At 72.1% G+C, this 85,203-nt stretch carries 76 protein-coding genes; 40 read left to right on the top strand and 36 right to left on the bottom strand.

All coding sequences use genetic code 11. From position 1 onward, the window contains the following. Positions 1-90 precede the first annotated feature (90 nt). Both ABT084_RS22480 and sigK read right to left on the bottom strand, forming a co-directional pair. The gene (locus tag ABT084_RS22480) at positions 91-858 is read right to left on the bottom strand and encodes an anti-sigma factor (protein ID WP_351046683.1); all 768 of its coding nucleotides are present in this window, start codon (positions 856-858) and stop codon (positions 91-93) included. Further along, entirely contained in the window at positions 855-1,457 is a 603-nt protein-coding gene (gene sigK / locus ABT084_RS22475; protein WP_351046681.1) for an ECF RNA polymerase sigma factor SigK, read from the bottom strand. The genes ABT084_RS22480 and sigK overlap by 4 nt, the downstream gene beginning before the upstream one ends. A 297-nt stretch (positions 1,458-1,754) precedes the next feature. On the opposite strand from sigK, the gene ABT084_RS22470 reads away from it, so the two are divergent. From ABT084_RS22470 to ABT084_RS22455, 4 genes are all read left to right on the top strand, one after another. Beyond that, positions 1,755-3,338, top strand: a complete 1,584-nt coding sequence (locus ABT084_RS22470) for a molybdopterin-dependent oxidoreductase (RefSeq protein ID WP_351046679.1) — start codon at positions 1,755-1,757, stop codon at positions 3,336-3,338. 73 nt (positions 3,339-3,411) lie between these two features. Further along, a complete protein-coding gene (locus ABT084_RS22465; RefSeq protein ID WP_351046676.1) occupies positions 3,412-4,059 on the top strand; it encodes a fasciclin domain-containing protein in 648 nt (215 codons plus the stop codon). Between the two features lie 138 nt (positions 4,060-4,197). Next, the gene (locus ABT084_RS22460) at positions 4,198-6,315 is read left to right on the top strand and encodes a restriction endonuclease (RefSeq protein WP_351046674.1); all 2,118 of its coding nucleotides are present in this window, start codon (positions 4,198-4,200) and stop codon (positions 6,313-6,315) included. Positions 6,316-6,408: 93 nt separating this feature from the next. After that, on the top strand, positions 6,409-6,996 hold the full coding sequence (locus ABT084_RS22455) for an NADPH-dependent FMN reductase (RefSeq protein WP_351046672.1): 588 nt from the start codon (positions 6,409-6,411) through the stop codon (positions 6,994-6,996). Positions 6,997-7,075: 79 nt separating this feature from the next. Here the strand turns inward: ABT084_RS22455 and kdpC are convergent, their stop codons facing one another. From kdpC to ABT084_RS22425, 6 genes are all read right to left on the bottom strand, one after another. Next, entirely contained in the window at positions 7,076-7,708 is a 633-nt protein-coding gene (gene kdpC / locus ABT084_RS22450) for a potassium-transporting ATPase subunit KdpC (RefSeq protein WP_351046669.1), read from the bottom strand. 21 nt (positions 7,709-7,729) lie between these two features. Then, positions 7,730-9,850 carry a potassium-transporting ATPase subunit KdpB gene (kdpB, locus tag ABT084_RS22445; protein ID WP_351046666.1) on the bottom strand — a complete coding sequence of 707 codons (2,121 nt, stop codon included), beginning with the start codon at positions 9,848-9,850 and terminating at the stop codon, positions 7,730-7,732. Further along, entirely contained in the window at positions 9,847-11,511 is a 1,665-nt protein-coding gene (gene kdpA, locus ABT084_RS22440; protein WP_351046663.1) for a potassium-transporting ATPase subunit KdpA, read from the bottom strand. Before kdpA ends, kdpB begins: the two co-directional genes overlap by 4 nt. Positions 11,512-11,516: 5 nt before the next feature. Further along, entirely contained in the window at positions 11,517-11,606 is a 90-nt protein-coding gene (gene kdpF, locus ABT084_RS22435; protein WP_330331368.1) for a K(+)-transporting ATPase subunit F, read from the bottom strand. Further along, on the bottom strand, positions 11,603-11,725 hold the full coding sequence (locus ABT084_RS22430) for a hypothetical protein (RefSeq protein WP_351046660.1): 123 nt from the start codon (positions 11,723-11,725) through the stop codon (positions 11,603-11,605). Before ABT084_RS22430 ends, kdpF begins: the two co-directional genes overlap by 4 nt. Before the next feature lie 72 nt (positions 11,726-11,797). Continuing rightward, positions 11,798-14,029 carry a SpoIIE family protein phosphatase gene (locus ABT084_RS22425; RefSeq protein WP_351046657.1) on the bottom strand — a complete coding sequence of 744 codons (2,232 nt, stop codon included), beginning with the start codon at positions 14,027-14,029 and terminating at the stop codon, positions 11,798-11,800. 174 nt (positions 14,030-14,203) lie between these two features. Here ABT084_RS22425 and ABT084_RS22420 point away from each other — a divergent pair, with 174 nt between their 5' ends. Continuing rightward, positions 14,204-15,049, top strand: coding sequence for a SigB/SigF/SigG family RNA polymerase sigma factor (locus ABT084_RS22420; RefSeq protein WP_351046654.1), 846 nt, complete (start codon positions 14,204-14,206; stop codon positions 15,047-15,049). Between the two features lie 30 nt (positions 15,050-15,079). Here ABT084_RS22420 and ABT084_RS22415 read toward each other — a convergent pair whose 3' ends face one another. Further along, entirely contained in the window at positions 15,080-15,601 is a 522-nt protein-coding gene (locus ABT084_RS22415) for an ATP-binding protein (protein ID WP_351046652.1), read from the bottom strand. Next, positions 15,594-15,962 carry an STAS domain-containing protein gene (locus ABT084_RS22410; RefSeq protein ID WP_351046649.1) on the bottom strand — a complete coding sequence of 123 codons (369 nt, stop codon included), beginning with the start codon at positions 15,960-15,962 and terminating at the stop codon, positions 15,594-15,596. Before ABT084_RS22410 ends, ABT084_RS22415 begins: the two co-directional genes overlap by 8 nt. A gap of 316 nt (positions 15,963-16,278) precedes the next feature. Between ABT084_RS22410 and ABT084_RS22405 the strand changes: the two genes are divergently transcribed. From ABT084_RS22405 to pucL, 3 genes are all read left to right on the top strand, one after another. Next, positions 16,279-17,019: an SDR family NAD(P)-dependent oxidoreductase gene (locus ABT084_RS22405; protein WP_351046646.1), complete on the top strand. Its 741-nt coding sequence runs from the start codon at positions 16,279-16,281 to the stop codon at positions 17,017-17,019. 62 nt (positions 17,020-17,081) lie between these two features. Beyond that, positions 17,082-18,434 carry an aspartate aminotransferase family protein gene (locus ABT084_RS22400; protein ID WP_351046644.1) on the top strand — a complete coding sequence of 451 codons (1,353 nt, stop codon included), beginning with the start codon at positions 17,082-17,084 and terminating at the stop codon, positions 18,432-18,434. Positions 18,435-18,710: 276 nt separating this feature from the next. Beyond that, positions 18,711-19,628, top strand: coding sequence for a factor-independent urate hydroxylase (gene pucL, locus ABT084_RS22395; RefSeq protein ID WP_351046642.1), 918 nt, complete (start codon positions 18,711-18,713; stop codon positions 19,626-19,628). A gap of 27 nt (positions 19,629-19,655) precedes the next feature. Here the strand turns inward: pucL and ABT084_RS22390 are convergent, their stop codons facing one another. Further along, entirely contained in the window at positions 19,656-20,105 is a 450-nt protein-coding gene (locus ABT084_RS22390; protein WP_351046639.1) for a histidine phosphatase family protein, read from the bottom strand. A 235-nt stretch (positions 20,106-20,340) separates the two neighbouring features. On the opposite strand from ABT084_RS22390, the gene ABT084_RS22385 reads away from it, so the two are divergent. The 6 genes from ABT084_RS22385 to ABT084_RS22360 all read left to right on the top strand — a co-directional run bounded on the left by ABT084_RS22385 (position 20,341) and on the right by ABT084_RS22360 (position 23,287). Then, entirely contained in the window at positions 20,341-20,556 is a 216-nt protein-coding gene (locus ABT084_RS22385; RefSeq protein WP_283450817.1) for a CbtB domain-containing protein, read from the top strand. Between the two features lie 29 nt (positions 20,557-20,585). After that, entirely contained in the window at positions 20,586-21,338 is a 753-nt protein-coding gene (locus tag ABT084_RS22380; protein WP_351046635.1) for a CbtA family protein, read from the top strand. A gap of 40 nt (positions 21,339-21,378) precedes the next feature. Next, a complete protein-coding gene (locus ABT084_RS22375; protein ID WP_351046632.1) occupies positions 21,379-21,669 on the top strand; it encodes a hypothetical protein in 291 nt (96 codons plus the stop codon). A gap of 286 nt (positions 21,670-21,955) precedes the next feature. Further along, on the top strand, positions 21,956-22,585 hold the full coding sequence (locus ABT084_RS22370; RefSeq protein ID WP_351046630.1) for a class F sortase: 630 nt from the start codon (positions 21,956-21,958) through the stop codon (positions 22,583-22,585). Positions 22,586-22,713: 128 nt separating this feature from the next. Beyond that, positions 22,714-23,067 carry a hypothetical protein gene (locus ABT084_RS22365; protein ID WP_351046628.1) on the top strand — a complete coding sequence of 118 codons (354 nt, stop codon included), beginning with the start codon at positions 22,714-22,716 and terminating at the stop codon, positions 23,065-23,067. 55 nt (positions 23,068-23,122) lie between these two features. Continuing rightward, entirely contained in the window at positions 23,123-23,287 is a 165-nt protein-coding gene (locus ABT084_RS22360) for a hypothetical protein (protein WP_351046626.1), read from the top strand. Between the two features lie 271 nt (positions 23,288-23,558). On the opposite strand, the gene ABT084_RS22355 is transcribed toward ABT084_RS22360, so the two are convergent. Next, the gene (locus ABT084_RS22355; RefSeq protein WP_351046623.1) at positions 23,559-23,957 is read right to left on the bottom strand and encodes a hypothetical protein; all 399 of its coding nucleotides are present in this window, start codon (positions 23,955-23,957) and stop codon (positions 23,559-23,561) included. A 205-nt stretch (positions 23,958-24,162) separates the two neighbouring features. Between ABT084_RS22355 and ABT084_RS22350 the strand changes: the two genes are divergently transcribed. The 5 genes from ABT084_RS22350 (at position 24,163) to ABT084_RS22330 (ending at position 31,212) form a co-directional block, all read left to right on the top strand. Then, on the top strand, positions 24,163-24,990 hold the full coding sequence (locus tag ABT084_RS22350; RefSeq protein ID WP_351046621.1) for a hypothetical protein: 828 nt from the start codon (positions 24,163-24,165) through the stop codon (positions 24,988-24,990). A gap of 72 nt (positions 24,991-25,062) precedes the next feature. Next, entirely contained in the window at positions 25,063-27,051 is a 1,989-nt protein-coding gene (locus ABT084_RS22345) for an FUSC family protein (protein WP_351046618.1), read from the top strand. A gap of 54 nt (positions 27,052-27,105) precedes the next feature. After that, positions 27,106-27,816, top strand: coding sequence for a hypothetical protein (locus tag ABT084_RS22340; protein WP_351046616.1), 711 nt, complete (start codon positions 27,106-27,108; stop codon positions 27,814-27,816). Continuing rightward, positions 27,813-29,135 (top strand): sensor histidine kinase, encoded by a 1,323-nt coding sequence (locus ABT084_RS22335; RefSeq protein WP_351046613.1) that lies wholly within the window; start codon positions 27,813-27,815, stop codon positions 29,133-29,135. The genes ABT084_RS22340 and ABT084_RS22335 overlap by 4 nt, the downstream gene beginning before the upstream one ends. Positions 29,136-29,376: 241 nt before the next feature. Next, a complete protein-coding gene (locus tag ABT084_RS22330) occupies positions 29,377-31,212 on the top strand; it encodes a VWA domain-containing protein (RefSeq protein ID WP_351046610.1) in 1,836 nt (611 codons plus the stop codon). A 99-nt stretch (positions 31,213-31,311) separates the two neighbouring features. On the opposite strand, the gene aspS is transcribed toward ABT084_RS22330, so the two are convergent. Beyond that, positions 31,312-33,123, bottom strand: coding sequence for an aspartate--tRNA ligase (aspS, locus tag ABT084_RS22325; RefSeq protein WP_351046608.1), 1,812 nt, complete (start codon positions 33,121-33,123; stop codon positions 31,312-31,314). A gap of 138 nt (positions 33,124-33,261) precedes the next feature. Here aspS and ABT084_RS22320 point away from each other — a divergent pair, with 138 nt between their 5' ends. After that, on the top strand, positions 33,262-35,421 hold the full coding sequence (locus tag ABT084_RS22320; RefSeq protein ID WP_351046605.1) for a SpoIIE family protein phosphatase: 2,160 nt from the start codon (positions 33,262-33,264) through the stop codon (positions 35,419-35,421). A 40-nt stretch (positions 35,422-35,461) separates the two neighbouring features. Continuing rightward, complete coding sequence (locus tag ABT084_RS22315) at positions 35,462-36,550, top strand: AI-2E family transporter (protein WP_351046684.1); 1,089 nt, start codon at positions 35,462-35,464, stop codon at positions 36,548-36,550. Between the two features lie 81 nt (positions 36,551-36,631). On the opposite strand, the gene ABT084_RS22310 is transcribed toward ABT084_RS22315, so the two are convergent. Together ABT084_RS22310 and ABT084_RS22305 are read right to left on the bottom strand one after the other, a co-directional pair. Then, positions 36,632-37,627 (bottom strand): pirin family protein, encoded by a 996-nt coding sequence (locus ABT084_RS22310; RefSeq protein ID WP_351046602.1) that lies wholly within the window; start codon positions 37,625-37,627, stop codon positions 36,632-36,634. Between the two features lie 158 nt (positions 37,628-37,785). After that, positions 37,786-39,246: an MFS transporter gene (locus ABT084_RS22305; RefSeq protein ID WP_351046599.1), complete on the bottom strand. Its 1,461-nt coding sequence runs from the start codon at positions 39,244-39,246 to the stop codon at positions 37,786-37,788. A gap of 118 nt (positions 39,247-39,364) precedes the next feature. Here ABT084_RS22305 and ABT084_RS22300 point away from each other — a divergent pair, with 118 nt between their 5' ends. Further along, the gene (locus ABT084_RS22300) at positions 39,365-39,562 is read left to right on the top strand and encodes a hypothetical protein (protein ID WP_351046596.1); all 198 of its coding nucleotides are present in this window, start codon (positions 39,365-39,367) and stop codon (positions 39,560-39,562) included. Positions 39,563-39,856: 294 nt separating this feature from the next. Here ABT084_RS22300 and ABT084_RS22295 read toward each other — a convergent pair whose 3' ends face one another. Genes ABT084_RS22295 through ABT084_RS22285 form a run of 3 tightly spaced genes read right to left on the bottom strand, consistent with a single transcriptional unit; the run spans position 39,857 to position 41,393 of the window. Next, positions 39,857-40,321, bottom strand: a complete 465-nt coding sequence (locus ABT084_RS22295; RefSeq protein WP_351046593.1) for an SseB family protein — start codon at positions 40,319-40,321, stop codon at positions 39,857-39,859. A 48-nt stretch (positions 40,322-40,369) separates the two neighbouring features. After that, entirely contained in the window at positions 40,370-40,561 is a 192-nt protein-coding gene (locus ABT084_RS22290) for a DUF397 domain-containing protein (RefSeq protein ID WP_351046590.1), read from the bottom strand. After that, complete coding sequence (locus ABT084_RS22285) at positions 40,542-41,393, bottom strand: DUF5753 domain-containing protein (protein ID WP_351046587.1); 852 nt, start codon at positions 41,391-41,393, stop codon at positions 40,542-40,544. The genes ABT084_RS22290 and ABT084_RS22285 overlap by 20 nt, the downstream gene beginning before the upstream one ends. A gap of 116 nt (positions 41,394-41,509) precedes the next feature. Here ABT084_RS22285 and ABT084_RS22280 point away from each other — a divergent pair, with 116 nt between their 5' ends. The 7 genes from ABT084_RS22280 (at position 41,510) to ABT084_RS22250 (ending at position 49,082) form a co-directional block, all read left to right on the top strand. Continuing rightward, positions 41,510-41,728, top strand: coding sequence for a hypothetical protein (locus tag ABT084_RS22280; RefSeq protein WP_351046584.1), 219 nt, complete (start codon positions 41,510-41,512; stop codon positions 41,726-41,728). Positions 41,729-41,822: 94 nt separating this feature from the next. Further along, on the top strand, positions 41,823-42,266 hold the full coding sequence (locus ABT084_RS22275; protein WP_351046582.1) for a hypothetical protein: 444 nt from the start codon (positions 41,823-41,825) through the stop codon (positions 42,264-42,266). Next, positions 42,266-44,329 carry a hypothetical protein gene (locus ABT084_RS22270; RefSeq protein ID WP_351046579.1) on the top strand — a complete coding sequence of 688 codons (2,064 nt, stop codon included), beginning with the start codon at positions 42,266-42,268 and terminating at the stop codon, positions 44,327-44,329. Before ABT084_RS22275 ends, ABT084_RS22270 begins: the two co-directional genes overlap by 1 nt. After that, positions 44,326-44,856, top strand: coding sequence for a hypothetical protein (locus ABT084_RS22265; protein WP_351046576.1), 531 nt, complete (start codon positions 44,326-44,328; stop codon positions 44,854-44,856). The genes ABT084_RS22270 and ABT084_RS22265 overlap by 4 nt, the downstream gene beginning before the upstream one ends. Before the next feature lie 146 nt (positions 44,857-45,002). Further along, positions 45,003-46,829 carry an acyl-CoA dehydrogenase gene (locus ABT084_RS22260; protein WP_351046573.1) on the top strand — a complete coding sequence of 609 codons (1,827 nt, stop codon included), beginning with the start codon at positions 45,003-45,005 and terminating at the stop codon, positions 46,827-46,829. A gap of 122 nt (positions 46,830-46,951) precedes the next feature. Further along, entirely contained in the window at positions 46,952-47,680 is a 729-nt protein-coding gene (locus ABT084_RS22255) for a hypothetical protein (RefSeq protein WP_351046570.1), read from the top strand. Positions 47,681-47,789: 109 nt separating this feature from the next. Then, entirely contained in the window at positions 47,790-49,082 is a 1,293-nt protein-coding gene (locus ABT084_RS22250) for a M18 family aminopeptidase (RefSeq protein WP_351046567.1), read from the top strand. 288 nt (positions 49,083-49,370) lie between these two features. On the opposite strand, the gene ABT084_RS22245 is transcribed toward ABT084_RS22250, so the two are convergent. The 3 genes from ABT084_RS22245 to ABT084_RS22235 all read right to left on the bottom strand — a co-directional run bounded on the left by ABT084_RS22245 (position 49,371) and on the right by ABT084_RS22235 (position 53,992). Continuing rightward, a complete protein-coding gene (locus tag ABT084_RS22245) occupies positions 49,371-51,212 on the bottom strand; it encodes an NHL domain-containing thioredoxin family protein (RefSeq protein ID WP_351046564.1) in 1,842 nt (613 codons plus the stop codon). A gap of 307 nt (positions 51,213-51,519) precedes the next feature. After that, complete coding sequence (locus ABT084_RS22240; protein WP_351046561.1) at positions 51,520-53,094, bottom strand: recombinase family protein; 1,575 nt, start codon at positions 53,092-53,094, stop codon at positions 51,520-51,522. A 76-nt stretch (positions 53,095-53,170) separates the two neighbouring features. After that, positions 53,171-53,992 carry an ATP-grasp domain-containing protein gene (locus tag ABT084_RS22235; protein WP_351046558.1) on the bottom strand — a complete coding sequence of 274 codons (822 nt, stop codon included), beginning with the start codon at positions 53,990-53,992 and terminating at the stop codon, positions 53,171-53,173. Positions 53,993-54,024: 32 nt separating this feature from the next. Here ABT084_RS22235 and ABT084_RS22230 point away from each other — a divergent pair, with 32 nt between their 5' ends. Then, entirely contained in the window at positions 54,025-54,561 is a 537-nt protein-coding gene (locus ABT084_RS22230; RefSeq protein WP_351046556.1) for an LURP-one-related/scramblase family protein, read from the top strand. Positions 54,562-54,661: 100 nt separating this feature from the next. Here ABT084_RS22230 and ABT084_RS22225 read toward each other — a convergent pair whose 3' ends face one another. Next, the gene (locus tag ABT084_RS22225; RefSeq protein ID WP_351046554.1) at positions 54,662-55,474 is read right to left on the bottom strand and encodes a carbon-nitrogen family hydrolase; all 813 of its coding nucleotides are present in this window, start codon (positions 55,472-55,474) and stop codon (positions 54,662-54,664) included. 151 nt (positions 55,475-55,625) lie between these two features. Between ABT084_RS22225 and ABT084_RS22220 the strand changes: the two genes are divergently transcribed. Next, positions 55,626-56,453, top strand: a complete 828-nt coding sequence (locus ABT084_RS22220) for a maleylpyruvate isomerase family mycothiol-dependent enzyme (protein ID WP_351046551.1) — start codon at positions 55,626-55,628, stop codon at positions 56,451-56,453. Positions 56,454-56,505: 52 nt separating this feature from the next. Here ABT084_RS22220 and ABT084_RS22215 read toward each other — a convergent pair whose 3' ends face one another. From ABT084_RS22215 to pdhA, 13 genes are all read right to left on the bottom strand, one after another. Further along, positions 56,506-57,906, bottom strand: a complete 1,401-nt coding sequence (locus tag ABT084_RS22215) for an MFS transporter (RefSeq protein ID WP_351046548.1) — start codon at positions 57,904-57,906, stop codon at positions 56,506-56,508. Beyond that, entirely contained in the window at positions 57,903-58,553 is a 651-nt protein-coding gene (locus ABT084_RS22210; protein WP_351046545.1) for a GntR family transcriptional regulator, read from the bottom strand. Before ABT084_RS22210 ends, ABT084_RS22215 begins: the two co-directional genes overlap by 4 nt. Before the next feature lie 173 nt (positions 58,554-58,726). Beyond that, on the bottom strand, positions 58,727-59,044 hold the full coding sequence (locus ABT084_RS22205; RefSeq protein WP_351046542.1) for a protease inhibitor I42 family protein: 318 nt from the start codon (positions 59,042-59,044) through the stop codon (positions 58,727-58,729). 29 nt (positions 59,045-59,073) lie between these two features. Then, entirely contained in the window at positions 59,074-61,017 is a 1,944-nt protein-coding gene (locus ABT084_RS22200; RefSeq protein WP_351046539.1) for a C1 family peptidase, read from the bottom strand. A gap of 209 nt (positions 61,018-61,226) precedes the next feature. Next, complete coding sequence (locus ABT084_RS22195) at positions 61,227-62,093, bottom strand: hypothetical protein (protein WP_351046537.1); 867 nt, start codon at positions 62,091-62,093, stop codon at positions 61,227-61,229. 209 nt (positions 62,094-62,302) lie between these two features. Next, entirely contained in the window at positions 62,303-63,067 is a 765-nt protein-coding gene (locus ABT084_RS22190; protein WP_351046534.1) for a hypothetical protein, read from the bottom strand. Between the two features lie 231 nt (positions 63,068-63,298). Then, a complete protein-coding gene (locus ABT084_RS22185) occupies positions 63,299-63,706 on the bottom strand; it encodes a hypothetical protein (RefSeq protein ID WP_351046532.1) in 408 nt (135 codons plus the stop codon). Continuing rightward, entirely contained in the window at positions 63,706-68,532 is a 4,827-nt protein-coding gene (locus ABT084_RS22180) for a putative T7SS-secreted protein (protein ID WP_351046529.1), read from the bottom strand. Before ABT084_RS22180 ends, ABT084_RS22185 begins: the two co-directional genes overlap by 1 nt. Further along, entirely contained in the window at positions 68,532-69,098 is a 567-nt protein-coding gene (locus tag ABT084_RS22175) for a hypothetical protein (protein WP_351046526.1), read from the bottom strand. The genes ABT084_RS22180 and ABT084_RS22175 overlap by 1 nt, the downstream gene beginning before the upstream one ends. Continuing rightward, positions 69,095-69,388 (bottom strand): SseB family protein, encoded by a 294-nt coding sequence (locus ABT084_RS22170; RefSeq protein ID WP_351046524.1) that lies wholly within the window; start codon positions 69,386-69,388, stop codon positions 69,095-69,097. Before ABT084_RS22170 ends, ABT084_RS22175 begins: the two co-directional genes overlap by 4 nt. A gap of 196 nt (positions 69,389-69,584) precedes the next feature. Continuing rightward, the gene (locus tag ABT084_RS22165; protein ID WP_351046522.1) at positions 69,585-71,036 is read right to left on the bottom strand and encodes a dihydrolipoamide acetyltransferase family protein; all 1,452 of its coding nucleotides are present in this window, start codon (positions 71,034-71,036) and stop codon (positions 69,585-69,587) included. A gap of 4 nt (positions 71,037-71,040) precedes the next feature. Next, positions 71,041-72,021 (bottom strand): alpha-ketoacid dehydrogenase subunit beta, encoded by a 981-nt coding sequence (locus ABT084_RS22160; protein WP_351046519.1) that lies wholly within the window; start codon positions 72,019-72,021, stop codon positions 71,041-71,043. A 2-nt stretch (positions 72,022-72,023) separates the two neighbouring features. Further along, positions 72,024-73,235: a pyruvate dehydrogenase (acetyl-transferring) E1 component subunit alpha gene (gene pdhA, locus ABT084_RS22155; RefSeq protein WP_351046517.1), complete on the bottom strand. Its 1,212-nt coding sequence runs from the start codon at positions 73,233-73,235 to the stop codon at positions 72,024-72,026. 322 nt (positions 73,236-73,557) lie between these two features. Between pdhA and ABT084_RS22150 the strand changes: the two genes are divergently transcribed. Next, positions 73,558-74,217, top strand: coding sequence for a response regulator (locus tag ABT084_RS22150; RefSeq protein ID WP_351046514.1), 660 nt, complete (start codon positions 73,558-73,560; stop codon positions 74,215-74,217). A gap of 148 nt (positions 74,218-74,365) precedes the next feature. Then, entirely contained in the window at positions 74,366-74,782 is a 417-nt protein-coding gene (locus ABT084_RS22145) for a pyridoxamine 5'-phosphate oxidase family protein (RefSeq protein WP_351046511.1), read from the top strand. Positions 74,783-74,865: 83 nt separating this feature from the next. Here the strand turns inward: ABT084_RS22145 and ABT084_RS22140 are convergent, their stop codons facing one another. Then, a complete protein-coding gene (locus ABT084_RS22140; protein ID WP_351046509.1) occupies positions 74,866-76,440 on the bottom strand; it encodes a protein kinase domain-containing protein in 1,575 nt (524 codons plus the stop codon). A 226-nt stretch (positions 76,441-76,666) separates the two neighbouring features. On the opposite strand from ABT084_RS22140, the gene ABT084_RS22135 reads away from it, so the two are divergent. The 7 genes from ABT084_RS22135 to ABT084_RS22105 all read left to right on the top strand — a co-directional run bounded on the left by ABT084_RS22135 (position 76,667) and on the right by ABT084_RS22105 (position 85,040). Further along, positions 76,667-78,343, top strand: coding sequence for a protein kinase domain-containing protein (locus ABT084_RS22135; RefSeq protein ID WP_351046506.1), 1,677 nt, complete (start codon positions 76,667-76,669; stop codon positions 78,341-78,343). A 120-nt stretch (positions 78,344-78,463) separates the two neighbouring features. After that, positions 78,464-78,997, top strand: a complete 534-nt coding sequence (locus ABT084_RS22130) for a hypothetical protein (RefSeq protein ID WP_351046503.1) — start codon at positions 78,464-78,466, stop codon at positions 78,995-78,997. A 76-nt stretch (positions 78,998-79,073) separates the two neighbouring features. Further along, complete coding sequence (locus tag ABT084_RS22125; protein ID WP_351046501.1) at positions 79,074-79,742, top strand: PadR family transcriptional regulator; 669 nt, start codon at positions 79,074-79,076, stop codon at positions 79,740-79,742. After that, a complete protein-coding gene (locus ABT084_RS22120; protein ID WP_351046498.1) occupies positions 79,735-80,511 on the top strand; it encodes an ABC transporter ATP-binding protein in 777 nt (258 codons plus the stop codon). Before ABT084_RS22125 ends, ABT084_RS22120 begins: the two co-directional genes overlap by 8 nt. After that, positions 80,508-83,357 carry an ABC transporter permease gene (locus ABT084_RS22115; RefSeq protein ID WP_351046495.1) on the top strand — a complete coding sequence of 950 codons (2,850 nt, stop codon included), beginning with the start codon at positions 80,508-80,510 and terminating at the stop codon, positions 83,355-83,357. The genes ABT084_RS22120 and ABT084_RS22115 overlap by 4 nt, the downstream gene beginning before the upstream one ends. Before the next feature lie 82 nt (positions 83,358-83,439). Beyond that, positions 83,440-83,979, top strand: coding sequence for a bacterial proteasome activator family protein (locus tag ABT084_RS22110; RefSeq protein WP_351046494.1), 540 nt, complete (start codon positions 83,440-83,442; stop codon positions 83,977-83,979). Positions 83,980-84,155: 176 nt separating this feature from the next. Next, the gene (locus ABT084_RS22105; protein ID WP_351046492.1) at positions 84,156-85,040 is read left to right on the top strand and encodes an NTP transferase domain-containing protein; all 885 of its coding nucleotides are present in this window, start codon (positions 84,156-84,158) and stop codon (positions 85,038-85,040) included. Positions 85,041-85,203: the final 163 nt, after the last annotated feature.

The following is an 85,203-nucleotide window of genomic DNA, read 5'->3' as shown; positions in this document are numbered from 1 at the left end:
CCCGTGTACTGGACGTACTCGGGTTTTCGGTCGGTGCGGCGAGAGCGCGTGCCGGGCGCCGCGACGCCGCGGACATCCGTCAGACACCCCCTAGGCGGGCAGCGCCATGACGAGGAGCGGAGCGCTGGTGGGCCGCGCCGAGCCGCCCGCCGGTTCGACGGTGAGCCCGATCGCCGTCGCGTCCCGGACCGCCCCGTCCAGCAGCAGCGCGTGCCCGCCGCCCAGCAGCCCGGCCGGGCGCATCGAGCCGTGCTCCGAGAACCACAGCTGGTACGTCGTCCCGGCGGGCGTCGGCGGCAACTGCCCGGCCAGCACGACCGCCTGGTCGCGGGCGGCCGAGGTCACGACGGTGACCCTGGCCCCGGCCGCGGTCCGGCCGCTGGCGGTACGGGCGTCCGGGGCGGCCAGCACCGCGGCCAGCGCCTCGCTGCGCTCCCCGGCCCGGTCGGCCTCCCGCTGCGCGGACTGCCGCACCCGCTCCGCCAGCTGTGCCCGCTCGTGCTGCCCCAGGGCGATCGCCCCGAAGGAAGCGGCCGCGGCGAGGCTGGCGGCGATCACGAAGACCCCGCCGCGCCGCCGGACCAGGGCGGTGAGCACGGCGTACCGCCCCGGAGCCGGTACCCGCGGCGGCAGTTGGCGCACGGTGTCGATGCGCTCCAGCACCAGTGCCTTGAGGTCCGGCGGCGGGACCACGGCGGCCGCCGACGCCAGCCGGGCCGCGGTCGCGGCGAACTCCCGCACCTCCTGGGCGCAGGACGCGCAGTGGTCCAGGTGCCGCGTGAAGGCGTGGTGTTCGTCGGGGCCCAGGGCGTCCAGCGCGTACGCACCGGTGAGGGCGTGCGGGTCTTCGGTCTTCACGTGGTCACCCCCATGCAGTCGCGCAGCCGGATCAGTCCGTCGCGCATTCGGGTCTTGATGGTCGGGAGCGGGGTGTCCAGGGTCTGCGCCACCTCGCGGTAGGTCAGGCCCTGGTAGTAGGCCAGGGTGACGGTCTCCCGCTGGAGTTCGGTCAGCCGGCGCAGGCAGCGGCGCACCTGCTCGCTCTCCAGCCGGGTCTCCACCTGCTCGCTGACCTCGTCGTAGGGCCGGGTCAGCGCGCCCAGCGCGTCCTTGTGGTCGCGGTTGGCGGCCGCCTGCGCGGAGCGCACCCGGTCCACGGCGCGGCGGTGCGCGAGGGTGGCCGTCCAGGTCGCGACGGAACCCTGCGCGGGCTGGTAGCGGGCGGCGCCCCGCCAGACCTCGATCATCACTTCCTGGGTCACCTCCTCGGACTGCGCACGGTCCCGCAGGACCTTGAGGACGATGCCGAACACGGGTCCGGCGATCACGTCGTACAGCGCGGCGAAGGCCTCCTGGTCGCCGAGCGCGACCCGGGCCATCAGCTCGGCCGGATCGGGCCGGGCGCTCTGCTCGTGGCGGTCTCCCTCGCCCCCGCCGAGGCGGGCGGCCTGCCTCACCGGGCGGCCCTCCGCCGGCACCGCTCGCACGGTGGGCGCCCCACGGGCCCCGGGGGCGTGGGGAACCTTCGCTGGATCGCTTGCATGGGCAGCCCTTCGCGGCGCGCGGCATGGGGACGAGCCCCGGGTCATGGGTGCTTCGGTGCCGACGCCCTTCCGGATTGGTCCGTGGGCCGGTGAAACCGGTGGAGCGGCGCAGGTCGGCGCCCCGGAGCGGTCCCGTCAACGGCCGGTCCGCCGCTCGCTCCGGCGGGTGAACCCGCCGACCGCACCCATCCGGTGGCCCCGGGGCGCCGAATGGCAGATGTGACCATCAACCGATCGACCCTGAAGCGCGGCGCACTCGCCGCGTCGAGCGGCCTGCTCTCCGGGTACACGGCGCTGGCGGTCGCGGAGCTGATCGCCTCCTTCGTGCGGCCCCAGGCGGGCCCCGTCACCGCTGTCGGCGGCGCGGCCATCGACCGCACTCCGGCGCCGGTCAAGGACTTCGCCATCCGGCACTTCGGCACGAACGACAAGCTCGTCCTCCAGCTCGGCATCCTCACGGCCCTCGGCTTCCTGGCCCTGCTGCTCGGGCTGTTCGCCCTGCGCCACCGCCGGGCCGGAGCCGCGGGCGTCCTGGCCTTCGGCCTGCTCGGCGCGGCGGCCGCGCTCGGCCGACCCGACGCGTCGGGCGCCGCCGACGCGCTGCCCTCCCTCATCGGAGCGGCCGCGGGTTCCGTGGTCCTGTACGGGCTCGTCGGACGGCTCCGGGAATCCCCGGCCGGGCCGCGCGGGGCCGTGGGCCGCCTCGACCGGCGCGGGTTCCTGGTCGCCGCCGGGGCGACGGTCCTGGCCGCCACCGGCGCGGGCGCCCTGGGGCGGACCCTGTCCGGGCGCCGCGGCCAGGGCGCGGTGGCCTCGCGGGCCGCGGTGCGCCTGCCCGCGCCCGCCTCCCCGGCCGCGCCGGTGCCGGCCCGGGCGGCCCTGCGGATCCCCGGGATCAGCGCCTTCACCACCCCCAACGCCGACTTCTACCGGGTCGACACCGCGCTGGTGGTGCCGAAGGTCGACGCCGACGGCTGGCGGCTGCGGCTGCACGGCAAGGGCGTGGGCCGCCCGCGCACGTACTCCTACCAGGAGCTGCTCGGCCGGGACCTGATCGAGCGCGACGTCACCCTCACCTGCGTGTCCAACGAGGTGGGCGGGCCGTACGTCGGCAACGCCCGCTGGCTGGGCGTCCCGCTGGCCGACCTGCTCCGCGAGGCCGGTGTACGACCGCCCTCGCGCGGCGGTCCGGCCGACCAGCTGGTGGCCCGCTCCGTCGACGGGATGACCCTCGGGAGCCCGGTCGAGGACGTCATGGACGGCCGCGACGCGATGCTCGCGGTCGGCATGAACGGGGAGCCGCTCCCCTTCGAGCACGGCTTCCCCGTCCGCATGGTCGTCCCCGGCCTGTACGGGTACGTGTCCGCCTGCAAGTGGATCCAGGACATCGAGCTGACCACCTTCGACGCCTACGACCCGTACTGGGTCAAGCGGAAGTGGGCCCGGCGCGCGCCCATCAAGACGCAGGCCCGGATCGACACCCCCAAGCCGTTCGCCCGGCCCCCGGCCGACACCACGGTGATGGTCGGCGGGGTCGCCTGGGCCCAGCACCGGGGCATCCAGGCCGTCGAGGTACGCATCGACGACGGCCCGTGGCAGCGGGCCGACCTCGCGGACCAGGACACCGTCGACACCTGGCGGCAGTGGTCCCTCCCCTGGAAGACCACCCCGGGCGGCCACACCCTCACCGTCCGCGCCACCGACGGCGCCGGCCTGCTCCAGACCGACCGGCGCACCCAGACCATCCCCGACGGAGCCAGCGGCTGGCACAGCGTCTTCGTCACCCCCGGCTGACCGCCGGGCCCACGTCCCCCCCACGCACCTCCACCCACCCCCGAAGAACGACATCCCACTCATGGAGAACGCAATGAGCACCCTTCGTTTCCGCCGTACCGCCCTCGCCGTGGCCACCGCGGCCGTGCTGCCCTTCGCCCTGGCCGCCTGTTCCGACGCGGGCAAGAACAGCGCCGCGGCACCGGCCGCCGGAGACTCCGCGGCCGCGGCCGCCAGTTCGCCCGCCATGGACCAGTCGATGACCATGGACAAGCCGTTCGGCCCGGCCTGCGCGGGCGTCCCCGCCACCGGCGCGGGCAGCTTCGACGGCATGGCCAAGGACCCGGTCGCCACGGCCGCCTCCCACAACCCGGCCCTGTCCACCCTGGTCGCCGCGGTGAAGCAGGCCGGTCTGGTCGACACCCTCAACAACGCGAAGGACCTCACCGTCTTCGCCCCGACCAACGAGGCGTTCGCCAAGATCCCGAAGGCCGACCTGGACAAGGTCCTCGCGGACAAGGCCCAGCTGACGAAGATCCTCACCTACCACGTGGTGGGCCAGAAGCTCACCCCGAAGCAGTTGGAGAACGGCTCCTTCGACACCCTGGAGAAGGGCAAGATCACCACCACCGGGTCCGGCACCTCCTACCAGGTCAACGACACCTCCCAGGTGGTCTGCGGCAACGTCCCGACCGCCAACGCCACGGTCTACATCGTCGACACCGTCCTGATGCCCAAGTAGCGGCCGGGGGACGGACCCCGAGGGAATCCGAGCGCGGCACAGGGCCGGTCACCATCCGTGGCGACCGGCCCTGAGCCGTGCCCTCCAACCGCTAGGGTTTGCGGGGGTATCGCACGGGGTCGGGGAGGGCCGGGGCGGATGAGTCGTCGTTCCAGTGGACTGGTCGGGATCTGGGCCGAGGCCCAGCGCCAGCAGCAACGCTCGCAGGTCCTGCAGCAGCGGGAACGCGAACGGGCCCAGCGCGCCCACGAACGGGAGACGGCCCGGGGCCTGCGCGAACAGAAGGCGGCCTACCGCCAGTACCGGGACGCCGAGGCGCGGCGGCTCACCGAACAGCTCGAACAGCAGGTCGCCGCCCTCCAGGGGCTGCTCGGCCAGGGCTGCGCCGCCCCCGCCTTCCGGATCGCCACGCTGCGCCGGCCCGAGCAGGTCGAGGGCTTCGACCCGGGGCAGCTGGCCCACCCCGTGCCGATGCCGGAGCCGCACCAGTTCCCCGCGCAGAACGGCTGGGGCATCGGGGCGGGCCGCCGGGCGCAGGCCGAGGCCGAGGCCCACGCCCGGTACACGCAGGCCTGGCACGCGGCCCAGGCCGCCGAGACGCAGCGCCGCCAACAGCTCGACGCGTACCGCGCCCAGTACGACCGGTGGGCGGGTGGGCAGCTCGGGGAGATCCGCGCGCACAACGCGGGGATAGCGGAGCTGGCCGCCTCGCTGCGGGCCGGGGACCCCGACTCCGCCGTCGAGTACTTCTCGGCCGCGCTGTACGCGTCCTCGGCCTGGCCCGGGGAGCTGCCGCGCGCGCTGACCGCGGCCTACGACCCGGGGGCCCGCCAGCTGGTCCTGAACTGGGAGCTGCCGGGCTTCGACGTGGTGCCGACCGCGAAGTCGGTGCGGTACATGCCGAGCACGGACCAGGACAAGGAGTCCCCGCTGCCCGCGGGCCAGCGCCGGGCCGTCTACCGCGATCTGCTGGCGCAGTGCGCCCTGCTGGTGCTGCGCGACCTGTTCGAGGCGGACGAGTTCGGCGCCCTGGAGTCGGTGGCCCTCAACGGGTACGTCGACGACCACGACCCGGCGACCGGCCGCCCCGCGCAGATCTTCCTGACCACGGTGATGGCGACCCGAGCGTCCTTCGCCGCTCTCCACCTGGCCCAGGTCAACCCGGTGGACTGTCTGACCGGCGCTCTGCGGGGTCAGTTGTCGGCCCGCCCGGACCTGCTGACGGCCGTACGTCCGGCCCGGACGCCGCAGGACGTCGGCTCGGGCATGGTCACGCACGGGAGCCACACCGGCGACGGGAGCGGCGGCGGCGCGGGGGCCGAGGAGCCCGATCTGTTCTCGATGGACCCCATCGAATTCGAGGGTCTGGTCGCCGAGTTGTTCCGGGCGATGGGGATGCAGGCCGTGATGACCCAGCGGTCGAACGACGGCGGTGTGGACGTGGACGCCACCGACCCCACCCCGATCCGCGGCGGCACGATCGTGGTGCAGGTCAAGCGCTACCGCAACACCGTCCCGCCGACCGCCGTGCGGGACCTGTACGGCACGGTCCAGGGAGCCGGGGCCAACAAGGGCGTGCTGGTGACCACTTCGGGCTTCGGTCCGGGGTCGCACACCTTCGCCCAGGGCAAACCGCTGGAGCTGATCTCCGGACCGGAGCTGGTGGACCTGCTGCACCGCCACGGGCTGCGCGGCCGGCTCGGTGACGGCGGCCGCCCGGTCGCGGCCGTCCCCGCCCAGCGCGCCGCCGACCGGGGCCCGGCGCCCGCCCCCGAGTACAACGTGCTCGGCATGTGCTGGTCCGGCACGGTCCCGCTCGATGTGTGCGCCCTCGTGTGCGAGGGGACGCGCGCGCTGAGCGACGAGCACTTCGTCTTCTACAACAACGACCGCACTCCCGACGGTTCGGTGCGCAGCCGTCCGCACACCCCGCCGGACCGGGCCGCGATCGAGGTGGCCTTCGACGCGCTGCCCGACCGCGCCGACCGGCTGGTGCTGGTCGCGGCGGTGGATCCGGAGACCCATCCGAACGCCGACCTGTCCGGCTTCACCGCCGCCCGGATCCGGCTACTGGACGCCGAGGGCAAGGAGTTGGATCAGCTGGAGGTGAACGAAGGCCGGCCCGGGGAGACCGCCCTGGTCCTGGGATCGTTCCGGCGCAGGGCGGGCGGCGACTGGTCCTTCGTGGCGGGCGGCAAGGGGTATCCGGGTGGACTGGCGTCCCTGGTACACGACTTCGGGATCGCGACCGAGTGAGGCAAACGACGTGTTTCACGTGAAACACTCATTTGTTTCACGTGAAACACCCGCCTGGTTGACCAAGATCAGCCCGGACGTACCCTCCCTGGCATGGACAACAACACGCCTCTGAACAAGCTGGCCATCATCGTCGGCTCCACCCGCGAAGGCCGCTTCGGCCCGACCGTCGCCGACTGGTTCACCTCGCTCGCCACCGAGCACGCCGGTTTCGAGATCGACGTCATCGATGTCGCCACGCTGGAACTGCCCGCCGCGCACCCGAACTGGGGCACCCCGAGAACCCCCGCGCTGGAGGTGCTCTCCGAGCGCGTCGCCGCGGCGGACGCGTTCGTCGTCATCACCCCCGAGTACAACCACAGTTACCCGGCCCAGCTGAAGCACTTCCTCGACCTGCACACGACCCAGTGGCACGCCAAGCCGGTCGCCTTCGTGTCGTACGGCGGCGTCTCCGGCGGTCTGCGCGCCGTCGAGCACCTGCGCCAGGTCTTCGCCGAGCTGCACTGCGTCACGATCCGCGACTCGGTGAGCTTCCACGGTGCGTGGGACCACTTCGCCGAGGGCGGCCAGGCCCACGACCCGAAGGGTGCGGCCGGCGCCGCCAAGCACCTCCTCGACCGGCTGACCTGGTGGACCACCACCCTGCGCGAGGGCCGCACCGCCCGCCCGTACAGCTCCTGACCGCTTCCCCCGCACGCCGAAGGGGTCCGGCCGCCTGGCGGCCGGACCCCTTCGGGTCGCCGGGATGCCGTCCGCGGGCTCAGCCCGTCAGGGACTTCAGCGCCACGTTCAACTCCAGGACGTTGACCCGCGGTTCGCCCATGAAGCCCAGGGTCCGTCCCTCGGTGTGGGCGGCGACGAGCTTCTCGACCCGGGTGACCGGGAGGTGGTTGCGCTCCGCGATCCGGGGGACCTGGAGCGCGGCGTAGGCCGGGGAGATGTGCGGGTCCAGGCCGGAGCCCGAGGAGGTCACGGCGTCGGCGGGGATCCGCGCGATCTCCGGGGTGAAGCCGGGGACGGTGTTGTCCGCGACGATCTTCCGCTGGGCCTCGCGGACCGCCTTCACCAGGTCGGGGTTGTCGGCGGCCTTGTTGGAGGCGCCGGAGATCAGCAGCGCGTACTGGGCGTTGATGGTGTTCTGGCCCAGCCCGGCCGCGGGCCGGGGCTGGAACCAGCGCGGGTCGTCGCCGTAGCCCTGCCCGATGAGGGAGGAGCCCACGACGGTGCCGGTCCCGTCCGCGACCTCGGAGCCGTTGGCCTTGTCGCTGAAAGCGACCTGGGCGACGCCGGTCACGGCGAGCGGGTAGAGGACGCCGCAGACAAGGGTCAGCACCAGGAGCGCGCGCAGACCTGCCCAGAGCAGGCGGGCGGTGTTTCCTACGGAGTTGTTCATGGCGATCAGCACGTTCCTAATTCAGCGCAGCCCGGGGATGAGGGAGATGAGCATGTCGATGAGCTTGATCCCGATGAACGGGGCGATCAGGCCGCCCAGTCCGTAGATGCCGAGGTTGCGGCGGAGCATCTTGTCGGCGCTGGTCGGCCGGTAGCGGACGCCCTTGAGGGCGAGCGGGACCAGGGCGATGATGATCAGCGCGTTGAAGACGACGGCCGACAGGATCGCCGATTCCGGCGAGTGCAGGCCCATGACGTTGAGCTTGTCCAGGCCCGGGTAGACCACCGCGAACATGGCCGGGATGATCGCGAAGTACTTCGCGACGTCGTTGGCGATGGAGAAGGTCGTCAGCGCCCCGCGGGTGATCAGGAGCTGCTTGCCGATCTCCACGATCTCGATGAGCTTGGTGGGGTCGGAGTCCAGGTCCACCATGTTCCCGGCCTCCTTGGCGGCCGAGGTACCGGTGTTCATGGCCACGCCCACGTCCGCCTGGGCCAGGGCCGGGGCGTCGTTGGTGCCGTCACCCGTCATCGCGACGAGCTTGCCGCCCGCCTGCTCCCGCTTGATGAGGGCCATCTTGTCCTCGGGAGTGGCCTCGGCGAGGAAGTCGTCGACACCCGCCTCTTCGGCGATGGCCTGGGCGGTCAGCGGGTTGTCACCCGTGATCATGACCGTCTTGATGCCCATCCGGCGCAGCTCGTCGAACCGCTCCCGCATGCCCTCCTTGACCACGTCCTTGAGGTGAACGACGCCGAGGACCCGCGCGCCCTTGGCGTCCCGGAGCGCGACGAGCAGCGGAGTGCCACCGGCCGCGGAGATCGCGTCCACCTTCGCGCGGGCGTCGGGGGCGACCGTACCGCCCTGTTCGTCCACCCACGCCAGGATCGACTGGGCGGCGCCCTTGCGGACCTCGCGCCGCGCGCCGTCCTCGTCGAGGTCGACGCCGGACATCCGGGTCTGGGCGGTGAAGGGGATCCATTCGGCGTGGGCGAGCTCGCCCTGGTGGCGCTCGCGCAGCCCGTACTCCTCCTTCGCCAGCACCACGATCGAGCGGCCCTCGGGGGTCTCGTCGGCCAGCGAGGACAGCTGGGCCGCGTCGGCCAGCTCGGCGGCTCCGGCACCCTCGACGGGCACGAACTCGCAGGCCTGGCGGTTGCCGAGGGTGATGGTGCCGGTCTTGTCGAGCAGCAGGGTCGAGACGTCTCCGGCGGCCTCGACCGCGCGCCCCGACATGGCGAGGACGTTGCGCTGGACGAGCCGGTCCATGCCCGCGATGCCGATCGCGGAGAGCAGGGCCCCGATGGTGGTCGGGATCAGGCAGACCAGCAGCGCGGTCAGCACGATCATCGACTGCTTGGCGCCCGCGTAGATCGCGAACGGCTGGAGGGTGACCACCGCCAGCAGGAAGACGATGGTGAGGGACGCCAGCAGGATGTTGAGGGCGATCTCGTTCGGGGTCTTCTGCCGGGAGGCGCCCTCGACCAGATTGATCATCCGGTCGATGAAGGTCTCACCGGGCTTGGTCGTGATCTTGATGACCACGCGGTCCGAGAGCACCTTGGTGCCGCCGGTGACGGCCGAGCGGTCGCCGCCCGACTCCCGGATGACCGGAGCCGATTCGCCGGTGATCGCCGACTCGTCGACGGAGGCGACGCCCTCGACGACGTCACCGTCGCCCGGTATGACGTCCCCTGCCTCGCAGACGACCAGGTCGCCGATCCTCAGCTCGGTGCCGGGAACGGCCTCCTCCGCGCCGCCGGTCAGGCGCCGGGCCACCGTGTCGGTCTTGGCCTTGCGCAGCGTCTCGGCCTGGGCCTTGCCCCGGCCCTCGGCGACCGCCTCGGCGAGGTTCGCGAAGACCGTGGTCAGCCAGAGCCAGGCCGTGATGGCCCAGCCGAACCCGTCACCGGGGTTCATGGCCGCCAGCACGGTGGTGACCACCGAGCCGATCAGCACCACGAACATGACGGGCGACCTGACCATCACCCGCGGGTCGAGCTTGCGGACCGCGTCGGGGAAGGACTTCAGCAGCTGCTTGGGGTCGAAGAGCCCGCCGCCGACCCGCCCTGCGTCCGGCGCGGGGCCGGTCGGGGCGTCCTGGTGCGGTGCGGGGCGAGTGGGGGTGGGGGTGGCCGTGCTCATGAGGCGAGCCCTTCCGCGAGCGGGCCCAGCGCCAGGGCCGGGAAGTACGTCAGTCCGGTGATGATGATGATCGTGCCGACGAGAAGGCCCGTGAACAGCGGCTTCTCGGTGCGCAGGGTGCCCACGGTGGCCGGTACGGGCCGCTGTTCCGCGAGCGAGCCGGCCAGCGCGAGGACGAAGACCATGGGCAGGAACCGGCCCAGCAGCATGGCGAGGCCGATGGTGGTGTTGAACCACGGGGTGTCGGCGCTCAGGCCTGCGAAGGCGGAGCCGTTGTTGTTCGCGCCCGAGGTGTAGGCGTAGAGGATCTCCGAGAAGCCGTGCGCACCGGAGTTGGCCATCGACGCGCGCGGCCCACTCAGCGCCATCGCCACGGCGGTGAAGCCCAGGACCAGCGCCGGGGTGATCAGGATGTAGCAGGCCGCGAGCTTGATCTCGCGGGTGCCGATCTTCTTGCCCAGGTATTCGGGGGTCCGGCCGACCATCAGGCCCGCGATGAACACCGCGATGATCGCCATGATCAGCATGCCGTAGAGGCCGGAGCCGACGCCGCCCGGGGCGATCTCGCCGAGCTGCATGCCCAGCATCTGGATGCCGCCGCCAAGGCCGGTGTAGGAGGAGTGGAAGGAGTTGACCGCACCGGTCGAGGTGAGCGTCGTGGCGACCGAGAAGATCGCCGAGGCGCCCACGCCGAAGCGGGTCTCCTTGCCCTCCATCGCCCCGCCCGCGAGCTGCAACGCCGGCCCGTGGTGGGCGAATTCGGTCCACATCATCAGCGCGGTGAAACCGAGCCAGATCGTGGCCATCGTCGCCAGGATCGCGTAGCCCTGCCGGACGGAACCGGCCATGCGGCCGAAGGTGCGGGTCATCGAGAACGGGATCAGCAGGATCAGGAAGATCTCGAAGAGGTTGGAGAAGGGCGTCGGATTCTCGAAGGGGTGGGCGGAGTTGGCGTTGAAGTAGCCGCCGCCGTTGGTGCCCAGCTCCTTGATGACCTCCTGCGAGGCCACCGCCCCGCCGTTCCACTGCTGCGTCCCGCCCAGGAACTGCCCGACCTCGTGGATCCCCGAGAAGTTCTGGATGACCCCGCACGCGACGAGGACCAGCGCGCCCACGACCGACAGCGGCAGCAGGATCCGTACGGTCCCGCGCACCAGGTCGGCCCAGAAATTGCCCAGCTCACCGGTGCGGGAGCGGGCGAGGCCCCGGACCAGGGCCACGGCGACGGCCATGCCGACCGCGGCCGAGACGAAGTTCTGCACCGCCAGGCCGCCGGTCTGCACGACGTGGCCCATGGCCTGCTCGCCGGAGTACGACTGCCAGTTGGTGTTCGCCACGAAGGAGACGGCGGTGTTGAAGGCCTGGTCCGGCTTGACCGAGGAGAAGCCGAGCGAGCCGGGCAGCACGCCCTGGAGGCGCTGCAGACCGTAGAGGAACAGGACGCTCACGGCGGAGAAGGAGAGCACGGCGCGCAGGTAGGCGGGCCAGCGCATCTGTGCCGCCGGGTTCGCGCCGATGGCCTTGTACATCCACTTCTCGGGGGCGTAGTGCCGCTCCGAGGAGTAGACGCGGGCCATGTACTCACCCAGCGGGCGGTACGCGAGGGCCAGCGCCGCGACGAGCGCGAGCAGCTGGAGCACCCCGGCAAGAACGGGACTCATCGGGGCTAGAACCTCTCCGGGAACACGAGGGCGACGATCAGGTAGCCCAGCAGTGCGACGGCGACCAGCAGGCCCACCACGTTTTCGGCGGTCACAGCTTGGTCACCCCCTTGGCGACGAAGGCCACCAGCGCGAAGACCGCGATCGTGGTGACGACGAAGGCCAGATCGGCCATCGTGAGCTCCTGAGGATTCCGGGGACGACTTTCGGACACCTCCGAGTGGAACCCCTGATCGGGCCGCCGCAGCCTTCCTTGACGGGGCCCATACGCCCCCGAAGGCGGCTTTTACGGCTCCCTAACGCCCCGGTCCGGCCTCATGCCCCGGTCCGGCCCGGCGGCCGCGCCGGGCCCCGCGCCCCGGCGCGGCACCCGCACCACCACCAGGCTCGTGTCGTCGTCCGTGTCCCCGGTGACCGCCGCCAGCAGCTCGTCGGCCATCGTCTCCACAGGGCCGGCCCCCACCCGCTCGGCCGCCCGCCGCAGCGCGCCCAGGCTCCGGTCCATGCTCACGTGCCGCCGCTCCACGAACCCGTCCGTGTACAGCAGCAGGGTGTCCCCCGGGTACAGGGGCAGGCACGCCTCCTCGTAGCCGATCCCCGCGGCCGCCCCGAGCAGGACGTTGTGCGGCGCCTCCAGCATTCGCGCCCGGCCCTCGCGCAGCAGCAGCGCGGGCGGATGGCCCGCCCCGGCCCAGCGCAGCGAGCCGGCCGCCGGGTCGTACACCGCGCACACCGCCGTCGCCGTGGGCGCGCCCCGGGCCCCCAGGGTGACCTCGTTGAGCCAGGCCATCAGGGCGCCGGGGTCCGCGCCGGTCACCGCGAGCCCGCGCAGGGCGTTGCGGAGCACGACCATGCTGGTCGCCGCGTCGATACCGTGCCCCGCGACGTCCCCGACCGCGAGCAGCACCCGGCCGTCCGGCAGGACCAGTACGTCGTACCAGTCGCCGCCGACCAGATAGTCCTGGGAGGCGGGCCGGTAGCGGGCCGCGATGTCCAGGCCGCCCGCGGGCTGCGCCGAGGAGGGCGCCTCCGGCACGATCGCCCGCTGGAGCTGGAGCACGAAACGGGCCCGCGCCGTCGCGTCCTCCTGGGCCGCCGACAGTGCGACCTCGCTGTGGTGCTGCGCGGAAACGTCCTGGTAGACGCCGGTGAGCCCGGTCAGCGCGGCCCCCGACAGCAGCGGCTCGGCCGCGATCCGCACGTGCCGGACCCCGCCGTCGGCCCGGATCGCCCGGACCAGCGCCCGGCTGCCGTGCCCGTCCTCCGTCAGGGTGGCGAGCAGCTCCTCCAGCAGCGGAACGTCCTCGGGGTGCAGCCGGGGACCGAGCCGGGCCAGCGGCACCGGCGGCGCGTCCCGGTCCATCCCGAAGAGGGTGTAGGTCTCCCGGCTCCAGTGCACGGCGCCGGTCAGCAGGTCCTCCTCGAAGTACCCGACCCGCTCCAGCCGCCCCAGCGCCCGGGCCAGCGCCTCACCGCGCAGGGCCGCCGCTTCCCACAGCACGGCGGTCCGGCCCTGGCCCAGCGGCAGCACGCGTACGTCGTCCAGGGCGCCCACGCGCCCGAGCCGCTGCGGCCCCGCCCGCCCGGCGGCGGCCCCGAGCGCGCTCCAGGCGTACGGGAACACCGCGGCCCCGCTCCGGCCCACCGGGTTGCGCACCGCGCCCAGAGCCGTGCGCGCGGCCGGGTTCACGTACTCCAGCGTGCCGTCCGCCGCCAGCAGCGCCGCCGGGCCGGATGCCAGCTCCAGCAGCGAGGCCTCCGCGGCGGGGGTTCCGGGCGGCCCGGGGTCGCCCAGCAGCGCCCCGCAGGGCTCGCACAGCAACTCGGCGGTGCGCCGGATCCGCTCGTCGAGCTCCCGGGCGGTGTCCCACACGCACAGCGCCACCCCGACGATGTGCCCGTGGCGGCGCAGCGGCAGGACCGCCCGCGTCCCGGTCCCGCCCGGCAGCCAGTCGTCCACGCCCCACCAGGCGGAGCCCTCCCACAGCACCCGGTGCAGCGGGGTGTCCGGCGGCACCCACTGCCAGTGCCGGGCCTCCTGCGGGCCCGCTCCGGCCTGCCCCGCCAGCGCCAGGCAGTCGGTCGCGGTCCGGCGCCAGAGGTAGAGCGTGCGCACCCCGATCCGGCGCAGCCCCTCGTCCAGCAGGGTGACGGCGGCCTCCCCCGCGGTATCGGTCGCGAGGACGGCGGAGGTGGCCCGGCGGATCCGCCGGGCCTCGGCCGGGACCTCGCCGACCATGGACTTCGCGGCGGCGTTGAGGATGTCGGCGGCCAGGTCACCGGCGCTGAGCCCGGTGCTGACGGCCAGCTCCAGCAGGTGGTCGGCCGCCTCGGCCGGGGTCACCCGGAGCTGGTCGACGAGCACCCCGGTGGCCAGGTCGAGCAGCCTCCGGCGGGCCCGGTCGTCGTGCAGCTCGGCGACCTCGGCGGTCAGCGCCGAGACGGCCGCGGCCAGGGCCTCGTCGGCGGCGCTACGGATGCCGCGGATCGGCTCCCGGCTGCTGGTGTCCCCGCTCATGTCCCGGCTCCCGGTCCTCAAGGGCCTCCAGTGTGCTCCCTCGGGGACCCCGCGGTGTGCCCCAGGTCACTCGTACGGGTAAGCCCAGCGGTCAGCGGGTATATCGAACACGTCAGCTCGCACGACGGCCGTGCCGCGAACAGGCAGTGCGACCACCCGTCGGAGGAGCACCACATGCTTCGAACAGATGACCGTCGCCAGCTCATGGAGGGCATACCGGAGGAACCGCTCAAGGTGAGCACCACCGAGGCCCGGACCCTGTCGACGACCTTGTTCGCGCGTCTGCGGGCCCTCGAAGAGGGCACCGTCGAGTATTCGTACGTCCGCAACACGCTCGTCGAACTGAACCTCAGCCTGGTCAAGTACGCCGCCCGCCGGTTCCGCGGGCGCAGCGAACCGGTCGAGGACATCATCCAGGTCGGCACCGTCGGCCTGATCAAGGCCATCAACCGCTACGACCCCGGGCGCGGCGCGGAATTCACCACCTTCGCGATGCCCACGATCACGGGTGAGATCAAGCGGTTCTTCCGCGACACCAGCTGGGCCGTGAAGGTCCCGCGCCGCCTCCAGGAGCTGCGCCTGGACACGGCCAAGGCGCAGGACTCCATGGAACAGGACCTCGGTCGCATCCCGACCGAGGAGGAGCTGGCCGAGCGGCTGGACGTCTCGGCGGCGGAGCTGGCGGAGGGCCGCAAGGCCGCCATCGCCTATTCGGCGCGCTCGCTGGACGCCCCGGTGCAGGGCGACAACGAGGGCGAGTCCTTCGACAGCCAGCCGGTCCTGGGCGAGGACGAGGACGCGTACGACCGCATCGAGTGCCTGGAGTCCCTCAAGCCGCTGCTGTCGGTGCTGCCGGAGCGGGAGCGCGCCCTGCTCGCGCTGCGCTTCGGCGAGGAGCTGACCCAGTCCGAGATCGGCGACCGGCTGGGCCTGTCCCAGATGCACGTGTCCCGGCTGCTCACGCGGACCCTGGCCCGGCTCCGCACGGGCCTGCTGGAGGACCCGGACGACCCGGCCTGAGCCGGCCCGCCCCGCCCCGAGTCGCACGGCCTAGGAAGAAGCGGCTCCCTCGGTGGGCGGCTTGGTGGGGGGTGCGAGCGGTGAGGCCACTTCGGCCCACACGGTCTTGCCGCCCACCACCTCGTTCCGCTCCCAGCCCCACTCGCGGGAGAGGCGTTCGAGGACCACCAGTCCGTGGCCGCCGGGCACGGACGGATTCCCCGGGGACCGGTGACGGGGGTGCTCGGGGCTCCCGTCGCTGACCTCCATGCGCAGCCCGCCGACGCTGTACCGCAGGACGAGCGCGCCGGGGCCGCCCGCGTGCATGCAGGCATTGGTCACCAGCTCGGAGACCATCAGCAGGACGTCCTCGGCGGCCTCTTCGACCTCCGACGCGTCCTCCCGGTACTCCTGCGGCCGGCTGCCCGGTGCTCCGCCGCCGGGGAGCCAGTGCCAGTCGGTCAGGGCGCGCCGGGTGAAGTCGCGGCAGCGGGTGACCACTCCGGACACCGGCCCGCCGAGCACCAGCCGCCGGACCTGCTCGGTTTCCGTCACCTGTTCGGGTTCACTCACCGGGCCCGCCGCCTCCGTCGTGCGCGAGGGCCGCGGCGAGATCATCGTGGACGAGGAAGACCCCGTCGGCCCCCGTCGTTCGGAACATCCTGGCCACGGGCTGTCGCAGCCCGGCCAGCTCCAGTCGCCGCCCCGTCTCACCCGCCGTCAGCCGGGCCCGCAGCAGGGCGTTGAGCCCCGTCGAGTCGCAGAAGAGCAGCTGGGCGCAGTCCACGAGCAGGCGGCCGCCGTCGTCGCGGGACAGCGCCGCCTCCAGGGCCGCCCGCAGGGGGTCCGCCGTGTCGTGGTCGAGCTCGCCGGCCAGCGCGAGGACGGTCGCGCCCTCCACATGGGTCGCCTCGACCGAGAACCGCTCCGCCATCACCCGGCCCACCTCCGCTCGCCCACCGCCTACCCCGCCCTCCCGTAATCAATCATGGGATCGGCCCGGCGGGACCGGCCGGGGCGCGGGGGGCCGGACGGCCGTCCCACCCTACGTCCGCGCGGCCCGCTGCCGGGGGTGGTGACACGGCCCCGGTGACGTCCCGCTCCCCTCGCTCCTTCTCCTGGGACATCCCCTGAGACATCCCTGAGGCTTCCCCACGATTTCCACATCTCGGAAAAGAAATTCCGAGATGCGATAAGTTAAGATCCACTCGCTTACCCCGGCCCTTGCCCCGTTCCGAGCAGGAGGACACATGACCGAGAGCCGCGTAGCCCTGATCACCGGATCCTCGTCGGGGATCGGCGCCGCGATCGCCCGCCGCCTCGCCTCCGAGGGCATCCGGGTCGTGGTCAACTCCGCCCGCAGCGAGGCGGCCGGCAAGGAGCTCGCCGCCGAGCTGCCGGACGCGACGTACGTGCGGGGGGACGTGTCCGACCTCGCCGACGCCCGCCGCATCGTGCGGACCGCGGTCGACACCTACGGGCGCCTCGACATCCTGGTCAACAACGCCGGCCGGACCCGCTTCATCCCCCTGGACGACCTCGAGGCCGCGGACGCCGACGCCTGGCGCGACATCTTCGAGGTGAACGTGCTGGGCACCTGGCAGATGATCACCGCCGCCACGCCCCACCTGCGGGAATCCGGGGCGGCCTCGGTCGTGAACATCTCCTCGGTCTCCGCGACCCGGGCCCTGGGCAGCTCCGTCCCGTACGCCGTCAGCAAGGCCGCGGTCAACCACATGACCCGGCTGCTCGCCTCCCAGCTGGGACCCGCCATCCGGGTGAACGCGGTGGCGCCCGGGCTGATCGAGACCCCCTGGTACGACGGGGCGGAGGAGGTCTGGGAGAGCTCGCGCGACTGGATCACGGCCAACACCCCGCTGCGCCGCGTGGGCACGCCCGAGGACGTGGCCGAGGCCACGCTCTACCTGGTGAACGCCGCGTACACCACCGGCGACGTCCTGACCGTCGACGGCGGCCGCCACGTCGTCTGACCCCGGCCCGGCCGGCGCCCATGCGCCTGCCCATCCACATCGTGGACAACTACGCTCGACTCATGAACGCATCAGCCGCCCGCACCCGTGACGCAGTGAAGGAAGCCGACCGCAAGCACGTCTTCCACTCGTGGTCGGCCCAGGAGCTGATCGACCCGCTCGCCGTGGCCGGGGCGGAAGGTTCGTACTTCTGGGACTACGAGGGGAACCGCTTCCTCGACTTCTCCAGCTCCCTCGTCTACACCAACATCGGCTACCAGCACCCCAAGGTGGTCGCCGCGATCCAGGAGCAGGCCGCCCGGCTCTGCACCCTGGCCCCGGGCTTCGCCGTGGACGCCCGCTCCGAGGCGGCCCGCCTGATCGCCGAGCGCACCCCCGGGGACCTCGACAAGATCTTCTTCACCAACGGCGGCGCCGAAGCCGTGGAGAACGCCGTCCGGATGGCCCGCGTGCACACCGGACGCGCCAAGGTGCTGAGCACCTACCGCTCGTACCACGGCGCCACTTCGGCCGCGATCAACCTGACCGGTGACGCCCGGCGCTTCGGCAACGACACGGCGACCGCCGGGGTGGTGCACTTCTGGGGCCCCTACCTCTACCGCTCGCCGTTCCACGCCGAGACCGAGGAGCAGGAGTGCGCGCGGGCGCTGCGCCACCTGGAGGACACGATCGTCTTCGAGGGCCCGCAGTCCATCGCCGCGGTCATCCTGGAGAGCGTCGGCGGCGCCCCGGGCGTGCTCGTGCCGCCGGCCGGCTACCTCGCCGGGGTGCGCGAGCTCTGCGACCGCTTCGGCATCGTCTTCATCCTGGACGAGGTCATGGTCGGCTTCGGGCGCACCGGCACGTGGTTCGCCGCCGACCACTGGGACGTCACCCCCGACCTGCTCTGCTTCGCCAAGGGCGTCAACAGCGGCTACGTACCGCTCGGCGGCGTCGCCATCTCCGGCGCCATCGCCGAGACCTTCGCACGCCGCCCCTACCCGGGCGGACTGACCTACTCCGGTCACGTCCTGGCCTGCGCCGCGGCCGTCGCGACGATCACCACCATGGCCGAGGAGGGCATCGTCGAGCAGTCCGCCCGTACCGGCGCGGAGCTGCTGGGTCCGGGCCTGCGGGAGCTGGCCGAGCGCCACCCCTCGGTCGGTGAGGTCCGGGGTCTGGGCACTTTCTGGGCGCTCGAGCTCGTACGGGACCGGGAGACGCGCGAGCCGCTGGTTCCGTACGCCGCCTCGGGCGCGGCCAACGCCCCCATGGGCGCCTTCGCCGAGGCGTGCAAGAAGGGCGGCCTGTGGCCGCTGGTCGCCGGCAACCGTCTGCACGTCGCCCCGCCCTGCAACATCGGCGCGGCGGACGTGGCCAAGGGCCTGGCCGTCCTCGACGAGGCCCTCGCGGTGGCGGACGCGCACGGGGCGTGAGGCGCGTGCGGGGCCTTGCGCGGCGGCCGTTCTGTGCGGTCGCCCAAGGCGGGGGTGCCGGTTCTCGGATGATCCGTACGGGGGAGAACCGGACCGCCGCGTGCTGCAATCCCCCTCAGCACCTACGGACCGGGATGCACGTCAGTCCCGGGGCGGCCGTCACGGCCGAACGGCGGGGAGCGGCGCGTCCAGGACATCCGGACGGGCGCTGGACGCCGGGCGTACGGGATCCAGAACACCGGACTCCGTGTTCCCGAGTACCCGAAGGAAGACAGCATGAGCAAGCACGTCCTGGGCCACAACCAGTACGGCAAGGCCGAGAACCGCATCGTCAAGGTCACCCGCAAGGGCAGCGACGGTTCGTGGCACGAGATCCGCGACCTCAACGTCTCGGTCGCGCTCCGCGGTGACTTCCGCGACGTCCACCTGACCGGCGACAACGCCCACTGCCTGCCGACCGACACCACCAAGAACACCGTGTACGCCTTCGGCAAGGAGCACGGCATCGACTCCCCGGAGGCCTTCGGCATCCGGCTCGCCAAGCACTTCGTCTCCTCGCAGGCCCCGATCCGCGAGGCGCAGATCCGCATCGAGGAGTACGCCTGGGAGCGGATCCCGGTGCCGACCCGCAAGGAGCAGCACTCCTTCGTCCTCAAGGGCCAGGAAGTGCGCACCGCGCAGGTCACCTACAGCGAGACGACCGGTCTCCAGGTCATCTCGGGGCTGAAGGACCTGACCGTGATGAACTCGACCAACTCCGAGTTCCACGGCTACATCAAGGACAAGTACACGACCCTGCAGGAGGCGTACGACCGCATCCTGGCCACCAAGGTCACCTCGCGCTGGGCGCATTCGGCGCTGGCCGCCGACGACCCGGAGTACGACTGGGACCGGTCGTACAAGAAGGTCCGCAAGCACATGCTGGACGCCTTCGCGGAGACGTACTCGTACTCGCTCCAGCAGACCCTGAACCAGATGGCCGAGCGCGTGCTCGACCACTGCCCGCGGGTCAACGAGGTCCGGCTGAACCTCCCCAACAAGCACCACTTCCTCGTCGACCTGGAGCCGTTCGGCCTCAAGAACGACAACGAGGTCTACTTCGCCGCGGACCGGCCCTACGGTCTCATCGAGGGCACCATCCACCGCGAGGGCGTGCAGCCCGTGATCGCCACGAGCGACTGGATCGTCGCCTAGGCACGCCTGGGCCCTGTCGTCGGGGGCTCACTCCGGCCGGCCCAGCCGCAGGTTCCAGCGGCCGGACCGGCCGGTGAGCTCGGTGACGGTCTCCGGCCGTACGTCGAGGCGCCAGAAGGCGGCGTGCGGCAGCTCCAGCGCGTGCACGACCGCCGCGCGTACGACGGCCTGCTCGACCGGCAGCCGGTGGCGGCCCTCACCGAGCCCGGCCAGGGCCGCCCCCACCCGGTCCGTCAGCGCGGCCACCGACTCGCCGCCCGGGGGCGCGTAGGCCGGGTCGGTGAGCCAGCGCCGCACGGCGGCCGGGTCCTCGGCGGCCACCTCCGCCAGGGTCCGACCGGCCCAGGCGCCGGTGTCCAGGCCGCTCAGGCCCGGGTGTCCGGGGCAGTGCGGCGCGGATCCGAACCGCCCTTCGCGGGCGGCGGAGTCGAGCGCGGGGGTGACGAGGAGCAGGCGCACGGAGGCGGCAGAGGGCATGGGCCGAGGGTAGAGCGCACGCCCGGGGCGTGAGACGGCGGACACACGCCGTGGTGTTCACGCCACTTGCGCGGTACGGTCTCGGACGACATGACGACGGTATGACGGAAGTACCGGTGAGAATCCGGCACGGTCGCGCCACTGTGAATCCTCCCGCGAGGGAGGGAAGTCAGACCCGCCACCTTCGTCAAGAGCACCACTGACCGGGACGCGTGTTCCCCCTGGAGGTTCTGCCATGGCTCACTCCGCCGTGCCCACGACGGCTCCCGCCGCCGTTTCGCCCATCTCGCTCAAGGAACTGGCCCCTTGGGCCCTGTTCGTCGGCATCCTGATGCTGGTCCTGCTCTACTTCGTCGGCGCCGAGCAGGGCGCCACCGCGGTCTTCCAGGGCGACACCATCCACGAGTGGATGCACGACGGCCGCCACCTGCTCGGCTTCCCCTGCCACTGATCTCCCGAGCGGCAAGAGGGAACGAACCGATGAACTCCATTTCCGTCCGTGCCCTGTTGGTCCGGGGCATGCTCGCCGGGCTCGTGGCCGGTGTGGCGGCCTTCCTCGTCGCGTACCTCCTCGGTGAATCCACGGTGGACGCGGCGATCTCGCTCGAAGAGGCCGCCAACGCCGGTCACGACCACGCCGAGATGGCGCCGGTCAGCCGGGCCCTGCAGTCCACCGCGGGGCTCGGTACCGGTGTCCTGCTCTACTCGGTCGCGCTCGGCGGCATCGCCGCGCTCGTCTTCTGCTTCGCGCTCGGACGCATCGGCCGCTTCACGCCGCGGGCCACCGCGGCGCTGGTCGCGGGTGGCCTGTTCCTCACGGTCACGCTGGTGCCGTTCCTGAAGTACCCCGCCAATCCGCCCGCGGTCGGTGATCCCGACACCGTCGTGAAGCGGACCACCCTCTACGTACTGATGATCGCGCTCAGCGTGCTCCTCGCCGCGGCGGCCACGATCCTGGGCCGGCGTCTGGCGCCTTCCCGGGGGAACTGGAACGCGAGCATCATCGCCCTGGCCTCGTTCGTCGTGGCGATCGGTGTCGCGTACGCGTTCCTGCCCGCGGTCAACGAGGTCCCGGCCGATTTCCCGGCCGGGCTCATCTGGCAGTTCCGGCTGGCCTCGCTCGCCATCCAGGCGACGCTGTGGGCGGTTTTCGGCCTCGGCTTCGGCGTTCTTGCCGAACGCCTGCTTGTTCCTTCCTCCGTACAGAAGGAAGCTGTTCAGCCTACGAGCTGATCGGCTGATCGCCTCGGTCGTCACGACGGAGGGTCCCGGCATGCAAACGGCTACGCGGCCTCGGCAGAGCCGGTACCCGCGGGGCTGGCACCCGCAGAGCTGGCGTTGGCAGGGCTGGACGGGCGCCGCGCCCTTCTGGGTCAACGTCGCGCTGCTGGGTGTCGCCCAGTTCTCCACCGTGATGCTGCTGGCCCAGATCGGCATCATCACGGCCCTGGCCGCGATCGGCGGTCTGGTCCGGCACCTCGTGTACCGCGACTACGGCCACCCGGCCATCCACCTGGCCGCCGCGCTCCTGGGCGCGGCGGTCGTGGCGTCGGTCCTCACCTGAGCCCTCACCCGAGCCCTCGCGGGAGCCCCGCGGGCCTCCGCGGGTGACCACGGGCGTCGCTGCGGGGCCTCCCCGCCCCTCACCCGTTCGGGGGCCTCCCCGACGTCGGATCGAACCCGCCCCGCACCGGCCGCGAGCTGCGAAGACGCGCTCCGGGCGGTCCGACACGCCCTTGACACCTCCTCAAGGTCCACTCGTTCACACGGTAGTGACAGGCGGACGGGGGTCCACTGCCCCCGGGACATCCCGGCCTCCCCCGCACCCGGCCGGACTCAGGAGGACTGCCATGCACCGCCCGAAGTGGATCGTTGGCGGAGTGACGGTGGCTCTGCTGTGCACCGGACTCGTGCTGTTGCGCAGCACCGACGGCGCGGACGGCGATCCCGGCGCCGCCGGAGCCGCCGGCACCTCCTCCAAAGCTCCGGCGGAGGGCTTCCCCTCGCGGGCCCTCGGGCTCTCCGGCCACCGGCGGCTCGTCGAGCAGCTGGAGGACGGGCGGGAGGAGCACGCCGGGCACGGCCCGGGCCACGGCCCCCGCAGGGGTGCGGGCCGCGCCGGGGTCGCCCCGCTGGCGGCGGCCCGCCCGCTGCGGCTGCGCATCCCCGACCTCGCGGTCGACATCCCGCTGACCGCGGGTTCGGCGGGCAGCGCGGTCGGCTGGGACGTCGACAGCCCCACCCCCGGATCGGCCGGGACGGCCATGGTGTCCGGGGAGAGCGCCACCCTGCACCTGGCCACGCTGCGCAAGGGCCGCACGATCGAGATCCCGCGCGCGGACGGACGTACGGCCGTCTTCACGATCGACCACGTCGGCACGCTCCGGGCGCCCGGAGCGGGCAAGCGCGCCGAACTGCGCGTCGTCACCGGCGAGACCGCGGTCCACGCCCACCTGACGGGGACCCGGCGGACGCGTTAGCACCCGGTCCCGCCCCCGCCCCCGCCTTCCGATGGTCCGTAGCCCGGGGGAGGTGTGTCCGTCCCCCGATCGGGGGCTTCTGGGGTGCTGTGGGGGCAGGGCCGGGCGTGTCGGGGCACATCCCGGGAATGAGCGGGACGCGGTACGCGCGGACGGTGCGGACGGCACTGGCGAGGGCCCTGACGGTGGCCTGCGTCGTGCTGCTCTGCGCGTTCGGCGCGGGCGCCGTGGCCGCCGCGGCGGGTCCCGCCCCCGCGCCCCGGTCCGCGTCCGCGGCCGAGCCCGCGGAATCCGACCCCGGCGCCGCGGATCCCGAGGTCCGGGCCGCCCCGCGGTGCTGCGCCCGTGGGATCGCCCCGCGCCGTGCGCCCTCGCCGGGGACCCCGGTGGCCGCGGCGGCGACGGCGCGCGCGTTCCCGTACGGGAGCGGGGAGACGGAGTGCGGGCCCCGCACGGTGCGGAGTGTGGTCCTGCGCTGCTGAGCGGGCCGAGCAGCAGCGCACCCCCACACCCCTGTCACCCCTGTGAGGTTCCGCCATGCCCATCGACCCCTACGCGGCCCTGAACGCCATGCTGCGCGCGGAAGCGGCCCGTTTCACGGTGCCACCGCCGTCCCCGAGGCCCGCCCAGAGCGCCGCGGACACCGCGGCGGACGCCAGGACCGGCGCCGAAGCCCCGGCGGAGGCACCGCCGGGCGAGTGAACCGCCGATGTTTCACGTGAAACACGGCGCGCCCGGTGCACGGCGGGCGTGCTGAGCGCCGTCACCAGGCACGCGAAAACGCCGGTTCCCGGGCCCTCGGCAACGGAGAGTGGACGGTGAGGTTCGACCACCGGGCCCGGGAACCGGCGCCTCTGTCAGTCTGCGACAGGGGCGCCGGGCTCCGCCTCGGGCGAAAGACCACGATCCGCTCGGCCGTAAGGCCCCTGCGGGAGGGGCCGACGACCGGGCGCCAGGGCCTTGGGGGCCGGTTTCAGGCCTCGCGCGCGTGGTAGCGGTAGAACGCGCCCACCGCGACGCCCGCGGCCGCTGCCAGGGCGATGCCGCTCGACATCAGCACGCTCTGGCCGCTGAGGCTGTACAGGTAGCCGAGGGCGATCCCCGTGAAGATGCCGTACGCCGCCGCGCGGACCTCCTGGGGGAGCCTCGGGCCGACCCGGGCGAGCGCGAACAGACAGGCCGCGAAGAGCACGCCGCACAGGATCCCGTAGAAGACGTTGCCCGCGTCGACCGGTCCCATCTGCCGTTTCATGAACGCCGCGTAGACCCCGTAGACGAGGCCGAGGATCAATGGGCCGGCCAGGGCGAGCCTGCCGGAGTGCTTGAGGTCCGCCGCGTACCGCGCGCGGGCGGTGGGTGCCGCATGTGCCATGACCGGGCTCCCTCTCTGGGGTCGGAGAGCGTGATGTCCCGCTTCCTCACCCTCCAGGTCACACCCGCCGCCCGCACCGGGCAAGTTGATCAAGCACGGGCGCCCGGACGCGCCGCCACCGCACGGGTGACGTCGGCCCGGCCGGGCCACCCGTGCGCAGCAATCCGGCTCGCGCCCGCGCCCGCGCCTGGCATTCCCTGGTGACGTGCGCACCTTCCTCTCGGCCGTGCTCGTCGTGCTCGTGGCCCTCCTCGTGCCGCTGAGCGTCGTCGCGTACTGGGCCGACCGCGAGCTGGGCGACGCCGACCGCTACACCGCGGCCATGTCCCCGCTCGCCGAGAACCCCGCCGTCCGGCAGGTCGTCGTCACCCAGGCCGGCCGCGCGCTCGCCGGACAGATCGACGCGGGCCCCTTCCAGGGCGGCATCGAGAGCCTCCTCGGCGAGGCCCTGCACTCCTTCACCGGCACCCCCGCCTACCGGACCGCGTGGGACGCGGCCAACCGCGCCGCGCACGCCGCGTTCCTCAAGGCCCTCACCACCGGTGAGGGAGACGCCCTGACCATCGACCTCGCGCCCATCGTCGAACAGGTGAAGGGGGAACTCGTCGGCGACGGCGTGCCCCTCGCCGACCGGATCCCGGTCTCCCACATCACGGTCAAGGTGATGGAGTACGACAACCTCGGCGCCCTCCGGAGAGGTTTTCGCATGCTCCAGATCGCGGGCATCTGGCTCCCGGTCCTCACCCTGGTCCTGGCCGCCGCCGCGGTCGCCGTCGCCGCCCGCCGCCGCCGCGCCCTGATCTCCGTCGGCGCGGGCCTCGCGGTCGGCGCCGGGCTGCTCTGGCTCGCGGTGCGGATCTGCCGCGGACTGACCCTGGACGACCTGCCGCCCGACGTCGACCGGCCCGCCGCCGCCGCGGTCTACGACGCCCTCACCGCCTTCCTGCGCACGACCACCTGGGCCGTGCTCGGGCTCGGACTCGCGGTCGTCCTGGCGGCCTGGCTGACCGGGCGACTGCGCCGGACCCCATAAGCTCGGACTCGTACACAACCTCCCCAGAAGGCCCCAGAAGAACCGATTCGCGAGGGGCGGTACGGAAGCGGCATGAGCAGCGAACAGATACCGTCCGGGCGGGTCCGGCCCCATCCGCTCGCGCCGCCCGCCTGGCTGCTCAAGGGGCTGCGGCCGAGCAGCGCACCGGTCCCCTGGGCCGCCGCGGCGCGCGCCGGTGTCGCGATGGCCACGCCGCTCGCGGTCGGATTCGCCCTGGGCGAGCCGGAGTACGGCGCCCTCGCCTCGATGGGCGCCCTGTCCGGGGTGATCGGCGACACCGCCGACGCCTACCGGATGCGGATCCTCAACATCGCCGTCCCGCAGCTGTTCGGCGCGGTCGGGGTGGCCCTCGGCACCCTGGTCTTCGGCCACGGCTGGCTGGCCGTCGGAGCGCTCACCCTGGTCGCGCTGGTCTCCGGGATGATCTCCTCGATCGGGACGGTCGCCTCCGTCTCCGGTCTGCTGCTCCTGCTCAACGCCGTGGTCGGGGCCGGGCTGCCGATGCCCGAACCCTGGTGGACCGCGCCGCTGCTGCTCAGCGCGGGCGGGCTGTTCGTGCTCGCGCTGACCCTGCTCGGCTGGCCGCTGCGCGGGCGGCGCCCGGAGCGGGCCGCCGTCGGCGCCACCTACCGTTCGCTCGCCGAGCTGCTGGAGAGCGCGGGCGGACCGGCGTACGAGGAACGCCGCCAAGGGGTCACCCAGGCGCTGAACCAGGCCTACGACCTGGTGCTCGGGCGGCGGGCCCGGGTGCACGGGCGCAGCCCCTCGCTGGTGCGGATGCTGGCCCAGCTCAATGTGGTGATCCCGCTGGTCGAGGCCGCGCCCGCGGCCCACCTGCGCGGGCGGCCGCTGCCCCCGGAGATCCCCGCGGCGGTGCGGGCGCTCGCGGTCGCCGTCGAGGAGGGCCGCACGCGGGCCCTCGTACTGGAACTGCCCGAGCCGCACGGCGAGTCCGAGCGGGCCATCGACGCCGCGCTGCGGCACGCGGCCACCATCGTGGACCTGGCCGAGCCGGAGCTGCACAACATCGACGACCGGCTCGGGCGGCCCGCCGCGCTGGGGGTGCGGGCCCGGCGCGCGGTGCGCGACATGGTGTGGTCCGGGGCCTCCTGGCGGTACGGGCTGCGGCTCGCGCTGTGCATCGGGCTGGCCCAGGCGCTGGTGTCGGTGGTGCAGATCGAGCGCTCGTACTGGGTGGCCCTGACCGTCACCTTCGTCCTCAAGCCCGACTTCGGCTCGGTCTTCTCCCGCGCCGTGCTGCGCGCGCTGGGCACCGCGGGCGGGCTGGTCGTGGCCGCCGCCGTGCTCGCCGAGGTGCCGCGCGGCTGGTGGGACGTCCCGGTGATGGTGGTGCTCGCCGCGCTGATCCCGGCCTTCTCCGCCAAGGGGTACGCCTTCCAGACCGCCGCGATCACCCCGGTGATCCTGCTGCTGTCGGACCTGCTCAACCACCAGGGCTTCGACCTGATCCGGCCCCGCCTGCTGGACAGCCTGATCGGCTGCGCCATCACCCTGGTCGCGGGCTACCTGCTGTGGCCGGAGAGCTGGCACACCCGGATCGGCGACCGGCTCGCCGACACCGTGGACGACGCCGCGCGCTACGTCGAGCGGGCCTTCGGGCCGTACGAGGACACCGAGGCCGGGCTGCGGGCGGCGCGCACGGCACGGCTCCAGGCCCGCCGCCGGATCTACCGCGACCTGTCGGGGGTGCGCAGCGAATTCCAGCGGGCGCTGACCGAGCCGCCGCCCGTCGGGGCCCGGGCCGCCGCCTGGTGGCCGCTGGTCGTCGCCGTGGAGCGGATCGTGGACGCCACCACCGCGGCCCGGGTCCGGGTCAACCACGGGGCCGAGCACCCGGGCCCCGAGGAGGTCGCCGCGATCACCGCGGGCCTGCGCGCCCTGGCCGGGACCGTCCGCGCCTCCCGCACCCCGCCCCGGGTGCGCGCCCCGCAGACCGGGGCCCCGCCGGAGAGTTCCGTCCTCTCCCCGGTCCACCAGGAGCTGGCGGCGGCCCGCGCCATCGCGTCCCCCGCCCCGTAACCCGGATGGGTCCGCGCCCGGGCCCCGCAGGACGGGGCGGGGGAGCATCGGAGCATGCGGAGCCCGCGCGCGAGCGCACTGCCGGTCCTCGCCGCCCTGCTGGCGGCCACGGCGGGCTGCGCCGACACCGAGGGGCTGCGCAGCCAGGGCGACCTGGGCGTCGTCCACGCGCCGCAGACCCTGTGGAAGGACATCCACCCCGAGCCGCCCGGCCCCGGGCAGGCCCCCGGGCGGGCCGCGGTCGTGCCCGGGCTCGACGTGGTCCCGGGCGGCGACATGCGGGGCGTGGACGCGCTGGCCGTCGTACGGGCCGACCTCACCTCCGCCACCCGGCAGGACGGCGGCACCGGGCGCCTCGTCGACCCGCGGGCCGTGCAGCGGCTCGCGCTGTGCACCGAGGAGGCGGGCGGCGGTCCCGACTGCCCGGTGCGGCCGGGCGTCCTGCACGACCTCACCGGCAACGGCAAGGACGAGCTGATCACCGCCCTGGACCTCGACGGCCGGGTCAGCGAACTGCGCGTCTACACCGTCCAGGACGACGGCCGGATCGCCCGCATCCTGGCCCGCCGCGGTGTCCTGGAGGGCGTGGAGGTCGCCGCCGAGCACCTGGCGGTGCGCGAGCCGACCTCCAACCCGAAGTACATCTCCGTCTCCGACTACGTGTGGGATCCCGGAGCGGGTCTGATGAACCTGTCGGACCTGACCCTCGACGACTGCCCCTCCTCCACGGCCCCCGCCGCCCGCTGCCAGGCGAGCGGTCCGTGAGGGGCGGCCCCCGGGCGCTGCGGCGGGTGACGGGCAGCCTGCGCTGGAAGATCGCCCTGACCACCACCGCCGTGTGCTGCGCGGTGGCGGCCGTCCTCGGGGTCCTGGTGCACAACGTCGTGGCCCGGCAGATCTCCGGCGAGGTCCGCAAGGACCTGGACCGGGACCTGCAATCCGCCCTCGCCCAGTACCAGTACGGCACCACGAACGGCGACGTGAACTCCGCCCTGGACCCGCCCGGGCTCCCCCGGCCGCTGCGCGAGCTCGTCGCGCGCGGCGAGACCGGCAGCATGGTCGGCACCCACGACGGCAAACCCGTCATGTGGGCCGCCGGGCCCGCCGACCGCAGCGCGCTCGCGGTCTGGCAGCCGTACGAGGGCACCCGCTCCCGGCTGCGCGACATCGACACCGCGATCCTCGCCTCCAGCGCGCTGGCCGCCGGGCTCGTGGCGCTGGCCGGACTCTTCCTCGCCAACCGGATCAGCAAGCGGCTGGCGACCACGGCCGCCGTCGCCCGCAGGATCAGCGCCGGGGACCTGGACGCCCGGGTCGGGCTCGCGCGGGGACGCGGGCGCGACCGGGGCGGGGACGAGGGAGAAGGAGAGGCGCGGGACGAGGTCCGGGACGAGGTCCGGGACGAGGTCCGGGACGTGGCCGCCGCGCTGGACTCGATGGCCGCCTCGCTGCAGGGGCGCCTGGAGGCGGAGAAGCGGTTCACGGCGGACGTCGCGCACGAGCTGCGCACACCGCTGACCGGCTCGCTCGCGGCGGCCGCGCTGCTGCCGGAGGGCCGGCCCAAGGAGATGATCAACGACCGGCTGAAGGCGCTGCACCTGCTCACCGAGGACCTGCTGGAGATCTCCCGGCTGGACTCCGGGGTCGAGCGGGCCGACCTCGCCCGGGTCGAGCTGGGCCGGGCGGTCGAGCGGATCGTCAGCGGCACCCGGTCGACGGCCACGGTCCGGGTGGTGCGCGAGGCGGTCGTCCTGACCGACCGGCGGCGGCTCGACCGGATCATGGCCAACCTGCTGGTCAACGCCGAGAAGCACGGGCGGCCGCCGGTGGAGATCACCGTGGAGGGACCGGTGGTGGTCGTCCGCGACCACGGGCCGGGCTATCCGGCCGACCTGATCGAGCGGGGGCCGCAGCGGTTCCGCACCGGCGATCCGGGGCGGGGGCGGGGGCACGGGCTGGGTCTGACCATCGTGCTGGGCCAGGCCGCCGTGCTGGAGATCGGGCTGGACTTCGCCAACGCGGCGGACGGGGGCGCGGTGACGACGCTGCGGCTGCCCATCGGGAAGCTGGTGCCGGGGAGTTGACCCGGAGTGGATCTTGGAGCCGGTCGACCGGTCCGGTGCGTGGATGAACAGCGGGTGAACGGGGGCCGCGGGAAGGGGAGTTCACCCTGGTGGGCGGCGTGCGGGGGCGGCGGGCGACGCGAAGGGTGCCCCTGCCGATGTTCCAGCCAAGGGGCCGATAACCTTACGTGTCCACTCTGGGCAGGGATCTTCCCCACAGCACGGACAAATGACGCACGCACTCATGTGAAAGGCCTCGCCCATGGGTATTCGGAGCTTGTTCCGCAAGGTGTTCGGCCGTTCCCCGGAGCCGGTCCAGGAGGCCTCGGCGGACACCACCGCCGGCGCCCCGCAGGCCGCCGTCCCCTCCCAGGGGGCCGAACGGACCCCCCTGGACGCGGCGGCGGAACTGGTGGCGGCGTCCTTCGACAGCCCTACGGTCCCCCCGCAGTCCACCCCGCGCGACGGCGGTGCCGGCGCGGTGATGACCGCCCCGACCCCGCCCGCGGCGCCCACCCAGGACCCCACGGTCCCGGAAGCCCGCCGCCATGGCGCCGGCGCCGGCCCCACCGTGTCCGACCCCGGGCCGGAGGCGCAGCCCCCGGCTGCCGCCGAGCCCGAGCCCGTGGCTGCCCCTGAGCAGCCCGTCGCCGCGGAAGCGGAGGCCGAGCCCGAGCCCGAGCCCGCAGCGGCGGAGCCCGTGACCGCGGTCGCGGCCCCCGAGGCCGAAGCGGAACCGCAGCCCGAGGCCGTCGCGGCAGCCGAGCCGCAGGCCGAGGCCGTCGCGCCGGAGGCGGAGTCCGCAACGGAGCCGGAACTCCCGGCCGCCGAGGCGGAAGCAGCGGAGCCGCAGGCTCAGCCGGCCGTCGCGGCCGAGCCCATCGCGGCAACCGCGCCCGAGACCGAGCCCGCGCCCGAGGCGCAGCCCGAGCCCGTCGCGGCGGCGACCGAGACCGCCCCGACGGCCGAAGCGGAACCGCAGCCCGCCGAGGCGGCAGCCGAGCCGCAGGCCCAGCCAGCCGTCGTGGCCGAGCCCCTCGCGGCAGCCGTGACCGAAGCCGAGCCCGCGCCCGAGGCGCAGCCCGAGCCCGTCGCGGCAGCGACCGAGACCGCCCCGGCGGCCGAAGCGGAACCGCAGCCCATCGCCACGGCGGCAGCCGAGCCGCAGGCTCAGCCGGTCGTCGTGGCCGAGCCCATCGCGGCAACCGCGCCCGAGACCGAGCCCGCGCCCGAGGCGCAGCCCGAGCCCGTCGCGGCAGCGACCGAAACCGCACCGAAGCCCAAGCGCGCACCCCGTGCCCGCCCCGTCGCCGCAGCCGCAGCCGCAGCCGCGGAACCCGAGCCCGCCCCCACGCCGGAGGCGGACCCCGCAGCCGAGCCCGCGCTCGAAACCGCCGCCACGCCCGAAGCGGAGCCCGCGCCCGAGGCGGACCCCGCCGAGTCGGCCGCCGCCGGCGTCGCGGTGGCCGAGGTGCGCCGCCGGGCCCCCGGGCTCGGGGGCGCGTACAAGGCCGCCGCCCAGGTGCTCCGCACCAAGGGGCAGACGGACGCCCGCGCCCGTGTCTACCTGGTCCTCGACCGGTCCGGTTCGATGCGCCCGTTCTACAAGGACGGCAGCGCCCAGTACCTGGCCGACCACGTCCTGGCCCTGGCCGCGCACCTCGACGCCGACGCCACCGTGCACACCGTCTTCTTCTCCACCGACATCGACGGCACGGCGGACCTCACCCTCGACGAGCACACCGGCTGGGTCGACGCGCAGCACACCGCGCTCGGGCGCATGGGGCGGACGAGCTACCACCGGGCCGTCGAGCAGGTCGTCGAGCACTACCAGAAGAACGGCGGCGAGGGCCGGGCCCTGGTCGTCTTCCAGACGGACGGCGCCCCCGACAACCGCGTCCCCGCCCGCCAGGCGCTCGCCGAGGCCGCCGCCCACGACATCCACTGGCAGTTCGTGGCCTTCGGTGACCACGACGCCAAGGCCTTCGACTTCCTGCGCAAGCTGGACGCCGACAACGCCGGGTTCTTCCACGCGGGGCCCGCCCCGCAGGAGCTGACCTCGGCCGCCCTCCTCAAGGGCATCCTGAACCACCTGTAAGTCCGGGAAGCCCGGCAAGCCCGGGCAACCCCAGGGAACACGAGGACGCCCCCGCCGGATCCGGCGGGGGCGTCCTCGTACACCAGGCGCAGGCGGCTGCTACTCGGCCGCGGAAGGCGCCACCAGCGTCTCGGCCGACGGCGCGGCCTTCGTCTCCACCGGCTTGCGCAGCGCGATGTTCAGCTCGCGCAGGCGGCTCTCCTCCAGCACCGTGGGCGCGCCCATCATCAGGTCCTGGGCGTTGCCGTTGAGCGGGAAGGCGATCGTCTCGCGGATGTTCGGCTCGTCGGCCAGCAGCATCACCATGCGGTCGACGCCCGGGGCGATGCCACCGTGCGGCGGGGCGCCCAGGCGGAACGCCCGCAGCATGCCCGCGAACTCGCGCTCGACGGTCTCGGCCTCGTAACCCGCGATCGCGAACGCCTTCAGCATCAGCTCGGGCTCGTGGTTGCGGATGGCGCCGGAGGACAGCTCGATGCCGTTGCAGACGATGTCGTACTGCCAGGCGAGGATGTCGAGCGGGTCCTTCTCCTCCAGGTCCTTCATGCCGCCCTGCGGCATGGAGAACGGGTTGTGGGAGAAGTCGATCTTCCCGGTGTCCGGGTCCTTCTCGTACATCGGGAAGTCGACGATCCAGCAGAAGCGGAAGACGTCCTCTTCGAACTGGCCCGCGCGCTTGGCGGCCTCGACGCGGACGCCCGACATGATCTTGGAGACCTCGTCGAACTCACCGGCACCGAAGAACACCGCGTGGCCGGCCGCGAGGCCCAGCCGCTCGGTGAGGACCTTGACGTTCTCCTCGGTGAGGAACTTGGCGATCGGGCCGGTCAGCGCGCCGTCCTCGCCGACGCGGACCCAGGCCAGGCCCTTGGCGCCGAGCGAGATCGCGTACTCGCCCAGGCCGTCGAAGAACTTGCGCGACTGCGCGGCGGTGTCCGGGACGGCCAGCGCGCGCACGTGCTTGCCCGCGAACGCCTTGAACTCCGAGGCCTCGAAGACATCGGTGATGTCGACCAGTTCGAGCGTCGTGCGCAGGTCGGGCTTGTCGTTGCCGTACTTGACCATCGACTCGCGGAACGGGATCCGCGGGAACGGCGAGGTGACCGGGCGGCCCTTGCCGAACTCGGTGAAGATCTCCGTCATCAGCTTCTCGATCGGCTGGAAGACGTCTTCCTGCTCCACGAACGACATCTCGACGTCGAGCTGGTAGAACTCGCCCGGCGAACGGTCGGCGCGGGCGTCCTCGTCGCGGAAGCACGGCGCGATCTGGAAGTAGCGGTCGAAGCCGGAGATCATCAGCAGCTGCTTGAACTGCTGCGGCGCCTGCGGCAGGGCGTAGAACTTGCCCGGGTTCAGGCGCGACGGCACCACGAAGTCACGGGCGCCCTCGGGGGAGGTCGCGGTGAGGATCGGGGTCGCCATCTCGTTGAAGCCGAGGTTCACCATCTTGGAGCGGATGGAGGCGATGACGGCGGAGCGCAGCATGATGTTGCGGTGCATGCGCTCGCGGCGCAGGTCGAGGAAGCGGTATTCCAGGCGCCGCTCCTCGTTCACACCGTCGTCGGTGTTGATCGTGAAGGGCAGCGGGCCCGCGGCGCCGAGCAGCTCGACGTCGGTGACCTCGATCTCGATGTCACCGGTGCCCAGCTCGGGGTTGCGGTTGTCCTCGCCGCGGGAGACGACCTTGCCGTCGATGCGGACGACCGACTCCTTGGAGATGCTGGAGAGCACCTCGTTGGCGGCGGTGCCGGGGCGCACGACGAGCTGGACCAGACCGTAGTGGTCGCGCAGGTCGATGAAGAGGATGCCGCCCAGGTCACGACGATTGTGCACCCAGCCGCTCAGCCGGACGTCGGCGCCGACGTCAGAAATGCGCAGCTCGCCGCAGCTGTGGGACCTGTACCGATGCATCGTTCATCCAGTTCTTCGCGATGGCAGGGTGGTAATCAACCCTGCCAAGGTTACCGTCAGGCCGGGCACGCCCGTGGGCCCGCGTCGGCGGGCCCCTTGAACGGGCACCTCCGGGGCATGACCTGTAAAGATGACTAAATGCGCACCGAGGACGTCCTGGCGGCGATCGCCACCGGTCTGTGGCGCTGGGACAACGCCTCCGGAACGGTCACCCTGGACGGTGAGGCCGCCCGGCTCCTCGGGCTGCCCGCGGAGCCCGTCACCCTGCCCGAGGTGGCCGTGCGGTCCCGCTTCCACCCGGTCGACTGGAACGAGATCAACGGCATCGTGAACCTCGCCGTCGCCGAGGGGACGCTCGCCGAGGCCCGGCTCCGGATCATGGATGTGGACGGGCGCGTCATGCGGACCGTACGCAGCCGCTCCAAACCGGTGGAGAACGTCGGAGCGGACGGCCGGATCGACTACGAGCTGATCGGCACGATCCAGGAGATCGCCGAGCCCCAGCCGGGCACCACGGCCGTCCACACCGCCATCACCGGCGACTGGCGGCGCTCCCGCGAGGCGTTCCTGCTGGACGCGGGCCGCGCGCTGGCCGAGGCCCGCTCCACGACCGAGGTGCTGCGGGTGGCGGCCTCGCTGTCGATGCCCGGTTTCAGCCCGGACGGGCTGGCCGTCTTCGGGATGGCCGGGGAGCGGCTGTCGATCATCGGGCACCACGGGCACGACGTGGGGGACGAGAGTCCCTTCGCGGACATGCGCATGGACACGGACTATCCGGCCGCGGAGGTCGTCCGTACCGGCCGGGCGATCTACCTCCCCACCCCGGAGGACTACAAACGGCGCTTCCCGGCCACCTGGCCGCTCGCACAGCGCTTCGGCCGGACCTCCTGGGCCTTCCTCCCGCTGATCGTCGCGGGGCGCACCATGGGCGCCTGGATGGCCGCCTTCAAGCACCCCGTGTCGTTCTCCCCCGACGAGCGCTCGGTGCTCACCACGGTGGCGCGGATGCTCGCGCAGGCGCTCCAGCGCGCCGGGGTGGCCGATTCCGAGCGGGAACTCACGGCGGGTCTCCAGCGGTCGATGATGCCGCAGCTGGGCCCCGAGATCCCGGGCATGACCATCGCCGCCCGCTACGTCCCGACCGGCGGCGGCCTCCAGGTCGGCGGCGACTGGTACGACATGATCCCGCTGCCGTCGGGCCGGTTCGCCCTGGTCATCGGGGACGTACAGGGCCACGACGTGCGCGCGGCGGGCCTGATGGGCCAGCTGCGGATCGCGGTACGGGCCTACGCCTCCGAGGGCCACCGCCCGGACGCCGTGCTCTCCCGGGCCTCCCGCTTCCTCGCCGGGCTGTGCTCGTCCGAGGAGCGGGCCGATTCCTACGAGGACGAGGACCACCTCAGTCCGCGCTTCGCGACCTGCCTGTACGTCGAGTGCGACCCGGAGACGGGCCTGCTGGAGGTGGCCCGGGCGGGCCACCCGGACCCGGCCGTGCGGATGACGGACGGCACGGTGCTGATGCGCCCGACCGCGGGCGGACTGCCGCTCGGCATCGTCGCCGACACCGGCTATCCGACGACCCGGTTCACCCTGGAACCCGGCGAGACGATGATGCTGTGCACGGACGGTCTGATCGAGACCGGCGGCCACGACCTGGACACCGGCTGGGCCCGGCTGCGCGCCATCCTGGAATCCGGGACGCACTCCGCGGCGCACGAGGGCGAGAGCCTGGAGAAGCTTGCCGACCTGCTGGTCTCCGCCGTCCACGGCCCCTCCTCGCACCACACCACCGGCCCGCTCGCCGACCGGCGCGAGGACGACATAGCGGTGGTCCTGCTCTGCCGCGAGGGGCCCGGCTGCGGCTGCGGCGCCCCGAGCACGCACGCCGCCCGGCCCGCCCGCCGCACGATGCTGACCGTCGCGCAGGCCGAGCCGGAGCGCATCGCGGGCGCCCGGCAGCAGATCCGCGAGCTGCTGCACGACTGGGCTGACGAGGACCAGCTGGACTCGGCGGTCCTGATGGTCTCCGAGATGGTCACCAACGTCCTGATGCACACCGACGGCGACGCCGTGCTCGTCGCCGAGGCCGTCGGCGAGCTGGGCGAACGCCGGCTGCGGGTGGAGGTGTCCGACTCCAGCGACGAACTGCCGCACAAGCGCCACCCGGGCGAGATGGCCTCCAGCGGGCGCGGCGTGCTCCTGATGGAGATGCTGGCGGACAACTGGGGCGTGGACCCGCGGGGCGACGGCAAATCGATCTGGTTCGAACTGAACGAGCAGTCCAAGCCGTTGGAGTGACCGCGACCCGGCCCGAGATCCCTGAGATCCTGGACCGGTGATCAGTTCACTGCTCCCCGAGCCCGTCCGGCGGCTGGCCGCCTGGTGCGCGGTCGTCCTCCTCGTGTCCGGTGTGGTCGCCGTCTTCCTCTGGCTGTGCCAGATCTTCCAGACCGCGGTGACGCCCGTCATGCTCGCCCTGCTCGGAACGGCGCTGCTGCGGCCGATACACCACCGCCTGGTCCGGATGAAGGTGAACCGGTCGCTGGCCGCGGCCCTGACCTGCCTGGCGATCGTGGCGGTGGTCGGCGGCGCCTCGTACGTCGTCGTCGCCGCGCTCATCGACACCGGCGATCAGATCGTGTCGGCCCTGCGCCGCGCGGGCGAGGCCCTGGCCCGGCACTTCGAGGCCGCCGGGACCTCGCTGACGGACCTGGCGAAGAACGCGAAGGAGCTGCTGGCCAAGTTCGGCAGTACGGCCGCCTCCGGCTTCATCGACGGCATCAGCGTCGTCGGGGAGACCTTCGCGACCGCGGTGCTCGCGCTGTTCCTGGTCTTCTTCTTCCTGCGCGACTCGCACCGCGCCGCCGACGGCCTGCGCTCGCTGGTGCCGCGCGACGCCGGGGACATGGTCGAGGCGATGGCCCGCCGCGCCTTCGAGGCGGTCGAGGGGTTCATGCGCGGCACCACCGTCATCGCCCTGATCGACGCCGCGTGCATCACCATCGGCCTGCTGGTGCTGGGCGTGCCGGGCGCGGTGGGGCTGGGCGCGCTGGTGTTCGTCGGCGCGTACGTCCCGTACCTCGGCGCGTTCTTCTCCGGCGCGGTGGCGGTCCTGGTCGCGTTCGCGGACCGGGGCTGGGTGATCGGGCTCTGGACGCTGGGCGTGGTGCTCGCCGTACAGGTGCTGGAGGGCAATGTCCTCCAGCCGATGATCCAGAGCCGTACGGTCCAGATGCATCCGGCGGTGGTGCTGCTGGCGATCACGGCGGGCGCCGGGGTGGCCGGGGTGCTGGGCATGCTGCTGGCCGTACCTCTGGCCGCGGCGGCCTTCGGGGTGCTGTCGGAGCTGCGGGCCCGGTACACGGACGGGCCGGAGGCCACCGGGGCCACCGGGGCCACGGAGTCCACCGGCCCCGCACAGCACTGACGGGCTCCCGGCCGGGAGCCCGTCAGGATCGGACAGGGTGATCAGGACCGGTCGGCGGCCTGCCCGCCCGGTCCCGCCCCGTCAGTCGTTCGCCTCGCCGGCGCCGCGGTGGCCCAGACCCGTCCGCGCGGTGGTGGGGATGCGCCCCAGCCGCCCCGCCTGGAAGTCGTCGAAGGCCTGCTGCAGCTCGTGCTTGCTGTTCATCACGAACGGCCCGTAGTGCGCCATCGGCTCCCGGATCGGCAGCCCGCCGAGGAGTACGACCTCCAGGTCGGGGGCGTGGGAGTCCTGGGCCTCGTCCGCCCGGACCGTCAGCGAGCCGCCGTCGCCGAAGACGACGGTCTGCCCGGTGTGCACCGGCCGCCGGTCGGTGCCGACGCTGCCGCGCCCGGCCATGACGTACGCGAGGGCGTTGAAGTCCGCCCGCCACGGGAGGGTGATCTGCGCGCCCGGGGTGATGGTCGCGTGGATCATCGTGATGGGGGTGTGGGTGATGCCCGGGCCCTGGTGGCCGTCCAGCTCACCGGCGATGACGCGCAGCAGCGCGCCGCCGTCGGGGGTGGAGAGCAGCTGGACCTGGCCGCCGCCGATGTCCTGGTAGCGCGGGGGCATCATCTTGTCGGAGGCCGGGAGGTTGACCCACAGCTGGAGGCCGTGGAACAGCCCGCCGGACACGACGAGGGACTCCGGCGGGGCCTCGATGTGCAGGAGGCCCGAACCGGCGGTCATCCACTGGGTGTCGCCACCGTTGATGACTCCGCCGCCGCCGTTGCTGTCCTGGTGGACGAAGGTTCCGTCGATCAGGTAGGTGACGGTCTCGAAGCCGCGGTGGGGGTGCCACGGGGTGCCCTTGGGCTCGCCCGGGGCGTACTCCACCTCGCCCATCTGGTCCATCATGATGAACGGGTCGAGGTACTGGTAGTTGATCCCGGCGAACGCGCGGCGCACCGGGAATCCCTCGCCCTCGAAACCACCGGGAGCGGTCGTGACGGCCAGCACCTTGCGGGCGGTCGTCTCCTGGTCGGGCTCGGCGACGCGGGGGAGCGTCAACGGGTTCTCCACAGTCACTGCAGGCATGGTCGGGACCTCCTTCTGGCGTCGAGTTTAGTTGAAACTCGAACTTTCCGCCATGCCTGACAGAACAGCAGGGGCCCCGGGTCCATTCCCCCGAGGCCGGCGGCCCTCCGGCCGGGCCGCGCCGGGCCGACCGCGCCGGGCCGACCGCGCACCCCACGTCACGGGGTCGACCGGCCCAGGGTCTGGCCCGAGGTCTGGCTCGGGGTCTGGCCCGGGGTCTGCTCCGAGGTCGAGCCGCCCTTCACCGAGCGGGCCTTCTCCAGGAGGCCCTTGAAGGGGGTCCAGTCCGTGGAACCACGCACCTCCGAGAAGCCGTACCGGTCAAGAATCCGCTTACTGAAATCAAGGCGCTGCGGATCGAAGACGATCGTGTCACCCGGCGGCGTTATGGCCACATCCACGCGCGCCAAATTGCCTGGTATCCGCCACGACGTTATACGCTGACGACCTCGGGTTATATTGAGGATCTCACTGCTGTTCGAGATGCGGGAGTCATTTACATATTCCGCATCATCCGGCACTGCGGCAGCCCGCTTGCCCTCCTTCTTGAACTCCTTGACCTCCACACGGTGCTTCCCGTACTCAGGAGGCAGTGTCATCCTGTCCCTCCTGATCACATACACCTCGGTCTGAGCCCCGATCACCTCATAATTCGCCTTTTCGGGATGCTTGATCTCAACGACCACGTCCTGCGAGATCTCTTCCCCCGGGTTCAGCTCGCGGCCCGCCGGGATGACGAACTCGCCATCATAAACCGACTTGTAGGAAAATACACTCTTGGAAAGGTTGTTCGCGGGCCCGCCTCGGATCCAGTAGATACTACCGAGCACATATACTGGAATTTTTCCGTCATTCTTCACGTACACATGGAGTGTCACCTCCATCGCCGCCCGCGCGCTGTCCATGCTCGCCTCTTTGAACTCGGCCCCACTCACGATCAGCGGGGTCGTCACATAGGGAACATAGACCTGCGCATACGCCAGATTGATGCCGGCGAGAAGGGTGGGAATGATCGCCCCGATCGCGACACTCCGGGGATTGGGGAAGCCCTTCCACACCCGCGACCTGATGAGTTCGATCCCGGCCACCACGGACCCGGCGAGGAAGCAGATCCCGATCGTGGACCAGCCGCTGAAACCCTCGCCGATCTGCAGGAGAAGGAGTGAGGAACTGGCGATGAAGACGATCGCGACTCCGGCCAGAACGACCACTCCCGAATAGTGTCTTCTGCGCTTGTGCCAATAATCGATAGTGGCCGCTGCGGCAATCAATTCCACCAGGCCCGCGGTCAGCACGGTATATCCCGCGAGTCGCTCACCGAAGGTCAGGGCGTTACCGCCGTCCGTCCAGCCGACCCTGATGAGCAGACATGCGGTCAAGAGGAAGCCGATGAACATGAGGCTGCCGACCGTTCGCCGCTGCACTGCCCGATCCGGCCAGACCGTGCTGTCTCCGCCGAGCCAATGGACGGGCTGCCCGAATTCCAGCCCGGCATGTCGCAGGAATCTCTGGAGCTCTCCGGGGGACCGCACCTTGCCGGCGGACTTGTGACCGATCGTGACTTTCCGCCAGCCAAGGTCATCAGGCGGCCCTACGGTTACCTCGGGCGTGTTCGCCATACCACCAGCCTGCCCCTTGCCCGCGGGAGGCGCCCCTGGAACGGCGTGCGCTCGACGCGGCGCGGGGCGAAGCTGGTGTCATGACGAGTTGGTGTCGCTGACACTCACAGGAGTTCCCATGCGTACACGACTTCTCGGCTTCGTCGCCTCCGTGGTCCTCGCTGTTCTCGGCACCACGGGACCCCCCGCACAGGCTGCCGCACCCGCCGTCACCGGGCCGCAATGCGTGACCGGCGGAGGCACCCTGCAGTACGACTCCGTCGCCGCCGGCTGGGTCTGCGTGGGCGGCAGCCAGGACACCAAACCCATTACCTGAGAACGGCGTGGGGACTGGCCGATCGCCGCCCGGTGCGGGGCGATCACGGTGCGGTGGGCGGCGCGCAGGGCGCCCTCCAGCAGCACCCAGGACTCCCGGTCCCGGTCCCGCAGGGCAGCTCCCATCCGAGCTGGTGGCGCCAGCGCCCGAAGACGTCCGGGGCGTAGGTGCGCTGCGCGGCCACCGGGGCCAGGGCCGGCTCGAAGAGCGGCAGCGGCTCGGCGGCGAAGCGGACGCCCAGCAGATCCCGGCGGTGACGTGGACCCTGAGTACGCGCCCCCCTGAGCGTTCGCCCTATCCGTACATGCGGCGCATGGCGAAGTCGACCATCTGCTCCACGGCCTTCGCGTCGAAGACCATCCGGTGGTCGCCCTCCATGTCGAGGACGAAGCCGTAACCGGTGGGCAGCAGGTCGATCACCTCGGCGCCGGTGATGATGAAGTACTTGGACTCCTTGCCGGCGTAGCGGCGCAGCTCCTTGAGCGTGGTGAACATCGGGATGACGGGCTGCTGCGTGTTGTGCAGGGCCAGGAACCCCGGGGTGTCCCCGCGCGGGCAGTAGACCTTCGAGGTCGCGAAGATCTGCTGGAAGTCCTCGGCGGCGAGCTGACCGGTCGTGAAGGCCCGCACCGCGTCCGCGAGCGTGGGCGGCGAGGGCTCGGGGTACAGCGGCGGCTGCCCGTAGCCCTGCTGGGGCGGGGGCTGCTGCGGCGCGTACTGCTGCTGCCCCGCGCTCACGTTCTGGTCGTAGCCGTACATGGGCCGAAGCCTACCGAGGCGGCGGCCCGCCTTGACGTCGAGTTCCGGTCAGTGGCCCTTGAGCCCGCGCACAAAGGGTGCCCACGCGGCGGCCGAGACCACCAGGACGGGGCCGCCCTCGACCTTGGAATCCCGGACGGGGACGATCCCGGCGAGGCCGTCGGCGACCTCGACGCAGTTGCCGCCGTCGCCGCTGCTGTAGCTGCTCTTGCGCCACAACTCAGTCCCGTTGCTTGCCATTCCTGTACTCCTCAGCAGCTCGCTCGATCATGGCGAGGGACGCTTCCGGCGGCAGTGCAGCGGCCCTGAGCCGATCGTATGACGAGCGGTACCGCTTCACGAGGGCCGGATCGTCGACGACCTGCCCGTGGTACGCACCCTCCGTGTACGCGAGCGGCGGCTCGTCCTCGAACTCCATGAGCATGAGCGGCAGCCCCAAGAACGGCTGGATGGCCGCACTCCACAGCAGGACCTGTGGAACGATCCGGCGTCGACGCGCCAGGGCGGCGATGTGGTCGAGTTGATCGGCCATCTCGCTCGGCGGCAGCAGCGGGTCGCGCACCAGGCACTCGTGCAGGATCGTCCAGTACTCCGGCCGCTTCGGGTCGTCGAACAGGACGGCCCGCTGCATCCGGGCGCGGACCTTCGCGTCGACCTCTTCCACCAGGTCCAGCGGGTGCGTGGAGTGGATGACGGCCCGGGCGTACGCCTCCGTCTGGAGCAGGCCGGGGATCAGCGCGTTGCTCCACTCCTCGATCACCCTGGCCCGGACCTCCGCCTCCACTACGGGGGCGAAGTAGTGCGCGTGCGCTCCTCTCTTCGCCCGCCGCACGTCCTCGCAGCGACGCGAGAAGAACCCATCGGTCTTGAGCACCCGGTCAACGTGACCCGCCAGATCCTCCGGCATGCGCCGCTGGGCACGCTCGATCTCGCTCAGGTAGGTGGCCCCGTAAAAGCTTCCCTCCACGGTCTGTTGGAGCGTGAGCCCGGCCGCCTCCCGCCGCCAGCGCAGCTCCTTGCCGTAGAACGCGGGCACGCTCGCCGAGCCGTCGAGGTCCTTGCGTGCGGCCATGAACGCCCGCCCTTTCCACACTTCGCGCCGTGGAGCCCAAACGCTTCACACGCTACGCCGACCCGCTCCACCCTGTAGGGGATTCGTCACACTCCGCACCCACCCCAGGAGCACCCATGAGCGACCACGACAGCGACGACACCGCCCGCGCCAGCATGATCCGGCTGCGCGAGGCCCTCACCGCGCACGGGATCACGCTGCCCTCCCTCGGGCTCGACCTGCCGACCTTCGCCAGCGTCTACCTGACCCCGCCCCTGATCAGCCTCGGCAACTGCAACGTCACCACCGCGGACCGGCTGGCCGACGTACTGCGCACGGCGTCGATGAGGCGGTAGCAGTACTGGAACGAAAGCCCCTGGGACCCCACAGCGGCGCGTACTAGCCTGGCCGGGATCGATCCGATGACGTCACCTTCTACGGGGGAATCCGATGTCGTTCGACCAGGAATGGGCGCAAGTGCGCGCCTCGGCAGCCGACAAGCAGGCGTCGATGCGGCTCAACCACGTCCCCGACGACGGCGGTGGCGGGCCCGCGCCCCAGGGGGATCTCGTCGTCACGCAGCAGGATCTGGCGGCCGTCGGCGACGCGGCGTTCAAGCTGCACCAGCGGCTCGACACCGACGGGGACCACGCGAAGGCCAGTACGTACGAGGCGGCCGGGTCCCTCACGAAGGACTTCGCCCTCCACGGCGCGCTCTCGACCGTCGCCGACGCGTGGAACGCGCAGGTCAACACCCTGCTGGAGGCGTGCGCGCACATCTCCAACCACCTCGACTACACGCAGAAGGCGCACGCCGACGGCGAGTACTGGATCGCGACGCAGCTCAAGTACGAACAGCTCGACAAGGGCTTCGAGGAAAGGGCGAAGCACTGATGGACCTCGACGCACTGCGGTTCGCGGACTTCTCCAAACTCGCCACGGCCGTCTCCGACTGGTCCGCGATGGTCACCAAGCTGCGGACGCTGGCCGAGGACGCCCACGGCGACCTGGGCGGGAAGGCCGCCAAGGCGAACTGGGCGGGGGTCAACGCCACCGTCACCCGGGAGTTCATCGGCAAGACCGCCAAGGAGTTCGGGGACGCCGCGACCGAAGCGGACAGCATCCGCAACATCCTGAGCGACACCCACGGCGAGCTCGTCGGCTACAAGGCCGAGCTGAACACCGCCATCGAGCAGGCCCTGGCCCGCAACCTCACCGTCGTGAGCACCGGAAACGGCGGCTTCACGGTCACCATGAACATCCACCCCGACCGCGCGGCCAAGGGCCACCCCGTGCCCGAGCACACCGAGGCCGACGCCATCTCGCTGCGCGACCAGGTCCAGGGGATCCTGCAGCGCGCCACCGAGAGCGACACCACGGCGGCCCAGGCGCTGACGATGCTGGTCCGCCAGAACCCGTACGGCTTCTCCGACGCCAGCTACTACAACCGCGACGTGGCCGCGGCGGCCATCAAGGACGCGGAGCGGATCGCGAACCTCCTCAAGACGAAGGGCGACGACCTGACGCCCGAGGAGTTCGACCAGCTGAACAAGGACCTGGCCGCGCACAAGGACGACCGGCTGTTCCAGGAGGAGTTCGCGACCACGCTCGGCCCGCGCGGCCTGCTGGACTTCTGGGCGGACCTCTCGGACCCGTCCGACGGCGGCACCCTCCAGCGCGCCCGCCTCGACCAGCTCGGCGACTTCCAGAAGAACCTCAGCTTCACGCTGGCCGGGGCCACGCAGTCCGACAGCCCGGCCATGCGCAGCTGGGAGGACGAGATGGTCAGGCTGGGCGACCAGACCGTCCAGACGCGCGGCACGCGGGTCTACGGCTTCCAGCTGATGAGCAACCTGATGCGCAACGGCGACTGGGACAACCGCTTCCTGAACGACTACGGGAACGCGCTGGTGGCCACCGAGAAGAAGATGAAGATGCCGGACCACTACTGGAACGGCGGCGTCCCGCCGATGCCGAAGATGAACTTCACCGGCGAGGACTTCGGCCGTGACCCCATGACCGGCTTCATGACGGGCCTCGCCAACAGCCCGGACGCGGCGACCGAGTTCTTCAACACCACGCAGCCCACGGACAACGCGCAGTACGTGCTCAAGGACCGGCCCGTCTTCGACGACACCCCGCTGAACAGCCACGACGGCAACTCCTCCCGCGAGGCGACCGGCAACGCCCTGGTCGCGGCCGCGACGGGCCAGAACCCGCTCGACCCCAATGCCCCCCAGGTCGACCTCTCCCCCGACCACCGCAAGGTGCTGGACCGCTCGCTGAACTACCTCTCGCAGGCGGGGAACGACTTCCCGCCCGAGATGCGCGACGACATGGCGAAGGTCCTGTCCCGGCACAGCGACGTGGTCCACCACTCGGCGAGCGCCATGTCCGACGACCCCAACGACCCCCGCCTCGTCAACCGGAAGGACCTGCTGGAGGTCAGCAAGCAGATCTCCCGCGACCAGACCTCCTACGGCATGCTCAACGAGGCCATGAACACCGAGATCATCAAGGACATCTACGCGGACCACCCCAAGGACCCCAACGAGACCCTGCAGGATGGGGGCCGGACGATCGGCTTTCTGGAGGAAGCCCGCTACCAGGCGCTCAAGACGGACAAGGAAGACCCCTCCTGGAACGCGAAGTGGCTGTACCACGGCTTCGGCGCAGCGGCGAACTTCATTCCCGTCGTGGGAGACGTCGCGCAGCGCGGTGTCGACGCGCTGGCCTACCAATGGCAGCTGGACGAGCAGGCCCGCATCGACGCGGGGATCCAGGACCAGAACCGCGAGACGTTCCTGCACCGCGAGAACCAGCTGAAGTCGCTCTCCGAGGAATGGGCCAAGGCCAACCCCGGAAACACGTACACGCCGCGCACCCTGGAGCAGGAGATCAACTCCGCCGCACTCACCGGGAACGACCGCGCCAAGGGCCTGGCAGGTGCCAAGTGAGGCGCCGGTCCGGCGCCGTGGTCGCCGCCGCACTGCTCATCGGCGCGGCCGGGTGTGCCCAGGGCCGGGACTACGCCGTGCCGGGCGACGTCTGCGGCGTACCGGTCAAGCCCGCCCTGCTCGAACCGCTGCTGCCGCCCGGCAAGAAGCTGGAGCAGACGCCGTACGCGTCCCGGCCCGCCGCCCCGCGCTGCGAGGTCACCGTGGACAAGCAGGGCGGCCTGACCATCAGGGGCGATGTGACCGAGCCGGGTCTGGACCTGATGAAGGAGCAAGGCGATCAGCTGCACCGCGCGGGCAATCCGCAGAAGATCGACGCAGGCGATCAGGGGTGGGTGTCGGACGCGATGGTCATCGCCGCCGCCCGGTGCACCTACCAGGGCAAGCCGAGCACCTTCGTCGTCGAGGCCTTCCCGCCGATCAAGACCTCCGACGTCGCCAAGCGCCGCGAGGCCCTGGCCGCCTTCATCAAGGCGTACCTCCCCGCCGCGCAGAAGGCGGTGAGCTGCACGCCCGGCCCCTCTTGAGCGGCTCTCCAGCGTTTCTGGCTTGATGCTGGTCACAGTCGTCGAGCAAGGGTTGATTCTTATTACCCGCGGGTAGCATCATGACATTACCGATTGGTAAGTACGAGGAACCTTCTCTCCCCGATCCTTAAGACGGAGCCGTAGCCATGGGGCACTACAAGTCGAATCTGCGCGACATCGAGTTCAACCTGTTCGAGGTGCTCGGCCGCGACAAGCTGTACGGCACCGGCCCGTTCGGGGAGATGGACACCGAGACCGCGAAGAGCGTCCTGTCCGAGCTGACCCGCCTCGCCGAGAACGAGCTGGCGGAGTCCTTCACCGACGCCGACCGCAACCCGCCGGTCTTCGACCCGGCGACCAACACCGCGCCCGTCCCGGCGTCCTTCAAGAAGAGCTACGACGCCTTCATGGACTCCGAGTACTGGCGTCTGGGCCTGCCCGAGGAGATCGGCGGCACCACCTCCCCGCGCTCGCTCATCTGGGGTTACGCGGAGCTGCTGCTCGGCTCGAACCCGGCCGTCTGGATGTACTCCTCCGGCCCGGCGTTCGCCGGCATCCTCCACGAGGAGGGCAACGAGGCGCAGAAGAAGGTCGCCCAGATCGCGGTCGAGAAGCGCTGGGGCTCCACCATGGTCCTCACCGAGCCCGACGCGGGTTCGGACGTCGGCGCCGGCCGCACCAAGGCGATCGAGCAGGCGGACGGCTCCTGGCACATCGAGGGCGTCAAGCGCTTCATCACCTCGGGCGAGCACGACATGGAGGAGAACATCCTCCACTACGTCCTCGCGCGCCCCGAGGGCCACGGCCCGGGCACCAAGGGCCTGTCGCTCTTCCTGGTCCCGAAGTTCCACTTCGACTGGGAGACCGGCGAGCTGGGCGAGCGCAACGGCGTCTACGCGACGAACGTCGAGCACAAGATGGGCCTCAAGGCCTCCAACACGTGCGAGATGACCTTCGGCGACCAGCACCCCGCCAAGGGCTGGCTGATCGGTGACAAGCACGACGGCATCCGCCAGATGTTCATGATCATCGAGTTCGCCCGGATGATGGTCGGCACGAAGGCCATCGCCACGCTCTCCACCGGCTACCTGAACGCCCTGGAGTACGCCAAGGAGCGCGTGCAGGGTCCGGACCTGGCCAACTTCATGGACAAGACCGCGCCCAAGGTCACCATCACGCACCACCCCGACGTCCGCCGCTCGCTCATGACGCAGAAGGCGTACGCCGAGGGCATGCGCGCCCTGGTCCTGTACACCGCCTCCGTCCAGGACGAGATCCAGGTCAAGCAGGCCGCGGGCGAGGACGCCTCCTCCCTCATCGGCCTGAACGACCTGCTCCTGCCGGTCGTGAAGGGCTACGGCTCGGAGAAGTCCTACGAGCAGCTCGCCCAGTCCCTGCAGACCTTCGGTGGCTCCGGCTACCTGCAGGAGTACCCGATCGAGCAGTACATCCGCGACGCCAAGATCGACACCCTCTACGAGGGCACCACGGCGATCCAGGGCCAGGACTTCTTCTTCCGCAAGATCGTCCGCGACCAGGGCGCCTCGCTGAACGTCCTGACCGAGACGATCAAGAAGTTCCTCGCCGAGGCCGTCGGCGGCGAAGAGCTGGCGGGCGCCCGCGACGCGCTGGCCAAGGCCGCCGTGGACCTCGAAGCGATCGTCGGCCAGATGGTCACGGACCTCACCGCCACCGGCGAGGACGTCCGCAACATCTACAAGGTGGGCCAGAACACCACCCGCCTGCTGATGGCCTCCGGCGACGTGATCGTCGGATACCTGCTGCTCAAGGGCGCGGCCGTGGCCGCCGAGAAGCTCCCGACCGCCTCCGCCAAGGACGTCGCCTTCTACCAGGGCAAGATCGCCGCGGCGAAGTTCTTCGCCGGTCAGGTCCTGCCGGGCGTCGCGGTCCAGCGCCAGCTCGCCGAGGCCGTCGACAACAGCCTGATGGACCTCGACGAGGCCGCCTTCTAGGACACCGCCCCCAGGGCACCACAGACGTACGCGGTGTACGCGCGCCGGCCGGACTCCTGCTCAGCGGGGGTCCGGCCGACCGCGTGCACCGGTTGTCGGCGGTTCGTGGGACGCTCGTAGGCATGAGCGCACAGGAGCAGCACAGCAGGGGGTACTCCGTCCCGACCGGGCGGCCGTACGCCCTCAAGGAGCTGCAGGCGAAGCTGGGCACCGTCGGAGACCGCGTCCAGGACCTCTACGAGGGCGCGCACCCCGCCGAGTACGACGGCATCGCCGACGCCCTCTACACCGCCTTCCAGACCGCCTCGGCGCTGGCTCCCTCCAAGAGCTACACCGGCTGCCCCGAACACCCCAACGGCGCGCTGGACCCGGAGGCCCCCGAAGGCTGGGGCCGCTGCCTGCTCTGCAACGACCGGCGCCGGATGGGCCTGCGCGGCCGGGGCGGGGCGCCCGCGCCGGCTCCCGCGGGCGAGCAGCGCCGGCTCGGCTACCCCGTGCCGGAGCCGCCGTACACGCTGGACAGGCTCCGCCGGTACCTCCGTACGCTCGACGAATCGCGCTTCCACTTGACGATCGGATCCCCGGCCGAGGAATTCGTCCGGATCGCCGACGACCTGCACCGGGCCTTCATCGTGGCCCGCGAACTCTCCCGCCCGCGCAACGCCTCGGGATGCTCCGAACATCCCGGCGCGCCGATGGATCCCGACGCTCCGCCCGGCGAGGCCTGTATCTTCTGCGCCGGACGCAAGAGGCGCGCGCAGCGCTCCGCGCAGACCCCGGAGATGCTCCCGCGCATCCGCCGGGGCGAGCGCAGGCAGCTGCAGCGCCGCTTCGAGCGTCCGCCGGGCTGAGCCGACCGGGATCGCAGTTCACAGCACCGCGCCCTCGTTCTCCGGCTGTCCGTCGGCTATCCGCCACAGCCCGGCCATGACGAACACGACCGTCGTTAAGGTGAACCACATGAGCTCTCCCGCCCGCTTCGACCGCGGCCACACCGACGATCTGATGACCTACCTGGCGGCGAGCCCCTCGCCGTACCACGCCGTCGCCAACGCGGGCGAGCGGCTGGAAAAGGCCGGCTTCAGGCAGCTGTCGGAAACGGACGCCTGGGACTCGAGCGCGGGGGGCAAGTTCGTACTCCGCGGCGGCGCGCTCATCGCCTGGTACGTCCCCGAGGGCGCGGCCGCGCACACGCCGTACCGGATCGTCGGCGCGCACACCGACTCCCCCAACCTCCGCGTCAAGCCGCTGCCTGACACCGGCTCACAGGGCTGGCGGCAGATCGCCGTCGAGGTCTACGGCGGCACCCTGCTCAACACCTGGCTCGACCGTGACCTGGGCCTGGCCGGACGGCTCACCCTGCGCGACGGCACCGAGCGGCTGGTCAACATCGACCGGGCGCTGCTGCGGGTGCCCCAACTCGCCGTCCACCTGGACCGGTCGGTCAACAGCGACGGCCTCAAGCTGGACAAGCAGCGGCACATGCAGCCGATCTGGGGCCTGGGCGAGGCGCACGAGGGCGATCTGATCGCGTTCCTCGAGGAGGAAGAGGGCCTGCCGCAGGGCTCGGTGGCCGGCTGGGACCTGATGGTCCACTCGATCGAGCCGCCGGCCTACCTGGGCCGCGACCGCGAGCTGCTGGCCGGTCCGCGCATGGACAACCTGCTGTCGGTGCACGCGGGCATCGCCGCCCTGGCCGCCGTATCCGCCTCCGGGCAGCTGGACCACATCCCGGTGCTGGCCGCCTTCGACCACGAGGAGAACGGCTCGCAGTCGGACACGGGCGCGGACGGGCCGCTGCTGGGCAACGTGCTGGAACGTTCAGTCTTCTCCCGCGGCGGCAGCTACGAGGACCGCGCCCGTGCCTTCGCGGGCACCATCTGCCTGTCCTCGGACACGGGGCACGCGGTGCACCCCAACTACGGCGAGCGGCACGACCCGACGCACCACCCGCGCGCCAACGGCGGCCCGATCCTCAAGGTCAACGTCAACCAGCGGTACGCGACGGACGGCAGCGGGCGGGCGGTGTTCGCGGCGGCGTGTGAGCGGGCGGGCGTGCCGTGGCAGAGCTTCGTGTCGAACAACTCGATGCCGTGCGGGACGACGATCGGGCCGATCACGGCCGCGCGGCACGGCATCCAGACCGTCGACATCGGTGTCGCGATCCTCTCGATGCACAGCGCGCGCGAACTGTGCGGCGCCGACGACCCCTACCTCCTGGCCAACGCCCTGGTCTCCTTCCTGGAGGGCTAGCCAATCCGGCCTGGCCGGGGGCGCGAGGCCGATTCAGCCTCGCCGGGGGCGCGATTCAGCCTCGCCGGCGTTTGAGGCGCCCCCGGAGGGCAGAGCCAGCCGCAGGCGCCTACCGGTCCGGACCCACATCCGTCCCCTCCGGGGGCGCCTCAAACGCCGGCGAGGCTGAGAATGGCCCGCCCGGAGCGCGACCGCCGGCGAGGCTGGATGTGGCCCGCCCGGAGGACGCCCCCCGGCGAGGCTGGATGTGGCCCGCCTGGAGGACGCCCCCCGGCGAGGCGCAGCGGGTCAGGCGTCCAGGCCCGCCAGGACCAGGGGGAGGCGGGTGGCGCCGCCCGGGGTGACCCGGACCGGCACGCCCCAGTCCTGCTGGTGCATGTGGCAGGCGGGGTACTCGTTCGCCGGATCGTCGTCACAGGACGCCGCCATCGCAGACACGTGCAGCACGCCCTCGGCGACCCCGTCGGCCAGGACCAGCTCCCGGAACAGGTCCGTACCCTGCCCCGCCCCCTCCGCCAGCAGCTCCGGCGGGGTGGAGGAGACCTGGAGCCGGGTGGAGGGCCCGTAGCGGTCGTCCAGCTTCTGCCCGGCCGGGGCCTGGAAGACCACGTCCAGCCGGAGCGTGCCCGGCGCGACCTCGGTGGCCGCCCGCCGCGTCCGGTGCGCGACCGACTCGACGCGGACGGCCTCCTCCGGCAGCCGCAGCCGGGTCAGCCGGTGCCGCGCGGACTCCACGACCAGGATGTCCTCCCCGACCAGCACGGCGTCGCTGGGCTCCCGCAGATCGGTGGCCAGGGTGCTGACCTCCCCGCTCGCGGGGTCGTAGCGGCGCAGGGCGTGGTTGTAGGTGTCGCAGACCGCCACCGAGCCGTCCGGCAGGGCGGTGACCCCGAGCGGGTGCTGGAGCAGGGCCTGCTCCGCCGCCCCGTCCCGGTGCCCGAAGTCGAACAGCCCACTGCCGACCGCGGTCTTGATCAGATACCCCGCCCCGTCCGCCGCGGGCTCCACGTACCGCAGCGCACTCGTCTCGGAGTCGGCGATCCACAGCCGCTCCCCGGCCGCCGCGAGCCCCGAGGGCTGCGCGAACCAGGCCTCGGCGGCGGGCCCGTCGACCAGCCCCTCGTTGGTGGTGCCGGCCGCCACCCCGACGGTGTCGGTCTCCGGGTCCCAGGTCCACAGCTGGTGCACACCGGCCATGGCGATCCACACCCGCCCCCGCCACCAGGCCACGTCCCACGGCGAGGACAGGTCCACCTCGCGCGCGGGCCCGGCGGTCGGCGAGCCCTGCCACCACTGGCGGCCCGTACCGGCGACGGTCTCCACGGCCCCCGTGGCCGGGTCGAGGACGCGCAGCGCGTGGTTGACGGTGTCCGCTACCACGACCCGGCCGTCGGGCAGCAGCGCGAGGCCCTGCGGCTCGCTGAAGGCGTCCGGCCCGAAGCCGCGCTCGCCGCTGCCGATCCGGCGCACGACGCTCTCGCCGTCGGCGGCCAGCTCCACCAGCTGGTGCCGGGTCGAGTCGGACACCAGGACGTTCCCTGAGGGCAGCACGAGCGCCTTGCCCGGGAAGCGCAGGTCGGTGGCGACCGGCTCCGGAGCCACGTACGGCCCGTCCCCGCGCCGCAGCGTCCCCTTCTCCGCGTGCTCCGCCTCCAGCTCCTCGACGAGGCGCGCGATGGCGTGCGCGTGGCCCTCGCCCGCGTGCTGCCCGACGATGTACCCCTCGGGGTCGATCACGACGAGCGTGGGCCAGGCGCGGACGGCGTACTGCTTCCAGGTGGCCAGCTCGGGATCGTCGAGGACGGGGTGGTGCACCCCGTAACGCTCGACGGCGTCGACGACGGCCTGGTGCTCGGCCTCGTGCACGAACTTCGGCGAGTGCACGCCGATGATCACGACGGTGTCCCGGTGCTTCTCCTCCAGCTCGCGCAGCTCGTCCAGGACGTGCAGGCAGTTGATGCAGCAGAAGGTCCAAAAATCCAAGATCAATGTGCGACCTCGGAAGTCGGCGAGCTTCAGGTCCTTCCCGCCGGTATTGATCCAGCCACCCTTGCCGATCAGCTCGGGGGCACGGACACGGGCACGGCGGGGCGCGGGCGCGGGGGTGGGCGCCGGGGCAGCTTCGTTCATGTTTCAAGCTTGCCATTGACCCATGAACACCGGATCACAACCGTACGACGCCGTTGCCCCGCGCAGCCATGGGATCCGCTCCACCACGGCGACCTCCCGCGCCACACGCCTGGCACCACGCCCGGATGTCATCAGCGGACGGCGGTGTGCGCCTTCCGAGCTGGGGCCGGGGTCGGGATGGTGACCACAGCGCAACTTCGCGCCGACGCTCGGGCCGCCCCAGTGACGAAGTGACCGAATGACGTTTGGTTCTATTCCATCCATAGAGACTCAGAACATCTCTTAGGGAGGTAATGAACTTCGACCGTCATTCCGTCACTTCGTCACCCGCTGACTCCTCCTCAGCACCGCTTCTCGTCGCCCAGACGATCCGGCAGCGCTCGTCGCCATCGAACCTCACGCCCACCCTGCCTCGCCGAACCTCCACTCGATCGATTGCGAGGCCAAGACGTTCACGCCTTCCGGCCGCATCGTCGGCTTCCCAAGCCTCACGTAGCAGGCCCGCATCCAGGAGAGGAGAGATGTCCACGGAAGGGGTCGGCATCCGCAGTAGGTCCGCGCGCAGCCCCTCGATCCGGGTACGAAGGCGTCCGGCGAGCCGGTTGTACCGGTCGATCGCGTCTGCGCCGGTGAACTCGCCACGGACGTACCTGGCCTCCTCCAGGTCCGCCAGACGGGCCCCCTCGTCCGCGATCTCCGCCTCGATCGCGTCCCGCTTCGCGAAAACCTCGGGTTCCTCCCTCTGTACCCAGCGATCGGCGATCACGGCGAGCAGCGGGTCCTGAGGCTCCAGGGAAGGCAGGCGCGAGAGGAACGCCCGGGTCACGTAGTCGTCGATGCTCTCCACCCGAGCCGAGACGCCGGAGCATCCTCGCCCCATCCGGTGGCTGGAGCACTGGTACGACGTGCCGGCCTTACTCATCCGTGCCCCACAGAGCCCACAACGCGCTATGCCGGTGAGCAAGGACTTCCCTTGCTTGTGGCCGTGCCGCTTACCCGCCAAAGGGAACGTGCGCGCTTCAAGCTGGCGGAGGATGAGTTCGCGCTCCCCGACCGTGATGATCCCCTCACCGATGCTCACGGTCTCCAGCGTCTCCGGGTCTCGGTAGGGAGAGACCCGGTTCATGTACTTGCGTGTCCCGTCCGGCTGCTCCTCGTACTCGGTCTGCGGCATGAGACCGGCGAAGGCCGGTGAACGAAGGAGTTGCATGACGCTGGACGAGTTCCACTCGCCTCCGCGGGCGGACTCCACCCCGTGCTCGTTCAGCAGCCGGGCGATGTGGACGAGCGCCCTCCCGGACAGCGCTTCGTCGGCGATCAGGCGGGCGTAAACGGCGGTCTCGGGGTCGTGGACGAGCTTCTTCGCCTCCGGGTCCACCAGCAGCCCGTAAGGCGGCTGTCCGCCGATCCACTGGCCCCGCTGCCGTAGGTACCGCTTGGCGTTGCCGACGCGCACCCCAAGGTTGCGGGACTCGTTGCGCGCCAGTTCCGCCAGCATCGCGATGGTGACGCGGGCGCTGTCGTTCTTCGTGTCGAGGCCGTCCATGACGGAAACCAGCCGTCCGCCGACCCGGCCTATGTCGTCCAGCGCCTTGCCGACCTCGCCGATGCCCTTGCGGGACAGGCGGTCGAGCTTCCAGACGATCAGAATGCCCACGACGCCGGCCGTGGCTGCTGTGATCGCTGCATCGAACCCCTTGCGGCTGACGTTCTTGTAACCGGAACGTCCACGGTCGATGTGGATCTTGCGGACGGTCAGTCCGTTGCGCTCCGCCCATGCGCGGCAGTCGGCTTCCTGGCGGTCGATCGCCGTCTTGCCGTCCCGATCCAGGGACAGGCGCAAGTACAGGTCAGCAGTTGTGTGTTGGTGCACCTTCCCCACGCTAGCGAGAGTGCTCACATTGGTTCAGGAAATCCAGAAATCGAGGATGCCGATACGTCCTCGCAGGTAGGTGCCATCAGCCCAGGAAGGACCGGAGCGAGGCCTTCAGGGCCGTCACGAAGGCGTCACGGACGGGCTCCGGGAGCAGGTCGAGGGAGAGGTACGGGTTGAGGTCCTCCAGCTCGACCAGGAGGAGTGCGCCCGACGGGGCGCGGCAGGCGTCGACCCGCTGGATGCCGTGGGAGAGGGTGTTCCAGCCGATGAAGGCGCGGGCGAAGTCCAGGTCGGCGGGGGTGGGCTCGTACGGCTCCAGTTCCCAGCGGCGGGCCGGGTCGGGCGCGTACAGGGCGTACTGGAAGGCGTCGTCGACGAAATAGAACGACACCTCGTACGCGAAGTCGATCCGCGGCTGGACCAGCAGCGCCCCCGGGGCCGCCCCCTCGCGCGCCAGGTACGCGGCCGGGTCGGCGGTGAAGGCCAGGCCGATCGAGTCGGCGCCCTGGCGGGGTTTGACGGCGTACTCGGCCACCTGCGGCAGGAGGTGCAGGTCGGCCGGGTCGTCGACCGTGGGTATCACCGGATAATCGGCCCGGGTGAGGTCCAGGAGGTACTGCTTGCCCGCCATGTCGGCGCGGCCGGTGAGCGGGTTGTAGACCCGGGTGCCGGTGGCGAGGGCCCGGGCGCGGAAGGCGTCGTAAGCCTCCTGGTGGTGCAGGACGGGCCCGCTGTTGCGGACGATCACGGCGTCGAAGGCGGGCATCAGGGCCTGCGCGTCGAGCGGGTGGCACAGCGCCAGGGTGAAGTCCTCCCGCAGCCGCGAGGTGAGGAAGACGTCCTCGTCGCCGTAGCGGCGGCCGCGCGCCGGGTACGCCAGGTCGGTCACATAGAGCAGAGGCATGGCGGCAACCTATCGCGGGCAGCGATGACGGTATGAAATACCTGGTTCGGGACAAAGTGCTGGGCATCGGCGACGACTACTGGGTCGAGGACGAGGCGGGTCGGCACGCCTTCCTGGTCGACGGCAAGGCGCTGCGCGTCCGCGACACCCTGGAGCTCAAGGACCCGGACGGCCGGATCCTGATCACGCTGCGGGAGAAGATGTTCAGCTTCCGCGACGCGATGACCCTCGAACGGGACGGGCAGAAGCTCGCCGTCATCCGCAAGAAGCGGTTCTCGCTGCTGCGCAACCACTACCGCGTGACGCTGTCGGAGGGGACCGAGCTGGACGTCAGCGGGCGGATCCTGGACCGCGAGTTCAAGGTCGAGTACGAGGGCGAGCTGCTGTCGCTGATCTCGCGCCAGTGGTACCGGATCCGCGAGACGTACGCCGTGGACGTCATCCGGGAGGAGGTGGACGCGGCGCTGCTGCTGGCGGTGGCGGTGTGCGTGATCCGGATGGCGGAGAAGGAGCGCGAGGAGCGGGACGAGGAACGGAACGAGGAGCGTGAGCGTGAGCGGGACGGGTGAGGGCCGCGGGCGCGGAGCGAGGCGGGCGAGGGCCGGGGCGGGTCAGGGCCGGGGCGGGTGAGGGCCGGGGCGCGGCCGGCGCTCACCCACCGGGCGGCGGCTACGCCGTGGCCCAGGAGCCCTGGGCCGGGGGCCGGATGCCGAGCATCCGGTCCTTGAGCGCCGGGAACTGCTCCCGGGTCTCCGCGACCTTCGCCGGGTCGATGTCCACGGTCAGCACCTGCTCGCCCGGGCCCGCCTCGGCGATCACCTCGCCCCACGGGTCCACCACCAGGCTGTGTCCCGCCTGCTCGACCCCGGCGTGCGTCCCGGCGGTGCAGCAGGCGAGGACGTACGCCTGGTCCTCGACGGCGCGCGCCCGGTTCAGCAGGGTCCAGTGCGCGCGGCGGCGGGCGGGCCAGCCCGCGGCGACCACCAGGGTCTGCGCGCCCGCGTCGACCAGGCCGCGGAAGAGCTCCGGGAAGCGCAGGTCGTAGCAGGTGGCGATGCCGAGCACGGTCTGCGGCAGGGTGACGGTGGTCAGGGAGCCGCCCGCCGCCATCAGCACGGCCTCGCCCTGGTCGAAACCGAAGCGGTGGATCTTGCGGTAGGTGGCCGCCAGCTCGCCCTCGGGGGACAGCACGAGGGTGGTGTTGTAGAGGGAGCCGTCACCGGCGCGTTCCACGACCGAGCCCGCGTGCAGCCAGACCCCGGCGTCGCGCGCCGCCTTCGACATCACCTCGTAGGTGGGGCCGTCCAGCGGCTCGGCCTCCGTCTCGAACTGCTCGTACGAGAAGGCGCCCACGCCCCACAGCTCCGGCAGCACCACCAGGTCGGAGCCGCTCTGTTCACGGACGAGGTCCGCCACTCGGGCGCGTCGGGAAACCACCGACTCGCCCTCGTTCACCGCGATTTGGATCAGGGAGGCGCGCACACTACCACCGTTCTGGCATTCAAGCCGTCAACTCGGGGCCTACGATCGTCACACGAAAGCACTGCCGGGGTGCTCACAGGCAGCGTAACTTTGAGAACGCCGTCGCCAACCAGTCCACAACGCGCCACTGAACAGCACGCGAGGGGTCCCGTTGACCGTCCATCCCAGCCTTCAGCCCTATGTCGATGCGTGGACCCACTCCATCGAGGCGATATCCGAGCTGGTCCTTCCGTTGGCGGAGGCCGAGTGGAACCGGGCGACCCCGTGCCCCGGCTGGTCGGTCCGTGACGTCGTGTCACACATCATCGGCATCGAATGTGAGCAGCTCGGCGACCCGCGCCCGATCCACACGCTGCCGCGCGACCTGCGCCACGTGGTGGATGAGTTCACCCGGTACATGGAGGTGCAGGTGGACATACGGCGCCACCACACCGCCCCCGAGATGACCTCGGAGCTGGAGTACACCGTCATCCGCCGGATGCGGCAGCTGCGCAACGAGAAGCGGGATCCGGCCACCACGCTGGTGCGCGGACCGCTGGGCGAGCAGACGACGCTGGAGCTGGCGCTGCGGCTGCGGGCCTTCGACGTGTGGATCCACGAACAGGACCTGCGGGCCGCGCTCGGCGTACCGGGCAACTGGGACTCGCCCGGCGCGGTGGTGGCCCGGGACCTGCTGCTGGCGGGCCTGCCGAAGGTCGTCGCGAAGGGCGCGGGCGCCCCGGCCGGGTCGGCGGTCGTCCTGGATGTGCACGGGGCCCTGGAATTCATGCGGACGGTCCGGATGGACGCCGAAGGCCGCGGCACGATCGACAGCGCCCCGTCGCTGGGCCCGGCGGTGACCCTGACGATGGACTGGGAAACGTACGTCCGCCTGGCCGCGGGCCGCGGCCGCTGGCGGCCCTTGGCGGACCGCGTCAAGGTGGAAGGCGACCCGGACCTGGCGGAAGCGATCCTGTCCCACTTCGCGGTAACCCCGTAGCGGGGGCGGCTACGGGACCCGGGCGAACTCGGCCTCGCCGGCGGAACGCCCGTCAGACCTCCGCCGAAGCCGAAGCCGGAGCCGAAGCCGAAGCCGGAGCCGGGACCGGGGCGGAGCCGGCGGCCAGGCCGGAGCCGGCGGCCGCCACCCCGACCCCAAGCCCCCGCTCCCGCTCCCGCCCCAACGCCCGCCCCCGCAACCGCAGAATCTGCGAAACCCCCACAACCTCCAGCACGAACACGGACGAGAACGCGATCCGGAAATCCTCCCCGGTCACATCCAGCAGCACCCCCACCACCAACAAGGTCGTCATCGACGCGATGAAACCCCCCATGTTGGTGATCCCGGAGGCCGTCCCCTGCCGCGCGGCCGGATTCGCCGGCCGCGCGAAGTCGAACCCGATCATCGACGCCGGCCCACACGTCCCCAGCACCACGCACAACGCCACCAGCAGCCACATCGGCGCCCGCTCCCCCGGATACACCAGCACCGCCCCCCACAGCAGCGCCGTCACCCCCACCGTGCCGAGCGCCAGCGGAATCCGCGCGGACTGCCGACGCCCCACCAGCTGCCCGTACAGCAGCCCGAACCCCATGTTCGCGACCACGATCAGCGTCAGCAGCCCACCCGCACCGCTCCGCGACAGCCCCTGCGCCTCGATCAGGAACGGCATCCCCCACAGCAGCAGGAACACCATCGCCGGGAACTGCGTCGTGAAGTGCACCCACAGCCCGAGCCGCGTCCCCGGCTCACGCCAGGACTCCGCGATCTGGCGGCGTACGTAGCCCCCCTCGCCCCGCACCACCGGCGGCGGCGCGTGCCCCTCGGGGTGGTCGCGCAGGAACAGCACCAGCGGAACCAGCACCACCAGCCCCGCCACCGCGCTGCCCGCGAAGGCCGGGACCCAGCCCACCCCGTGCAGTACGGGCGCCAGCACCAGCGTGGAGACGAGGTTGCCCGCCATGCCCACCAGCCCGGCGAGCTGCGCCATCAGCGGCGCCCGCCGCGCGGGGAACCAGCGGGTGCCCAGCCGCAGTACGGAGATGAAGGTCATCGCATCGCCGCAGCCCAGCAGGGCGCGCGCGGCGAGCGCCGTCCCGTAGGACGGGGAGAGCGCGAAGCCGATCTGTCCGGCGGTGAAGAGGACCGCGCCGAGCGTGAGCACCTTCTTCGTGCCGAGCCGGTCCACCAGCAGGCCGACGGGTATCTGCATGCCCGCGTACACGAGCAGCTGGAGCAGCGAGAAGGTGGACAGCGCCGAGGCGTTCACGTGGAAACGGTCGGCGGCGTCCAGACCGGCGACGCCGAGGCTGGTGCGGAAGATGACGGCGACGAAGTAGACGGCGACGCCGATGGACCAGACGAAGACGGCACGGCGGCCGCCCGGCGGGTCCTTCGGTACGTGCGGAAGCTGCGGCGGGGCCGGCTGCTGGGCCGGGTCCGGAGCGCTCATCGCGCGTCACCCCGGACCAGGGCCGCGACCCGCCCGACGTGGCCGCGTACCGCCGCGGCCGCGCTCTCGGCGTCCCCCGCGCGCAGCGCGTCGAGGATCTCGGTGTGTTCGGCGAGGGTCTTCGCGATCCGTTCGGGGTGCGCGTGCAGCAGCGCGACGCCCATGCGCAGCTGCCGGTCGCGCAGCTGGTCGTAGAGCCGGGACAGGATCTGGTTGCCGGCGCTGCGGACGATCTCGGCGTGGAAGCAGCGGTCGGCGGCGATCAGCGCGGCGAGGTCGCCGGTGCCGGCGTGCCGGCGCTGCTCCTCGATCAGGTCCTCGAGGCGCTCCAGCAGGGCCGGGGGCGCCGGGACGGCCCGCCGGACGGTGAACTCCTCGACCAGCAGCCGGGTCTCGACGACGTCCGCGATCTCCTGCGCGGAGACGGCCAGGACCAGCGCGCCCTTCTTCGGGTAGAGCTTGATCAGTCCCTCCGTCTCCAGCCGCAGCAGCGCCTCGCGCACGGGCGTGCGCGACACCCCGACCGCGTCGGCGAGCTCCCCCTCGGTGAGAAGCGTCCCGCCTTCGTAGCGGCGCTCGAGCACGCCGTTCTTGACGTGCTGGTAGACGCGTTCGGCGGCCGTGGGCGCGAGGGTGACGGATGACATGCGCACAGCATAGATACAACACAGGTACAACCCCCCACCCGGTCCACCATATGGACCCGCCCCCAGCCACCTCAGCCATTTCAGTCGGCCCGGCGATTGAGGGCCCGCCGGAGGCACCGCGCGGCACGCGCCCACAGGCCCAGCCATCTCAGCCCGCCGGGAGGCCGAATCGGCTACGGGGCGGTGACTTCGACCTCCAGGACGAACTCGTCGTACGGGGCCTCCTCGGGGTACGGCGGCCGGACCTGGGCGAAGCGGACCCGGGCCCGCCCCCCGACCCGCCGCCCGCGCACGACGTACGTCCGCTCCACCACACCCCCCGGCACCACGGCCGCCGGGCCGGGACCCGGCGCGGCCACCCCCTCGTCCACCTCCACCGCGTCCGCGTCACCACTCACCCGCCAGGTCCACACGTACCCCCGCGCCCCCCGCCCCGCGAGCCGCACCGTGTACGCCTCACCGGCCCGGAGGGCCACCGTCCGTACCTCCACCGGCCCCTCCGCTCACATCGCCGCACCCCTCAGGCGGGACCGATCACCGGCCCCTCGTGCCATCCCGCGCCATCGCGCCAGTAGTGCTGGAGCTGCCGGTCGGTGCGCAGGACGATGACCTCCAGATTGAACCCGAAGCTGCCCTGCAGCATCCCGGTGACCGCGAGCGCGTCGTGGCCGAAGACCGCGCTGCGGACCCAGGCCGCCCCCGCCGTGTTGCCCCGCCACCAGTGCTCGACCCGGCCGCCCGCCGCCACGCACAGCTCGTAGTTCCCGGCCGTGTCCTCGTCGGTGGCCCCGTACTGGCCCTCGATCAGGCAGGGCGCGGAGGTGATCCCGGTGCCGAACAGCTCGCCCGCGCGCCACACGAAGCCGTTCGGATCGTCGCGCCACCACAGCTGCATGCGCCCGTCCGTGCGGGTGGCGACCAGGTCGAGGTGGCGGCCGCGGGTCTGCACCAGCGCGGGCCCGTAGTGGGCTATGCCCGAGCCGAAGCGGCCCCCGTCGTTCCAGGTCCAGGGCGAACCGTTGATCCGCCACCAGTGGTTGAGCCGTCCGTCGGCGGTCCGCAGGACCACCTCGAAGTTGCCGGGCTTCCCGTAGTCGCTCTGGATGAACCCCGGGGTGGTGCCGGACGCCGCGTCGGACGGACCGAAGAGGCCCGCGTCGCGCCAGGTGCCGCCGGACTGGTCGTAGAACCAGTGGTGCAGCCGCCCACCGGTGGTGACGTGCACCGACTCCAGATTCCGGTTGTACGTCGTGCTCGTGAAGGCCGGCAGCCCGGACGCGTCACTGCCGAAGGCCGCGGCGCGGGCCCACGGGAAGGGCGCGTCCCCCTCGCGCCACCAGTGCTGGATCCGGCCGCCGCCGGTCGTCGCGAGCATCTCGAAATTGCGGTGCGCGCGGCCGTTCCCGCTCTCGAAGATGTTCCCCGTGTGCAGGCGGCGCTTGGTCCACGGGTCGGCGTTGGTGCCGCGCAGCCCGCACTTGGCCCAGTAGTCGATCTTCACCTCGCCGTACGCGATCCGCCCGTAGCCGCCCACGTGGTAGCCGGTGCCCCAGGAGTTCTTGAAGATCCAGCACCCGGCGGCGTCGTCGTAGCCGACGATCAGCACGCAGTGGCCGCCCGCGAAGTGGTCGCTGGTGCGCCGGTACACGCCCGCGCCGAGCCCGAAGAAGTCGTCGTAGACGTCGAAGCAGGCGGTCAGCGGGCCGACCGTGTCCAGCCAGACCTTCTGCTGTTCCACGTCGCCGAGGCGGACGTAGTCGGTGATGCGCGTGGTCCGCCCGGACCGGTCCCAACTGGGCGTGTAGTCCGCCCGCCACGCGTCGCGGCGGTCGGCGGGCACGGACGGCGGCGGGGTCGTGTACGGATAGCAGTCCGGGTCGCAGATGCCGCCGTTGACCTTGATCCAGTCCAGGGCGGTCTCGGGGTTGCTGCCCTGGCCGCAGCTGAACTTCAGGCCGTCGTGGACGTCGCCCTCCGAGCGCTTGGCCCACACGGCGTGCTCGATCCGCGCCATCGACTCGACGAGGCCGGTCGCGCCGAAGGCCCAGCAGGAGCCGCACGGGTTCTGGTCCTTGACCTTGGTGATCCACGGCCAGCCCCACCGGCTGCGCCAGTCGACGGCCGCGGGCCGGGCGCCGACGACCGGCGGCTCCGTCTCGGGCAGCAGGCCGTGCGCGGCGCGGCGCCGGGTGAGGTGGGGGTTCGCGCTCTCGCGGCCGATGAGCGCCCGCAGGTCCACCCCGCCCGCCTCGGCGGCGGTCGTGAGGTTCGCGCCCGGCTCCAGGCCCAGCGAGGGCCGTGGCACCGGCTCGTCGTCGGCGAGATGCTCGCTCACGGACCAGGTGGCCCCGGCGGCGGCGAGCGCCGCCCGCAGTTCCCCGGCGAGCTGGACGCGTTCGGTGCGGTGGCGCGCGTGGTCCGTGGTGCGGTCGTGGTCATCGTGCTGGTCGGACTGCTCCGGCATACCGGTCCCCCCGATGCCTCGGTACGGATGCGAGGTCCCGGAGCGTCCATCCGGCGGGCGCCACCGTCAAGGGGGGCCGCGCGGTGGCACCGGGGCACGGGGGGAGCACCCGCCGCGGGCGTACCCACGGGCGGTCGGCCGCCGGCCCCCGGTGTTCCGCGACACGGCGGAAGGCACCGGGGATCCGGGACCGGGCGGGCGCGGTGCCGCTACTCGAGGGGCTGCGCGGGAGCCTGGGCGGGCAGGCCGCCGGTCAGGACCGCCGAGACGAGGGCGGCCAGGGAGGTGACGACGTCGGTCGACTTGTTCGTGGCGTTGGTGCCCGAGGCCTTCAGGACGCCGTCGACGGCCTTCTTGAGGTTCTCGACGGCGGTGGCGATCAGGTCCACCTGACCGGCATTCGCCCCCCGGAAGGCCGCCGGCTTCGCGGGCGCGGCCACCGGCGGCGCGACGGGCAGCTTCGGCGCCTCCACCGGGAGCTTGGGCGCCTCCACGGGCAGCTTCGGCGCCTCAACGGGCGCCTTCGGGGCCTCGACCGGCAGCTTGGGCGCGTCGACCGGAGTCTTCGGGACGTCCACCGGAGTCTTCGGCACGTCGACCGGGGTCTTCGGGACGTCCACGGGCGTCTTCGGGACGTCCACCGGAGTCTTCGGCACGTCGACCGGGGTCTTCGGCACGTCCACCGGGGTCTTCGGGGTGTCCTTGGGCGTGTCGGCCGGGGGCTTCGGGAGGTCCGCCGGCGGCTGGGGGACGTTCGCCGCGGCCTTCGGCAGCTTGGCGACGGCGTCCTCGATCGCCGTCTTCAGCTTGACCGCGTCGGCCTGCGGGATCTTGCCGCCGGGGGCCTTGAGCACGGCACCGAGGAGATCGGCGACCGGCTTGAACACTCCCTCGACTGCGCTGAGGGACGCGACCTGCTGCTGCAGGGCTTCCGCCGCCGGGGTGGGGGCCTGGTACGTGCCGGAGGCGACGGCTTTGTGCGAGGTCAGGGTGACCGCCCCGGCGACGCCGGAGGACACGGTCAGCAGGGACGCGCAGAGGACAGCGGGAACGGTGTATCGGGTGAAGCGGCGCAACGTACTCTCCTGTCGGAATGCGATGACGGCACGGGAAGTACCGCCGCTACCCACTCACTGACAGCGCTTCGGGTCGCGCAACTTGAGCCCCGGTGGCCCCCATGGGGACACGCCGTGCAACTGGCTCACCCGCCGCCGTGACCAGCGCAGACGCCGTCACCCTCGTGCGGTGCTGCACCCTCGTGAACCCCGGGGGACCCGAACACACGTCAGGGAAGCCGCGGCCGGACCGCCGACCACGCGTCCACGGCCGCCCCCAGCGGGTCCTCCGCCGCCAGGTGCGGCCGGGCCAGGGCCAGCCACGGCAGCAGGTTCTTGATCCGGCGAAGGTGCAGGATGCGGGCCTTCGGCAGGTCGCGCCAGGAGAGGGCCTCGCGGGCCGCCGCGCCGGGGGTCATGTCGATCAGGGCCAGCAGATCCCGGCAGAGCGCCGCCGGGTCACCGCCGGGCCCGGGGCCGAACTGCTGGATCAGATAGCCGCGTACGGCCGCCTCCTCGGCGGCGGCCACCAGCGCGTCCTCCCCCGTCCAGGCGGCCTTGCGCCGGGTCGCCGCCACCGCCACCCGCCCCCAGCGCAGCCGCACCCCGTCCGGCAGCCGGTCCGCCCGGGCCCGGCCCACGGCCAGCGCGTGCAGCTCCAGCGGGCGGGGGTCGTCGTCCAGCGGCGGACCGGTGGCCAGCCAGGCTTCCAGCTCTTCGAGCGCGTGCCCGTCGGGCGGCACCGACGTCAGCACCTGCCCCCGGGTGAGCAGGGCGACCACGGCCCCCGTCAGGTGCACCTTCGCCACGTGCCCCGCGTCGAAGAAGCCCACGGTGCGTCCGTGGCGCTCGATCCGGCGCAGCACGAGCCTCGACTCCCCCGCCGCGTAGACCTGCCCGGCCCGCGCCACACCGCCTATGCAGCGCACCACGCACACACCACCGGACACGTCCGCCTCTTCGACGGAGTACACCTGCAACTCGGCGATCGACACCCCGGGCCCCCTTCTCCGGCGGCACGCTACCGCGTCGACGCACGCCCGGGGCCGCTGTTCCGGTACGACGCCCAGGTAGCCGACGTTGCGATGGCAGGGGGGCCGGGAGGGGATCGCCATCCCGGCCGGCGTGCCGTCGGGCAGGTGCGCCGGACGCCACCAGGACCGCTCGCCCGGGCAGTCGCGGCACTGCGCGAAGTCGTCCCGGCCCACGGCATGTCGGCCGCTGGGTCAGCGCCAGGTCCGGGCTCCCCGGACCACGCCCGCCTCCAGGTCCAGACGGCCCTGGAAGTCACCCGAGCGCGTGGCGATGACCAGGAGCGGCAGGCCCTCGGCGTCGCGGAAGGCGGTGTAGAACCCGAGCACCGCGTTCGGGTCGGACAGCAGGTCCCCGGGAGGGCTCAGCCGGAGCAGCTCCGAGCCGTCGGCGCGGTAGACGACCGCGTTGTCCTTCGGTGTGAAGGGCCGGGTGTCCAGCGCCTCCACCACCAGCACCAGCGTCTCGCCGTCGTGCGTCCAGGTCATGACGGACTGCGGCGGCTTGGCGTGGTGCTTCTCGACGGCGGTGTCGCCGTCGTTCCAGCGGACCGTGGTCTCACCGGCGGCCCAGGCGACCGCCATCTCCGGTTCCTGCGTCATTACTTGGGGATCTCCACGGGAGGGCCGACTGGGATCAGCCGGGCGCGGTCTTCGTAGTTCAGGATTTCCAGCTGGCTGACTCCGCCGGGCAGATGACCCAGCGCGGGGTCGGTCTGGGGCCCGATGATGCTCTCCTGGATCCGGATGGGATCGCCGGTGTCCGGGAAGCGGTACCGCTGGAGCATCGAGACGTCGTCCTTCCAGTCCGTGCGGATCGCCAGCTGGTCCCGTACGAACTGCTGGTTGGGTACGCCCTCGAACGTACCGAATCCGCCGGGGCTGGTGGCCGGCTGGCCCTTGGACAGCACCATGTTGAACTCTTCACCCGGCTGTGCGAGCCGTGAGGTGATCGGCGTCCCGTACATGTTCGGGGGTTCCCGCTCGGCCTTGGGCAGCGCCAGCTGTTCCTTGCCCGCCGCCGGGCAGCCGCTCAGGCCCAGCGGGTCGGCCCACACCAAAGGGTTGGTGACGTACGCGACCGGGTTGGGGGACGGCATCAGGCCCAGCGGGTCGGACGTGAGATAGCGGGCCGTCTCCGGGTCGTAGGTCCGGAAGTGATTGTGGTGGAGGCCGGTCTCCGGGTCGTAGTACTGGCCCGGGAAGCGCAGGGGCGTGTAGGCCGTCGCGTCCCGGTTCCAGCTCGTCGCACCCCACACGGTCGAGCGGGTGCGCCAGGCGATGGCGCCCTGCTCGTCGATCATCTCCGTCGGGGTACCGACCAGGTCGGTGACGATCGCGAAGAACCGGCTGTCGATCTCCTCTTGGGGGGCCTGGGAGGCCTGGGACGCCTGGGCGGTCCGGGATCCCCCGGTGGCCGCGGGCCGGATGGACTCCACCTGGGTGAGCGGGTGCAGACCGGCATGCGTCCAGCTGAGCGTGACCTCGTGCGGGCTGTCCCGTACGTGCGTCGTCTGCTCCACCAGGGTCGTGCCGTCCCAGGTGAAGAGGGTCTCCTCGAGGACCTCCAACTCGACGGCGGTCGACGGTGTTTCACGTGAAACGTCGTCGGTTTCACGTGAAACAGTCCCGGTTTCACGTGAAACATCGGCCGCGCCGAGCCGCTGCTTGCCGACGCGGCGGCCCAGCCCGTCGTACCGGTACCGCCAGCGGGTCCCGTCCGGGGTGGTCACCCCGGTCAGCCGGTCGTCCGCGTCCCAGGTGTAGCTCCAGGTGTCGGGCTTGCGCGAGAGCCGGGTCTGCTGCCGCAGGACCACCCGCCCCTGGGCATCGTGCTCGTAGCGGACCCGGCCCGCGCAGGTGATCCGGGTCCCGGAGTACGCGCGCTCGCCCACGGCGTCCGCGCCCGGGTGGGCCCGCGGCCAGTCGGCGGACGTCTGGTTGCCCGCCTCGTCGTAGGCATAGCGCTCCGACCAGGAGGCGGCGTCGACGCCGGTGACGCGGGAGGCGGCGTCCAGGGTGAAGGCCCGCGGGCCCGTCGCCTCGTCGTCGATCTCCAGCAGGTTGCCGTCGGCGCGGTAGGTGTAGCCGCGGCGTTGCAGGGTCCGCTGGTCCGAGCCGGTCACGTGCCGGGTGGTGAGCCGCCCCACGGCGTCGAAGGTGTGGTGCAGGGCCGCGCTCTGCCCGATGTGCCGGGTCAGCTCACGGCCCGCGGCGTCCCGATCGAAGGTCAGTGTCCGGCCCGAGGCGTTCAGTTCGGTGCAGTGGCCGGCCGCGTCATACGTCCAGTGCGCCCGCGCGCCACTGGGCGTCGTCCGGGTCACCGGACGGCTCAGCTCGTCGTACGCGTACCGGACCACCCGCCCGTCCACGTGTTCCTCGGCCAGCCGTCCGTGCCGGTCCCGGATGCGGACCAGCGTGGTGCCGTCGGCCGAGGTCACCGACGCGGGCAGGTCGAAGACGTCGTACTCGAAGGTCGCCGTGCCCGCCGGGGAGGTCTTGCGGACGATCCGGCCGAGCACGTCCCGCTCGTAGGCGATCTCCTCGCCCAACGCGTTCACGCGGGAGGCGAGCCGCCCGGTCGCGTCGTAGGTGTAGCTCAGGGTGCGGCCGTCGAAGTCCGCCTCCGAGGTCAGCCGGCCCGCCGCGTCGTAGGTGTACTCCCAGGTCAGCCCCTGGGGATTGCGTACGCCCGTCAGCCGCAGCCCCGCGTCGTAGGTGTAGGCGTACCGCACCCCGTCGGGGCCGGTCCGCGCCGCGAGGAGGTCGAAGTGGGTGTACTCGAAGCGGGTCACCCCGCCGGACGGATCGGTGAAGGCGGTGCAGTTGCCCTCCCCGTCGTAGACCCAGCTCCGTTCGCTGCCGTCCGGGTCCACCCGGCGGGCGGGCCTGCCCTCCGTGGTCCACTCCATGACGGTCACCCCGCCGAGCGGGTCGGTGACCTTGACCGGCCGTCCGAAGGCATCGCGTTCGAACCGGGTGACGGCGCCCAGCGGGTCGGTGGTGGACAGCGGGAGGCCCGCCGCGTCGCAGGTGATCCGGGTGACCGCGCCGAGCGGGTTGGTGACCTCGGTCAGGTGGCCGCGCTCGTCGTACGCGAAGGTCGTCACCGCGCCCGCCGAGGTGGTGAGCGAGGTGCGGTTGCCCCGCTCGTCGTACGTCTGGCGGACGACCGTGCCGTCGGCGTTCGCCACCCGGACCGGCAGGCCCAGCCGGTCGTACGCGGTCCCCGCCGCCCGGCCGTCCGGCCGGACCGACCGGGTGATCCGCCCGGTCTCGTCGTACTCCTGGTGGGAGGTCGCGCCCAGGGCGTCCGTGCGGGAGGTCGGCCGACCCTGGCGGTCGTAGGTGTAGCGGGTGACGGCGCCCAGCGGGTCGATGTCGGCGACCACCCGGCAGTGCTCGTCGATCAGATAGCGCCGCGTGGCCCCGGCCGCGGTGGTGACGCTGGTGACCCGGTGACCGGTGGCCGGGTCGAAGCCGTCGTAGTCGAGGGTGAGGGCGAGGTGGCCGCCACTGCCGCCTTCGGCGACGCAGCGGTCCTGGTCGTCGTAGACGTAGTCGTACCGGCTGTCGTTGGTGTCGGTCCAGGAGGTGATCCGGCCGCGCTCGTCGTAGGCGAACCGCAGGGGCAGCCCGGAGGAGTTGGTGACCTCCGTCAGATGCCCGTCGGTGTAGCCGTACGCCAGGATCCGCGGGCCGCCGGTCAGGTGCAGGGCGGTGATCCGGCCCCCGGCCGTCTCGAAGCGCAGGTGGTATCCACCGCTGTGGGTGATGCCCACCGGGGTGCCCTCGGCGTCGTACGCGAAGGAGATGACGTTCCCGTTGCGGTCCGAGAGCTCCGCGATCGGAGCCAGACCGTCCCCGTCCCCGTCGCGCGACGCCGTGGGCGGGGTGAACCGGCGGACGTGCCCGGTCGCCGGGTCCGTGAGCGTGTAGTCCCCGTCCGGGGTGCGCTCCAGGGGCCGGGGCGGGCCGGTGACGGGCAGCACCGGCACACCGGGCGCCGGGTGCGGGTACGCGATGAGGAGACCGTCCTCCGCGACCAGGACGACGCCCTCGGCGTCGATCTCCAGGTGCTGATCGACCGTACTGCTCCACGAGGGGCCGAACCAGCGCCCCGCCGTGTAGCCGGATTCCGCCCGGCGGCCGAACACCAGGGGGAGGGCGCCCGGCAGCACCACATCGGTCTGCGGCAGGTACATCCGCCCCGTGGCGAGGTCCACCGGGTCGGTACCGCCCGTGGTCCGCTCGCCGTCCGGGGTCTTGTGCAGGTCCGGGCCCTCACCGGTGAGTGCCTTGCGGCCGGGGCCCTTCGGGATGTCGTCCGCGAGCTTGGCGACCGTACCGGCCTTCTTGGCGAGCCCCAGGCCCTTCGTGCCGACGAGCTCCGGGAGGAGCTTGCCGACGCCCTCGGCGGGGTCCTTCATGAACTGGTCGAGCATCTGCTTGCCCGCGCCCATGGGGTCGTTGACGGCGGTGACCAGCCCGGCGAGGGTCGAGTTCAGACTGGTCGCGTACTCGGCGGGGTGCGTGAGGTTGTACGGGTCCGTCGGGTTGACCGAGCGGACGAAGTTCACGAGACCCGCCGTGCCCTTGATGACACCACCGGTCAGGTGCGTCTTGGCGATGTCGAGGTACTGCATGCCGTCGCCGAACTGCTCGCCGTACGAGGGCTTCGCCGGGGCCGCGTCGCGGGCCGCTCGGACCGCCGTCCTGGCCGTCTCCGCCACCTCGTTGCGCTGCCGGCGCGCTCCGTCGAGCTTGTCCTGCGCGGCCTTGGCCAGTGCCGTGCCCGGATCGGTGAAGGTCCCCGGCTTGGGCGGCAGGGTGTCCTTCTTCGCGTGGACGGCGTCGTTGTAGGTGTCGACCTGCTTGTTGTACGCGGTGCGGGCGTCGGTGGAGGCCTTCTTGGCCGCGTTGTAGTCGGCCAGTGCCTCCTTGGCCTGGCCCTGTGCCCACTCCACCGTCTCGGCGAAGCCGCCCATGGCGACCGCGGCCTTGCCGAAGGCCTCCCCCGCCGTGAACCAGCGCGGCGGTTCCTTCGCCACCGACTCCCGGAACGCGTCCGCCGTCTTGCCCTTCAGGCTGTCGGCGTCCAGTCCCTTCAGCCCACTGCCGACCTGATCGAAGGCGGCCTTGAAATCATGGAGGTGCGCGGCCTGGGCGCGGATCTTGGAGACGCTGCCGTAGACCAGCTTGGTGGGGTCCTCGGTCTGCCCCAGCTCCATCTCGGCTACATCGGCGCCCAGTTGGTTGGCGGCGGAGCGGCTCTTGTCGCGGATCCAGTCGCCCGCGTCCTCCAGCCCCACCTTGTCGGCCAGTCCGGCGACCTTGTCGCCGGTCCATTCGATGGCGTCGCCGACGTCCTCGGCCCGGTCCTCGACCCAGTCCTCGACCGAGTCCGGAATGAAGTCGCCGAGTCCCATTACTTGCCGCCCCCGTCACCGGTGGCCTGGTCGACCATGTCCTTGAGCGAGCCGATCTTGCCGGTGGTCATCAGCTTGTCCCCGGTCTGCGACCAGGTGTCCTTGATGTCCTGACCGCTCTTCGCGAAGGACTCGGGGCTGTAGTCCGGCTTGTAGACGTCCGCCCGGAAGATGTCGCCCCACGCCTTGTTCTCGATCTCGTCCTCGTTCGCGTGCGGATTCCCGTACGCCGAGTTGGCCGCGACCTTGAACGCGCCCTGGATGTAGTGGTCCTCCTCCCACAGCGTGCCCGCCGAGATGCCGAGGGCCTGGGCCAGGGTGCTCGCGTCCTGGATCAAGGAGCGCACTCCCCACTCCCAGTGCTCGCAGAAGTCCTCGAAGTCCGTGGCGAGTCCCGCGTGCCCGGCTTCCATCCCTGTCATCGACAGCGCGCTGAAACCGGCGCCCATCGACGCCCCGCCCTCGTCCGCGCCCGACTCCCGCAGCTCACCCACGGCCGCCCGCAGACCGTCCTGGATCTTCTTGACGGCCTCGGGTCCGACCGCCAGATCCTTCTCGCCGCTCACACCGTCACCGCCACGGCGTCCGGCACGATCCCCGCCACGGGCGGGAAGAGCATCCCGCCGTCCTCGTCCGCCACGTCCACGGCGATGCCGGTGGGGCCCTCGAGGGAGGGAACGACGGCGTCGGCCAGCCGGGCCCCGAGGATCGCGAGGTAGTCCCACTCCCGGTCCGCGGCCCCGCGGGCGTGCGCGAACCGGGCCAGGGCCGCTTCGTCGGTGAAGGCGTAGATCCAGCGGACGCCGCCCCACTGTCCCGACATCAGGCCGCCGTCCGCGAGGGGAGCGAGCAGCACCGCGCGCCGGAATTCTCCGAGCAAACGGTGCGGTTGACCCGATCCGCCCCGCATGGCGGTTATCTCCTCGGTCAGTCCCATGTTCCGAGCCCCGTTCCCGGCGGCGCTGGGTCGCCCCCGATTCGCACACGTTACTCAGCACCGATGGCCGGCCACCCCTGGGGGTGGCCGGCCATCGGCGAGGTGTCGCGGTCGGTCAGGACCAGGTGACCAAGCGCTTCGGGTGCTCCAGGACGGCCGCGATGTCCGCGAGGAAGCGGGAGCCCAGCTCACCGTCGATGAGACGGTGGTCGAACGACAGCGCCAGGGTGGTGACCTGACGTGCCTTCACCTTGCCCTTGTGGACCCACGGCTGGAGCTTGATGGCGCCGACCGCGAGGATCGCGGACTCGCCGGGGTTCAGGATGGGCGTACCGGTGTCGACGCCGAAGACGCCGACATTGGTGATGGTGATGGTGCCGCCCTGCATGTCCGAGGGGGAGGTCTTGCCCTCGCGTGCGGTGGCGACCAGTTCGGACAGGCTCTGCGACAGCTCCGACAGGGTCTTGGCGTGCGCGTCCTTGACGTTCGGCACGATCAGACCGCGCGGGGTGGCGGCCGCGATGCCCAGGTTCACGTAGTGCTTGAGCACGATCTCCTGGGCCGCCTCGTCCCAGGACGCGTTGACGTCCGGGTTGCGGCGGATGGCGATGAGCACGGCCTTGGCGATGAGCAGCAGCGGGTTGATCCGCAGCCCCGCCATGTCCGGGTCGTCCTTCAGCTCCTGGACGAGCTTCATCGTGCGCGTCACGTCGAGCGTGATGAACTCGGTGACGTGCGGGGCGGTGAAGGCCGAGCTGACCATGGCCTGCGCCGTGATCTTGCGGACGCCCTTGACCGGGATACGGGTCTCCCGCGCGCCCGGCGCCACCAGCGCCGCCGCCGGTCCGGCCTCGGCCGGAGAAGCAGGAGCCGGAGCCGCGGCCGCCGGAGCGGAGACGGGCGCGGCCTGCTGCGGAGCCGCCGCGGCGGTGGCCGCCGCGTGCACGTCCTCGCGGGTCACGACGCCACCGTCGCCGGTGGGCACGATCGCCGCCAGGTCGATGCCGAGGTCCTTGGCGAGCTTGCGCACGGGCGGCTTGGCGAGCGGGCGCTCGGCGCCCGCCTGTCCGTGACCGCCGTACCCGTTGCTGCCGTTCCCGTTCAGCACCGGAGCCGTGGGGGCGGGCACCACCGGGAGGGCCGGGGCGACCGGAGCCGCCGTGGTGGCCGCGGCCGGCGCCGCCTTGCGCGGCCGGCGCTTGGTGGAGGCCGTGGAGACGCCGTAGCCGACGAGGACGGGCTGGCGCGCGGCGGGCGCGGCCTCCGCCTCGGGAGCCGCCTCGGCCACGACGGCCGCGACGGCGGGGGCGTCGGCATCGGCGCCGGTCCGCACCGAGATGATCACCTGGCCGACGTCGACCGTGGTCCCCTCGGCGAAGCGCAGTTCGTGGACCACGCCGTCGAACGGGATCGGCAGCTCGACGGCCGCCTTCGCCGTCTCGACCTCGCAGACCACCTGGCCGTCCGTGACCGTGTCACCGGGCTGTACGAACCACTTGAGGATCTCGGCCTCGGTGAGCCCCTCGCCCACGTCGGGCATCTTGAATTCGCTGATCGTCACGAACATCTCCTCAGTACGCCAGCGAGCGGTCGACGGCGTCGAGCACCCGGTCCAGGCCGGGCAGGTACTCGTCCTCCAGGCGGGCCGGCGGGTACGGCGCGTGGAAGCCGCCGACGCGCAGCACCGGCGCCTCCAGGTGGTAGAAGCACCGCTCCGTGATCCGCGCGGCGATCTCCGAGCCGACGCCCAGGAACACCGGGGCCTCGTGCACGATGACCAGACGACGGGTCTTCTCCGCCGAGGCCTGGATGCCGTCGAAGTCCACCGGGGACATGGACCGCAGGTCGAGGACCTCGACCGACTTGCCCTCCTCGGCGGCGGCCGCGGCCGCCTCCAGGCACACCTTGACCATCGGGCCGTACGCGGCCAGGGTCACGTCCGACCCCTCCCGCGCGACCCGCGCCTTGTGCAGCTCGCCGGGGATCGCCTCGACGTCGACCTCGCCCTTGTCCCAGTACCGGCGCTTGGGCTCGAAGAAGATCACCGGGTCATCGCTCTGGATGGCCTGCTGGAGCATCCAGTAGGCGTCCGCCGCGTTCGACGGCGAGACCACCTTGAGGCCCGGGACGTGCGCGAACAGCGCCTCGGGGGACTCGGAGTGGTGCTCGACCGCGCCGATGCCGCCCGCGTAGGGAATGCGGATGACGACCGGCATCTTGATCTTGCCCAGCGAGCGCGCGTGCATCTTCGCGAGCTGGGTGACGATCTGGTCGTAGGCGGGGAAGACGAAACCGTCGAACTGGATCTCGACCACGGGGCGGTAGCCGCGCAGCGCGAGCCCGATCGCGGTGCCGACGATGCCCGACTCGGCGAGCGGGGTGTCGATGACCCGCTCCTCGCCGAAGTCCTTCTGCAGGCCGTCGGTGATCCGGAAGACACCGCCCAGCTTGCCGACGTCCTCACCCATGATGAGGACCTTGGGGTCGGTCTCCAGCGCCTTGCGCAGCGAGTCGTTGAGCGCCTTGGCGATGGTCAGTTTCTGTACCGGCATGGTCACTCCCCACCCTCGAAGGACGCGAGGTAGGCGGCGAACTGTGCGCGCTCCTCGTCGACGAGCGCGTGCCCGTCCGCATAGACGTTCTCGAAGATCGCCATGGTGTCCGGGTCGGGCATGGCCCGCACGACCTCGCGGACGTGCTTGCCGAGGGTCTCGCTCTCGGTCTCCAGCTCCTCGAAGAACGCCTCGTCGGCGGCTCCGCTCTCGAGCAGGTGGGTCTTCAGGCGCAGGATCGGGTCCTTGGCCTCCCAGGCCGCGCGCTCCTCGTCCCGCCGGTACTTCGTCGGATCGTCCGAGGTGGTGTGCGCACCCATGCGGTACGTGAACGCCTCGACCAGCGTCGGACCCTCGCCGCGGCGCGCGCGGTCCAGGGCCCAGCGGGTCACGGCCAGGCAGGCCAGGACGTCGTTGCCGTCGACCCGGACGCCCGGGAAGCCGAAGCCCTGGGCGCGCTGGTAGAGCGGGACGCGCATCTGGCGCTCGGTGGGCTCGGAGATCGCCCACTGGTTGTTCTGGCAGAAGAACACCACGGGGGAGTTGTAGACCGCCGAGAACGTGAACGCCTCGGCCACGTCGCCCTGGCTGGAGGCGCCGTCACCGAAGTACGCGATGACCGCGGAATCCGCGCCGTCCTTGGCCACGCCCATCGCGTACCCGGTCGCGTGCAGCGTCTGCGAGCCGATGACGATCGTGTACAGGTGGAAGTTGTTGAGGTTGGGGTCCCATCCGCCGTGGTTCACACCACGGAACATGCCCAGCAGGTTGGTCGGATCGACCCCGCGGCACCAGGCCACACCGTGCTCGCGGTAAGTGGGAAAGACGTAGTCCTCGTCGTTCAGCGCGCGGGCGCTGCCGATCTGGGCGGCTTCCTGGCCCAGCAGCGAGGCCCACAGGCCCAGCTCGCCCTGGCGCTGGAGCGCGGTGGCCTCGCCGTCGAAGCGGCGGGTCAGGACCATGTCGCGGTAGAGACCGCGCAGGTCGTCTCCCGTGATGTCCTCGACGAAGGCCATGAATTCCGCGTTCTCAGGATGGTCCGCGGCCGACACCCGGTGTCCCTCGGGCGTCAGCAGCTGTACGAGCTGGGGCTCGGCACCCTTTGCGGCTGCGGCAGCGGCTGCGGCGGTCTTGCCGGCGCTCGCGGCGCCAGCCGCTCGCTTGGTGCCGCTGCTGCGTCGCGGCTTGCGCGCGGCAGTGCTCTCCACGGTCACGTGTGCTCCTCCGTCGGTCCGGCACCCGGGTTCTCCGGGGACCAGTGCGGCTCGCCCAATCCTTGCGCGCGCACGGGGTGGGTGCGTCGCGGTGGGGATTCAGGCGTGACAGGTGCCCCGGCGAGTGCCCTGCGCAATGCACGTTACCCAGTGCGTCGCATATCTGCGAAACCCCGTTTGACCTGCGATTTTGCTTGGATTTCCAAGTAAATCCGAGGATCCGGGAACAACCACTGGTCACAGCCTTGCAGGGGGCCGGAACAACGGCACGTTATCCCGGCGGCTTGCGGCAGGGAAGAGGTGAGTGTGTGAAACTGATTCTGTGCGCGAAGACGGAAAAATCAAGGTATTCCTCCTGGACGACCACGAAGTGGTACGCCGAGGTGTCTATGAGCTCTTGTCGGTCGAAGAGGACATCGAGATCGTCGGTGAAGCCGGTACCGCGGCCGACGCCCTGGTCCGCATCCCGGCGACCCGCCCCGACGTCGCCGTGCTCGATGTCCGCCTGCCCGACGGCAGCGGAGTCGAGGTCTGCCGCGAGGTGCGCTCCGGCAACGAGGACATCAAGTGCCTGATGCTGACCTCGTTCGCCGATGACGAAGCGCTGTTCGACGCGATCATGGCCGGTGCCTCCGGATACGTCCTGAAGGCCATCCGGGGCAACGAGCTGCTGCACGCCGTCCGTGACGTGGCGGCCGGCAAGTCGCTGCTGGACCCCGTCGCCACGGCGCGGGTGCTGGAGCGCCTGCGCGACGGCAAGAAGGGCAAGGGCGACGACCGCCTCTCGAACCTCACCGAGCAGGAACGCAAGATCCTCGACCTGATCGGCGAGGGCCTGACGAACCGCGTGATCGGCGAGCGGCTGCACCTGGCCGAGAAGACGATCAAGAACTACGTCTCCAGCCTGCTCTCGAAGCTCGGCATGGAGCGCCGCTCCCAGGCCGCCGCCTACGTCGCCCGCCTCCAGGCCGAGAAGCGCTAGAGGGCCTGGCCTGGCCCGGCCCCGGCCCGGACTCCGCGTCCGCCGCGTGATGCCACGCGGCGGGAGGTTCGATTCGGGACCAACGTCCCCGATCCTCGGGGCGGGCTCCTCTTTCCCGGCGCCGCGGCGGTGGCGGACAGTGGACGGCATGTCCCCTGAGGAACTCCACGCCATCGAACTGCTGCGCCGGGTGCCGTACGGCCGTGTGGCCACCAGCATGCACGCGCTGCCCTTCCTCGCCCTGGCCCGCCACATCGTGGTCGACGGCAAGGTGGTGCTGAGAATGCACGCGGGCTTCGGTTATCACCAGGCCTGCAACGGCAGCGTGGTCGCCTACGGCGCCGACAACTTCAATACCGGTGACCCCCGGCTCTGGTCGGTGCAGTTCACCGGAACGGCCCAGGTCGTCGAGCCGACCACGGCCGAACTGGAACTCTTCGGTCCGGGTCCGCATTTCATCGACGGAGCGGTCTTCGACCCCGTCTACATGAGAATCGAACCGCAGTTCGTGACGGTGCACGCGCTGGCGGGTAATCCCGACCGGCAGTACCAACACGCCCTCTGACCAGCCTTTTCCTACAACTCCACGAACATTTACGGGCCCGGCGGAAGCAATTCCGCCGGGCCCGTGAACGCTGCGTGCGCGCCCTACTGATCGAAGATGCCGTTGGGGCCGTCTCCGACGGGCGGGGAGGCACTGTGCGTCGGCTTCGGCGAGGTCGGCTTCGTCGGCGGCGGGGAGCTCGGGGTCTCCGACGGCGCGCTGGAGGACTCCGTGGCCGACGGCGTCGGCGTCGGGCTGGCGCTCGCCGACCGCGACCGGTTCGGGGTCGACGAGTAGCTCTCGCGCGAACGCGAGGGCTCGGTCGAGTCCGAGGGCGAGTCCTGCGGGCTGCTGGGCTGGCTCTGCTCGCTGCTGGGCGGGCTCTGCGAGCTGCTCTGCTCGGTGCCGCCGGTCTTGCCCTTGCTGCCGGTCTGGTCCAGGGCGAAGACCACCCCCGCCGCGATCGCGATCACCGCGAGCGCCGCGAAGAGGACCATCTTCCAGCGGCCGCCGCCGGAGCCGCCCTGGCCGTGCCCGTTCCCCTGGCCGCCGTCGTGGTAGCCACCGCCGCCGGGGAAGGCCGAGCCGTCGTCCGGGTTCAGCGGCGGCACCATCGGCTGCTGGAACTGCGAGGTCGTGGCGTTCGAGGGGTACTGCTGGCGGCCGCCCGCGTTCCCCATCGGCATGCCGGAGGTCGGAGCCCCGCCGCGCCCGTGCGGCAGCGACATGGTGACCGGCCCGGTGTTCCAGGTGCCCGTGTTCGCGCCCTGGTCCTGGAGCATCTGGAGGGCGTACCCGACCAGACCGCGCATCTCCTCGGCGCTCTGGAACCGGTCGTCCGGGTCCTTGGCCAGGGAGCGCATGACCAGGCCGTCGAGCTCCTGCGGGATCGCGTGGCCCTCGGGCAGCTGCGAGGGCGGCACCGGCGCGTCCTGCACGTGCTGGTAGACCACCGAGAGCGGGGTCTCGCCCGTGAACGGGGGCCGCAGCGCGAGCAGTTCGTACAGCAGACAGCCGGTCGCGTACAGGTCGGAGCGGTGGTCGACGGCCTTGCCGAGGGCCTGCTCCGGGGAGAGGTACTGCGGGGTGCCCATGACCATGCCGGTCTGGGTCATCGTCGACTGCGCGCCGTGCAGGGCGCGCGCGATGCCGAAGTCCATCACCTTCACCGCACCGGTGTTGGTGATGATGACGTTGGCGGGCTTGATGTCGCGGTGCACGATGCCGTGCTGGTGCGAGTAGGCCAGGGCCTCCAGCACGCCGGACACGATGATCAGCGCCTGGTCGGGGCCCGGGGCCTCGGCGCTGATCAGCAGGTCGCGGATGGTGCGGCCCTCGACCAGCTCCATCACGATGTACGGAACGACGTTGGGGCCGACCCGGTCCTCGCCCGAGTCGTAGACCGCGACGACGGCGTGGTGGTTCAGGCCCGCGACCGACTGTGCCTCGCGGGTGAAGCGGGCCTTGGAGACCGGGTCCTCGGCGAGGTCCGCGCGCAGCAGCTTGACCGCGACGGTGCGTCCGAGACGGACGTCCTCGGCGGCGAACACCTCCGCCATGCCGCCCCGGCCGAGGCGGTGGGTCAGCCGGTACCGGCCGTCACCCACGATCCCGCCGGCGCCCCAGTGCTCAGGACCATCAGCCATCCCGGCGCCGTTTCCCTCGGGTTCGGGTGCCATCAGTCCTCGCCGTCGTCTCTCTGGGCCGCACAAGCGGTGGGTCTTGTTCGGAGTGCTCCGATGAACGCTACAGCCTCGGCGCGGCTCGCCGACCGGGGTCGAGGTCCTGTCCCCGTGTGGTCACGGAACGGGTACCTGGCTTGACGTGGGCTTGCCCTCCGGCAGACTGGGCGCGATATGCGCTCTGTCAGACGCGTACGCACACCGCCGAGGGGAAGCAGAAGTCATGAGCCAGGACGGCACTGAGGGCCGGTACGCAGGCGGGTCCTTGGCCGGTGGCCGTTACCAGCTGCGGGACTTGCTCGGCGAGGGCGGCATGGCGTCCGTGTACCTCGCGTACGACTCCGCGCTCGACCGCCAGGTCGCCATCAAGACGCTGCACAGCGAGTTGGGACGCGAGCAGTCCTTCCGCGAGCGCTTCCGCCGCGAGGCCCAGGCTGTAGCGAAACTGTCGCACACCAACATCGTGTCGGTGTTCGATACCGGCGAGGGTGACCTGGACGGCATGCTCATGCCGTACATCGTCATGGAGTACGTCGAGGGACAGCCGCTCGGCTCGGCCCTCCAGTCGGACATCACGCAGTACGGGGCGATGCCGGCCGACAAGGCCCTCAAGGTGACCGCCGACGTGCTGGCCGCCCTGGAGACCTCCCACGAGATGGGCCTGGTCCACCGGGACATCAAGCCGGGCAACGTGATGATGACCAAGCGCGGCGTGGTCAAGGTCATGGACTTCGGCATCGCGCGCGCCATGCAGTCCGGTGTCACGTCCATGACCCAGACCGGCATGGTCGTGGGCACGCCTCAGTACCTCTCCCCCGAGCAGGCGCTCGGCCGGGCCGTCGACGCGCGCTCCGACCTCTACTCGGTCGGCATCATGCTCTTCCAGCTGCTGACGGGCCGACTGCCGTTCGAAGCGGACTCCCCGCTGGCGATCGCGTACGCGCACGTGCAGGAGGAGCCGGTCACGCCGTCCTCCATCAACCGCGCGGTGACGCCCGCGATGGACTCGCTGGTCGCCCGCGCGCTGAAGAAGAACCCGAACGAGCGCTTCCCCACGGCCGCCGCCATGCGCGACGAGGTGCTGCGCGTGCTGTCGGCGGGGCAGACCGCGGCTCCCTCGATCGTTCCGGGCGCGCCCGTGAGCAGCGGCGCCGGCGTGTCCTCGGCGGTCTTCCCGCCGGTGGACTCGGGATTCCAGGCCCCGCCGCAGCAGTCCCTGCAGCAGCCGTACCAGCCGTCGCCGTACGGGCCCCCGACTCCCGCCGCGCAGCACCAGCAGACGCCGCCGCCGCACGGGTACGCCTACCCGCCCCAGCAGCAGCACACCCCGCCGCCGGTGCCCCAGCAGCACGCCCAGTACGCCCCGCACGCGCCGCAGACCCCGCCGCCCTTCACGATCTCCCCGGTCACCCAGAGCGGTTCCGCGAGCGGCGGCAGCGGCGGCTCCTCGGGCGGCGACCGCAACACCCCGGTGATCGTCGGGGCGATCGTGGTGGCCCTGCTCGCGATCGGCGGCCTGATCACGGCGCTCTCGATGAACGATGGCGGGGGCGGCACCGACGAGCCGACCGTGGCCTCCTCCGCGAGCACCTCGCCCTCGGCCAAGGGCGGCCACAAGGGCCCGGACACCACCCGCACGATCGACCCGTCGAAGTGCAAGGAAGCCATGAAGTCGTACAGCGACGCGACGAAGGTCGACGCGCCGGACTTCCGGTACAAGAACGTCCGCTCCGTGAAGGAGTGCATCCAGGCCGCGGGGTGGAAGGTCACGATCCAGACCCGCGACGAGGCGGTGTACGGCCAGGACACGGTGCTGGAGCAGCTGCCCGCGGCCTCGACCGACGTGCCGAAGAACGGCGCCGAGTTCACCCTGGTCGTCTCGACCGGAGACCCGCAGTAGCGGCATTCGCAGGACAACGGCATCCCGGGCACCCCTGATGGGGCGCCCGGGATGCCGCTTTTGCCCCACCATGTAAATCTGAGCGGAACACCTCGGTCGCTCGGACGGGAGGGGCTCCCCGTGACGCAGTACCTCCGTCGGCTCGCCGGCACCGCGCTGGCCGTCGCCGCCCTCACGCCCGCCCTCACCAGCGCCGTCACGACCCTGGCCGCGACGCCCGCGCAGGCCGCACACGCCGCGCACGCCCGCACCGCCGCCACCCGCGTCGTCACCGCGCGCATCGCGCCCGCCCACACCGCCCCCGCCCCGGTCCGCCACGTCCTGCCGAGGCCCGACGGGCCCACGGACGACGAGCTGGCGGGCAGCGCCGCGGGCGCCGGACGCGAACACCCCGGCCGGCCGGCCGACGAGCCCGCGAATCCGGAGACCGTACTGGCCTCCCGCCCGCTCCCGATGCGGCCGCGCCCCGTCGAACAGATCGCGCCCCCGCGCACCCAGCCGCCCCCGTCGGCCGCGCCGCCGGCCCAGGCGCTGGGGACCGGCCCCAACGAGCGGGCCGCCGATCTGGCCGCGCACATACTGCCGCTCGGCACGGGATTCGCCCTGATGGGAGTGGGTCTCGGCTACATGGGAATGCGGCTGCGCCGGGGCTGACCGAGGCCCCATCCCCCTTTCGGACTACACCCCAAGACGGTTGTCGCGGCCTGCATACTCGGTATACATACTGAGTATGTCCATTCGCCACGGCCTTCTCGCCCTACTGGAACGGGGACCTCGGTACGGCTCTCAGCTGCGCACCGAGTTCGAATCCCGCACCGGATCCACCTGGCCCCTCAACGTCGGGCAGGTCTACACGACCCTCGCCCGGCTCGAGCGCGACGGCCTGGTCGCCCCCGGCGGCGAGGACGCCGCGGGCCACACCCTCTACGCCATCACCGACACCGGCCGCCACGAACTGCGCGGCTGGTACGAACGCCCCGTCGACCGCACGAACCCGCCCCGCGACGAGCTGTCGATCAAGCTCGCCATGGCCGTGGGCGCACCCGGCGTGGACGTCCGCGCCGTCATCCAGGCCCAGCGCCACGCCACGATCCGAGCGATGCAGGACTACACCCGCCTCAAGGCACAGGCGCTCGCCGCCATCGAGAGCGGGAAGTCCCAGGAACGCGACGACGTGGCCTGGCTGCTGGTCGTCGAGCAGCTGATCTTCCAGACCGAGGCCGAGGCCCGCTGGCTCGACCACTCCGAATCGCGGCTGGTACGGCTCTCCGTCCTGGCCGAGCGGGGAGCCGTACCGCCCACACCACCCGCGGCCGATCCCCGACCCGACCCGGCCCCGGCCGCCTCCGCCTCCGCCACCACCGCACAGCCGTCCCAAGGGGGACTTCCGCATGCCTGACCAGCACCAGCACCCGCACCCCGGCCGTCCCGCCCAGGACCACCAGCAGCCCGTCCTCCAGCTGGACCAGCTCGTGCGCACGCACGGCAGCGGCGCCACCGAGGTCCACGCCCTGCGCGGCATCAACCTCTCCGTGTACCCCGGGGAACTCGTCGCCGTCATGGGCCCCTCCGGCTCCGGCAAATCCACCCTGCTGACCCTCGCGGGCGGCCTCGACACCCCCAGCGGCGGGCGCGTCATCGTCGAGGGCACCGACATCACCACCGCGAGCCGCAAGCAGCTGGCCGCCCTGCGCCGCCGCAGCATCGGCTACGTCTTCCAGGACTACAACCTCATACCGGCCCTCACCGCCGCCGAGAACGTGTCCCTGCCCCGCGAACTGGACGGCACCTCGGCCCGCAAGGCCCGCGTCTCCGCCCTGGCCGCCCTGGAGGAGATGGGTCTGGCCCACCTCGCCGACTGCTTCCCCGACGAGATGTCCGGCGGCCAGCAGCAGCGCGTGGCCATCGCCCGCGCCCTGGTCGGCGACCGCCGCCTGGTCCTGGCCGACGAGCCGACCGGCGCCCTGGACTCCGAGACCGGTGAGTCCGTCCTGGGTCTGCTGCGCTCCCGCTGTGACGCGGGCGCCGCCGGCGTCATGGTCACCCACGAGCCGCGCTTCGCGGCCTGGGCGGACCGGGTGGTCTTCCTGCGCGACGGCGGCGTCGTCGACGAGACCACGCGCTCCCAGGCCGACTCCCTGCTGTCGGGTCTGGGGACCGCCCAGTGAGGACCTGGTACCACTCCTGGATCGCGGCCCTGCGGATCGCCCGCCGCGATGCCTGGCGCGCCAAGGGCCGCAGCGCCCTGGTCCTCGCCATGCTGGCGCTGCCCGTCATCGGGGTGAGCGCCGCCGACCTCACCCTGCGCAGCGCCGCGCTCTCCCCCGACCAGTCCCTGGACCGCCAACTCGGCACCGCCGACGCCGAGCTGCGCAGCTCGGGCCTCGGCGTCCCCATCTACCAGCGGCCCGACGGCGAGAGCTACGCGCCCGTCGGCGGCTACAAGGACTTCGCTCCGGCCAAGGACAGCGAGCGACAGGACACCGCCAAGGGCGCGATCCCGGCCGGCGCCGAGAGCGTCAAGAACAGCCTCGGCTACGGCAAGGTGCGGACCACGCACGGGCTGCTCAACACCCAGATGCGCGAAGTGGACGCCGCCAGCCCGCTGGTCGAGGGGCTGCTCACGCTCGACCGCGGGCGGCTGCCGCGACAGAGCGGCGAGGTCGTCGCCACCAACGCGTTCCTCGAGGAGTCCGGTTACTCCATCGGCTCCGAGGTCACCCCGCGCGGCATGAAGACGCCGTACAAGATCGTCGGCGCCTACGAACTGCCCAGCCATCTCAAGACCTCCGAGCTGCTCGCCCCGCCCGGAACCCTGCTCGCACCGCTCGAACGCGCCCTCACCGAGGCCGGGATGAACAGCATGCGGAGCACCGACACCTACCTCGTGAAGGTGGGCGGCGAAGGTTTCACGTGGAACATGGTGAAGGAGGCCAACAGCAAGGGTGCGGCCGTCCTCTCCCGCGCCGTCATGCTGGACCCGCCGGCCGACTCCGACGTCCCCCTCTTCAAGCAGGAGCCCCGGAACCAGTTCACGGGCGAAGCGAGCCGCACCACCGAGATGGCCATCGCCGCGACCGTCGTCGGTCTGGCCCTCCTGGAGGTCTGCCTGCTGGCCGGACCCGCCTTCGCGGTCGGCGCCCGGCGCTCGCGCCGCCAGCTCGGCCTGGTCGGCGCCAACGGCGGTGACCGGCGCCACATCCGGTCGATCGTGCTCTCGGGCGGCCTGGTGATCGGCGCCACGGCGGCCGTCATCGGCACCGGCATCGGCGTGGCCCTCACCGTGGCCTTGCGGCCGCTGCTGGAGGAACAGCTCGGCGTCCGCTTCGCCGGGTTCGACCTGAGGCCTCTGGAACTCGCCGGGATCGCCCTGCTGGCCGTACTGACCGGCCTGGTGGCCGCGATCGCCCCGGCCGTCACCGCCTCCCGGCAGAGCGTGCTCGCCTCGCTCACCGGCCGCCGCGGGGTCCGCAAGTCCAACCGGATCCTGCCGGTCCTCGGCCTGCTCGCCCTCGCCGGGGGCGTCGCCATCGCCCTCTACGGCACGGTGTCCGGCATGGGCTTCGTGGTGGTCGCCGGTGGCAGCGCCATCGCCGAGCTGGGCATCGTCGCCATGACCCCGATGCTGGTCGGCCTGTTCGGCCGGCTCGGGCGCTGGCTGCCGCTCTCGCCGCGGCTCGCCCTGCGCGACGCGGTGCGCAACCGCGGCCGCACGGCCCCCGCCGTGGCCGCTGTCCTGGCCGCCGTGGCCGGCACCGTCGCCGTGGCGACGTTCCAGCACAGCCGGGACGTCCAGGGCGCGCACGAGTACGTCGCCAAGCTGCCCGGCGGCTCCGGCTACGCCATCGTCAACGAGACCGGCGCCTACCGTGACGTGCCCGCCGTCCGCGACGCCCTCGCCCGGCAGTACCCGCTGGGCGTACGGGCCGACGTGGACCGGCTCGTCGTCGGCAAGGCCAACTGCGAGCGGTACGGAGACGTCGTCAAGGGCTGCGGCCGGGCCGAGGTCATCGTGCCCAAGGAGCAGCGCTGCCCCCTCGACGAGGCCGAGCACGGGCCCGCTTCCTTCGGCCTGGCAGAGCAGAAGAAGCTGCTCGCCGACTGGCGCTGCGCACGCTCCGAGCACTCCACGCGGTACGAGACGGTCGTCGCCGACGAAAAGCTGCTGACCGCCCTGGCGGTCACCGACCCGGGCACGGTCTCGGCCCTCAAGTCGGGCCGGGCCGTCTCCTTCGACAAGCGCAACGTCAAGGACGGCAAGGTCACCATCCGGCTGATCACGGACTTGGAGAAGGCCAACGCGGCCAAGTCCACCCACAAGGAACTGCCGGGCCAGGACAAGGTGTTCCCCGTCCACGAGGCGCCGGCGAACACCGAGGGGTACGGGATCCAGCTGATCCTGCCCCCCACCGCGGTCAAGGCCGCCGGGATCGAGAGCGCCCCCTTCGGCGCGTACTTCACCCTCGACGGCACGCTCTCCTCCACCCAGCGCCAGCAGCTGGCCGGCGACCTGGACCGGCTGGGCTCGGACGCCGACGTCTTCGTCGAATCCGGCTACCAGGCGCCCTCCGACATCACCACGCTGGCCCTGGCCCTGTTCGCGGGTCTCGTCACCATCGGCGCGGCGGGCATCGCCACCGGCCTCGCCCAGGCGGACTCCGAGGCCGACCTGAAGACCCTGGCCGCGGTCGGCGCACCCCCGCGGGTGCGGCGCACGCTCAGCGGCTTCCAGTGCGGGGTGGTGGCCCTGATGGGCGTGGTCCTGGGCTCCGCGGCGGGCATCCTGCCCGCGGCCGGGCTCCGGCTCGTCGAGCGGCGCGACCAGATGCACCTCTACGAGAACCTCGTCGCGAACGGCAACGAGCCGGCCGGGACCCCCGCGCCCTGGGTGCCCATCGAGGTGCCGTGGGAGACCGTCGCCGGGCTGCTGATCCTGGTCCCGCTCGGGGCGGCCCTGCTCGCCGCCCTGGTCACCCGCTCCAACGGCGCGCTGGCCCGCCGGGCCACGGGCTGATGCCGGTGCCCCGGACAGGTTGGATCACGCCTGTCCGGGGGCACACCGTGTGAGTACGAAGGTGTGCGAGAGAATGGGCGGCATGGAGATGCCGACGAGTGACCGGTCGCAGGACAGCCCCCCGCACGTCCTCATCGTGGGACAGGACGGGACGGCGGTCGGCGGCGCCGAAGACGAGTCTCGCGAGGTCCCGGTGACGGAGATGGTCGAACAACCCGCCAAGGTCATGCGGATCGGCAGCATGATCAAGCAGCTCCTGGAAGAGGTCCGCGCCGCTCCTCTCGACGAGGCGAGCCGCGTCCGCCTCAAGGACATCCACGCCGCTTCGGTCAAGGAGCTCGAAGACGGACTGGCTCCCGAGCTGGTCGAGGAACTGGAGCGGCTCTCCCTGCCGTTCACCGAGGAGGCCATTCCCTCCGAGGCGGAACTGCGCATCGCGCAGGCCCAGTTGGTGGGCTGGCTGGAAGGTCTCTTCCACGGCATCCAGACCGCCCTGTTCGCCCAGCAGATGGCGGCCCGGGCCCAGTTGGAGCAGATGCGCCGCGCGCTGCCGCCCGGCTCCGGCCACGAGGACGACGAGGACGGCGGCCACGGGGCCATCCGTTCCGGGCCGTACCTGTAGCCCCGGCTCCCCTGTCCCCCGCACCCCGGCGTCGCCCGCGCCCCGCCACCCCCGCAAGGGGGCGGCGGGGCGCGGGTCTTCCCCCGGGCGGTGCCGTCCACCCTGCTCTCCGGGCCACGTACACACCGGCCCAGCGGGGTCCGCGGCGCGCGACACGGCCCCCGCATACTCGGGACATGACGTACCACGCGATCGTGTTGGCCGGCGGCGCCGCGCGACGGCTCGGCGGCGCCGACAAGCCCGCCTTGAGCGTCGGAGGGCGGGCCCTGCTCGACCGGGTGCTCGACGCCTGTGCCGACGCGGCGGACACCGTCGTGGTCGGCGGCCGCCGCCCCACCTCCCGGCCGGTGCGCTGGACCCGCGAGGAGCCGCCCGGGGGCGGTCCGCTGGCCGCGCTGGCCGCCGGGCTGCGGCACACCGACGCCGAGTGGGTGCTCGTACTCTCCGCGGACCTGCCGTTCCTGGACCGGGAGACGGTACGGGCGCTGCGCACCGCCGCGGCCGGGGCCGCCCCGTCGGGCGCACCCGTGGACGGGGCCCTGCTGCGCGACGCCGACGGGCGGGACCAGCCGCTCGTCGCCGCCTACCGGGCCGCGTCGCTGCGCCGCGGGACCGCCCTGCTGGCCGCCGAGCACGGGAGCCTCGGCGGGCTGCCGCTGCGCGCGCTGACCGCCGGGCTGGAGCTGGCCCGGGTGAGCGCGGCCGCGCCCCTCGCCTCCTTCGACTGCGACACCTGGGACGATCTCGCGGCCGCGCGTGCCCGGATCAGGGAGCATGGGTCCGTGCTGGACGAATGGATCACCGCCGTCAAGAACGAGCTGGGCATCGACGTCGCCGTCGACACCAAGACCCTGCTCGACCTCGCCCGCGACGCCGCCCACGGCGTCGCCCGCCCCGCCGCCCCGCTGACCACCTTCCTGGTCGGTTACGCGGCGGCGCAGGCCCAAGCCACCGGGGCCGACCCCGCCGAAGCGGTCGCCGAGGCCTCCCGCAAGGCCGCCGCGCTGGCCCTGCGGTGGGCGGCCGAAGCCGACACCGCCGACGAGACCGGCTCGGGATGACCCCCGCCGACGCCACCGACGCCGAACGCGCCCTGGACGAAGCCCTGGCCGCGCTCACCCGACCCCTCGCCGCCCCCGGCCGCCCCGACCCGGCCCCGGGCGGAGCCGCCGGGTGCGGGGCGGGACCGTGCGCCGACCCGGCGCACGCCGACGCGGGGGGTAC

Origin of the sequence: Streptomyces sp. NPDC002138 (assembly GCF_040296485.1) — a bacterium.
GTDB lineage: Bacteria > Actinomycetota > Actinomycetes > Streptomycetales > Streptomycetaceae > Streptomyces.
Note: the sequence above shows the minus strand (reverse complement) of the source record. Positions and strands in the feature narration are given on the sequence as shown.

Excerpts from the sequence above, each read along its gene's own strand:
- ABT084_RS22470 (WP_351046679.1), top strand. The coding sequence starts at position 1,755 with ATGGCAGATGTGACCATCAACCGATCGACCCTGAAGCGCGGCGCACTC.
- ABT084_RS22465 (WP_351046676.1), top strand. The coding sequence starts at position 3,412 with ATGAGCACCCTTCGTTTCCGCCGTACCGCCCTCGCCGTGGCCACCGCG.
- ABT084_RS22460 (WP_351046674.1), top strand. The coding sequence starts at position 4,198 with ATGAGTCGTCGTTCCAGTGGACTGGTCGGGATCTGGGCCGAGGCCCAG.
- ABT084_RS22455 (WP_351046672.1), top strand. The coding sequence starts at position 6,409 with ATGGACAACAACACGCCTCTGAACAAGCTGGCCATCATCGTCGGCTCC.
- kdpC (WP_351046669.1), bottom strand. The coding sequence starts at position 7,708 with ATGAACAACTCCGTAGGAAACACCGCCCGCCTGCTCTGGGCAGGTCTG.
- kdpB (WP_351046666.1), bottom strand. The coding sequence starts at position 9,850 with ATGAGCACGGCCACCCCCACCCCCACTCGCCCCGCACCGCACCAGGAC.
- kdpA (WP_351046663.1), bottom strand. The coding sequence starts at position 11,511 with ATGAGTCCCGTTCTTGCCGGGGTGCTCCAGCTGCTCGCGCTCGTCGCG.
- ABT084_RS22425 (WP_351046657.1), bottom strand. The coding sequence starts at position 14,029 with ATGAGCGGGGACACCAGCAGCCGGGAGCCGATCCGCGGCATCCGTAGC.
- ABT084_RS22420 (WP_351046654.1), top strand. The coding sequence starts at position 14,204 with ATGCTTCGAACAGATGACCGTCGCCAGCTCATGGAGGGCATACCGGAG.
- ABT084_RS22410 (WP_351046649.1), bottom strand. The coding sequence starts at position 15,962 with ATGGCGGAGCGGTTCTCGGTCGAGGCGACCCATGTGGAGGGCGCGACC.
- ABT084_RS22405 (WP_351046646.1), top strand. The coding sequence starts at position 16,279 with ATGACCGAGAGCCGCGTAGCCCTGATCACCGGATCCTCGTCGGGGATC.
- ABT084_RS22400 (WP_351046644.1), top strand. The coding sequence starts at position 17,082 with ATGAACGCATCAGCCGCCCGCACCCGTGACGCAGTGAAGGAAGCCGAC.
- pucL (WP_351046642.1), top strand. The coding sequence starts at position 18,711 with ATGAGCAAGCACGTCCTGGGCCACAACCAGTACGGCAAGGCCGAGAAC.
- ABT084_RS22390 (WP_351046639.1), bottom strand. The coding sequence starts at position 20,105 with ATGCCCTCTGCCGCCTCCGTGCGCCTGCTCCTCGTCACCCCCGCGCTC.
- ABT084_RS22385 (WP_283450817.1), top strand. The coding sequence starts at position 20,341 with ATGGCTCACTCCGCCGTGCCCACGACGGCTCCCGCCGCCGTTTCGCCC.
- ABT084_RS22380 (WP_351046635.1), top strand. The coding sequence starts at position 20,586 with ATGAACTCCATTTCCGTCCGTGCCCTGTTGGTCCGGGGCATGCTCGCC.
- ABT084_RS22375 (WP_351046632.1), top strand. The coding sequence starts at position 21,379 with ATGCAAACGGCTACGCGGCCTCGGCAGAGCCGGTACCCGCGGGGCTGG.
- ABT084_RS22370 (WP_351046630.1), top strand. The coding sequence starts at position 21,956 with ATGCACCGCCCGAAGTGGATCGTTGGCGGAGTGACGGTGGCTCTGCTG.
- ABT084_RS22365 (WP_351046628.1), top strand. The coding sequence starts at position 22,714 with ATGAGCGGGACGCGGTACGCGCGGACGGTGCGGACGGCACTGGCGAGG.
- ABT084_RS22360 (WP_351046626.1), top strand. The coding sequence starts at position 23,123 with ATGCCCATCGACCCCTACGCGGCCCTGAACGCCATGCTGCGCGCGGAA.
- ABT084_RS22355 (WP_351046623.1), bottom strand. The coding sequence starts at position 23,957 with ATGGCACATGCGGCACCCACCGCCCGCGCGCGGTACGCGGCGGACCTC.
- ABT084_RS22345 (WP_351046618.1), top strand. The coding sequence starts at position 25,063 with ATGAGCAGCGAACAGATACCGTCCGGGCGGGTCCGGCCCCATCCGCTC.
- ABT084_RS22340 (WP_351046616.1), top strand. The coding sequence starts at position 27,106 with ATGCGGAGCCCGCGCGCGAGCGCACTGCCGGTCCTCGCCGCCCTGCTG.
- ABT084_RS22330 (WP_351046610.1), top strand. The coding sequence starts at position 29,377 with ATGGGTATTCGGAGCTTGTTCCGCAAGGTGTTCGGCCGTTCCCCGGAG.
- aspS (WP_351046608.1), bottom strand. The coding sequence starts at position 33,123 with ATGCATCGGTACAGGTCCCACAGCTGCGGCGAGCTGCGCATTTCTGAC.
- ABT084_RS22320 (WP_351046605.1), top strand. The coding sequence starts at position 33,262 with ATGCGCACCGAGGACGTCCTGGCGGCGATCGCCACCGGTCTGTGGCGC.
- ABT084_RS22310 (WP_351046602.1), bottom strand. The coding sequence starts at position 37,627 with ATGCCTGCAGTGACTGTGGAGAACCCGTTGACGCTCCCCCGCGTCGCC.
- ABT084_RS22305 (WP_351046599.1), bottom strand. The coding sequence starts at position 39,246 with ATGGCGAACACGCCCGAGGTAACCGTAGGGCCGCCTGATGACCTTGGC.
- ABT084_RS22300 (WP_351046596.1), top strand. The coding sequence starts at position 39,365 with ATGCGTACACGACTTCTCGGCTTCGTCGCCTCCGTGGTCCTCGCTGTT.
- ABT084_RS22295 (WP_351046593.1), bottom strand. The coding sequence starts at position 40,321 with ATGTACGGCTACGACCAGAACGTGAGCGCGGGGCAGCAGCAGTACGCG.
- ABT084_RS22290 (WP_351046590.1), bottom strand. The coding sequence starts at position 40,561 with ATGGCAAGCAACGGGACTGAGTTGTGGCGCAAGAGCAGCTACAGCAGC.
- ABT084_RS22285 (WP_351046587.1), bottom strand. The coding sequence starts at position 41,393 with ATGGCCGCACGCAAGGACCTCGACGGCTCGGCGAGCGTGCCCGCGTTC.
- ABT084_RS22280 (WP_351046584.1), top strand. The coding sequence starts at position 41,510 with ATGAGCGACCACGACAGCGACGACACCGCCCGCGCCAGCATGATCCGG.
- ABT084_RS22275 (WP_351046582.1), top strand. The coding sequence starts at position 41,823 with ATGTCGTTCGACCAGGAATGGGCGCAAGTGCGCGCCTCGGCAGCCGAC.
- ABT084_RS22270 (WP_351046579.1), top strand. The coding sequence starts at position 42,266 with ATGGACCTCGACGCACTGCGGTTCGCGGACTTCTCCAAACTCGCCACG.
- ABT084_RS22260 (WP_351046573.1), top strand. The coding sequence starts at position 45,003 with ATGGGGCACTACAAGTCGAATCTGCGCGACATCGAGTTCAACCTGTTC.
- ABT084_RS22255 (WP_351046570.1), top strand. The coding sequence starts at position 46,952 with ATGAGCGCACAGGAGCAGCACAGCAGGGGGTACTCCGTCCCGACCGGG.
- ABT084_RS22250 (WP_351046567.1), top strand. The coding sequence starts at position 47,790 with ATGAGCTCTCCCGCCCGCTTCGACCGCGGCCACACCGACGATCTGATG.
- ABT084_RS22245 (WP_351046564.1), bottom strand. The coding sequence starts at position 51,212 with ATGAACGAAGCTGCCCCGGCGCCCACCCCCGCGCCCGCGCCCCGCCGT.
- ABT084_RS22235 (WP_351046558.1), bottom strand. The coding sequence starts at position 53,992 with ATGCCTCTGCTCTATGTGACCGACCTGGCGTACCCGGCGCGCGGCCGC.
- ABT084_RS22230 (WP_351046556.1), top strand. The coding sequence starts at position 54,025 with ATGAAATACCTGGTTCGGGACAAAGTGCTGGGCATCGGCGACGACTAC.
- ABT084_RS22215 (WP_351046548.1), bottom strand. The coding sequence starts at position 57,906 with ATGAGCGCTCCGGACCCGGCCCAGCAGCCGGCCCCGCCGCAGCTTCCG.
- ABT084_RS22210 (WP_351046545.1), bottom strand. The coding sequence starts at position 58,553 with ATGTCATCCGTCACCCTCGCGCCCACGGCCGCCGAACGCGTCTACCAG.
- ABT084_RS22200 (WP_351046539.1), bottom strand. The coding sequence starts at position 61,017 with ATGCCGGAGCAGTCCGACCAGCACGATGACCACGACCGCACCACGGAC.
- ABT084_RS22185 (WP_351046532.1), bottom strand. The coding sequence starts at position 63,706 with ATGACGCAGGAACCGGAGATGGCGGTCGCCTGGGCCGCCGGTGAGACC.
- ABT084_RS22180 (WP_351046529.1), bottom strand. The coding sequence starts at position 68,532 with ATGGGACTCGGCGACTTCATTCCGGACTCGGTCGAGGACTGGGTCGAG.
- ABT084_RS22165 (WP_351046522.1), bottom strand. The coding sequence starts at position 71,036 with ATGTTCGTGACGATCAGCGAATTCAAGATGCCCGACGTGGGCGAGGGG.
- ABT084_RS22160 (WP_351046519.1), bottom strand. The coding sequence starts at position 72,021 with ATGCCGGTACAGAAACTGACCATCGCCAAGGCGCTCAACGACTCGCTG.
- ABT084_RS22145 (WP_351046511.1), top strand. The coding sequence starts at position 74,366 with ATGTCCCCTGAGGAACTCCACGCCATCGAACTGCTGCGCCGGGTGCCG.
- ABT084_RS22140 (WP_351046509.1), bottom strand. The coding sequence starts at position 76,440 with ATGGCACCCGAACCCGAGGGAAACGGCGCCGGGATGGCTGATGGTCCT.
- ABT084_RS22135 (WP_351046506.1), top strand. The coding sequence starts at position 76,667 with ATGAGCCAGGACGGCACTGAGGGCCGGTACGCAGGCGGGTCCTTGGCC.
- ABT084_RS22125 (WP_351046501.1), top strand. The coding sequence starts at position 79,074 with ATGTCCATTCGCCACGGCCTTCTCGCCCTACTGGAACGGGGACCTCGG.
- ABT084_RS22120 (WP_351046498.1), top strand. The coding sequence starts at position 79,735 with ATGCCTGACCAGCACCAGCACCCGCACCCCGGCCGTCCCGCCCAGGAC.
- ABT084_RS22110 (WP_351046494.1), top strand. The coding sequence starts at position 83,440 with ATGGAGATGCCGACGAGTGACCGGTCGCAGGACAGCCCCCCGCACGTC.
- ABT084_RS22105 (WP_351046492.1), top strand. The coding sequence starts at position 84,156 with ATGACGTACCACGCGATCGTGTTGGCCGGCGGCGCCGCGCGACGGCTC.